This window comes from Aeromonas sp. R4-2 (genome assembly GCF_040908295.1).
GTDB classification, from domain to species: Bacteria; Pseudomonadota; Gammaproteobacteria; order Enterobacterales; family Aeromonadaceae; genus Aeromonas; species Aeromonas veronii.
In genome coordinates this window covers 57090-168207 of the sequence record NZ_JBFODL010000016.1, presented here as the reverse complement: position 1 = coordinate 168207, position 111118 = coordinate 57090, and the positions used below count along the sequence as shown (strand labels likewise).

Annotated in this window: 119 protein-coding genes (1 of these 119 running past the window's edge); 81 read left to right on the top strand and 38 right to left on the bottom strand. The window is 58.6% G+C overall.

Going from position 1 to position 111118, the window contains the following annotated elements; translation table 11 throughout:
* Nucleotides 1-98: 98 nt before the first annotated feature.
* The 5 genes from AB5Y99_RS15610 to AB5Y99_RS15590 all read left to right on the top strand — a co-directional run bounded on the left by AB5Y99_RS15610 (nt 99) and on the right by AB5Y99_RS15590 (nt 4089).
* Nucleotides 99-743, top strand: a complete 645-nt coding sequence (locus tag AB5Y99_RS15610; RefSeq protein WP_368210084.1) for an AzlC family ABC transporter permease — start codon at nt 99-101, stop codon at nt 741-743.
* A gap of 1 nt (nt 744) precedes the next feature.
* Nucleotides 745-1080 carry an AzlD domain-containing protein gene (locus tag AB5Y99_RS15605; RefSeq protein WP_005340292.1) on the top strand — a complete coding sequence of 112 codons (336 nt, stop codon included), beginning with the start codon at nt 745-747 and terminating at the stop codon, nt 1078-1080.
* Between the two features lie 122 nt (nt 1081-1202).
* Nucleotides 1203-2729, top strand: a complete 1527-nt coding sequence (locus AB5Y99_RS15600; RefSeq protein WP_368210083.1) for a YjjI family glycine radical enzyme — start codon at nt 1203-1205, stop codon at nt 2727-2729.
* A gap of 10 nt (nt 2730-2739) precedes the next feature.
* A complete protein-coding gene (locus AB5Y99_RS15595; RefSeq protein ID WP_368210082.1) occupies nt 2740-3627 on the top strand; it encodes a YjjW family glycine radical enzyme activase in 888 nt (295 codons plus the stop codon).
* 138 nt (nt 3628-3765) lie between these two features.
* On the top strand, nt 3766-4089 hold the full coding sequence (locus AB5Y99_RS15590) for a DUF1820 family protein (RefSeq protein WP_005340296.1): 324 nt from the start codon (nt 3766-3768) through the stop codon (nt 4087-4089).
* 63 nt (nt 4090-4152) lie between these two features.
* Here the strand turns inward: AB5Y99_RS15590 and AB5Y99_RS15585 are convergent, their stop codons facing one another.
* The 3 genes from AB5Y99_RS15585 to AB5Y99_RS15575 all read right to left on the bottom strand — a co-directional run bounded on the left by AB5Y99_RS15585 (nt 4153) and on the right by AB5Y99_RS15575 (nt 6745).
* Nucleotides 4153-5085: a LysR family transcriptional regulator gene (locus AB5Y99_RS15585; RefSeq protein ID WP_213387654.1), complete on the bottom strand. Its 933-nt coding sequence runs from the start codon at nt 5083-5085 to the stop codon at nt 4153-4155.
* A gap of 60 nt (nt 5086-5145) precedes the next feature.
* Entirely contained in the window at nt 5146-6342 is a 1197-nt protein-coding gene (locus AB5Y99_RS15580; RefSeq protein WP_106843868.1) for an amino acid aminotransferase, read from the bottom strand.
* A gap of 127 nt (nt 6343-6469) precedes the next feature.
* Entirely contained in the window at nt 6470-6745 is a 276-nt protein-coding gene (locus AB5Y99_RS15575; protein WP_106843869.1) for a metal/formaldehyde-sensitive transcriptional repressor, read from the bottom strand.
* Between the two features lie 71 nt (nt 6746-6816).
* Between AB5Y99_RS15575 and dmeF the strand changes: the two genes are divergently transcribed.
* Nucleotides 6817-7782 (top strand): CDF family Co(II)/Ni(II) efflux transporter DmeF, encoded by a 966-nt coding sequence (dmeF, locus tag AB5Y99_RS15570; RefSeq protein WP_213387655.1) that lies wholly within the window; start codon nt 6817-6819, stop codon nt 7780-7782.
* Between the two features lie 47 nt (nt 7783-7829).
* Here the strand turns inward: dmeF and AB5Y99_RS15565 are convergent, their stop codons facing one another.
* Nucleotides 7830-8243 (bottom strand): hypothetical protein, encoded by a 414-nt coding sequence (locus AB5Y99_RS15565; RefSeq protein WP_139436672.1) that lies wholly within the window; start codon nt 8241-8243, stop codon nt 7830-7832.
* Nucleotides 8244-8505: 262 nt separating this feature from the next.
* Between AB5Y99_RS15565 and pulA the strand changes: the two genes are divergently transcribed.
* Entirely contained in the window at nt 8506-12570 is a 4065-nt protein-coding gene (gene pulA / locus AB5Y99_RS15560; RefSeq protein ID WP_368210080.1) for a pullulanase-type alpha-1,6-glucosidase, read from the top strand.
* Between the two features lie 210 nt (nt 12571-12780).
* On the opposite strand, the gene AB5Y99_RS15555 is transcribed toward pulA, so the two are convergent.
* On the bottom strand, nt 12781-15234 hold the full coding sequence (locus tag AB5Y99_RS15555) for a zinc/cadmium/mercury/lead-transporting ATPase (protein ID WP_368210078.1): 2454 nt from the start codon (nt 15232-15234) through the stop codon (nt 12781-12783).
* Between the two features lie 184 nt (nt 15235-15418).
* Between AB5Y99_RS15555 and tpx the strand changes: the two genes are divergently transcribed.
* A complete protein-coding gene (gene tpx, locus AB5Y99_RS15550; RefSeq protein WP_368210077.1) occupies nt 15419-15919 on the top strand; it encodes a thiol peroxidase in 501 nt (166 codons plus the stop codon).
* 58 nt (nt 15920-15977) lie between these two features.
* On the opposite strand, the gene AB5Y99_RS15545 is transcribed toward tpx, so the two are convergent.
* On the bottom strand, nt 15978-16805 hold the full coding sequence (locus AB5Y99_RS15545) for a transporter substrate-binding domain-containing protein (RefSeq protein ID WP_201944156.1): 828 nt from the start codon (nt 16803-16805) through the stop codon (nt 15978-15980).
* Nucleotides 16806-16948: 143 nt separating this feature from the next.
* Here AB5Y99_RS15545 and AB5Y99_RS15540 point away from each other — a divergent pair, with 143 nt between their 5' ends.
* Entirely contained in the window at nt 16949-18169 is a 1221-nt protein-coding gene (locus AB5Y99_RS15540) for a DEAD/DEAH box helicase (protein WP_368210075.1), read from the top strand.
* Between the two features lie 2 nt (nt 18170-18171).
* Here the strand turns inward: AB5Y99_RS15540 and AB5Y99_RS15535 are convergent, their stop codons facing one another.
* The 3 genes from AB5Y99_RS15535 to AB5Y99_RS15525 form a co-directional block, all read right to left on the bottom strand.
* On the bottom strand, nt 18172-18957 hold the full coding sequence (locus AB5Y99_RS15535; RefSeq protein ID WP_159157682.1) for a hypothetical protein: 786 nt from the start codon (nt 18955-18957) through the stop codon (nt 18172-18174).
* Nucleotides 18954-20270, bottom strand: coding sequence for a sphingomyelin phosphodiesterase (locus AB5Y99_RS15530; protein ID WP_368210073.1), 1317 nt, complete (start codon nt 20268-20270; stop codon nt 18954-18956). Before AB5Y99_RS15530 ends, AB5Y99_RS15535 begins: the two co-directional genes overlap by 4 nt.
* A 206-nt stretch (nt 20271-20476) precedes the next feature.
* Entirely contained in the window at nt 20477-21307 is an 831-nt protein-coding gene (locus AB5Y99_RS15525; protein WP_368210072.1) for a lysostaphin resistance A-like protein, read from the bottom strand.
* 120 nt (nt 21308-21427) lie between these two features.
* Here AB5Y99_RS15525 and AB5Y99_RS15520 point away from each other — a divergent pair, with 120 nt between their 5' ends.
* The gene (locus AB5Y99_RS15520; protein ID WP_368210070.1) at nt 21428-22165 is read left to right on the top strand and encodes a substrate-binding periplasmic protein; all 738 of its coding nucleotides are present in this window, start codon (nt 21428-21430) and stop codon (nt 22163-22165) included.
* Nucleotides 22166-22233: 68 nt separating this feature from the next.
* Here AB5Y99_RS15520 and AB5Y99_RS15515 read toward each other — a convergent pair whose 3' ends face one another.
* Nucleotides 22234-22530, bottom strand: a complete 297-nt coding sequence (locus AB5Y99_RS15515) for a hypothetical protein (RefSeq protein ID WP_005348860.1) — start codon at nt 22528-22530, stop codon at nt 22234-22236.
* Between the two features lie 53 nt (nt 22531-22583).
* Complete coding sequence (locus tag AB5Y99_RS15510; protein WP_031227767.1) at nt 22584-22958, bottom strand: YacL family protein; 375 nt, start codon at nt 22956-22958, stop codon at nt 22584-22586.
* 209 nt (nt 22959-23167) lie between these two features.
* Between AB5Y99_RS15510 and AB5Y99_RS15505 the strand changes: the two genes are divergently transcribed.
* The 7 genes from AB5Y99_RS15505 (at nt 23168) to AB5Y99_RS15475 (ending at nt 30595) form a co-directional block, all read left to right on the top strand.
* The gene (locus AB5Y99_RS15505) at nt 23168-24283 is read left to right on the top strand and encodes a sugar diacid recognition domain-containing protein (RefSeq protein ID WP_139442973.1); all 1116 of its coding nucleotides are present in this window, start codon (nt 23168-23170) and stop codon (nt 24281-24283) included.
* A gap of 118 nt (nt 24284-24401) precedes the next feature.
* Nucleotides 24402-25664 carry a GntP family permease gene (locus AB5Y99_RS15500; protein ID WP_005340326.1) on the top strand — a complete coding sequence of 421 codons (1263 nt, stop codon included), beginning with the start codon at nt 24402-24404 and terminating at the stop codon, nt 25662-25664.
* A gap of 9 nt (nt 25665-25673) precedes the next feature.
* Nucleotides 25674-26807: a glycerate kinase gene (locus AB5Y99_RS15495; protein ID WP_106843880.1), complete on the top strand. Its 1134-nt coding sequence runs from the start codon at nt 25674-25676 to the stop codon at nt 26805-26807.
* 232 nt (nt 26808-27039) lie between these two features.
* Nucleotides 27040-27603: an NnrU family protein gene (locus AB5Y99_RS15490; RefSeq protein WP_042053314.1), complete on the top strand. Its 564-nt coding sequence runs from the start codon at nt 27040-27042 to the stop codon at nt 27601-27603.
* Nucleotides 27604-27661: 58 nt separating this feature from the next.
* A complete protein-coding gene (locus AB5Y99_RS15485; protein WP_076495785.1) occupies nt 27662-28198 on the top strand; it encodes a glutathione peroxidase in 537 nt (178 codons plus the stop codon).
* Nucleotides 28199-28280: 82 nt separating this feature from the next.
* Nucleotides 28281-29216, top strand: a complete 936-nt coding sequence (locus tag AB5Y99_RS15480; RefSeq protein ID WP_005340335.1) for a LysR family transcriptional regulator — start codon at nt 28281-28283, stop codon at nt 29214-29216.
* Between the two features lie 182 nt (nt 29217-29398).
* A complete protein-coding gene (locus AB5Y99_RS15475) occupies nt 29399-30595 on the top strand; it encodes a NupC/NupG family nucleoside CNT transporter (protein WP_204481545.1) in 1197 nt (398 codons plus the stop codon).
* Nucleotides 30596-30698: 103 nt separating this feature from the next.
* Here the strand turns inward: AB5Y99_RS15475 and AB5Y99_RS15470 are convergent, their stop codons facing one another.
* The 5 genes from AB5Y99_RS15470 to AB5Y99_RS15450 all read right to left on the bottom strand — a co-directional run bounded on the left by AB5Y99_RS15470 (nt 30699) and on the right by AB5Y99_RS15450 (nt 33695).
* Nucleotides 30699-31118 carry a DUF4426 domain-containing protein gene (locus AB5Y99_RS15470; protein ID WP_279460390.1) on the bottom strand — a complete coding sequence of 140 codons (420 nt, stop codon included), beginning with the start codon at nt 31116-31118 and terminating at the stop codon, nt 30699-30701.
* A 43-nt stretch (nt 31119-31161) separates the two neighbouring features.
* A complete protein-coding gene (yggU, locus tag AB5Y99_RS15465; protein ID WP_279460391.1) occupies nt 31162-31464 on the bottom strand; it encodes a DUF167 family protein YggU in 303 nt (100 codons plus the stop codon).
* Nucleotides 31464-32015 (bottom strand): YggT family protein, encoded by a 552-nt coding sequence (locus AB5Y99_RS15460; protein WP_005340343.1) that lies wholly within the window; start codon nt 32013-32015, stop codon nt 31464-31466. Before AB5Y99_RS15460 ends, yggU begins: the two co-directional genes overlap by 1 nt.
* 11 nt (nt 32016-32026) lie before the next feature.
* Nucleotides 32027-32851, bottom strand: coding sequence for a pyrroline-5-carboxylate reductase (gene proC / locus AB5Y99_RS15455; RefSeq protein WP_236323104.1), 825 nt, complete (start codon nt 32849-32851; stop codon nt 32027-32029).
* Between the two features lie 142 nt (nt 32852-32993).
* Nucleotides 32994-33695 (bottom strand): YggS family pyridoxal phosphate-dependent enzyme, encoded by a 702-nt coding sequence (locus tag AB5Y99_RS15450; protein ID WP_368210068.1) that lies wholly within the window; start codon nt 33693-33695, stop codon nt 32994-32996.
* A gap of 39 nt (nt 33696-33734) precedes the next feature.
* Between AB5Y99_RS15450 and tapT the strand changes: the two genes are divergently transcribed.
* The 4 genes from tapT to AB5Y99_RS15430 all read left to right on the top strand — a co-directional run bounded on the left by tapT (nt 33735) and on the right by AB5Y99_RS15430 (nt 37348).
* A complete protein-coding gene (tapT, locus tag AB5Y99_RS15445; RefSeq protein WP_005340354.1) occupies nt 33735-34769 on the top strand; it encodes a type IVa pilus ATPase TapT in 1035 nt (344 codons plus the stop codon).
* A 28-nt stretch (nt 34770-34797) separates the two neighbouring features.
* Nucleotides 34798-35907 (top strand): type IVa pilus ATPase TapU, encoded by a 1110-nt coding sequence (gene tapU, locus AB5Y99_RS15440; RefSeq protein WP_005340356.1) that lies wholly within the window; start codon nt 34798-34800, stop codon nt 35905-35907.
* A gap of 47 nt (nt 35908-35954) precedes the next feature.
* Complete coding sequence (gene yaaA / locus AB5Y99_RS15435; RefSeq protein ID WP_368210067.1) at nt 35955-36728, top strand: peroxide stress protein YaaA; 774 nt, start codon at nt 35955-35957, stop codon at nt 36726-36728.
* Between the two features lie 194 nt (nt 36729-36922).
* On the top strand, nt 36923-37348 hold the full coding sequence (locus AB5Y99_RS15430) for a hypothetical protein (RefSeq protein ID WP_005340360.1): 426 nt from the start codon (nt 36923-36925) through the stop codon (nt 37346-37348).
* Between the two features lie 359 nt (nt 37349-37707).
* Here the strand turns inward: AB5Y99_RS15430 and AB5Y99_RS15425 are convergent, their stop codons facing one another.
* Both AB5Y99_RS15425 and arfB read right to left on the bottom strand, forming a co-directional pair.
* Entirely contained in the window at nt 37708-38199 is a 492-nt protein-coding gene (locus tag AB5Y99_RS15425) for a methylated-DNA--[protein]-cysteine S-methyltransferase (protein WP_368210066.1), read from the bottom strand.
* Nucleotides 38200-38229: 30 nt separating this feature from the next.
* Entirely contained in the window at nt 38230-38646 is a 417-nt protein-coding gene (arfB, locus tag AB5Y99_RS15420; protein WP_021230947.1) for an alternative ribosome rescue aminoacyl-tRNA hydrolase ArfB, read from the bottom strand.
* 201 nt (nt 38647-38847) lie between these two features.
* Here arfB and glnK point away from each other — a divergent pair, with 201 nt between their 5' ends.
* From glnK to AB5Y99_RS15395, 5 genes are all read left to right on the top strand, one after another.
* Nucleotides 38848-39186 carry a P-II family nitrogen regulator gene (gene glnK / locus AB5Y99_RS15415; RefSeq protein WP_005341406.1) on the top strand — a complete coding sequence of 113 codons (339 nt, stop codon included), beginning with the start codon at nt 38848-38850 and terminating at the stop codon, nt 39184-39186.
* Nucleotides 39187-39444: 258 nt separating this feature from the next.
* Nucleotides 39445-40452, top strand: a complete 1008-nt coding sequence (locus tag AB5Y99_RS15410; RefSeq protein ID WP_005340374.1) for a Fe(3+) ABC transporter substrate-binding protein — start codon at nt 39445-39447, stop codon at nt 40450-40452.
* 39 nt (nt 40453-40491) lie between these two features.
* The gene (locus AB5Y99_RS15405) at nt 40492-42117 is read left to right on the top strand and encodes an ABC transporter permease (RefSeq protein ID WP_368210064.1); all 1626 of its coding nucleotides are present in this window, start codon (nt 40492-40494) and stop codon (nt 42115-42117) included.
* A gap of 82 nt (nt 42118-42199) precedes the next feature.
* Nucleotides 42200-43234, top strand: a complete 1035-nt coding sequence (locus tag AB5Y99_RS15400) for an ABC transporter ATP-binding protein (RefSeq protein ID WP_368210063.1) — start codon at nt 42200-42202, stop codon at nt 43232-43234.
* Between the two features lie 103 nt (nt 43235-43337).
* Nucleotides 43338-44243, top strand: a complete 906-nt coding sequence (locus AB5Y99_RS15395; RefSeq protein WP_368210061.1) for a Dyp-type peroxidase — start codon at nt 43338-43340, stop codon at nt 44241-44243.
* A gap of 90 nt (nt 44244-44333) precedes the next feature.
* Here AB5Y99_RS15395 and argR read toward each other — a convergent pair whose 3' ends face one another.
* Nucleotides 44334-44804 (bottom strand): transcriptional regulator ArgR, encoded by a 471-nt coding sequence (argR, locus tag AB5Y99_RS15390; RefSeq protein WP_005340378.1) that lies wholly within the window; start codon nt 44802-44804, stop codon nt 44334-44336.
* Nucleotides 44805-45005: 201 nt separating this feature from the next.
* Between argR and AB5Y99_RS15385 the strand changes: the two genes are divergently transcribed.
* The 6 genes from AB5Y99_RS15385 to AB5Y99_RS15360 all read left to right on the top strand — a co-directional run bounded on the left by AB5Y99_RS15385 (nt 45006) and on the right by AB5Y99_RS15360 (nt 49968).
* Nucleotides 45006-45746 carry an ATP-binding cassette domain-containing protein gene (locus tag AB5Y99_RS15385; protein ID WP_005348895.1) on the top strand — a complete coding sequence of 247 codons (741 nt, stop codon included), beginning with the start codon at nt 45006-45008 and terminating at the stop codon, nt 45744-45746.
* Between the two features lie 24 nt (nt 45747-45770).
* Nucleotides 45771-46508 (top strand): transporter substrate-binding domain-containing protein, encoded by a 738-nt coding sequence (locus tag AB5Y99_RS15380; RefSeq protein WP_005348898.1) that lies wholly within the window; start codon nt 45771-45773, stop codon nt 46506-46508.
* 3 nt (nt 46509-46511) lie between these two features.
* The gene (artQ, locus tag AB5Y99_RS15375; protein ID WP_159142996.1) at nt 46512-47162 is read left to right on the top strand and encodes an arginine ABC transporter permease ArtQ; all 651 of its coding nucleotides are present in this window, start codon (nt 46512-46514) and stop codon (nt 47160-47162) included.
* A gap of 3 nt (nt 47163-47165) precedes the next feature.
* Entirely contained in the window at nt 47166-47828 is a 663-nt protein-coding gene (artM, locus tag AB5Y99_RS15370; RefSeq protein WP_005348902.1) for an arginine ABC transporter permease ArtM, read from the top strand.
* Nucleotides 47829-48049: 221 nt separating this feature from the next.
* Entirely contained in the window at nt 48050-48985 is a 936-nt protein-coding gene (mdh, locus tag AB5Y99_RS15365; RefSeq protein WP_005340384.1) for a malate dehydrogenase, read from the top strand.
* Nucleotides 48986-49383: 398 nt separating this feature from the next.
* A complete protein-coding gene (locus AB5Y99_RS15360) occupies nt 49384-49968 on the top strand; it encodes a tetratricopeptide repeat protein (protein ID WP_088870238.1) in 585 nt (194 codons plus the stop codon).
* 99 nt (nt 49969-50067) lie between these two features.
* Here AB5Y99_RS15360 and hmpA read toward each other — a convergent pair whose 3' ends face one another.
* The gene (hmpA, locus tag AB5Y99_RS15355) at nt 50068-51261 is read right to left on the bottom strand and encodes an NO-inducible flavohemoprotein (RefSeq protein ID WP_159142998.1); all 1194 of its coding nucleotides are present in this window, start codon (nt 51259-51261) and stop codon (nt 50068-50070) included.
* Nucleotides 51262-51372: 111 nt separating this feature from the next.
* Here hmpA and AB5Y99_RS15350 point away from each other — a divergent pair, with 111 nt between their 5' ends.
* Nucleotides 51373-51843, top strand: coding sequence for an Rrf2 family transcriptional regulator (locus AB5Y99_RS15350; RefSeq protein ID WP_005340388.1), 471 nt, complete (start codon nt 51373-51375; stop codon nt 51841-51843).
* Between the two features lie 40 nt (nt 51844-51883).
* Here AB5Y99_RS15350 and AB5Y99_RS15345 read toward each other — a convergent pair whose 3' ends face one another.
* Together AB5Y99_RS15345 and ccsA are read right to left on the bottom strand one after the other, a co-directional pair.
* A complete protein-coding gene (locus AB5Y99_RS15345) occupies nt 51884-53164 on the bottom strand; it encodes an HlyC/CorC family transporter (RefSeq protein WP_005348906.1) in 1281 nt (426 codons plus the stop codon).
* A gap of 42 nt (nt 53165-53206) precedes the next feature.
* Nucleotides 53207-53995: an inner membrane protein YpjD gene (gene ccsA / locus AB5Y99_RS15340; protein WP_159142999.1), complete on the bottom strand. Its 789-nt coding sequence runs from the start codon at nt 53993-53995 to the stop codon at nt 53207-53209.
* Nucleotides 53996-54197: 202 nt separating this feature from the next.
* Here ccsA and ffh point away from each other — a divergent pair, with 202 nt between their 5' ends.
* From ffh to rplS, 5 genes are all read left to right on the top strand, one after another.
* Nucleotides 54198-55574, top strand: coding sequence for a signal recognition particle protein (gene ffh, locus AB5Y99_RS15335; RefSeq protein ID WP_005340391.1), 1377 nt, complete (start codon nt 54198-54200; stop codon nt 55572-55574).
* 177 nt (nt 55575-55751) lie between these two features.
* Nucleotides 55752-56000 (top strand): 30S ribosomal protein S16, encoded by a 249-nt coding sequence (rpsP, locus tag AB5Y99_RS15330; RefSeq protein WP_005340392.1) that lies wholly within the window; start codon nt 55752-55754, stop codon nt 55998-56000.
* Between the two features lie 24 nt (nt 56001-56024).
* Entirely contained in the window at nt 56025-56546 is a 522-nt protein-coding gene (gene rimM, locus AB5Y99_RS15325) for a ribosome maturation factor RimM (protein WP_139494930.1), read from the top strand.
* A gap of 34 nt (nt 56547-56580) precedes the next feature.
* On the top strand, nt 56581-57330 hold the full coding sequence (trmD, locus tag AB5Y99_RS15320; RefSeq protein WP_005340400.1) for a tRNA (guanosine(37)-N1)-methyltransferase TrmD: 750 nt from the start codon (nt 56581-56583) through the stop codon (nt 57328-57330).
* A gap of 32 nt (nt 57331-57362) precedes the next feature.
* Entirely contained in the window at nt 57363-57710 is a 348-nt protein-coding gene (rplS, locus tag AB5Y99_RS15315) for a 50S ribosomal protein L19 (RefSeq protein ID WP_005313505.1), read from the top strand.
* Nucleotides 57711-57818: 108 nt separating this feature from the next.
* Here the strand turns inward: rplS and AB5Y99_RS15310 are convergent, their stop codons facing one another.
* Both AB5Y99_RS15310 and mutH read right to left on the bottom strand, forming a co-directional pair.
* A complete protein-coding gene (locus tag AB5Y99_RS15310; protein ID WP_005348910.1) occupies nt 57819-58142 on the bottom strand; it encodes an isoamylase early set domain-containing protein in 324 nt (107 codons plus the stop codon).
* Nucleotides 58143-58222: 80 nt separating this feature from the next.
* On the bottom strand, nt 58223-58897 hold the full coding sequence (mutH, locus tag AB5Y99_RS15305; protein WP_042084339.1) for a DNA mismatch repair endonuclease MutH: 675 nt from the start codon (nt 58895-58897) through the stop codon (nt 58223-58225).
* Nucleotides 58898-59630: 733 nt separating this feature from the next.
* Between mutH and rppH the strand changes: the two genes are divergently transcribed.
* The 8 genes from rppH (at nt 59631) to AB5Y99_RS15265 (ending at nt 67229) form a co-directional block, all read left to right on the top strand.
* Entirely contained in the window at nt 59631-60158 is a 528-nt protein-coding gene (gene rppH / locus AB5Y99_RS15300; protein ID WP_005340421.1) for an RNA pyrophosphohydrolase, read from the top strand.
* Nucleotides 60159-60172: 14 nt separating this feature from the next.
* On the top strand, nt 60173-62452 hold the full coding sequence (gene ptsP, locus AB5Y99_RS15295; RefSeq protein WP_368210059.1) for a phosphoenolpyruvate--protein phosphotransferase: 2280 nt from the start codon (nt 60173-60175) through the stop codon (nt 62450-62452).
* A 67-nt stretch (nt 62453-62519) separates the two neighbouring features.
* A complete protein-coding gene (lgt, locus tag AB5Y99_RS15290) occupies nt 62520-63344 on the top strand; it encodes a prolipoprotein diacylglyceryl transferase (protein ID WP_031227775.1) in 825 nt (274 codons plus the stop codon).
* Nucleotides 63344-64138 (top strand): thymidylate synthase, encoded by a 795-nt coding sequence (gene thyA, locus AB5Y99_RS15285; protein WP_019445582.1) that lies wholly within the window; start codon nt 63344-63346, stop codon nt 64136-64138. The genes lgt and thyA overlap by 1 nt, the downstream gene beginning before the upstream one ends.
* A gap of 223 nt (nt 64139-64361) precedes the next feature.
* A complete protein-coding gene (nhaA, locus tag AB5Y99_RS15280; RefSeq protein WP_005348917.1) occupies nt 64362-65552 on the top strand; it encodes a Na+/H+ antiporter NhaA in 1191 nt (396 codons plus the stop codon).
* Nucleotides 65549-65956 carry a hypothetical protein gene (locus tag AB5Y99_RS15275; RefSeq protein ID WP_005348920.1) on the top strand — a complete coding sequence of 136 codons (408 nt, stop codon included), beginning with the start codon at nt 65549-65551 and terminating at the stop codon, nt 65954-65956. The genes nhaA and AB5Y99_RS15275 overlap by 4 nt, the downstream gene beginning before the upstream one ends.
* A complete protein-coding gene (gene nhaR, locus AB5Y99_RS15270; protein ID WP_005340434.1) occupies nt 65943-66875 on the top strand; it encodes a transcriptional activator NhaR in 933 nt (310 codons plus the stop codon). Before AB5Y99_RS15275 ends, nhaR begins: the two co-directional genes overlap by 14 nt.
* A 51-nt stretch (nt 66876-66926) precedes the next feature.
* Nucleotides 66927-67229 carry a metalloregulator ArsR/SmtB family transcription factor gene (locus AB5Y99_RS15265; RefSeq protein ID WP_013724128.1) on the top strand — a complete coding sequence of 101 codons (303 nt, stop codon included), beginning with the start codon at nt 66927-66929 and terminating at the stop codon, nt 67227-67229.
* A 49-nt stretch (nt 67230-67278) separates the two neighbouring features.
* Here AB5Y99_RS15265 and rpsT read toward each other — a convergent pair whose 3' ends face one another.
* On the bottom strand, nt 67279-67542 hold the full coding sequence (rpsT, locus tag AB5Y99_RS15260) for a 30S ribosomal protein S20 (protein WP_005308808.1): 264 nt from the start codon (nt 67540-67542) through the stop codon (nt 67279-67281).
* 191 nt (nt 67543-67733) lie between these two features.
* Between rpsT and murJ the strand changes: the two genes are divergently transcribed.
* From murJ to tapY2, 12 genes are all read left to right on the top strand, one after another.
* Nucleotides 67734-69296, top strand: coding sequence for a murein biosynthesis integral membrane protein MurJ (murJ, locus tag AB5Y99_RS15255; protein WP_368210057.1), 1563 nt, complete (start codon nt 67734-67736; stop codon nt 69294-69296).
* Between the two features lie 155 nt (nt 69297-69451).
* Nucleotides 69452-70426: a bifunctional riboflavin kinase/FAD synthetase gene (ribF, locus tag AB5Y99_RS15250; protein ID WP_368210113.1), complete on the top strand. Its 975-nt coding sequence runs from the start codon at nt 69452-69454 to the stop codon at nt 70424-70426.
* Nucleotides 70426-73287 carry an isoleucine--tRNA ligase gene (gene ileS / locus AB5Y99_RS15245; RefSeq protein WP_368210055.1) on the top strand — a complete coding sequence of 954 codons (2862 nt, stop codon included), beginning with the start codon at nt 70426-70428 and terminating at the stop codon, nt 73285-73287. Before ribF ends, ileS begins: the two co-directional genes overlap by 1 nt.
* Nucleotides 73287-73784, top strand: a complete 498-nt coding sequence (gene lspA / locus AB5Y99_RS15240; protein ID WP_005340447.1) for a signal peptidase II — start codon at nt 73287-73289, stop codon at nt 73782-73784. Before ileS ends, lspA begins: the two co-directional genes overlap by 1 nt.
* On the top strand, nt 73781-74233 hold the full coding sequence (fkpB, locus tag AB5Y99_RS15235; RefSeq protein WP_005341354.1) for an FKBP-type peptidyl-prolyl cis-trans isomerase: 453 nt from the start codon (nt 73781-73783) through the stop codon (nt 74231-74233). Before lspA ends, fkpB begins: the two co-directional genes overlap by 4 nt.
* Nucleotides 74233-75168, top strand: a complete 936-nt coding sequence (gene ispH / locus AB5Y99_RS15230) for a 4-hydroxy-3-methylbut-2-enyl diphosphate reductase (RefSeq protein ID WP_106843893.1) — start codon at nt 74233-74235, stop codon at nt 75166-75168. The genes fkpB and ispH overlap by 1 nt, the downstream gene beginning before the upstream one ends.
* Before the next feature lie 110 nt (nt 75169-75278).
* Nucleotides 75279-75683 carry a type IV pilin protein gene (locus tag AB5Y99_RS15225; RefSeq protein ID WP_019445575.1) on the top strand — a complete coding sequence of 135 codons (405 nt, stop codon included), beginning with the start codon at nt 75279-75281 and terminating at the stop codon, nt 75681-75683.
* 3 nt (nt 75684-75686) lie between these two features.
* The gene (pilV, locus tag AB5Y99_RS15220; protein WP_323892698.1) at nt 75687-76256 is read left to right on the top strand and encodes a type IV pilus modification protein PilV; all 570 of its coding nucleotides are present in this window, start codon (nt 75687-75689) and stop codon (nt 76254-76256) included.
* Nucleotides 76253-77248 (top strand): PilW family protein, encoded by a 996-nt coding sequence (locus AB5Y99_RS15215; RefSeq protein WP_323892695.1) that lies wholly within the window; start codon nt 76253-76255, stop codon nt 77246-77248. The genes pilV and AB5Y99_RS15215 overlap by 4 nt, the downstream gene beginning before the upstream one ends.
* Entirely contained in the window at nt 77245-77682 is a 438-nt protein-coding gene (tppD, locus tag AB5Y99_RS15210; protein ID WP_074042661.1) for a type IVa pilus pseudopilin TppD, read from the top strand. The genes AB5Y99_RS15215 and tppD overlap by 4 nt, the downstream gene beginning before the upstream one ends.
* 10 nt (nt 77683-77692) lie before the next feature.
* Nucleotides 77693-81373: a PilC/PilY family type IV pilus protein gene (locus tag AB5Y99_RS15205; RefSeq protein WP_323892692.1), complete on the top strand. Its 3681-nt coding sequence runs from the start codon at nt 77693-77695 to the stop codon at nt 81371-81373.
* The gene (gene tapY2 / locus AB5Y99_RS15200) at nt 81370-81651 is read left to right on the top strand and encodes a type IVa secretion system protein TapY2 (RefSeq protein ID WP_323892689.1); all 282 of its coding nucleotides are present in this window, start codon (nt 81370-81372) and stop codon (nt 81649-81651) included. The genes AB5Y99_RS15205 and tapY2 overlap by 4 nt, the downstream gene beginning before the upstream one ends.
* A 27-nt stretch (nt 81652-81678) precedes the next feature.
* Here tapY2 and AB5Y99_RS15195 read toward each other — a convergent pair whose 3' ends face one another.
* Nucleotides 81679-82206, bottom strand: a complete 528-nt coding sequence (locus AB5Y99_RS15195; protein WP_323892687.1) for a GspH/FimT family protein — start codon at nt 82204-82206, stop codon at nt 81679-81681.
* 98 nt (nt 82207-82304) lie between these two features.
* Nucleotides 82305-82835, bottom strand: coding sequence for a GspH/FimT family pseudopilin (locus tag AB5Y99_RS15190; RefSeq protein WP_323892686.1), 531 nt, complete (start codon nt 82833-82835; stop codon nt 82305-82307).
* Between the two features lie 146 nt (nt 82836-82981).
* Here AB5Y99_RS15190 and AB5Y99_RS15185 point away from each other — a divergent pair, with 146 nt between their 5' ends.
* The 5 genes from AB5Y99_RS15185 (at nt 82982) to AB5Y99_RS15165 (ending at nt 86490) form a co-directional block, all read left to right on the top strand.
* Nucleotides 82982-84604: an NAD+ synthase gene (locus AB5Y99_RS15185; RefSeq protein WP_236316910.1), complete on the top strand. Its 1623-nt coding sequence runs from the start codon at nt 82982-82984 to the stop codon at nt 84602-84604.
* Nucleotides 84605-84613: 9 nt separating this feature from the next.
* Nucleotides 84614-84952, top strand: coding sequence for a nitrogen regulatory protein P-II (glnB, locus tag AB5Y99_RS15180; RefSeq protein ID WP_005308848.1), 339 nt, complete (start codon nt 84614-84616; stop codon nt 84950-84952).
* Nucleotides 84953-85011: 59 nt separating this feature from the next.
* On the top strand, nt 85012-85605 hold the full coding sequence (locus AB5Y99_RS15175) for a hypothetical protein (RefSeq protein ID WP_013724120.1): 594 nt from the start codon (nt 85012-85014) through the stop codon (nt 85603-85605).
* Between the two features lie 18 nt (nt 85606-85623).
* Nucleotides 85624-86133, top strand: a complete 510-nt coding sequence (gene luxS / locus AB5Y99_RS15170) for an S-ribosylhomocysteine lyase (protein ID WP_005340462.1) — start codon at nt 85624-85626, stop codon at nt 86131-86133.
* Nucleotides 86134-86310: 177 nt separating this feature from the next.
* Complete coding sequence (locus AB5Y99_RS15165; protein ID WP_075113932.1) at nt 86311-86490, top strand: DUF5363 family protein; 180 nt, start codon at nt 86311-86313, stop codon at nt 86488-86490.
* On the opposite strand, the gene tppF is transcribed toward AB5Y99_RS15165, so the two are convergent.
* Nucleotides 86459-87073: a type IVa pilus pseudopilin TppF gene (gene tppF, locus AB5Y99_RS15160; protein WP_323892679.1), complete on the bottom strand. Its 615-nt coding sequence runs from the start codon at nt 87071-87073 to the stop codon at nt 86459-86461. The genes AB5Y99_RS15165 and tppF overlap by 32 nt on opposite strands.
* Before the next feature lie 41 nt (nt 87074-87114).
* On the opposite strand from tppF, the gene AB5Y99_RS15155 reads away from it, so the two are divergent.
* The 7 genes from AB5Y99_RS15155 (at nt 87115) to deoD (ending at nt 94336) form a co-directional block, all read left to right on the top strand.
* Nucleotides 87115-87888 (top strand): TatD family hydrolase, encoded by a 774-nt coding sequence (locus tag AB5Y99_RS15155; protein ID WP_368210053.1) that lies wholly within the window; start codon nt 87115-87117, stop codon nt 87886-87888.
* Between the two features lie 222 nt (nt 87889-88110).
* Nucleotides 88111-89385, top strand: a complete 1275-nt coding sequence (locus AB5Y99_RS15150) for a NupC/NupG family nucleoside CNT transporter (protein ID WP_019445565.1) — start codon at nt 88111-88113, stop codon at nt 89383-89385.
* Nucleotides 89386-89510: 125 nt separating this feature from the next.
* A complete protein-coding gene (locus AB5Y99_RS15145; protein WP_005340467.1) occupies nt 89511-89681 on the top strand; it encodes a XapX domain-containing protein in 171 nt (56 codons plus the stop codon).
* Nucleotides 89682-90105: 424 nt separating this feature from the next.
* Nucleotides 90106-90879 (top strand): deoxyribose-phosphate aldolase, encoded by a 774-nt coding sequence (gene deoC, locus AB5Y99_RS15140; RefSeq protein ID WP_005340468.1) that lies wholly within the window; start codon nt 90106-90108, stop codon nt 90877-90879.
* A 109-nt stretch (nt 90880-90988) separates the two neighbouring features.
* A complete protein-coding gene (gene deoA, locus AB5Y99_RS15135; protein ID WP_005358033.1) occupies nt 90989-92320 on the top strand; it encodes a thymidine phosphorylase in 1332 nt (443 codons plus the stop codon).
* A gap of 14 nt (nt 92321-92334) precedes the next feature.
* Nucleotides 92335-93543 (top strand): phosphopentomutase, encoded by a 1209-nt coding sequence (locus AB5Y99_RS15130; protein WP_123173778.1) that lies wholly within the window; start codon nt 92335-92337, stop codon nt 93541-93543.
* A 76-nt stretch (nt 93544-93619) separates the two neighbouring features.
* Nucleotides 93620-94336 carry a purine-nucleoside phosphorylase gene (deoD, locus tag AB5Y99_RS15125; RefSeq protein WP_005340471.1) on the top strand — a complete coding sequence of 239 codons (717 nt, stop codon included), beginning with the start codon at nt 93620-93622 and terminating at the stop codon, nt 94334-94336.
* A gap of 67 nt (nt 94337-94403) precedes the next feature.
* Here deoD and AB5Y99_RS15120 read toward each other — a convergent pair whose 3' ends face one another.
* Entirely contained in the window at nt 94404-95024 is a 621-nt protein-coding gene (locus AB5Y99_RS15120; protein ID WP_005348965.1) for a YtjB family periplasmic protein, read from the bottom strand.
* Nucleotides 95025-95144: 120 nt separating this feature from the next.
* On the opposite strand from AB5Y99_RS15120, the gene serB reads away from it, so the two are divergent.
* Together serB and AB5Y99_RS15110 are read left to right on the top strand one after the other, a co-directional pair.
* Nucleotides 95145-96155, top strand: coding sequence for a phosphoserine phosphatase SerB (gene serB / locus AB5Y99_RS15115; protein WP_323892668.1), 1011 nt, complete (start codon nt 95145-95147; stop codon nt 96153-96155).
* Nucleotides 96156-96183: 28 nt separating this feature from the next.
* Entirely contained in the window at nt 96184-97089 is a 906-nt protein-coding gene (locus tag AB5Y99_RS15110) for an alpha/beta fold hydrolase (RefSeq protein ID WP_110304068.1), read from the top strand.
* Nucleotides 97090-97143: 54 nt separating this feature from the next.
* On the opposite strand, the gene AB5Y99_RS15105 is transcribed toward AB5Y99_RS15110, so the two are convergent.
* On the bottom strand, nt 97144-99522 hold the full coding sequence (locus tag AB5Y99_RS15105) for a PilZ domain-containing protein (protein WP_323892665.1): 2379 nt from the start codon (nt 99520-99522) through the stop codon (nt 97144-97146).
* Between the two features lie 100 nt (nt 99523-99622).
* Here AB5Y99_RS15105 and radA point away from each other — a divergent pair, with 100 nt between their 5' ends.
* The gene (radA, locus tag AB5Y99_RS15100) at nt 99623-100990 is read left to right on the top strand and encodes a DNA repair protein RadA (protein ID WP_005340481.1); all 1368 of its coding nucleotides are present in this window, start codon (nt 99623-99625) and stop codon (nt 100988-100990) included.
* Nucleotides 100991-101071: 81 nt separating this feature from the next.
* On the opposite strand, the gene AB5Y99_RS15095 is transcribed toward radA, so the two are convergent.
* A complete protein-coding gene (locus AB5Y99_RS15095) occupies nt 101072-101452 on the bottom strand; it encodes a PilZ domain-containing protein (RefSeq protein WP_005340482.1) in 381 nt (126 codons plus the stop codon).
* A 100-nt stretch (nt 101453-101552) separates the two neighbouring features.
* Nucleotides 101553-102035 carry an Rsd/AlgQ family anti-sigma factor gene (locus AB5Y99_RS15090; RefSeq protein ID WP_005348975.1) on the bottom strand — a complete coding sequence of 161 codons (483 nt, stop codon included), beginning with the start codon at nt 102033-102035 and terminating at the stop codon, nt 101553-101555.
* Nucleotides 102036-102372: 337 nt separating this feature from the next.
* Between AB5Y99_RS15090 and hupA the strand changes: the two genes are divergently transcribed.
* A complete protein-coding gene (gene hupA, locus AB5Y99_RS15085; protein ID WP_005340484.1) occupies nt 102373-102645 on the top strand; it encodes a nucleoid-associated protein HU-alpha in 273 nt (90 codons plus the stop codon).
* 127 nt (nt 102646-102772) lie between these two features.
* Here hupA and AB5Y99_RS15080 read toward each other — a convergent pair whose 3' ends face one another.
* The 3 genes from AB5Y99_RS15080 to AB5Y99_RS15070 form a co-directional block, all read right to left on the bottom strand.
* Nucleotides 102773-103216: a PACE efflux transporter gene (locus tag AB5Y99_RS15080; protein ID WP_323892662.1), complete on the bottom strand. Its 444-nt coding sequence runs from the start codon at nt 103214-103216 to the stop codon at nt 102773-102775.
* A 164-nt stretch (nt 103217-103380) separates the two neighbouring features.
* Complete coding sequence (locus AB5Y99_RS15075) at nt 103381-104238, bottom strand: hypothetical protein (RefSeq protein ID WP_323892659.1); 858 nt, start codon at nt 104236-104238, stop codon at nt 103381-103383.
* A 111-nt stretch (nt 104239-104349) separates the two neighbouring features.
* A complete protein-coding gene (locus tag AB5Y99_RS15070; RefSeq protein ID WP_368210051.1) occupies nt 104350-105573 on the bottom strand; it encodes an Nramp family divalent metal transporter in 1224 nt (407 codons plus the stop codon).
* 237 nt (nt 105574-105810) lie between these two features.
* Between AB5Y99_RS15070 and rpsF the strand changes: the two genes are divergently transcribed.
* The 4 genes from rpsF to AB5Y99_RS15050 all read left to right on the top strand — a co-directional run bounded on the left by rpsF (nt 105811) and on the right by AB5Y99_RS15050 (nt 107799).
* Nucleotides 105811-106197 (top strand): 30S ribosomal protein S6, encoded by a 387-nt coding sequence (gene rpsF / locus AB5Y99_RS15065; RefSeq protein ID WP_005308887.1) that lies wholly within the window; start codon nt 105811-105813, stop codon nt 106195-106197.
* 30 nt (nt 106198-106227) lie between these two features.
* A complete protein-coding gene (rpsR, locus tag AB5Y99_RS15060) occupies nt 106228-106458 on the top strand; it encodes a 30S ribosomal protein S18 (RefSeq protein ID WP_005308890.1) in 231 nt (76 codons plus the stop codon).
* Between the two features lie 52 nt (nt 106459-106510).
* On the top strand, nt 106511-106957 hold the full coding sequence (gene rplI / locus AB5Y99_RS15055; RefSeq protein WP_005340490.1) for a 50S ribosomal protein L9: 447 nt from the start codon (nt 106511-106513) through the stop codon (nt 106955-106957).
* Nucleotides 106958-107058: 101 nt separating this feature from the next.
* The gene (locus AB5Y99_RS15050; protein ID WP_323892655.1) at nt 107059-107799 is read left to right on the top strand and encodes a ferredoxin--NADP reductase; all 741 of its coding nucleotides are present in this window, start codon (nt 107059-107061) and stop codon (nt 107797-107799) included.
* A 49-nt stretch (nt 107800-107848) separates the two neighbouring features.
* Here the strand turns inward: AB5Y99_RS15050 and AB5Y99_RS15045 are convergent, their stop codons facing one another.
* Both AB5Y99_RS15045 and AB5Y99_RS15040 read right to left on the bottom strand, forming a co-directional pair.
* Nucleotides 107849-108199, bottom strand: coding sequence for a hypothetical protein (locus tag AB5Y99_RS15045; protein ID WP_042053367.1), 351 nt, complete (start codon nt 108197-108199; stop codon nt 107849-107851).
* Between the two features lie 19 nt (nt 108200-108218).
* On the bottom strand, nt 108219-108515 hold the full coding sequence (locus AB5Y99_RS15040) for a hypothetical protein (RefSeq protein ID WP_139494910.1): 297 nt from the start codon (nt 108513-108515) through the stop codon (nt 108219-108221).
* A gap of 255 nt (nt 108516-108770) precedes the next feature.
* On the opposite strand from AB5Y99_RS15040, the gene AB5Y99_RS15035 reads away from it, so the two are divergent.
* Nucleotides 108771-109781 (top strand): Preprotein translocase subunit SecY, encoded by a 1011-nt coding sequence (locus tag AB5Y99_RS15035; RefSeq protein WP_323892650.1) that lies wholly within the window; start codon nt 108771-108773, stop codon nt 109779-109781.
* Nucleotides 109782-109835: 54 nt separating this feature from the next.
* On the opposite strand, the gene AB5Y99_RS15030 is transcribed toward AB5Y99_RS15035, so the two are convergent.
* Complete coding sequence (locus AB5Y99_RS15030; RefSeq protein WP_162484561.1) at nt 109836-110003, bottom strand: hypothetical protein; 168 nt, start codon at nt 110001-110003, stop codon at nt 109836-109838.
* A gap of 56 nt (nt 110004-110059) precedes the next feature.
* Here AB5Y99_RS15030 and AB5Y99_RS15025 point away from each other — a divergent pair, with 56 nt between their 5' ends.
* Complete coding sequence (locus AB5Y99_RS15025) at nt 110060-111037, top strand: NADP-dependent oxidoreductase (RefSeq protein WP_323892649.1); 978 nt, start codon at nt 110060-110062, stop codon at nt 111035-111037.
* A gap of 79 nt (nt 111038-111116) precedes the next feature.
* On the top strand, nt 111117-111118 hold a 2-nt sliver of the coding sequence (locus AB5Y99_RS15020; RefSeq protein ID WP_139462233.1) for a YqaA family protein. 436 nt of this gene lie beyond the right edge of the window; only 2 of the gene's 438 nt are visible here; its start codon straddles the right edge of the window (only 2 of its three bases are visible, at nt 111117-111118); the stop codon falls past the right edge of the window.

Sequence of the window (111118 nt, the reverse complement as noted above, 5' to 3'; positions counted from 1 at the left end):
TTTCGGCTTGCTTTGGCTGTGACAAGGAAGATCACATGATGTCAGTAACGAGCGTGCCCGAGCGAACGGGGATGCTCTAGTGGCGTGCCACACTGGATATGCTCCCGCTCTCCATTTCGGTGATCCCCTGGGGGATCCTGTGTGGCGCTTTGGCGTTGCAGGCAGGGCTGAGTCCGCTTCAGGCTCAGCTGATGTCGTTGCTGGTCTACGCCGGAGCCGCCCAGCTCTCGGCCACGACCCTGTTCGGGGCGGGCACACCCCTGCTGCCCATCATGGGCTCCACCATGGTGATCACTTCCCAGCATCTGCTATACGGCTTCACCTTCCGCCGTGACGTATTGCCGCTCTCCCTGCGCTGGCGGGCCAGCCTTGCTTTTTTCCTGACTGATGAGATGTTCGCTGTGGCGCTGAAAGACCGGGAGCGCAGCGGCCACTTTGATCCGGCCTACGCGCTCATCGCGGGATTCGTCTTCTATCTGTTCTGGAATCTGGCGACCCTGCTCGGCATCGCGGCCGGCCAGTACATCGATGAACTGGACAGCATGGGGCTGGATTTTGCCATCGCAGCCACCTTCATCGCCATGACCATTCCCGCCATGAAAAACTTGCCCATGGTGGCGGCCACTCTGGTGAGCGGCGGCACAGCGTTGCTTACCAAGCCGCTGCTGGCGGAGATCCACATCATCGTCTCGGCTCTGGCTGGCATGGTGGTGGGCTATGTGCTGCACCGGATGAGGAGGTAGCGTGAGCTGGCTGATGATTGGCTTGCTGGCCCTGATCACCTTTTTCAACCGCTTCGCCTTCTTTTCTCGGTTGACCCGATATCAGCCGGGTGCCGAGATGGGGGCGTTTCTCGGCTTTTCGGCCCAGTCGGTGCTGACTGCAATCTGGTTGCCCATCGTCTTTAGCTACGAGCCGGGGATAGGTCTTGACTGGGATCCTGACTACCTGACTGCCACCCTGTGGGTAATGCTCTTGACCCTGTTGCGGCTACCGACTCTGGTTGTGGTGGTGGGCGGAATGGGGGGCTTCTTTCTGCTGCGCTGGCTGGGAGGCATAGCCGAGCTCTTACCTTGGTGAAGCGCGAGCCGTGATCTTGTGTAATGGATGTCATTATTCGACATCCGTCATGTCATGAATGTCACTTCAAAAAAAGCCTGCAAATGGTGAGGATATGGGTTCTATCCGTGGAGGAGTGTCCCATGTCTTTGATCGAAACCTGTCAGCGCATCGTGCGCGATCCCCATCTCTCCGCCGCCCAGAAGAGCCACGCGCTGGCGCTGGCCGCCGAGAATGCGTTGCCCTACCCCGACCTGCCTGCCGCAGTCGCCGAGGCGATGGAGCAGGGATTTATCTGCGACATGTTCGAAGGGCACGCCCCCTACAAGCCGCGTTATGTGCTGCCGGACTATGAAAAATTCCTGACTCAGGGCTCTGCCTGGCTGGAGCTGGCGGCGCCGCAGGATTTCGACGAGGCGCTCAACGCCCTGCGCATCCTCTATCACCATGTCCCCTCAGTCACCGGCATGCCGGTCTGGCTGGGTCGGCTCGACCATCTGCTGCTGCCGTTTGTCGGCGAACTGGATGACGAGACCCTCTATCGCAAGCTGAAGGGGTTCTGGGTCTATCTGGACAGGGTGCTGCCGGACGCCTTCATGCACGTCAACATCGGGCCGGATGACAACCGTATCTGCCGCCTGATCTTGCGCATCGACAACGAGCTCAAGCAGGTGGCGCCGAACCTCACCTTCTTCCACGATCCGGAGCAGACCCCGGACAGCCTGCTGCTGCAGGCGGTGAAGAACATCGCCGAGTGCAGCAAGCCGCACATTGCCAACTACCCGATCCATCGCGATACCTTTGACCAGCGTGGTTTTGGCATCGTCAGCTGCTACAACGCCCTGCCGCAGGCGGGTGGCGCCAATACCCTGGTGCGCATCTCCCTCAAGCGGGTCGCCGAGCAGTGTCAGGGGATCGACGACTTCCTCGGCTGCCTGCTGCCCCACTACTGCCGCTTGGCCTCTCAGCTGATCGAAGCGCGGGCCGCCTTCCTCCACGATGAGTCCGGTTTCTTCGACAGCTTTCTGGTGAAAGAGGGGCTGCTGGATGAGGATCGCTTTGTCCCCATGTTCGGCATCTACGGCATGGCGGAAGCGGTCAATATCCTGATGGATAAAGAGAATCTGCCGGATCGTTACGGCCATGGCGAGGAGGCGAACCAGCTTGGCTATCGCATCTCGGCTCAGCTCTCGGAATATGTCACTGCGACGCCGCAAACCCATGCCTGGGGTGGTCGTGCGCTGCTGCACTCGCAAGGTGGCCTCAGCATCGATGTGGCTGTCACCCCCGGGGTGCGCATTCCCTACGGGCAGGAGCCGGATCCCGCCAGTCATGTGCTGGCGCTGGCGCCGCACCACACTTATTACCATTCGGGGATCAGCGAGATCCTGACGCTGGATCCCACCATCCGCCAGAACCCGCAGGCGCTGTTGCAGCTCTGCAAGGGGGCGCTCGCTATCGGTATGCGCGAGTTCACCGCCAACGTGGCCGACAGCGATCTGGTGCGGGTGACCGGCTACATGATCCGCAAGAGCGACGTGGCCCGCTTCGCAGAGGAGGGGTCGCGCTTGCAGACCACCTGTCTCGGTGCCGAGGCGAGTGAAGTGACCGCCATTCGTCAGCGGGCTCCGCGAGTGGTCGCCCACGAATCGACTATCGGCGAGTATTGAGTTCGCACCGATGGCTGATGTTTTGCCAACACGCAGCGCCTTGGTAAGCAGGGTGCTGCCGTTCTCCTGTGTCGACGGGCCGGGCAACCGGCTGGTGCTGTTTCTGCAAGGGTGCAACTTTCGTTGTCCCGGCTGCCACAACCCGCACACCATAGGGCTGTGCGACGATTGCGGTGACTGCCTTGCGGTCTGTCCGAGCGGCGCCCTGACCTTGAGCGAAGGCAAGGTTCATTGGCAGGCAACGCTCTGCACCGATTGCGACGCCTGTCTGGATGTCTGCCCGCGCAGTGCCAATCCCAAGACCACAACCATGACGGTGGCCGAGGTGTTGGCCCTGCTGCGCCGCTACGGCCCATTGCTGAGCGGGATTACCGTCTCCGGCGGCGAGGCGACTACCCAGCTCCCCTTTGTGGTTGCGCTGTTTGCCGCCATCAAGGGCGCGCCGGATCTGACCCATCTCACTTGCCTGCTCGACAGCAACGGTTCTCTGGCCGAAACCGGCTGGCAGCGGCTGCTGCCGGTGCTCGACGGCGCCATGCTCGATCTCAAGGGCTGGCGCGACTCGGTCCATCACACCCTGACCGGCTATGGCCGCGAGCGGGTGCTGGGGTCGCTGCAACTACTGGCACGCCACGGCAAGCTGGCCGAGTTGCGGCTGCTCCATGTGCCGGGCAAGAGTGATTTTCTGGATGCGAATGGTGAGCTTGACGCGGATCTTGCCGCCTTCTTGCAGCAGCTTGGGCCTGTGCCCATTCGCCTCAACGGTTTTCGCCACCACGGGGTGCGGGGAGAGGCGGCGCAATGGCCGCAGGCTCACCAAACCGAGCTGGAACAGCTGGCCAGCCGTTTGCGCACAGCGGGATTGGGGCCGGTCTCACTGCCTGCCTTGATGGGCTGAGTGGCTGCGTCATCCGGTGACCGTCATGGCGTGAGGAGCGGCATGGAAAGGCCGCAACTGTGATTTCTGTCTATTGGAGGGGGCGAAAACGGCGGCTAGAATAATGGCCATCTTCTTACCTCTCAATGACAGATAATCATGAGTGAAAGCAAGGCGTTATATCGGGTTCAGTTTATTTGCCACAGCGAGCGCTACGAAGTCTATGTGCGCGAAGTCAATCAGGGCCAGCTGTTCGGTTTTATCGAGATTGCCGACTTTGTCTGGGACAACCACACGGCGCTTATCGTCGATCCCAGTCACGAGAAGCTCAAGAGCGAATTTGCCGATGTGCGCCAGACCCTTATTCCCATGCATCAGGTGCTGCGCATCGATCAGGTGAAAAAGCAGGGGGCTGCCCGCATCACGGATCTGGGCAGCAACGTCGCCTCCTTCCCCAGCCCCATCTATACCAAACGTCCCTGATCCCTTATTGCCGTTGATGTTTCGCCGCGGTGAAACATCAATCATTGCTCTCTGTCGTCCGGCTCAGGGCTCAATCAATTCGCGACCCAGTTGCAGGATCCGATGGCGGAACCAGTGGCGGGCCGAGCCATCGCCGGCTGGGCCATACCAGACCAGACTGTGGCTTACCTTGCCGTAATCGAACGGGACCGGCCTGATCGCCAGATCCTGCTGGCTGGCCATGCGTGTCGCCCAGCCACCGATGGCGGTGAGGATGAGATCGCTGTGAGGTAGCAGGGCTGCGGCGCTGGCAAAATCGGGCAGGGTGGCGCCAATCTGGCGGCGTACCTGCTGCTGGGCCAGGCTCTGTTCGAAGAAGGGGTTGGCCAGCTCGCTGTCGCGGATGGCGATGTGGCGCCAGCTCAGGTAAGCATCGAGATCCCATGGCTGTGCCAGCGCCGGATGATCCTTACGCAGCAGGCAGACCAGCTGCTCTTCCCGGAGTGTCTCCCACACCAGCCCTTGCTGGCGCGGCAGTGGCTGGCTCTGATCGTGAGGCAGAATGACGAAGTCGAGCTTGCCCGCCGCCAGCGCCTCCAGCCCCTGCTCATCCTTGTTGCGGATCTCCGGCACCATGCCGGGCACCTCTCTCATCAGTTGCCCCAAGATCGGCCCCACCGGCCAGCTCATCACACTCTCGCGCAATCCCAGCCGCAAGGTGCCTTGCCACTGTTGGGGGTCGAAGGCGTTCTGGCGGGTCAGTCCGCTCAGTTCGCTCAGCAGTCGGTGCAGGGTCGGGGCCAGCCGTTCGGCAAAGGGGGTGAGCAGCAGCTGGTTGCCCTGGCGGTAGAGCAGCTGGTCGCCGAGCTGTTCACGCAGCTGATTGAGGGTCTTGCTGACGGTAGAGGGGGTGGTGCAGAGCCGCTCTGCGGTGCGGGTGACACTCTGGTTGTCGAGCAGCAAGTGCAGGGTGACCAGATGGCGACCGCCCAATCTCGAGAGTGCGATCAGATCCATAAAGACTCCACAAGCGAATGAAACAGACAAAAAGCCCCGCCAAAGCGGGGCTGATGCGGATTAGCCCTTGAGCACCGCGGCCATGGCGTCAGCCACATAGTCGACGTTGCGGCTGTTGAGGCCCGCCACGCACATGCGGCCGGAACGCACCAGATAGACGGCGAACTCCTCGCGCAGGCGATCTACCTGCTCCGGGGTGAAGCCGGTGTAGCTGAACATGCCGCGCTGGTTGATGAAGTAGCTGAAATCACGGCACGGTACCTTGGTGTTCAGCACCTCGAACAGCTTCTGGCGCATCGCCTTGATGCGGGTGCGCATCTCGGTCACTTCATCGACCCACATGGCGTGCAGCTCGGGCTGGCTCATCACCGCCGCGGTGATCTGGCTACCGTGGGTGGGAGGGCTGGAGTAGTTGCGACGCACGGTGGCCTTCATCTGGCCCAGCACCCGGCTAGCCTCTTCGGCATCCTTGCAGATGACCGACAGGCCACCGCAGCGCTCGCCGTAGAAGGAGAGGTTCTTGGAAAACGAGTTGCTGACGAAGAAGCTGACACCGGCGGCCACCATGGCGCGGATGGCGTAGGCATCCTCTTCCAGTCCGTCACCGAAGCCCTGATAGGCGATATCCATAAAGGGGATCAGGTTCTTCTCGACCACCAGCGCAATCACCCGATCCCACTGGGCGCGGGAGAGATCCACCCCGGTCGGGTTGTGGCAGCAGGGGTGCAGCAGCACGATGCTCTTGGCCGGCAGGGTGCTCAGGCAGTCGATCATCTCATCGAACTGCACGCCGCCAGTGGCCGCATCGTAGTAGGGGTAGTCGTGCACCTTGATGCCGGCTCCCTCGAACATCGCCTTGTGGTTGTCCCAGGTCGGATTGCTGACCCATACCTCGGAGGTCGGGAAGTAGCGCTTGAGCAGATCGGCGCCGATCTTGAGCGCGCCTGAGCCGCCGATGGTCTGGATGGTGGCGATACGTCCCGCCTTGACCGCTTCATGGTCGGCACCAAACAGCAGGTGCTGCACCGCGGTGCGGTAGTTGGCGGCGCCTTCCATCGGCTGGTAGGGGCGCGGGGCCGGGGCGGCGGCGCGCTGGGCTTCGGCCTGCTGCACCGACGGCAACAGCGGAATGCGGCCCTGCTCGTCGTAGTAGAGGCCAATCCCCAGGTTCACCTTCTGCTCGCGGGTGTCTTTGTGGAAGGTCTCGACCAGGGTCAGGATGGGGTCGCCAGCATAGGCATCGACGTGTTCAAACATGGGGGATCCTTGAAATTGACTGTCCAGTAAAACCGGCGGTCAGCCGGGCTGGACATCATGGCGCAAAGCTGGCGGTGGCTCAAGCCCGACGCTGGTCGAGCCTGAAGGGATGGCGCCGCCATCCTGCTTACTTCAAATAGGATCGCAGGACGCTGACCACCTGATCCAGATCCTCCAGCCGCTCGGCCGGGGTGGCATCGGGGGCGCCGAGATGCTCGCGCATATGCCCTTCCAGCACCTCCAGCATCAGGCCGTTGACGGCGCCGCGGATGGCGGCGATCTGCTGCAAAATAGCGGCGCACTCGCTCTCCTGCTCCAGCGCGCTCTCCAGCGCACCGGCCTGTCCCTTGATACGGCGCACCCGTGCCAGCAGCTTCTTTTTGTCGTGAATGGTGTGGGACATGACGGATCCTCTCGATCAATAAAACTATACTGGGGTATAGTATATTGCATCATCGCTCTCAGGAGAAATCCATGTCATCCCTCGCTCAATCCCACTGCCATCACCCCGTCATCCACGAGGGCAATCCGCTGGCTGAACAGAAGACCCGCTGGGCCGTATTGCTGACCGTCATCATGATGGTGGCGGAGATCGGCGGCGGCTGGTTCTACAACTCCATGGCGCTGCTGGCCGATGGCTGGCACATGAGCTCCCACGCGCTGGCGCTCGGTCTCTCGATGCTGGCCTATCGTGCCGCCCGCCACTTCGCCCGCGACCACAGATTCAGCTTCGGCACCTGGAAGATCGAGGTGCTGGGTGGTTTCACCAGCGCCCTGTTGCTGGTGGGAGTGGCAGTGTTGATGCTGTTCGAGTCGGTGTTCCGGCTGCTCGATCCCAGCCCGATCCACTATCAACAAGCGATCGCTATCGCGCTGGTGGGGCTGCTGGTGAACCTCGCCTGTGCCTGGCTGCTCAAGGATGATCACGGCCACCATCACCATGGGCATGACCACCATCATGAGCATCACGACCACGATCATCATCATGACCATGACGATCACCACGGCCATCAGGATCTCAACCTGCGCGCCGCCTATATCCACGTGCTGGCGGATGCGGCCACTTCCGTGCTGGCGATTCTGGCGCTGACGGGAGGTATGTTGTGGGGGGCCGACTGGCTCGACCCGTTGATGGGTATAGTGGGTGCCGGACTGGTGGCGGTATGGGCCTGGGGTCTGATGCGCGACTCCGGCCGGGTGCTGCTGGATGCCGAGATGGATACCCCGCTGGTGGCGGAGATCCGCGAGGTCATCGCCGAACTGCCGGGCACTGATATTCGCGATCTGCACGTCTGGCGGGTAGGGCAGCAGCAGTATGCCTGCGTGCTCTCTTTGCTGATGGTCAATCCGCTACCGGCGCAGCAGATCCGCGAACGGTTGGCGATCCATGAAGAGCTGGTGCATGTGACCATCGAGATCGCCAGCGAACAGGATAAATAACGGGGGCCCTTGGCCCCCTTGGTTTCAGTGCCGTTGGCACTCTGATGTCAGTGCGGCTGCCCGGTGATTTCATCCTGGGGCTTGTGTTGCCACACAGCGCCGAGCAGCAGCTTGAGCAGCAGTCCGGGCGGGTTGTCCAGCAGCTTGCCGGACTCCAGCAGCAGCTGACCATCGGCGCGAAACCCGAGGCTGGCATCTATGGTGCCATCCTCCGAGACCACCTGGATCAGGCCATGGAGGGCGGAGCGCTCACCGGGCTGACAGCGCAGCCGCAGTTCGCGGGGTTCCCCCAACAGGGTGAAGGCGCGGCTCAGCGGGGGCGAGTCTTCATAATCGGGCCAGTTGAAGAAGTGATACTGCTCGGCCAGGGCGCCAGCCTGCTGGCAGAACTGGTCGAACAGCTGCCCGATCGCCTGATACTCCTGATCGAGTCGTCTTGCCTGCTCTTCAATCCGTTTCATTGTTTACTCCTTGTCTATCCACTTGATCAGACATTGCTTTTCTGACCCCGTGACTGCCGTTTTCCAGATATGAGGCCAAATGGCTGCGAGGTCTGTGAGCCGGATCGAAGTTTCAGTCTGAAAACGTTATCTTGTTGAAACTGGATGGTTTTTTTGCCCTTCCGCTCACATTTGAATCGATTGCTGATGATTAATATGGCACCGCCTGGCAATGACCGGGTGCTCGACTATCGAGACTAACTACAGCGGGAATTATAAAAATATGGATATGAAAAAGACCAAAGTGGCGCTGGTAACAGCCTCACTGCTCGCGCTTTTGTCTGGCTGTAATGACAACAGCTCTGATGCCTCCGGTGTGAACCCCGTCCCCCCTACACCGCCTACACCTGAAGTCACCGATGGGCCTGTCGCTCGTCTGCCCAAGATGGATCCCCCGAAAGAGTTGCTGGTTGCTGGCGAAAATCAGGTGGTCATTGCGCTGGTGGATACCCAGTCGGCAGCCAAAGGGGCCAAGGCACCGTTTGACAGCCACAGCCTGCACCTTTGGAACAACGACGCCTGCCAGGCAACGGCTGATAGTGGCCTGAATACTGGGTGGGATGACAAGAGCAAGACTCCAGCCACCGCCGACAGCTTTGGTCCGGCCTGGGTCGTGCCGCTCAAAAATGTGGAAGGGTGCATCAACTTTATCGCCCGCAACGGCGATCTGGCCAACCTGACCGGCAGCGATATGAAGGTGATCTTCAGTGAGCACCCGGATCGCACCGTGGCCATCGTTGCGGGCAAGAAAGATCTGTTTGGCAGCCGTGCCGAAGCCTTTACCGCCGCCTTTGGCGTGGCGGGGGCCAGCGCTCATCTGATCGATGGCAATACCCTGATCTGGCAAGGGGGCAAGGACAAGCCCCACGTTCGCCTCTATTACACCGACTCGGGCACCATCAAGGCCAATGCCGATGGGGTGTTCGATTTCCCCTATATCAGCCTGACCGCGACCAGCCTCACTGCCGAGCAGCAGGCCAAATATCCGCATCTCAAGGATGCCGCCGCCTTTGCCCTGCCTGTCGGTAAAGATCTCAAGCCTCTGCTCAAGGGCGAACTGGTGGCTATCGGCACTGATGCTGACGGCATTTTGCAGGGGGCAACCCTGGTGCAGAGTGCCGGCGCTCTCGATGCGCTCTATGCCCCAGAGGCGACCAAGCTGAGCTATGGTGCCGTGGTGGAGGGAAACCGGGTGACCTTCCGCCTCTGGGCGCCGACCGCCAAGTCGGTCAAGCTGGCCCTCTACAACGCCAGCCACCAGAAGAGTGGTGAAGTGGCCATGACCTTCGACAGCGCCAGCGGCAGCTGGAGTTACGAAGGGGGCAGCGAGCTGATCGGCCAGTTCTACCGCTACGACATGGAGGTTTACCATCCGCTGAGCCGCAAGGTTGAGCACTATGAGGTGACCGATCCCTACTCCTTGAGCCTGGCGATGAACTCCGAGTTCAGTCAGGTAGTGGATCTCGACGATCCGGCCCTGAAACCGGAAGGATGGGACAGCCTCAAGGCGCCCCACAGCCAGCAGAACCCCGCCGATATCACCATCTATGAGGCCCATGTTCGCGACCTGACCGGGAACGATGCCTCCACCGATGAAGAGAAGCGCGGCAAATTTGTCGGTCTGACCCAGCCCGACTCTGTACCGGTCAACCATCTGAAAGCGCTGGCAAAAAGCGGCGTCAGCCACCTGCACCTGCTGCCGGTGTTCGATATCGCCACCGTCAACGAGGATCCGGCCAAGGTGGCCAATCTCGGCGATGACTTCAGCAAGCTCTGTCAGGTCAATCCGGATGTGAAAACCTCGAAGTTTGGCAGCTACTGCGGTGGCGGTCAGACCGTGGGGGATGTGCTGGCCGACCTGCAAGGGGGCGACAGCAAGGATAATCCGCAGGTGCAGGAGCTTTCCGGTTACCTGCGCGGCGTCGACTCCTTCAACTGGGGTTATGATCCCTACCACTACACCACGCCGGAAGGCTCCTACGCCACCAACGCCGAGGGCACCAAACGTATTCTGGAGTTCCGCGAGATGGTCAAGGCCATCAAGCAGAACATCGGCATGAACGTGGTGATGGATGTGGTCTACAACCACACCAACGAATCCGGGCTCGGCCCCAAGTCGGTGCTCGACAAGATAGTGCCCTGGTACTATCAGCGCCTCAATCCGGAGACCGGCTCGGTGGAGAACTCCACCTGCTGCTCCAACACGGCGCCGGAGCACGCCATGTTCGCCAAGCTGATGGATGACTCCCTGGTCACCTGGGCGCGCGACTACAAGATCGACGCCTTCCGCTTCGACCTGATGGGCCACCATCCGAAAGATCAGATGGTGCAGGCGCTGGCCGCGGTGAAGAAGGTCAATCCCGAGATGTACTTCTACGGCGAGGGGTGGAACTTCGGCGAAGTGCAGGATGACAAGCGCTTCGTGCAGGCGACCCAGAAGCATCTGGGCGGTACCGGTATCGGCTCCTTCTCCGACCGCTTGCGCGATGCGGTGCGCGGCGGCAGTCCGTTCGACGGTGGCGATACCATTCGCAAGACCCAGGGCTTTGGCAACGGTGCCTTCGTCGATCCTAACGAAATGAGCAAGGTGGATCTGGCGACGGCCTTGCACCAGTCCGATCTGGTGCGGCTCGGCATGGCGGGCAACCTCAAGGAGTTCGTGCTGACCGACAAGGATGGCATGCCGAAGAAAGGCGCCGAGATCGACTACAACGGTCAGCCTGCCGGTTATGCCCAAGATCCGGTGGAAGTGCAGAACTACGTCGACAAGCACGACAACCAGACCCTGTTCGACAACCTGATCTACAAGGCGCCTGCCGGAGCCGATCTGGTGCGGATGCAGGGGGTATCTCTCGCCACCGCCATGTTGGGTCAGGGCATTCCCTTCACCCACGCCGGTGTCGAGCTGCTGCGTTCCAAATCCATGGAGCGGGACAGCTATGACTCGGGCGACTGGTACAACAAGGTCGACTACACCCTGGCCGACAACAACTTCGACAAGGGATTACCGCGCAAGGACAAGGATGGCGACAACTATCCGCTGATCGAGCAGGTGCTCGGCAAGCATGCCAAGCCGGGCTCGGCCGAGATGGCGCAGATGGTGAGCTTCTATCAGGAGCTGGCGGAGCTGCGCAACTCCTCCCGCCTGCTGCGTCTGGGTAGCGGTGCCGAGGTGATCAAGCGGGTCGACTTCCGCAATACCGGCCCGGATCAGGAGCCCGGCCTTATCGTCATGACGGTGGATGATGGCGTCAGTGCCGGGGCGGATTTTGATCCGGCCATCGACGGTCTGGTGGTGATGATCAACGCCAGCAACCAGAGCCAGAGCATCGGCGACTTCCGTGACGGCAACGATCAGCCCATCGATCTGAGCGGTATGGTGCTTAGCAGCAAGCATCGCGCAGTCGGCAGCATCGCTAGCGGCGCCGCCTATGACAACGGCCAGCTGACGCTGGGGGCCTGGTCTGCTGCCGTGTTCGTCAAGCCGCAGTCTGGCGCACAGGGCATAGGTCTGCCGGTCAGCAAGAAGACCGACCTGAGCACGCTGCCACCGTTTGGCAACACCGATGTTTATCTGAAGGGGTTCCTCGGTGAATGGGGTGAGACCAACCAGATGACCTTCAGTAGCAACTTCATGTATGAATTCACCACGGAAGTACAGGCTGACAAGCTGGGCTCAACCGAGGTGAAGATTGCAGATGCCAGCTGGGGGCCAGTCAACTACGGCAGCTGTAACGCCGGTGACAAGCTGGTGGTCGGCACTCCGCTGACCCTTTGCAAGGGTGGGGATACCGGCAACATCGGGCTCGATCTGGCCAAGGCGGGCAGCTACAAGTTCGTGTTTACCGCCATGAACAAGGACAAGCCCACCCTGAGCGTCAGCTTCACCGAGCCGGTGCAGAGCTGCAAGGTACTGGATACGGTGGCGGGCAATCCGCTCGGCTACAACCTGTTCGTCAAGGGGGAGCTCTCCGGCTGGGCCGCTCAGCCCCAGTACCAGTTGAGCTACAAGGGAATGGACGGCGATCTCGCCATCTATCAGGCAGCCTTCAACTACACCGGCAGCACCGAGTTCAAGGTCGCCAACGAGGACTGGAGCAAGGAGTACCTGCTCAACGGTGGCGGCGCGGTGAACGCTGAAACCGGCTATTCGTTCGCCTTCTCCAAGGGTGGCAGTGCCAATAACAGCATCACCCTGCCGCAGGGGCTGTGGAGTGTGCTGGTGAAGGTTGACCCGGCTGGCGTCAAGGCGGGTACTGCCGTCATTCAGGAGTGCAGCGTCAAGTAAGCAAGCCATTGAGTCCGGGGGATGGCTCGGCGCCCCCGGGTTGAATTCCACCTTGCCAAGGGTGGGATAACTCCGAGAGAGTAAGCAAAGCGCGACTGCCGACCGGCAGGCGCGCTTTTTCTTTTACGGGGTGCCGTGAGAGAAATGAGAGGAAAAAGAAAAGCCGTTCCGGTTGGGGGACGGCTTTTGGTTGGGATGCTATCGGCAGGCTTAACGCTTGCGCAGCAGGCGCAGGGCGTTGGCGGTGACCAGTGCGGTGGCGCCGGTATCGGCCAGCACCGCAATCCACAGGCCGGTGATGCCGAGCAGGCTGGTGACCAGGAAGATGGCCTTCAGCCCCAGCGCCAGCGCGATATTCTGGTGAATATTGGCCAGTGCCGCCCGCGACAGCCGGATCATCGCGGCGATGCCACCGAGCTGGTTGTGGGTCAGCGCCGCATCGGCGGTCTCCAGCGCCACATCGGTGCCGCCCCCCATGGCGATGCCGATACTGGCCCGCTTCATGGCGGGGGCATCGTTGATGCCATCGCCGATCATCGCGACTTTCTGCGAGCTGGCGAGCTTGGCAATTTCATCGACCTTGCCCTCCGGCAACAGGCCGGCGCGCCAGCCCATGCCCAGCTCGGTGGCGATCGCCTCGGCAGCGTTGGAGTTATCCCCGGTCAGCATGATGCTGTTGAGCCCGAGCCGGTTGAGTTCTTGCAGCGCGGTGGCGGCTTCCGGCCGGATCTGATCCCGCAGCGCCAGCAGGGCGACCGGCAGCGCCTGGTCGCCGCTGCTCTGGCAGAGCACCACAACGGTCTTGCCCTGCCGCTCCAGCGAACCAATCCGGGTTTGCTGTTCCATATTCAGGGCCGCCACCCGGCTCGGTGCCAGCAGTTGCCACAGTTCACCGTTGATGCGTCCCTCAACCCCCATGCCCGGCAGTGTGCGCAGGTCGCGGGCCTCCGCCAGCGTCAGCCCCTGTTCGGTCGCGTTGGCGACCACGGCGCGGGCCAGCGGGTGGTGGGAGCCCTGCTCGATGGCAGCCGCCAGTGCCAGCAACTCGGTCTCCGGTTGGCCATTGAGGCTCACCAGCTCGGTCAGCTGCGGCTTGCCCAGGGTCAGGGTGCCGGTCTTGTCAAACGCCACGGTATCGATATGGGCCAATCGTTCCAGCGCGGCCCCCCCTTTGATCAGCGCCCCCTGACGGGTTGCGGCGGCCAGCGCCGAGGTAACCGCTGCCGGGGTGGAGATGACCAGCGCGCAGGGGCAGCCGATCAGCAGCAGCGCCAGCCCGCGATAGATCCACTCGTCCCAGCTCTGGCCGAAGGCAAGGGGCGGCACCAGCACCACCAGCAGGGCGACCAGCATCATGGCCGGGGTGTACCAGCGGCTGAAGCGGTCGATAAAGCGCTCGATGGGCGCGCGCTGACTTTCGGCCTCCTCGATGAGGTGTAGAATGCGGTCGATGGCGTTGTTGCCGGGCTCGGAGACGACTTCAAGGCGCAGCACTCGATCTGCAGCCAGACTGCCGGCCGGCACCTTGTCACCCTGACGGCGTTCCACCGGAATGGATTCACCGGTCAGGGCGCTCTCGTCAAACGCACCGAGCTTATCGAGCAGGCGGGCATCGGCAGGTAGACGGGCACCCGGGGCGATTTCGATAATGTCGCCGGGACGCAGCTCATCGGCGCCGACCTCTTCGCGCACCTCGCCCTCGGCAGTGGTACGGATGCGCAGCGCCTTGTCAGGCACCAGCGCCATCAGCGCGGTCACTCCGGCCCGGGCGCGTCCGGCGGCGTAGGCCTCCAGATGTTCACCCAGCATAAAGAGCAGCAGCACCATGGCCGCTTCGGCGGTTTCACCGAGGAACAGGGCGCCCAGGGCGGCCACCGTCATCAGGGTCTCGATGGCGAAGGGGGAGCCGCTTTTGGTCAGCGCCCACGCCTTGCGGGAGATGGGCCACAGGCCCCAGAGGGTGGCCAGGGTAAAGAGCGGCTGACCGAACTCTTTCGGCAGCAGGGCGGCGACCAGCATCAGACTGGCCAGTGACAGGGGCTGCCAATATTTGCCCAGTGTGGTCAGCAGCGGGCTTTGGCGTGTTGCTTCCTTTGTGATTGTGTGGGCTGTATTGGCCTGAGCACCCTTGAGCTGGAAACCGGCGGCCAGCACGGCGGCGGTGACGGGATCTGGGGAGAGGCCTGGGGCCAGATCCACTACCAGCTTCTCGGTGGCAAACAGCACGCGCGCCTGTTGCACGCCGCTCACCCGGCTGACGGCGGTCTCGATCTTGCGGGCGCAGCTGGGGCAATCCATCCCCAATACCTGCCAGCTGTGGCGGCTGTTGCCTTGTACCGGTGCAACTAGCGGGTCGGCAGGGGGCATATCGTGCTCATGCTCATGCTCATGCTCATGCTCATGTTTATGATCGTGAGCTGGCGATAAGGGGGCGCTGCAGCACGCTTTATCGTGACAGCCCCCTCGGGGAGGCTCTTCATCCCCGGGGGATTCATTGCCGTCACGGGATGCGTGCTCATGAGGTGTCTGGGTTGAACAGCAACTGACGGGCGTGGTGTTGTCGCAGCAGTGGCTATCGTGGTGATGCTCACTCTGGCCGGAGGCCGCCTTGCTGACGGCCTTGATGGGGGCAGCGTGCTGATGATTGCAGCAGGATTTGCTCATGATGAGTCCCTCTTGATGGATCCCGCCCCTGCGAGATCCCTGATTACCGAGAAGGAGTCTAAACCTTGGTGTTAAGTCCAAGGTCAACCCCTTTATATCCCTTGTCTTCGCGGGTGTTTGTCTGGTCCCGCCGCCCCTATACTGATCACCCGGATTTTTACTACACCAATAAAGGACATAACACATGAGCAACTCAGTCACTCTGCAAGGCAACCCGGTCTCCGTCGCTGGTCACTTCCCGGTCGCCGGTGAGCAAGCCAAGCCCTTCTCCCTGGTGGCCAAGGATCTCTCCGACGTGACCCTGGCAAGCTTTGCCGGTCAGCGCAAAATCCTGAACATCTTCCCGAGCGTCGATACCCCGACCTGCGCGACCTCTGTGCGCAAGTTCAACGAGCAAGCCAGCGCGCTGGAGAACACAGTTGTGCTGTGCATCTCCGCCGATCTGCCGTTCGCCCAGTCCCGCTTCTGCGGCGCCGAAGGTCTGGACAAGGTAATGACCCTCTCCACCCTGCGCGGTGCGGCCTTCATGGAAGATTACGGCGTGGCCTTCTCTTCTGGCCCGCTGGTAGGTCTGACCGCTCGCGCCATCGTGGTGCTGGATGGTGACAACAAGGTGCTGCACAGCGAGCTGGTCGCCGAAGTGGCCGACGAGCCGAACTACGCTGCGGCGCTGGCCGTGCTGTAAGGCTGCAAGCCATAAAAAATCCCGCTTCGGCGGGATTTTTTATGCGGGAATTATCCGTTCAGGGCGTAGCTGGCGGGGTGGTCGCCGGTTCAGCCTTGGCGGTTGGGGAGGGTTGCCACTCCACATAGGGGCGGTGGATCTTCTCGTAGATCTCGGCCAGTTTGCCGGTGGCGGCCAGCTGATCAATGGCTTGGCGGAGAAATTCGTCCATCTCATCACCAGCAGTCCCTTTCTGGATGATGAAGACATCCTCGAAATCCCCGAAAAATTCTCGCCTGATATTGGTCAGCCCCAGCTGCTTGAGCATCAGGTCGGCCTCCTCTTGCGCCCAGACAAAGGCGTCGATACGGCCGCGTGAGAGCTTGCGCAGTGACTGCTCGATACTCATCGAGCGCTGCACCGGGAAGGGCATATAGTCGGGAACCGCCTCGATCAGCAGATCCCGTTTGGTGGGCACTATGCCGTAGGCCATATCTGTGGTGACCGGATAGGCGGTATTGCTGTAAATCACATGGGCAACCTTGCCAAAACTGCGGGTACTGAAACGATAAGCCAGCATATCGATATCCTTGAGGTTGCGGATGGCGGGCAGCCCCAGATCAGCCTTGCCGGAGATCACCCCAGCCATGGCACGGGCGATGGGGTAGATAGTGATCTTGATGGTTACATCGGGGTAGAGGTCATCGATGGCGTGTACCAGATCGACAAAGGGGCCTGTCTTGTCGGCATTGATCAGCCCCGGCAGCTCGCCAAGGTGGGCATTGAGGATGCGCATCGGTTTAGACGGCTCGGGGGCAGCGTCGTTCTCCGGAGTCTGCGACAGGCCGAGGGTGGCGCTGCCGAGCAGGGTGACCACGAGCAGCAGAAGGGGGATGTGTCTGGTCATGGCGAGTCTCTCTTGGTGATGGGTCAGCTAAAGTGTAGTCAGCCGGTCGCCAGTCCCCTCGGTCAGGCCATCATGGATAGGGTTTTACTTCTCGGCCCCCGCTCACTAGACTTCGCCTCCCACTTCTTTGTTGACGTAGCGCCATGACCTTTAGCGAACTTGCCCTCCATCCCGCTCTGCTTGCCTCTTTGCCCGCCACCTTGCAGACGCCGACCCGCATCCAGCAGCTGGCCATTCCGGCTGCGCTGGCGGGGCAGGATCTGCTGTCGCTGGCCCAGACCGGCAGCGGCAAGACCCTGGCGTTTGGCTTGCCGCTGCTGCAACGGCTGGATCCTGCCTCCAGCCAGGTGCAGGGTCTGGTGCTTGTGCCAACTCGCGAGCTGGCGATTCAGGTCACTGCCGCGCTAAAAGAGGGCGCCGAGGCGCTGGTGCTGCGTATCGTGACGTTGTGTGGGGGCGTTGCGCAGGAGCGGCAACAGGCCGAACTGGCGCAGGGGCCACAGCTGCTGGTCGCCACGCCGGGGCGGCTGCGGGATCTGCTGACCCAGCAACTGTTGGGGCTGGATGGTTTGCAATTGCTGGTGCTGGATGAAGCGGATCGCCTTCTGGAGATGGGCTTTGCTCCCGACATCAAGGCGCTGCTCGGCGTTATTCCGGCGGATCGCCAGACCCTGCTCTTCTCCGCCACCTTGCCTGCCGAGCTGGAGGCGCTAGCCAACGGCCTGCTGCGCGAGCCTACCCGTATCGAGGCCAACCCCCTCAATAGTGTGGTGAACGAGATCGAAGAGCGGCTCTATCTGGTCAACAAAAGCAGCAAGGTACCGGCGCTCATCAGCCTGCTCAAGGAGCAGGCGTGGCCGCAGGTGCTGGTCTTTATCAGTGCGCGGGATGATGCCGACGGGGTTGCCAGAAAGCTGTCCAAGGCAGGTATCGCTGTGGCTGCCCTCCATGGCGAAAAAGAGCAGGCGGTGCGCGAGCAGGCGCTCGGCGATTTCAAAGAGGGCAAAATTCGGGTGCTGGTGGCCACCGACCTGATGGCGCGCGGCATCCATGTGGAGGCGCTGCCGGTAGTGATCAATCTGGACTTGCCCGCCAGCGCCCCCGTCTATGTACACCGCATCGGTCGTACCGCCCGGGCTGGCCGCGAGGGGCTGGCCATCTCGCTGGTTTGTCATGGCGAGAGTGACATGCTGCAAGCCATTCGCACCCTGACCGGCCGCGAGCTGCCGTTGGGCGATCTGGCGGGATTCCCGGTTACCGACCAGCCTGCCAGTGGGGAGGGCAAGCGCCCCCCGCGTGACAAGCAGGCCAATCGCCGTACTCAGGCCAAACGCAGCGTCAAGCAGTTCAAGGGCAAGCGCTGACCTCAGGGTTTGCCTTGCTCCCGCGCGAAGAAGTCACGACGCCACTGACTCAACACCTCCTCCTTGTGTTGTTGCCACAGGGCAGGATCCATCTGCTGTTGGCTGACCGCCAGTTGCTGCTCCAGCTCGGCCAGCTCTCGCTGGTAGCGGCTGCGTTGATCCAGCTGCTGCTGGCGCGCCCCGGCAAACACCAGCGTGGCTTCGGCCTGCTCTGAGGGCAGGAAGTGGCGGGCCAGGGTGGCTAGCTCCTCATCTCCCCAAAGCTGACGAGCTTGCTGCAGGCGGGCATCCGGGTTGAACAGATCCACCGCCAGATCCGGATGATCCGCTGCCCACCGGTCCTGCAAGCGGCTGAGGGCGTCCAGCCGCTCGGCCAGCGGCAACTGCTCGCTCTCCTGCGCCAACTGATCCAGCGCCAGGGCATAGCGCCCCTGTAACCGGATCAGACTCTCCCCCTTGTTCAGCCACCCGGCCTCTGTTGCTTCCAGATTGCTCACACGCTGCGCCAGCGGCAACTCGCTGTCGCTGATCTCGCTGGCAAGCTGGTTGATCAGTTCATCCGGCATCGCCTGCCAGCTGCTGGGCACTTCTTTGCTTTTGCCATCCATCCCCTCAGCGTTTGGTATGCGGGGAGGCGGGATCCCCGGTTCTGCTGGCAACTGCACATCGGCCGGAGAAGGCGCCTCCGACCGTTCTGGCGATATCGGGGACTGCTCTTCCTGCCAGCCCAGATTCACCAGCAAAAGGGTCAGGATAGCCAGCGCCAGTATCCCGTAACGGCGAGTCATCGGCTGATCTCTCCCTTGACCGGGAAGTGGTCTGAGAGGTTGCTGGCGGGCCAGAGGCTGCCATCGCTGCTGCGCGGGATCCAGACCGTGTTGAGGTTGTGGCTGGCGCTGCCGTACTCCCGGCTCACCATCAGATAGTCCAGATACTCGACGTTAGCGCCACCGGAGAGCGGGCCACCGGCATAGGGGTTGATCCTGGGATCGAAGGTGGCTTCGGTATAGCCGCCATAGGCGGGTTCATAGGCGTTCAGATTGGCCAGCATGTTGGCGTAGTCATCGGCAAACTTGCGTTTGTTGACGTTGAAGTCGCCGCCGTAGATGACGGTGTCCGTGGTCGGGATCTTGAGGCTGGCAGCCAGAGAGCGGATCTGACCGAACTGGATCTGCCGCAGCTTGCGCGCCTCGTCGGTGTCAAAGCTGGCGGTGTGGGTGGCGAACAGGTGCCACGCCTTGCCCCCCTTGATCACCTCGGCGTACATCACCCCCTTGTCGGCGAAGCAGTCGGTGCCGGTGCATTGGGGATAGACCAGCTGGGCCTCCCGCACTATGGGATAGCGGCTGACGATCACCACGCCGCCGTCATGAATGTTGACCCCGGGCTTGTCGAGTACTTTGGTCTGGTAGGGGTACTCTTTCGCCAGCGCCTGTAAAAAGCCCTCACGGCGGCCATCGAATACCTCTTGCAGCAGCAGGGCGTCATAGCCCTTGAGATAATCAGGCAGTAGGGTCAACCGCTCGCCGATGCTGGAGGCGATCACCGGCAGCGCCCAGATGTTGTAGCTGGCCACCTTGAGCCTGTTTTCTGCCGGTTCCGGTTGCTCCCGTTTTTGGGGGGGCGTGATCATATAGTGCAGATCGTCGTAGCGGCCGGTGAACTTGGCGGCAAAGGCCAGCTCTTGTGGCCCTGCAACGCGATGGATCGCCCGATCGTTTTGCCAGCCGGATGCGCTGGTCGGTGTCTCGCCACCGTGCTGCAAGGTGGTGTTCCACCAGGTTCCCTCCATCAGCTGGTTGAGCCGATAGACGTCGCCACCCGCTGTGGTCACGCGGGTTTCGAACAGATAGCTCTTGCCCGCCTTGACCCCCTCATAGCGATTGAAGCTGAGCACCATGGCACTCTCCCACGGGCCCAGCTCGGTACGGTGCTGGCTCCACTGACTGCCGGGTTGCAGCTGGCCGCTGCCGCTTTGGCGGATGTCGATCTGGAGCGGTTCAGGACTGTTGTTGGTGAGATAGACATCGGTATCGGCCAGTGCCAGTTGCGGGAACTGGCTGACCAGCAGCAGGGCGGCATAACTGAGGGTTTTCTGCATCACAGGATCCTTTTGGTTGCAGGGCAATGGAAAGTGACTGTTATGGCGAATGCAGAGGTCAGTTTGTTTACATTTTGGTTACAAGTAAATGAATTGGTTTTGTTTGGAGCTTTATGGAGGTGTAAAGCGAGCGAGGTAGCACGCTTAAAGAGAGAGGGGGGAGGTGCGAGGGAAGGCGCCCGTGTCGGGCGCCTTCACTTCAGGAGTTAGCGGTGGGCCAGCGGGTAGGTGAAGAGCGCCAGATGGGCGAAGTTGAAGGCGAAGTGGATCAGGATAGCCACGGAGAGTCGCTCGCTGAGCTGGAATACCAGGCCATAGCAGCAGCCTGCCAGGGTCGCAAACAGCGCCAGCAGTGGGCCACCGGGCAGGTGAATGGCTCCGAACAGTAGCGCGGCCACGACGATGCCAATCCAGGGGCGGTAACGCTCGGTCAACCCCTGCTGGATCGCGCCGCGAAACAGCGCCTCTTCCGCCACGCAGGTGAACAGCAGATTGTTGAGTGCAAACAGCCACCACCAGTGGGGCAGACCCACTTCCGGTTTCAGTGCCCCCAACTGCCAGGCGATGACCAGCAGAGCACCCAGCGGCAGCAGCAACAGCGCCAGCGGGCGCCAGCGGATTGCTCCCCCCTTGCCCAGCAGCATCGGGCAGGCCAGCAGCAAGCCAAAGAGCAGCAGCGGTTTGTCGAGGTTCAGATACATGTTGAACGGCACGCTGGCGGGGCCTGCCAGCGCCTGATCCAGCACCTTGAGATTGTTGAAGCCGGGGATCAGGTGCAGGGTCAGCGCAATCGCCCAGAGGATCAGCACCACTCTGGCCGCCATCGCCCGGCGGGCGGGGAGGGTTGGCGTACGCCACGCCAGCAGTAATCCTGCGACCGAGACCAGCAGGGCGGGTAGCGTCATTCGGTCAAGCCACAGGGCCAGCAGCAGGGAGAGTCCCAGCAGGGCAAAGGCGGGAAGACGCTGGCGGAAGAGGGCAAGCAGCACGGCCAGCGCCAGCGCGCCCCAGATAAATGAGTCGGGAAGGGGTAACATTGGATCTCCTTGATCGAGGCAGGCGGCAACCTTAACAAGAGGGCGTCAGCAGGACAACCGCGCAGGAGGTGGTCGGATCCCTTCTCTATACTCATCAACAGGGTAAAGGGAGAGCAGCTGATGAAGCACTGTCTGTGGTTGTTGTGTTGTTGGTGTGTCTGGCTGCAGGCCGCACCCTTGCTGCTGGTGACCGGTGAGTTCACCCCTTATACCGGCAAGGCACTGCCTGAAGGTGGCGAGAGCACCAGGCTGGTGACGACCCTGCTGCAAGAGGCCGGGTATCGAGAGCTCCAGGTCGACTACCTGCCCTGGCCCCGCGGCTATCAGTTGACCCGCAATGGGTTGGTCGCGGCCACCTTCCCCTACGCCTGGACTGCCGAGCGGGCCAAGCTCTTCCACTACAGCGCTCCCATTCATATAGATCGCCTCTCCTGGTTCACCTATCGGGGGAGTGAGGCCATTCAGGCTGGCCGCTGGCAAGGGTTGCGTGTCTGTATTCCGCTGGGGTGGAGCACCAGCCATGCCGACGGGGTGATCAAGCGTTTCGGGCTGGATCTGCAGCGCCCCAAGACTCTGGCACAATGTCTGCAACTGCTGGCTCGCAAACGGATCGATCTGCTGCCGATGAACGAGACGGTGACCCGGGATGCCAGCCGTCAGCTGTTTGGCGACCCCTGCCATCTGCAGGCATTGCCCCACTTTCGCCAGAGCGATACTTTTTATCTGATCATTTCACGGCAGTACCCGGAGGCCGCCAGCCTGCTTGAGCGCTTCAATCATGCCCTGGCTGCCGCCCGTGCCGATGGCCGCTATGACCAACTGATCTCCCGAGCCGGAAAGGGGATCGATTGCCGTTGAGAGTGCACGGCCGGAAAACAAAAAGCCGGAGCAGTGGCTCCGGCTTTCTTTTATGCCTTCAGGGGCGATTAGCGGCCTGATTCTGCGATCACGCGGGCGATGATATCGGCGCGCTTGCCGGCTTCCAGTTCGCCCAGGGCGATCAGGCCAGCCTTGAAGATGACGTTCTTCGGCAGGCTGACATCGTCCAGCGTGGCGATCGCTTCAACGTGCATGCCGTTCAGACGGCTGGCATCGCGCGGGCTCAGGTTGACCTGAGTGTTCATCACCTGCTTGCCTTTCTTCTTGGCAGGTGCAGCCGCTTTCTTGGTGGATTCCTGTTCTTCGTCTTCCGGCAGTTCGTCATCAAAATCGTAAATAGACATAGTCAATCCTGTTGAGTTAGGCAAAAGGGCACATTTGCCCGACATTGGGTCAATCAGCCCATATCCTCGTTACGGATAAAGGCGCGCCAGGAGCCGAGCACCTGGGCAAAATCTTCCAGCCCGCACATGGCCAGCTGTTCATCATCGTAGTAGGCGAGATCGTCAAGATCCTCACCCAGCTCGATATTGAGGGCGTTGGCTTTCACCTCCGCCTCTTCATGGGTCAGCAGCAGGGAGTAGTCACCGCCGTTGAGCCGGTATTCGACTCGGGTGCGGTTGGAGAGCTGATCAATGATGGAGAAGAGCTCGTCGAGCTTCTCCTCATCCTTGCCAACCTCGTCGATCAGCCACTGACCGATGGCTTCATGGCCCATGGAGAACCGGGCGCGATAGCCACCAAACGGGTCGCGGCGAAATTCATAATCCATAGCACAGTCCAGATCGGAGGGATGGGCCATCACGGGCAGGCGGGTGCAAGCACGCAATTCCTGCTCCATGGCGGGGCACACATCGGGTAAAGTGGCCTATTCTAGCGATCCCCCTCTCGCTTGTCTTGATGATGTGGCATCTTTGCGCCCATGTGCTCTGAATCGCCCCGTGGTGGCGCTGCCAGATCAGCCCCTTGTCCGGAGATGTTATGCAGCTAAACGATAACCTTGCCCGCCAGATCGTCGCACGGGCGATGAAGATCCTCTCCTTTTCGGTCAACGTGATGGACGAACATGGCCTCATCATTGCGTCCGGCAATCCGGAGCGGATCCATCAGCGCCACGAAGGGGCCGTGCTGGCATTGACCGAAAACCGGGTGGTGGAGATCAGCGAAGCGACAGCCCTGCAGCTCAAAGGGGTGCGACCCGGCATCAATTTGCCCATCTCCTATCAGGGGGAGCTGATCGGGGTGATCGGCATTTCCGGCGATCCGGAGGAAGTGCGTGCTTACGCCGAGCTGGTGCGAATGACGGCAGAGCTGATCCTGGAGCAGGCGGCGCTCACCGAGCAGTTGCAGTGGGACAAGCGCCACAAGGAGGAGCTGGTGTTGCAGCTAATTCGGGGCGAGGGGCGAGTCGATCAATTGCAGCAGGCGGCCCGCTTTCTCGGGCTGGAGTTGGCCCAGCCTCGGGTGGTGGCCGTGCTGGCGCTGGAGGAGGCGGATCCGGCGCGTCTGCGAGAGCTGGTTCATCAGCTGGAAAATCCGGAGCGGGACAATCTGGTCGCCATCAACGGGCTCGACGAGATAGTGGTGCTCAAACCGGCGCAATTGAGTGAGGGCGTCTGGCAATCGGCGCAGGAGCGCAGCCGGATCAAGCAACTGCTGGCGCGGATTCCCCACTTCAAGGTGCATATCGCGGTGGGCGATTACTTCGCCGGGATCGACGGGCTGGCTCGCTCTTATCAGACGGCGCGCGATACCCTGCGCCGTGGCATGCGCCAAGCGCCGCGCAAACAGGTCTACTTCTTTGAGGATTACCGTTTGCCGGTGCTGCTCGGCAGTCTGGCGGACTCATGGCAGGCGGATCAGCTGCGCACACCGCTGCAGAAACTGGCCCGGGAAGATGGCAAAGGGGCGCTGCAGAAGACCTTGCGCCACTATTTCTTGCAGGATTGTGATCTGCATCGCTGTGCCGAAGCCCTGTTCATTCACCCCAATACCCTGCGCTATCGGCTGGGGCGGATAGAGCAGATAACCGGGTTGAATTTCAACAAGTTAGACGACAAATTTTTGCTCTATCTCGGCCTTAATCTCGACTTGTGATTGTGAATTTAGACAAAAAAATACATTTACATGATGTGATTTTTGGCTATTCAGCCAAAGCATTCTGATTGCAGATCTCCATAATGGCGGCCATTTACTCCCATTGAAGGTGTCCGTCATGATCCCGGTTACAGCCCTTGGCGCCATCGCGGCGCTCTCCATCGCCATCATCCTCATTTTGAAGAAGGTGCCGCCCGCTTACGGCATGATCGTGGGTGCCCTTGCCGGTGGCCTGATTGGCGGTGCCGATCTGACCCAGACCGTCGCCCTGATGATCGGCGGTGCCCAGGGGATCACCACAGCTGTGATGCGGATCCTGGCGGCCGGTGTACTGGCGGGCGTGCTGATCGAATCGGGTGCGGCCACCACTATCGCCGAGACTATCGTCAAGAAGCTGGGTGAAACCCGCGCCCTGCTGGCACTGGCGCTGGCGACTCTGATCCTGACTGCGGTCGGCGTATTCGTGGATGTGGCCGTTATCACGGTCGCCCCCATCGCGCTGGCCATTGCCCGCCGTGCCGACCTCTCCAAGGCGGCCATCCTGCTGGCGATGATCGGCGGCGGCAAGGCGGGTAACGTCATGTCCCCCAACCCCAACGCCATTGCCGCGGCTGATGCCTTCCATCTGCCCCTGACCTCAGTTATGGCTGCGGGCATCATTCCGGGTCTGTTCGGTCTGGTGATGGCCTACTGGCTGGCCAAGCGGCTGAACAACAAGGGCAGCAAGGTTGCTGCTGATGAAGTGGTGAGCTTTGCCGGTGCCAAGTTGCCGGGCTTTGCCGCCGCCATCAGCGCGCCGCTGGTCGCCATCCTGCTGCTGGCCCTGCGGCCGGTCGCCGGTATCGTGGTGGATCCGCTGATTGCACTGCCGCTCGGTGGTCTGGTTGGTGCCCTGATGATGGGTAAATTCAGCAAGGTGAACCAGTTTGCGGTCTCCGGCCTCGCCCGTATGGCGCCGGTTGCCATCATGCTGCTGGGTACCGGTACCCTAGCGGGCATCATTGCCAACTCCGGCCTGAAAGATGTGCTGATCAGCGGCCTGACCGCCTCCGGTCTGCCTTCTTACCTGCTGGCGCCTATCTCCGGTGCCCTGATGTCGCTGGCAACCGCCTCGACTACCGCCGGTACCGTGGTGGCCTCCAACGTATTCAGCTCCACCCTGATTGAACTGGGGATCAGCAGTCTGGCCGGGGCGGCGATGATCCATGCCGGTGCCACCGTGTTTGACCACATGCCCCACGGCTCCTTCTTCCACGCCACCGGTGGCAGCGTCCACATGGGGGTGGGGGAGCGTCTGAAACTTATCCCTTACGAAACTGCAGTCGGTCTGACCATTGCCACTGTCTCCACCCTGATGTTTGGCGTGTTTGGCCTCGCCTAAGGAATTGATATGAAAATTGTTATTGCCCCCGATTCATTCAAGGAGAGTCTGAGCGCCATGGCGGTGGCTGATGCCATCGAGGCTGGTTTCAAACAGGTGTTGCCGAACGCCACCTACGTCAAATTGCCGATGGCCGATGGCGGTGAAGGTACGGTGCAATCGCTGGTGGATGCCACCGGTGGCCGCATCCTGCCGGTCGAAGTGACCGCCCCCCTTGGCAACAAGGTTCAGGGCTTTGTCGGTCTGCTGGGTGATGGCGAGCGCGCCGTCATCGAGATGGCCGCTGCCTCCGGTATCCATCTGGTGGCGCCCGAGCAGCGCAATCCGTTGCTCACCTCCAGCTTCGGCACCGGCGAGCTGATCCTGGCCGCGCTGGAGATGGGGGTGAAGCACCTCATTCTCGGTATCGGCGGCAGCGCCACCAATGACGGCGGTGCCGGCATGATCCAGGCGCTCGGCGGCAAGCTGCTCAAAGCGGATGGCTCTGCCATCGAGTTGGGCGGCGCAGGTCTCAGTGAGCTCGCGACCATCGATCTGAGCAGTCTGGATCCGCGTCTGAGCGATCTGGTTATCGAGGTGGCGTGCGATGTGAACAACCCGCTGTGCGGCCCGAAAGGTGCCTCCGCCGTGTTTGGCCCGCAAAAGGGGGCGACTCCAGAGATGGTTGTCGAACTTGATGCCAACCTCTCCCGTTATGCCGACTGCATCGAGCAGGCGCTCGGCAAGCAGGTGAAGGATATTCCGGGGGCGGGTGCTGCCGGTGGCATGGGGGCCGCGCTGGTCGGTCTGCTTGGCGCCGAACTCAAGCCTGGCATCCAGATCGTCATCGAAGCGTTGAAACTGGCCGAGGAAGTGGCCGATGCGGATCTGGTTATCACCGGCGAAGGTCGTATCGACAGCCAGACCATCCATGGCAAGACGCCAATCGGTGTCGCACGTTGCGCCAAGCAGTTCGGCAAGCCGGTGATCGGCATCTCCGGTTGCCTGACCGACGATTGCGGTGTGGTACACGATCACGGGCTGGACGCGGTATTCGCCGTGGTCAACCGCGCCATGTCTCTGCCGGAGGCGCTGGAGAGCGCCAGCACCAATATTCAACTCACTGCGCGCAACGTAGCGGCGCTCTATCAGCTCAAGGGCTGATCCGGTTCGGCCGATGCGCCCCATCGGCCACTCAATATCCCCGTTTGGGGCATCTCCCATCCCGCGAGATGTCTGACTGCCCTGGCACTTATTTGCCGATCCATCGTGATCGGCTCTTTTCTTTCTGTTCCTTTGTCTTGCCACACTTTTGACTCCATGGGTCAGCGCGGTTTTGATAGGCGCACATCTCCCTTTACGGCATAGTGGTCGTACCAAGTACAAGGAGAGACTCATGTTCCTGCTGACCCTGGGGGTTGCGCTGTTTACCCTGATCCATCTCTACCCCTGTTTTGCGGTGGCCCATCGGGCGCGGCTGCGCGAGCGGCTGGGTGAGAATCGCTACAAGGGGCTCTTCTCCCTGCTGGTGTTTGTCGCCATCGCCTGCATCATCGCCGGTTGGCGCTCGGCCAGCTCGCTGCCGCTCTACTTCCTGCCGGATTGGGGGCCGATGACCATGACGGTGATGATGCCCTTTGCGCTGATCCTCTTCTTCTCCGGCCAGGGGCCCAACCATCTGCGCCGTTGGCTGGTGCATCCCCAACTGCTCGGTACCCTGCTCTGGGCGGTGGCCCATCTGCTGGTCAACAGCGAGGCGCGATCTCTGGTGCTGTTTGGCGGCATCGGGCTCTGGGCGCTGGTGAGCATGGTCTGGATTTCGGTGCGGGACTGGCAGCGATATCCCCGTCCGGCGGCCAACTGGACTGGCACCGGCATCAGCGTCGGGGCGGGCCTGGCTGCCACCGCGCTGCTGGTGTTCTGGGGCCACGGCTGGCTGACCGGCATTCCCCTGCATTGAGAGTGAACTGCGGCTCTGGTAACCGCGTATGATGGACAAAACAAAAGGAGTCTTGGCGATGAAATGGTTCACTCTGTTGCTGTTATTGGGGGCCGGAGCGGCCTCTGCGGCGTGCCCCGATTATTTCAATGTGGAGATGCGGGAGCTAAACAACTCTCAGCGCCATAACCTCTGTCAGCTGACCGAGGGCAAGGTGGTACTGGTAGTCAATACCGCCTCCTACTGCGGCTACAGCGGCCAGTTCCGCGATCTGGAGCAGCTCTACCAGAGCTACAAGGATAAAGGGCTGATTATTCTGGGCTTTCCCTCCAACGACTTCTGGCAGGAGGCGGGCAACGAGACCAAGACCGCCGAGGTATGCCGCCGCGACTATGGCGTCACCTTCCCGATGTTCAATCGGGTAGCGGTGCGGGGCTCCGATGCAGTGCCACTGTTCAAGGGGCTGGCGGCGGCCGCTGATGGGGATGAGCCGAACTGGAACTTCCACAAATATCTGGTGGGGCGGGATGGCAAGCTGATCGCCAGCTACGGCGCCAACCAGAATCCGGCTGACGACCCCCTCAAACTGCAGATCACCCGGGCGCTGGGGCTCTGACCCTACCCCTTGGCGGGCGGCTCTGGAATAATGGGCTCCCGCCACTCAATCCGGTTATCCTGTGCTGCAACGTCTTCCTCAAATGGTGATCTTCGATGCGCTGGTGCGCGAGCAGGGGATCTCTGCCGCCGCCCGTCGTCTCGGGGTCTCCAAATCCCATATCAGCAAGCAGCTGGCGCTGCTGGAGACCACCCTTGGCGCCCAGCTGGTGCAGCGCACCACCCGCCGCTTCGTCCTGACCGAGCTGGGTCAGGAGTATGCCCGTCACTGTCATGCGCTGGTGGCGGTGGCGCAGGAGGCTGACTCCATGATCGCCGAGCGGCGTGGCAAGGTGAGTGGCGTGCTCCATCTCGGGGTGGGCCAATCTTTTGGCCGCTTGCACGTCATTCCTCATCTCAAGGCGTTTCAGGATCGCTATCCCGAGTTGGAGCTGGAGGTCTCGCTGTTCGACCACAGAACCAATCTGGTGGATGAGGGGCTGGATCTCTGGCTCACCACCTATGAGGACAAGCCGGAAGGGCTGGTGGGACAGCGGCTGGCCGACATTGGCTTCGTGGTGGCGGCTTCGCCGGATTACCTGCTGAGCCACGGCACGCCGCTTCATCCCAAGGATCTGGCCCAGCACAACTGCATCACTTACCAGAGTCGGGAGCGGCGCTATCACCAGTGGTCGTTTCGCCAGGGCAAGGAGCGCCAGACGGTGCAGGTGGCGGGCAACTATCGGGTGGATATGGCGGAGGCGGTGCGGGATGCGGCACTGGCCGGGCTCGGCATCGCCTATATCGCCAACTACTTGCTGGACAAGGAGTTACAGAGCGGCAAGCTGATCCCGGTGTTGCCAGGGTGGCGACCGAACCAGCAGATGGCGGTACACGCCGTTTATGCCCGTCGCGAACATCTGGATCCCAAGATCCGTCTCTTCATCGATTTCCTCAAGGCCCGCTTTGGCCCTGAACCCTATTGGGAGCAGCGACTGGCCCCCTGGCTCGGGGGGAAATTGTCCGGTGGTGAGGAATGATTGTTTCCATTTAAGAACTCTCGATTTCTCCTGATACTAAAATCGAACCAAATCAGCCAGTTGGCGCAACCGATATCGTGCAAACGTTTTTTCTAACAGGGTTGTAACCAAGCGGACTTGCAGTGACGTGGGGAGAGGCGCAGAATCCGCGCCCATCTTTTGCCCCACCTGATGGAGTCCCTATGATTGCCCTGCTCGGCATCCTGAGTATCCTGGCGCTTGCCGTCATCTGCTCTGATAATCGTCGTCGTATCCCGTTGCGAACAGTTGGTCTTGCCCTCTGCCTGCAAGTCATGTTTGCCGGTCTGGTGCTCTGGCTGCCTGCCGGTCAGCACGTGCTGAACGGGGTCAGCGAGAGCGTAAGCAGCGTGATCGGTTATGGTCAGGAGGGGATCGCCTTCCTGTTCGGTGATCTGGCCAAGTTCAAGCTGGGCTTCATCTTTGCCTTCAACGTGTTGCCGGTCATCATCTTCTTCTCCGCGGTGATCGCCATCCTCTATCACATCGGCATCATGCCGCGGGTGATCGCCCTGCTGGGTGGTGGTTTGCAGAAGCTGCTGGGCACCGGCCGTGCCGAGAGTCTTTCCGCGACCGCCAACATCTTCGTCGGCATGGTGGAAGCGCCGCTGGTGGTCAAACCCTACCTCTCCAAGATGTCCGATTCCCAGTTCTTCGCTGTGATGAGCTGTGGTCTCGCCTCCGTCGCCGGTGGCACCCTGGTAGGCTATGCCAGCCTCGGGGTTGAGCTGAAATACCTGATCGCTGCCGCCTTCATGTCGGCCCCTGCCGGTCTGGCGATGGCCAAAATCTTGGTGCCGCCGGGAGCTGAAGAGGTCGATCACCATCAGGATGTCGAGATCCCCCGCGCCACCAACGTGATCGAAGCGGCGGCCGATGGCGCCATGTCTGGCCTCAATATCGCGGTGGCGGTCGGTGCCACCCTGTTGGCCTTCGTTGGTGTGATCGCCATGCTCAATGGTCTGCTGGGTTGGGCTGGTGGTCTGGTAGGGCTGGATCTGAGCTTCCAGATCATTCTGGGCTGGCTGTTTGCCCCCATCTCCTGGCTGATCGGTGTGCCCTGGGATCAGGCGCAAGCCGCTGGCGCCCTGATCGGCACCAAGATCGTGGTCAACGAGTTCGTCGCCTTTATCGGTCTGGTGCAGGATCAGACCCTGAGCGAGTCGAGCAAGGCCATCGTGACCTTCGCCCTGTGCGGCTTTGCCAACATCTCCTCCATGGCGATCCTGATCGGCGGTCTGGGCTCCATGGTGCCGGAGCGCAAATCCTTCATCGCCCGTTACGGCATGCGCGCCATTCTCTCCGGCGTGCTGGCGAACCTGATGAGCGCCTGTCTGGCCGGTCTGTTCCTCGCCCTGTAACAAGACGGCGGCACGGACTGAATGCAACAAGGGCGCCCTGATGGCGCCCTTGTCATATGGATAACATGAAGCCCCGGCCTTGGTCGGGGCTTCATTTTGGTACTTAGTCGACGTAGAAGGTCTGCTGGAAGCTGAGGTTCTGTTGCTGCCCGCCGCCCATGATCTTCAGGGTGAACTGATAGGTGTCTTCGTTGCGGTAGGGGAGGGCCGCCAGATAGTAGATGGCATCCCCCTCTTTTACCTCCTGAAAGTTCAGGGTGCGGATGGTACCGGTCAGGTTCTTGGCCTCACCGGTGATCCCCACGGCTTGCGCCACTTTCTGCTTGTCCTGTACCGCGATATTGATGATGGCGTTGTAGCGGCTGCGCTCCAGTCCATACGCCTTGGCGACCTCGGGGGTGAGGAAGCTGGAGTTGAAGGCGTTGTAGTGCACCAGCCAGGGCCCCAGCTCCTTCATCTGTTCTGCCTTGAGCGGCAGGGTCATCAGCAGTGCCAGCAGGCCACTCATCCAGGCTGTTTTCATCTGTCATCCCTCTCATATCTACGGTTGGCGCAGGCCGATTCATTCAGCCTTGCGTGTCATTCAGCAGCGCACTCACTTCTTGCGGCAACTGTTTGGGGCTGTCGATGGCGACGGTTTTGTGTCGCCCCAGCTCGCCCCGCACTATGGTGATCTGTCCCTTGGCCACCTTGAACTGCTTGGCCAGAAACTTGATCAGATGGCTGTTGGCCTGGCCATCAACCGGCGGCGCCGTGATGGCCACTTTCAGCTCTTCGCCATGCAATCCGATGATCTGATCCCGACTCGCCTTGGGCTGGATCACCAGATGCAGTACCAGTTCATTCCCTTGTTGCAGGACGGCTGGCATCAAATCATCCACCACAGCTGGCCAAACAGGTCACCCAGCAGGTAGTTGATGGCTTGCAGGCCGATAAAGGCGACCAGCACCGAGAGATCCAGTCCGCCCAGTGCCGGCAGTACGCGGCGGATAGGGGCGAGGAAGGGCTCGGTCAGCTGATGCATCACGTATTCGATGGGGTTGCGGCCCTGGCTGACCCAGCTCAGGATGGCGCGGATCAGCAGTACCCAGAAGATCATCGAGCCCGCTTTTTTCAGCACAGTCAGCGCGGCGAACAGGCTGATGCTGAGCCAGTCCGCCAGCAGTACGTTCATGCTCTTGAGCAGGGCCAGCTTGAGGAAGGCGACAGCCAGCGCCAGCACCACGGAAGCGAGATCGATGCCGCCAAAGCCCGGGATAACGCGGCGCAGCGGGATCACCAGCGGATTGGTCAGCTTGACCACCATCTGGCTCATCGGGTTGTAGAAGTCGGCGCGGGCCCACTGCAGCCAGACGCGCAGCAGGATCACCATCAGGTAGAGATCGAAAACGGTGTTAATCAGAAAGTAAGCAGTGTTCATCTGGGCTCCTGTTAGAAGAGGGTTTCCATTTCGGTGGCACGAGCGACGGCCGCCTGCATGGCTTGCGCAGTCAGCGGCATCAGCCCCTGCTGCTGGAATGTCTTGATGGCTTCGGCTGTGGTGCCGCCCTTGCTGGTGACCTGCTCACGCAGAGTCTGCAGCGCCAGCTCCGGGTTTTGCTCCACCATGGCGGCTGCGCCCAGCGCGGTCTGCTGCACCAGCAGGCGAGCCTGATCGGGCGAGAAACCCATCGCCTCCGCCTCTTCGGCGATCGCCTGCATAAAGAGGAAGAAGTAGGCCGGAGCACTGCCCGCTGCGGCGATGACGCCGTTGATGCCGGACTCCTGCTCTACCCAGAGGGTCTTGCCGACCGCCTGCATCATCTGCTCGGCAAACTCGCGATCCACGGCGGCAATATGTTCGGGTGCATAGAGGCCGGTCATGCCCAGACCCAGCAGGGCCGGGGTATTGGGCATGGTGCGGATGATGCGGTCGTGGCCACCGGCCATCTCGCCAAGGCGCGCAACCTTGATACCGGCCGCGATGGAGATGAGCAGCTTGCCCTCAAGGGATCCCAGCTCTTCAACCAGCGCGGCCAGCATGCCGGCCATCAACTGCGGCTTGACCGCCAGCACGATCACTTCGGCGTCACGGGCCGCCTCGGCATTACTCTGGGTGATGCGAATGCCATGTTCGCTCGCCAGCGCCTCCAGCTTGGGCTGGCTCGGGTTGGCAGCAGTGATCTGCCCGGCGGGATAACCCGCCTTGACCAGTCCGGCGATGATACTGCGGCTCATGTTGCCCGCGCCGATAAAGGCCAGCGTTCTATGCTGCATCAGATGCTCCTGTTGCACATGGGGTCGCGGCGGGGTGGGTGCTGCCTGCACCACCTGACGCCAGAATTCGGTGTTCCATCAAACGCTCCTGTTGATGAAGTCGTGGCAAGAGGCGGACGTATGGGTTATCCGCTGGCCTTGCCTATGAGTAGTCACGGGCGCCGAAGATGGCGGTGCCGACCCGCACCATGGTGCTGCCGTGGGCTATCGCCAGTTCAAGATCCTCGGTCATCCCCATCGAGAGGGTATCCACAGTGGGGTATTGTCGCGCAAGCTCGGTGAACAGAGTCTGCATACGGGTCATTTGGGCGGCCAGTACGCTCTCGTCACTGGTGTGTTCGGGAATGGCCATCAGCCCCCGCAGCACCAGTCGGTCACTGTGGGAGACCAGCTCGGCAAGGCGGAAAATCTCTTGTTCCGACGTTCCGGATTTGCTGCTCTCTCCGCTAATATTGATTTGCAGACAAACATTTAGCGGTGCCATGCTGGCGGGACGCTGGTTGTTGAGGCGGTCGATCAGCTTGTCCCGATCCACGCTCTGCACCCAGTCAAACCGTTCGGCGACCAGTTTGGATTTGTTCGATTGCAAAGGGCCGATAAAGTGCCACTCTATGTCGCTATATTCCGGCTGCTGGCGCAAGGTATCGATCTTGGCCGCTGCTTCCTGAGCGTAGGATTCGCCAAAGCAGCGCTGACCTGCGGCATGGGCGGCCATGATGGCCTCGACAGGTTTGGTCTTGCTCACGGCCAGCAGGCGGATCTGCTGCAGGTTGCGGCTCGCTCGTTCGGCGGCTTGGGCAATACGTTCCTTTACCTGAAACAGGTGCTGGGCAATCTGGTTCATATTTCGTTAGTGATCTTGTGATGGGAGAATGACAAGTCTATGGATATCACAGAGTTATTGGCTTTCAGTGTAAAGCATAAAGCCTCGGATCTACACCTCTCGGCCGGGGTTCCCCCGATGATCAGGGTTGATGGTGAGGTTCGCAAGATCAATTTGCCCGCCCTGGAACACCGGGAAGTGCATGCCCTCATTTACGACATCATGAACGACCATCAGCGCAAGGAGCTGGAGGAGAACTTCGAGGTCGACTTCTCGTTCGAGGTGCCCAATCTGGCCCGTTTCCGGGTCAACGCCTTCCAGCAGGCGCGCGGCTCGGGCGCGGTATTTCGTACCATCCCCAGCACGGTGCTGAGCCTCGAGGATCTCGATGCGCCGGAGATCTTCCGCAAGATCGCCGAGTTCCCGCGGGGTCTGGTGTTGGTGACCGGCCCGACCGGTTCCGGTAAGTCGACCACCCTGGCGGCCATGGTCAACTACATCAACGAGAACTTCCATCACCATATCCTCACCATCGAAGACCCCATCGAATTCGTCCACGAGAACAAGCGCTGTCTGGTGAACCAGCGGGAAGTGCACCGTGATACCAAGAGCTTCAGCAACGCCCTGCGCTCGGCACTGCGGGAAGACCCGGACATCATTCTGGTGGGCGAGATGCGCGACCTTGAGACCATTCGTTTGGCCATGACCGCCGCCGAAACTGGCCATCTGGTGTTTGGCACCCTGCACACCTCGTCGGCGGCCAAGACCATCGACCGTATCATTGACGTCTTCCCCGGCGCGGAGAAGGACATGGTGCGTTCCATGCTCTCCGAATCCCTGCGGGCAGTTATCTCCCAGACCCTGCTCAAGCGTATTGGCGGTGGCCGGGTTGCGGCCCACGAGATCATGATGGGCATTCCGGCGGTGCGTAACCTGATCCGGGAGGACAAGATTGCCCAGCTCTACTCGGTGATCCAGACCGGGATGACCCACGGCATGCAGACCATGGATCAGAGCCTCAAGCAGCTGGTTAGTCGTGGCGTGGTGGCATCCCTTGATGCCAAGGCCAAGGCCGTCGATCCCAACAGCATTTAAGAGACTCGCACCCAGGGAGGGATAGATGATGAATCTGGATGATCTGCTGAGCGAGCTGGTCGAGCGAAAGGGATCGGATCTGTTTGTGACGGTGGGCTCGCCGCCCACCCTCAAGGTGAATGGCCATCTGGTGTCGCTGGGTGGGGAGGCGCTCGACAAGAAGGGGGCGCTGACGCTGGTCAGGGATACCCTCAGCAGCGATCACTTCGAGCGCTATATCCGCACCAAGGAGGCCAACTACGCGATCTATCGCGAGGCGCTTGGTCGTTTTCGGGTCAGCGCCTTCTGGCAGCAGGAGCTGCCCGGCATGGTGGTGCGGCGTATCGAGACCCGCATTCCCACCTTTGAAGATCTGCAGCTACCCAAGATCCTGCAAGAGGTGGCGATGGCCAAGCGGGGGCTGGTGCTGTTTGTCGGCGCCACCGGGGCGGGCAAATCGACCACCCAGGCGGCGATGATTGGCTATCGCAACCAGCATGCCGATGGTCACATTCTGACGGTGGAAGATCCGGTGGAGTTCGTCCATCAGCATGGTCGTAGTCTGGTGACCCAGCGAGAGGTGGGGATCGACACCGAGTCGTTCGATGTGGCGCTGAAAAGTTCGTTGCGTCAGGCGCCAGACGTGATCCTGATCGGCGAGATCCGAAGTCAGGAGACCATGGAATTTGCCCTGCAGTTCGCCGAGACAGGACACCTTTGTCTCGCCACTTTGCATGCCAACAATGCCAACCAGGCGCTGGATCGCATCCTCCATCTGGTGCCGCAAGACAAACACCGCCAGTTCCTGTTCGATCTCTCTTTCAACCTCAAGGCCATCGTCGCCCAGCAGCTGGTGCCGAGTATGGATGGCAAGCGGCGCTGCGCTGCGTTCGAGATCCTGCTCAATACCCCGCTCATCACCGACATTATTCGCAAGGGAGAGATGCATCGCCTCAAGGAGGTGATGACCAAATCCACCGAGCTGGGTATGCAGACCTTCGATCAGGCGCTTTTCAGCCTGTTCTGCGCCGGCCAGATTGGCTACAGTGAGGCACTCGCCCACGCCGATTCGGCCAACGACCTGCGACTGCTGATCAAGCTCTCCGGTCGCGAGCGGCTCGGTACCGGTACGCTGGACAATGTGACGCTGGATGAATGAATCATGGGGCCGCTCTGCCGTTCGGCCCCTCGCCATAAAGGAACGTTATGCTGATTGTGGTTTCCCCGGCCAAGACGCTGGATTACGAGTCACCGGTGGTGACACCCCGTTTCACCCAACCCGAGCTACTGGCTCACTCCGCCGAACTGATTAGCCGGGCCCGCCAACTGAGCCCTGACCAGATCGCCACTCTGATGAAGATCAGTGACAAGCTGGCCGGTCTCAATGCCGCCCGTTTTGCCGAGTGGCAGCAAGATTTCACCCCCGCCAACGCCCGTCAGGCGCTGCTGGCTTTCAAGGGGGATGTCTACACCGGTTTGGCGGTGGAGGATTTTAGCGAGGCCGATTTTGACTTTGCTCAGGCACACCTGCGGATGCTCTCCGGCCTCTACGGCGTGCTTCGCCCCCTCGACCTGATGATGCCCTATCGGCTGGAGATGGGGACCAGGCTCGACAATAGTCGCGGCAAGGATCTCTACCAGTTCTGGGGGGAGGTGATCACTCACCATCTCAACGACGCGCTGGCAGCGCAGGGGGATGAAGTGTTGATCAATCTGGCCTCCGACGAGTATTTCAAGTCGGTACGCCCCAAGAGCCTGAAAGGGCGGATTGTCACACCGGTGTTCAAGGATGAGAAGAACGGCCAGTTCAAGATCATCAGCTTCTACGCCAAGAAGGCGCGCGGCATGATGGCCCGCCACATCATCAAGCACCGTCTGACCGAGGTGGAGCAGCTGACCGGTTTCAACGCCGAGGGCTACTACTTTGTGCCGGAAGAGTCGGACGCCAATACCCTGATGTTTAAACGCGCCGAAAATTAATTACAAAAAGAGGGAACCAATCTTTCGACCCGCGGGTCTGAATAAGTGAATCCTCTGTTGTAAGCACTTTTTATTCGCCGACGTTTGATACGTCGGCTTTTTTATTGCCGTTTTTAGTGTCCATCGATTGCCTTCGCCGGGACTATGTGGTTCAGATAGACTCAAGACAGGGAGCGAGTCGTCGTGAGGTGAATATGGAACAGAAAAATGCCATTCGGCAGGTTGCCGTCCCTTGGGCTCCGTCCCGCCAGCTACCGCCCGGTCTGGTTGTGGCCGAGCTGCATCAGGATCTCTGGAGCGACTCCCTGACCATCATGCTGGGTCGGGCGCGCAGCATCGATCTGCCTCCGCAAATCCTCTGCCGGGTCTATTTTCGCCATATCTACGCCCTGCGGGTCATCGAAGATTGCGATCTGGCCGAGGGGAAGGATAGTCACGCCATCGAAGAGCAGATCCAGCTCATCACCCCATCCCGTTTTGCCAGCTGGTTCCATCAGGAGTCGGACGGCCTGCATCTGGATGAAGATCTGCAGCACTATCGCATATCGACCTGGGATTATTGCGCCGATGTGCTGACCTCCTCGGCGCCGGAGCTGCAGTTCCTGCCCCAGAGCGAGTAGCCAGCTATTACGTCAGAGGCGAAGGATGATCCTTCGCCTCTTGGTTTTTGGGCGGGGGCAGATTTTGTGGCGCTCAGGCCACTCAACCCGGGTGGTGGCCTGTTGTGTTGGCACAAAAAAAGCGCCTCAGAGGAGGCGCGGGGAAAAAGACAGATTGGAAGCGTCACATGGGTGCTACTTGAATCAGCGAATGAGCCGTGCCATTCAAGTATGGAGCCATCATGCCAAGCTCAATCTGAAGGTGTTCTGAGGCGATTCTTCATTTTCTGTTCATCTTGTCAGCAAAGCGTGGCACTGGCTGAAAGCCTTTTCATTCTGGTTGCGATATTGCCCCGTCCCTCTCCGAGGCGCTCATCGTGTCATGGGGCCAGCTCGAATGCTGTTCCTGCCTGTTCCAGTGCCAGCAACCAGCGCTTGATGGGAATGCCGCCAGCATAGCCGGTCAGCTCGCCGCTGCGTCCGATCACTCGATGGCAGGGTACTATGATGCTCAGCGGATTGCGGCCATTGGCAGCGCCCACCGCCCGCACTGCCTTGGAATTGCCTATCGCCTGGGCAATCTCGAGATAGCTCACGGTCTCGCCATAGGGGATATCGCACAAAGCGTTCCACACCGTTTGCTGGAACGGGGTGCCCTTCGCTGCCATGGGCAGATCGAACTGCTGCAACTTTCCGGCGAAATAAGCGTTGAACTGGGCAAGATAGGGAGCCAGCGCCTTGTCATCCCGTTGCCAGTCAGTTTGCGGCATGATGGGGCGCTCCCCGTGCATGAACTCCACGTGGCGCAAGCCATCCTGATCGATGGCGACCAGCAGGGGGCCGCGGGCGCTGTCGCAAAAACTGTATCTCATCGGCTGACATCCTTTGGAGGCTGGGGGGGCTCAGTCCAGCACCGGCTTGCCGCGGGCGGACTTGATATCACCCTTGCGCTTTTTGGCATCAACCCGTTTGCGCTGGGAGCTGCGGGTCGGCTTGGTGGCATGACGAGCCTTGGGGCGCCAGGCTGCTTTCTTCAGCAACTCCACCAGACGGCTCATCGCCTCCTTGCGGTTCATGTCCTGGCTGCGATGGCTCTCGACCCGGATCAGGATAAAGCCGTCGTGTACCCGGCTGTCGCTCAGCTTGTCGAGACCCTCCTTGTAGAGGGGCGTCAGGCTGGGAGAGTTGCGGTAATCGAAGCGCAGCCAGACGGCGGAGTCGGTCTTGTTGACGTGCTGTCCACCGTTGCCCTGTGCCCGCATGGTCTGAAATTGCAGCTCATGCCAGGGAATCGTGACGCTGTTGGAGATAACTAACATGCTGTTTTGCTCTTGTTTGGTGCATACCCGCTGGCCGCTGCAGCATGGTGCCTCATTATGGGGCGTGCTGGCCAGTTATGGGGATGTGCCGAGCGAATGGCGCCGACATTAAACTCTATCTATATGAAATAAAACAATAAAAATACTTGGCATAAGAATTGAAACCCGATTCATGACACACCATGGATTGGGAGCAACCAGATGAAGCTGATTAGTGCGATTATCAAACCGTTCAAGTTGGACGATGTCCGCGAGGCTATTGCCAACCTGGGGGTGGAAGGGCTGACCGTGTCCGAGGTCAAGGGATTTGGCCGCCAGAAGGGACACACCGAATTATACCGGGGAGCCGAGTATCAGGTCGACTTCCTGCCCAAGGTGAAGCTGGAGATTGCTACCGCCGATGATAACGTGGAAGGGGTGATCGAGGCGATCTGCAAGGCGGCCTATACCGGCAAGATCGGCGACGGCAAGATTTTTGTCTACGACTTGCTGCAAGCGGTGCGCATCCGCACCGGCGAGAGTGACGACGAGGCGCTGTGATGAACCGTATCAGTGACGTACAGATTTGTTGACCTCCCGACCTCGGGGAATCCCGATGGCGTGAGCGCTTATTGAAGCCTGATCAACATAACGTTTTGCTCAGAAGAGGCCGAATGGGATTCCATCCGGCCCTTTTCATTTATGGGCGATTAAATATGTGATGTGGCGACGGCGAGCTTTCTTGATCCGCCTATAAGATGTATGCAGAATGCAAACGGAAATCGTTATCACTCTGTATAGCTAATCAAGGAATGGATGATGAAAATGAAGATGTTGGCACTGGCTTTCTCTGCGTTGGCAGCTCAGTCGGCATTGGCGGCCGGGGAAGTGAATGTCTACTCCAACCGGCAGGATGAGCTGATCAAGCCCATCATCCAGCAGTTTGAGAAGGAATCTGGCATCAAGGTGAACGTGGTGTTCGCCAAAGAGGGGTTGAACGAGCGTCTGGAGCGGGAAGGCAAGCTCTCTCCGGCCGACCTGATGCTGACCGTCGACATCAGCCGTCTGACCGACCTGGTGGACAAGGGGCTGGTACAGCCGGTGGATAGCAAGATCCTGCAGGAGAACATCCCTGCCATCTATCGTGATCCGGAGAATCGCTGGTTCGCCCTGACCACCCGGGTGCGCGCCATCTACTCCAGCAAGGATCGCCTCGGCAAGCTCGACACCATCAGCTACGAAGATCTGGCCAAGCCTGAATTCAAAGGAAAAATCTGCACCCGCAGCGGCAAGCATGAGTACAATGTGGCGCTGGTCTCCTCCATGATTGCCCATCACGGCATGGCTGAGACCAAAACCTGGCTGGAAGGGGTCAAGGCCAACCTAGCGCGCAAGCCGCAGGGCAACGACCGGGATCAGGTCAAGGCGATCAAGGATGGTATCTGTGACGTGTCGCTCGGCAACAGCTACTATCTGGGCGCCATGTTGAAAGATCCTGCGCAGAAGTCCTGGGCGGATGCGGTCTATATCAACTTCCCGAACCAGGCTGACCGCGGTGCACACGTCAACGTGAGTGGCGTGGCCATGACCAAGTATGCCAAGAACAAGGCCGAGGCCCAGAAGCTGATGGAGTTTCTGGCTGGTGATACCGCCCAGCACATGTATGCGGATGTGAACGCCGAATATCCGGTCAAGGCCGGAGTCGAGCCTTCCGCCATGGTCAAGTCCTGGGGCAGTTTCAAGTCTGACGCACTACCGGTCAGCGATTACGCCAAGCACCGCAAGGACGCCTTGCAGTTGCTGGATGAAGTGAAGTTCGATTTGTAATCAGATGGGGCCAACGGCCCCATCAACATCTGTGGTCTCATGAAAAATTTTGGATGGATGACCGGCAGCTGGGCCATCGCCCTGCTGCTGGGTTTACCGGTTATAGCCCTGCTTTTCTCTGCCTTCTCGGCTGAGGGGGAGCTGTTTCGCCACCTCGCCGATACCGTGCTGCTCGATTATCTCGGTAATACCCTGGGGCTGGTGGTCGGCGTAGTATTGTTAAGCCTGCTGTTTGGCGTACCCACCGCCTGGCTGGTGGCCATGTGTCAGGTGCCGGGGCGCCGTGCCCTGCAGTGGGCCTTGATGCTGCCAATGGCCATGCCCTCCTATATCGTCGCCTACGTCTATACCGACCTGCTCGACTACTCGGGCCCGCTACAGGCCGGGTTGCGAGCACTCTTTGGCTGGAACAGCCCTGCCGATTACTGGTTTCCTGCCATTCGCTCCCTTGGTGGCGCCGCCTGGGTGCTGGCGCTGGTGCTGTTCCCTTATGTCTATCTGCTGACCCGCGCCTCTTTTCTCGAGCAGTCAGTCAGCCTGATCCACTCCAGCCGCCTGCTCGGCTGTACCCCGTGGCAGAGTTTTCGCCGCCTCAGTCTGCCGCTGGCGCGCCCCGCCATCATGGTGGCGGTATCGCTGGTGGCCATGGAGACGCTGGCCGATTTCGCCACCGTCCACTTCTTTGCCATCAACACCCTGACCACGGCGGTCTACGACACCTGGCTCGGCTACGGTAGTCTGGCCACCGCGGCCAAACTCTCCTGCCTGATGCTGCTGGCGGTGGTGCTGCTGATCGCGCTGGAGCGCCGCTCGCGCAGTCGGCAGCAGGTGTTCCAGAAGTCCATGGGTCATGAGCAGCCGCTGCGCTATCCGCTTAAGGGGATGAGTCGCTGGCTGGCTGGTCTCTGGTGCTGGTGGCTGGTGCTGGCCGGTTTCGGCCTGCCGTTCGTCATCCTGCTCGATTACGGGGTGCGCTACTTCGAGTTGTCGTGGACGCCGGAGTTTGTCCGCTTCGCCGGCAACAGCTTGGCTATCTCGGCGCTGACCGCTCTGCTGGCGATGGGGATTGCCCTGCTGCTTGGCTTCTTCCGCCGTCTCGATGGCGGGATAAAGAGTCTGCTGCCTCTGCGCATCGCCGCCATGGGCTACGCCATGCCGGGTACCGTGCTCGCCATCGGGGTGCTGGTGCCGCTCACCGCCCTCGACTTTGCCATCAACGATCTGGCCGAGTGGCTCGGGCGTCAGGGGCCGGGGCTGCTGCTGACCGGCACCATCACCGCCATCGTGTTCGGTTATCTGGTACGCTTCGTGGCCATCGCCATCGGCTCGGTGGAGAGCAGCATGGGCAAGATCTCCCCCAGTCTCGACATGGCTGCCCGCTCCCTGGGGCAGGGGGATGGCGGCATGCTGCGCCGGGTCCATCTGCCGCTGGTGCGCCGCGGTCTGTTTGCCGGTGCCATGCTGGTGTTTATCGAATCCATGAAGGAGCTGCCCGCCGCCCTGCTGCTGCGGCCGTTCAACTTCGATACTCTGGCGACCCACGTCTATCAGTTTGTCTCGGACGAGATGCTGGAGCGTGGCGCGCTGGGGGCTATCGTCATTGTGCTGGTGGGGCTGTTGCCGCTGATCTGGGTCAACCGCAGTCTGGACAGTCCGGGCCACTGAGTCGCCGCGTCGGCCAATGAAATTGCATGCGGTGTGCTGAACCGAAAGGCAGCGCGCCGCCAGAAACGAGAGGAAGTCAGCCTTGTCCTGTTTGCAGGTTGAAAATGTCAGCTGCCGTTACAACGGCCGCAATGTGCTGGAGCAGCTCTCCCTGGCGGTGGCAGACAACGAGATCGTCTGCCTGCTGGGAGCCAGTGGCTGCGGCAAAACCACGTTGCTCAAGGCCATCGCCGGGCTGCTGCCGTTGGCAGAGGGCTCGATTCGCCTCGGCGATACCCTGCTCGACGGGCCCGGTGCCAGTGTGCCGCCCGAGGCGCGCAATATCGGGATGATCTTTCAGGATTACGCCCTCTTTCCCCACCTGACGGTGGCCGACAATGTCGGCTTTGGCCTGACTAAACTCGATCGCCGCGCCCGCCAGCAGCAGGTGGACGAGGCGCTGGCGCTGGTCAATCTGCAGGGGCTGGGGGATCGTTATCCTCACCAGCTCTCCGGTGGCCAGCAGCAGCGAGTGGCTATCGCTCGGGCGCTGGTGTGCAAGCCGCGGCTGATGCTGCTGGATGAGCCCTTCTCCAACATCGATACCCAGGTGCGGATGAAGCTGATCCTCGAGATCCGCACCCTGCTCAAGCAGCAGGGGATTGGCGCCATCTTCGTCAGCCATAGCAAGGAGGAGGCGTTCGCCTTTGCCGATCGGCTGGCGCTGTTTCGCGCCGGTCACATCGAGCAGGTGGGCCAGCCGGAGCAGCTCTATCGCCGCCCGCAAAATCGCTTCGTGGCGGAGTTTCTCGGCGGGGTCAACTATCTGGCTGCCGAGGTGGTGGACAGCCACTGCGTGCAGACGGCGCTCGGGGTCATCTGTGGCAGCGAGCCTCATGGCCGCGCGGTGGGCGAGCCGTTGCAGCTGATGCTCAGACCCCAGCAGTTGTTGCTGGAGAGCGCCGCAGATGGGGAGCTCAAGGTGGTGGAGCAGCAGTTCCTCGGCCACCACTGCCGGGTGCTGTTCGAGTGTGGCGATCTGCAGCTGGAGGCGAGCATTGGCGAGCCCCTTGATGGGATGCGGGCACGGATCAAGGTTGCCCCCCATGGGTTGGTGTTGTTTGACCCTTTGCCCTGAACGCGTGATATCGTCGTGAAATCAAAGAACTGGATCCACTCTGGTTTATAATCGCGCAACGCAAATAGCCCGTAACGCTAACGCCTACTCAGGGGAGAGATATATGAAAGCCCAAGCCGGGATCTGCGCAGAGCCGAATCTGCACGCCCTCTATCTGATGTTCAATCGTACCGGCGATGCCGCCGAACTGGTCTGCCGTCTGGCCAAACTGCCCGCCCTGTGGCAGGCGGTCGCCGCCGATTTCCCCGATGCCGGTTTCAGCGGTCTGGTTGCCGTTGGCGCCGATGCCTGGGATGGTCTCTACCCTGCCGCCCGTCCGCCCCAGTTCCGCAGCTTTATGGCGCAATCCGCCAACGGTCAGGAAGCCCCCAACACCCCGTTTGATCTCTTTATTCAGCTGCGCGCCGATCGGGTGGATGTGCTGCACCACGCCGGTCACCGCGTGATGGCGCTGCTGGCCGGACTGGTCGAGCTGGCCGAAGAGGTGCGTGGCTTCCGCAATCTGGATTGCCGCGACCTGACCGGTTTCGTTGATGGCACCGAGAACCCGCAGGATGAGCACCGTGCCGAAGTGGCGCTGGTGGCCGATGGCGAGTTTGCCGGTGGCTCCTACATCCACGTTCAGCGCTGGGTACACGCCATGAGCGACTGGGAGAAGCTGGCGCAGAAAGAACAGGAAGACATTATCGGTCGAACCAAGCCCGACAACATCGAGTATGAGTCTGCCGCCAAACCGCTGACCGCCCACATCAAGCGGGTCAACCTCAAGACGCCGAAAGGGGAGTCCATGGAGATCCTGCGCCAGAGCATGCCCTGGGGCACCATGACCGAGCAGGGACTCTACTTCATCTCCTGCTGCCGCACTCCGCAGCACTTCAACGCCATGCTGGCCAGCATGTACAAGGGGGAGGGTAGCCACTTCGACCATCTGCTGCGCTTCACCAAGGCAGTAACCGGCGCGGCTTTCTTCGCCCCATCTGAAAGTTTTTTGATGGCGCAGGGCAAATAAGCCGGCCTGACGAAGCTGCAGAAAACAAAAATCCCGGCCTTGGCCGGGATTTTTCGTTCTGGCTTGACCGCTATGACGCGGTAGCGGCCATTACGGCGTCTGTTCGAACAGCTCGAGGGCGGAGAGGTAGAGCTCTTCGATATCGGTGTCGCTGGTCGGGGTGATGAAGATGGTGTCATCACCGGCGATGGTGCCCAGGATCCCCTCTGCCTTGCCAAGGGAGTCGAGCAGGCGGGCGATCAGCTGGGCTGCGCCCGGGCTGGTGTGGATCACCACCAGTGCGCCGTTGTGATCGACGTCCAGTACCAGATTCTTGAGCGGGCTGGAGGTGGTGGGCACGCCCAGTTCCACCGGCAGGCAGTAGACCATCTCCATCTTGGCATTGCGAGTGCGAACGGCGCCGAAGCGGCTCAGCATACGCGATACCTTGGACTGGTTGATATTCTCGAAGCCCAGCTCTTGCAGGGCGGTGACGATTTCTGCCTGGGAGCCAAAGCGCTCTTCTTTCAGCAAGGCTTTAAAGGCCTTGGCCAGTTTTTCTTGCTTGTCGTTGTGTTTCATCTTGGTCTCACGAATGAGGAGGTGTGGCGGCCTGTGCGATACAGGCGGCAGATACGAACAGCGGGGCCATTTTGCATTCATATGCCGTTTTTTGCAAGGAAGCGGCGCTTGTTCTGCATATTGATTCAAAAATGGCTTGCATCAACCTTTATTAGGGATAGAATCGGGATGAAATTTTGAAAACTTATTCAATTGGGCTGTATGGGTATTGAATTAATAGGTATCGAGAAGTCCTGGCACAAGGTGCCGGTTCTGCAACAGGTCAGCTTTCGGACATCCCCCGGTGAAACCTTGGTGTTGCTGGGCCCGAGCGGTGCTGGCAAGAGTTCCCTGCTACGGATGATGAACCTGCTGGATACCCCGGATGCGGGTGTTCTGCGAATTGGTGAAAGTGAATTTTCTTTCCCGAGCTCCCTCTCTGCTGCCGAATTCAACCGCCAGTCCCAACTGCTGCGTCGCAAGGTGGGGATGGTGTTCCAGCAGTACAATCTCTGGCCACATCTCACTGTGATGGAGAATCTGATTGAAGCGCCGGTCAAGGTGCTCGGCATGAGCAAGGAGGCTGCCATCGAGAAGGGGGCCTATCTGCTGGCCCAGCTGCAACTGGCCGACAAGCGCGATGCCTGGCCGGCCCGTCTCTCCGGCGGTCAGCAGCAGCGGGTGGCCATTGCCCGTACCCTGATGATGGACCCGGAAGTGCTGCTGTTTGACGAGCCGACAGCTGCCCTCGATCCCGAGATCACCAAAGAGGTGGCCGAGATCATCCGCAACCTGAGCCAGACCGGCATTACCCAGGTGGTGGTGACCCACGAGGTCGACTTTGCCCGCAAGGTGGCCAGTCAGGTGATTTATCTGGAGAAGGGGCGGATCATCGAATCCGGCACCGCTGCCATTTTCCAATCCCCGCAAACCAGCCGGTTTGCCGAATTCTTGATGCATTGATATTGAATCGATAAGGAAGCTGTCATGAAAAAGAGTCTGTTGTTGGTTGCTGCCATGGGCCTGTTGAGTACCTCCGTCATGGCCAAAGAGATCAAGTTCGCCACCGAGGCCACCTACGCGCCGTTCGAATACCTGGATGACAAGAACGAGTTTCAGGGTTTTGACATCGATCTGGCGCGCGCCATCTGCGAGCAGGCCAAGCTGGAGTGCAGCTTCCACAACCAGGCCTTTGACAGCCTGATCCCCAGCCTCAAATTCCGTCGCTACGATGCCGCCATCGCCGCCATGGACGTAACCCCTGAGCGGGCCGCTCAGGTCGATTTCTCCGACATCTATTACGAGAACTCGGCAGTATTCGTCGCCAAGAAAGGGGCCTTCAAGGGGCCGGAAGAGATGGTCGACAAGACAGTCGGCGTGCAGAACGGCACCTCCCACCAGTCCTATCTGGTGGATAACTGGGTGAGCAAGGGTCTGCTGACAGTGCCGTACGCCAGCTACCAGAGCGCCTTCCTCGACATGATGAATGGCCGTACCGACGGTGTCTTTGCCGATACTGCCGTTGCTGCCGACTGGCTGAAGCAGCACAAGGAGTATGCCGTGGTGGGTACGCCAGTGACGGATGCCAAGTACTTCGGTACCGGCTTTGGCATCGCGGTCGCCAAGGGCAATCAGGAGCTGCTGACCCAGCTGAACAAGGGGCTGGCCGAGATCAAGGCCAACGGCACCTATCAGAAAATCTTCGACAAATACTTCGCGCAGTAAGCCATGTTGAGCCTGTTGTTGGATGCAGCCTGGATGACCCTCGGGCTGGCCTTGGCATCACTGGTCGGGGGCATGGTATTGGCACTGGCGTTCAGTGCCGCCGAGCTCAGCAAGCAGCGTGCATTGGTGTGGCCGGTGGCCACCCTGACCACGCTGATCCGTGGCCTGCCCGAGTTGCTGGTGGTGCTGTTCATCTACTTCGGTTCGACCCAGGTGCTGTTCCTCCTCACTGGCGAGTATGTGGAGTTCAGCCCGTTCGCCTGTGGCGTGCTGGCGCTCTCCCTGCTGTTCGCCAGCTATGCGACCCAGACCCTGCGGGCGGCGATCAATGCGGTGCCTTCAGGTCAACGGCTGGCGGCGCTGGCGCTGGGTTTGAGCAAGAGCCACATCTTCTTTCGCATCGTGTTGCCGCAGGCGTGGCGCCATGCCCTGCCGGGCCTCGGCAACCAGTGGCTGGTGTTGCTGAAAGATACCGCGCTGGTGTCGCTTATCGGGGTGAACGAGATGATGCGTCAGGCCCAGATGGCCTCGGCCAGTACCTATGAGCCTTTCACCTGGTATGCCGCCGCCGCCCTCATCTATCTGGCCATCAGTCTGGTGAGTGAATATGGCCTCGGGCTGGCTGCCCGCTACACCCGCCGCTACGGAGGCTAACTGATGCAAGAGTATCTCGTTACGTTGCTGGGCGGTCTGGTCACCACGCTGGAACTGACCCTGTTCAGCCTGCTGCTGGGAATTGTGCTGGCGGCCCTGATGACCTGGGTGCTGGAGCTGCGCCTGCCGGTGGCGACCCAGCTGGTGCAGCTGTGGGTGCTGCTCTTTACCGGTACGCCGCTGCTTATCCAGATCTTCCTGATTTACTACGGGCCGGGCCAGTTCGAGTGGCTGAAAGCCAGCCCGCTCTGGCCGCTGCTCAAGCAGCCCTGGTTCTGCGCCGTGCTGGCGCTGGGTCTCAACACGGCGGCCTACTCCACCCGGTTGTTCAAGGGGGCGCTCGATGCCATCCCGGCCGGTGAAGTAGAGGCGTGTCGTGCGCTTGGCTTTAACGGCCGCCAGACCTTGTGGATGAAGGTGCGCCACGCCGCCCGTCATCTGGTGCCTGCCTACTCCAACGAGGTGATCCTGGTGCTCAAGGGGAGCTCCCTCGCCAGTACCATCACCATCATGGACATTATGGGGCTGGCGCAGGGGTTGAACGCCCAGACCTACGATACCTTGGCGGTGTTCGGGGTGGCTGGCGGGCTTTATCTGGCGATGAACGGATTGTTAACAATTGGTTTTCGCTGGTGTGAAAAACGGGCGCTGGCATTCCAATCCTGAGACCCTCAAATCTACCTCTTTATGGTAAGGATAAGTGCAGAAAAACTGTGCTTCTCCTCCAACTTTTTGTATTTCCCTCCAATTTTTGCTCCCGCATGTTTCGTGGCTCACAGAACCCGTGACTGCAACTGTTATCAGATTGTTTTTTATGGGGGGATCCATTAAGGTTGGGCGCACAACAACAAACAACCTTAAACCTACGCTTAAACATGGAGTTGATCATGAAAGTTGCCGTTCTGGGTGCCGCTGGTGGCATCGGTCAAGCCCTCGCTCTGCTGTTGAAAAACCGTCTGCCGGCTGGCTCCGAGCTGAGCCTGTATGACATCGCCCCGGTCACCCCGGGTGTGGCCGTTGACCTCAGTCATATTCCTACCGACGTCGCCATCAAGGGCTTCTGCGGTGAAGATCCGACTCCTGCGCTGGTTGGGGCCGATGTGGTGCTGATCTCCGCCGGTGTGGCACGCAAGCCGGGGATGGATCGCTCCGACCTGTTCAATATCAACGCCGGTATCGTCAAGAATCTGGTCGAGAAGTGCGCGGCCACTTGCCCGAAAGCACTGATTGGCATCATCACCAACCCGGTCAACACCACTGTGGCTATCGCCGCCGAAGTGCTGAAGAAAGCCGGTGTCTATGACAAGCGTCGCCTGTTCGGTGTCACCACCCTGGACGTGATCCGCGCCGAGACCTTCGTGGCCGCTGCCAAAGGGTTGAACATCGACAAAGTACGCGTCAACGTGATCGGTGGTCACAGTGGCGTCACCATCCTGCCGCTGCTCTCCCAGATTGAAGGTGCCTCCTTCACTGCTGAAGAAGTGGCAGCCATGACCAAGCGCATCCAGAATGCCGGTACCGAAGTGGTGGAAGCCAAAGCCGGTGGCGGTTCTGCGACCCTCTCCATGGGTCAGGCGGCTTGCCGTTTCGGTCTCTCCCTCATCAAGGGTCTGCAGGGCGAAGCCAACGTTGTTGAGTGCGCCTACGTGGAAGGCAACGGCGAGCACGCCACCTTCTTCGCACAGCCGGTACTGCTGGGCAAGAACGGCGTCGAAACCGTACTGGATTACGGCAAGCTGAGCGCGTTCGAGCAGGAAGCGATGGAAGGCATGCTGGCTACCCTGAAAGCCGATATCCAGCTGGGTGTCGATTTCGTCAAGTAAGCGGGTCAACCGTGCCAACAAGGGAGCTTCGGCTCCCTTTTGTATTGATGAGATCCGCCCGGAAGGCTAAGGCTAAGGGGATGGGGCTTGGTGCCGATAACAGAGTGCAGCAGGAGATCCTTATGATGAAACCCCTTACCCTACTCATTCTTGTCGGTGCATTCACCGCGCCCCTCTATGGTGCCGAGGCGGTATCGGCTGCCGTATCGAGCGATGCGCCTGCAGCAAGTGCATCGGCACCGACCGCAAGCAGTGCTGCGGTGGCGGCCCCTGTCTCTGCTGCTACGCCAGCACCCTCTGAGGCAGTCCCCGTCTTGCTTCCGGCTGAGCCGGTCACACCCGTTGCCAGCAGTGGCGAGGGGGCCGCGCCGCTGCCAAAACCGGCTGAGCCTGTCGCTGTGGTTGCGCCTCCCGCGCCTCTGGCCGCTGGCGAGTTGCAGGCGGTGCCGCTCTATCGTCAGGACGAGCTGCTCAACTGGATTGAGCAGGGGCGTCACCTCACTCAGGTTAAACAGGATCGCTGTCAGCTGACTCAGGATATCGAAGCGCGCGCCTCGGTGATGAAGATCCCGGCCTATCAATTCCTCTGGGGGGATATGCTGGCGTGGGGTGTCTGCACCAAATCCAATGCTGAGCTCGGGGTGCAATATATGTGGGAGGCGGCCAATCAGGGTTTGGCGCCGGCGCTGGAGCAACTGGGTCGCTACTACTGGAAAGGAACTTTGGTGCAGAAGGATTTGGTGCGAGCCGAAACACTGATGCGCGAGGCGGCCAGCCTCGGTTTTCTGCGGGCTCGCATCGAGTGGGTCGAGATGCTGTTGCAGGGGATGGGCAGTCCGCTTGATTATGAGGATGCTTACCGTTGGCTCCATGGCGCTGTCATAGGTGACAAGGCGCTGCACCAGAAGGCGGCGAGTCTGCTCAACCGTCTTGGCAACCGGATGCCGGCCAACGTGGTGGCCCGCGCCAAGGCGATGCACTGATCCAAAAAAATGACCCACAGGTCTGCACCTGTGGGTCCGGTTCCAGCCGCCGTGCCATGACAGGCCGGAACCTCCCTCTGTTATATGGCTGCCCGCGCCTTAGAGATCTTGATGGGGGCCAAAAACTTCGTAATGGAGCTGCCCCGTTGGTACCCCAGCAGCCAGCAGCTGCCGCTTGATCTCTTGCATGAAGCCGACAGGGCCACAGAAGTAGTAGTGGGCCTCTGGCGTGATGCGCTCCTTCACGGCAGTCAGATCCATGGTGCCGGCCAGGTCGTAATCTTCGCTCTGCACATCACTGGCCTCCGGCTCCCTATACCAGACCCGGCTCAGCAAGTTGGGATGCTGGCGGGATTTTTGCTGAATATCCTCCCGGAAGGCGTGTACAGCGCCCTGTTCGCAGGCGTGCAGGCAGGTGACATCAGCCTGATGGCCGTTCGCCAGCAGCTGGTTGAGCATGCTCATCATCGGCGTCACGCCGACACCGGCGGAGAGCAGTACCACTGGGGTCTGGCTGTCGGCTTTCAGGTAGAAATCGCCGGTAGGGGGCATCACCTCGATCTTGTCACCCGCCTGCAGGTGATCGTGCAGCAGGTTGGAGACCTGACCCTGCGGCTCACGCTTGACGCTGATGCGGTAATCCTGCCCGTTGGGGGCATCGGAGAGGGAGTATTGGCGGATCTCCTGATATTCCAGCTCGGGGTGAACCAGCTTGATGCTGAGGTATTGGCCCGGTTTGAAGGTCAGTACCGGCTTGCCATCTTCCGGCGCCAGCAGGAAGGAGGTGATGAGTTCGCTCTCGGCTCGCTTCTCCTTGATGATGAAGGTGCGGGTACCTTGCCAGCCGCCATCCTGATTGGCCTTCTCCTGATAGATCTCTCGCTCGCGGCCGATGAAGATGTCTGCCAGCACGCCATACGCCTTGCCCCATGCCTCCAGCACCTCGTCGGTGACCGCACTTCCGCCCAATTCTTTGAGCGTGGCCAAGAGATGACTACCTACAATGTGATATTGTTCCGGCTGGATCAGGAATCCGGTATGTTTGTGCGCAATCCGCTCGACCGCACCGGCGAGCGCTCCCAGATTGTCGATATTCTTTGCATACGCGGCGACTGCATTGAACAGGGCCAGCGGCTGGCCGCCACTGCGTTGATGGGCCAGGTTGAAGATATCTTTCAGCTCCGGGTTATGGCTGAACATCCGCTGGTAGAAGTGCTGGGTGAGGGCAGGGCCTGCCGATTCGAGCAGCGGAATGGTGCTTTTGATGACGGCAACGGTGGTTTGATCTAGCATAGGGGCCTCGTTCTAATTGAACATATAAAATGTCATTTAATAAGTGGCATCCTAGATGTTTATTTGATTTGAATCAATACTCCACTTTTCGCATCGCGCTAATCAGGTTTTATGAGACTAACCAGTTATACAGATTTTGGATTGAGAGCCCTGCTCTATCTTGCCACCCTGCCGGAAGGGGAGTTGTCGAGCGTTGCCAAGGTATCGGCCCTGTATGGCGTTTCCCGCAACCACATGGTGAAGGTGGTCAATCAGCTGGTGAAGCTGGGCTATCTGCAATCCCAGCGTGGCAAGAATGGCGGTATTCGTATGGCTTGCGATCCCGCCACCATCAATATCGGGCAGGTGATCAGGGCGCTGGAAGGCAATCTGGACGGCATTGACTGCGGCTCGCCCGCTTGTCACATCGTCTCTGTCTGTCTGCTCAAGAGTGCGCTGAAAGAGGCGATGGATGCGTTTCTGGCGGTGATGGACAGCTATACGCTGCAAGACCTGCTGGCCAACCGCGACGAGTTGCAACGGGTGTTTGGCGAGTTGATCCCGACGCTGGTGCTGGAGCCGGATGATGAAGATGAACAGTGACGATGAGCAATAGAAAAGGGCTGCCACTGGCAGCCCTTTTTCAATCTTGCGAATCCGACTCCGCTCGGTACGATGCCGGCATAATCCGCGCCATCTTGACCATATTGTTCTCCACATCGAGGATCTCGATAGGATAACCGGCCAGCCGGATCCCGATGTTGGGCTGGGGGATCTCTTCCAGATATTCGAGGATCAGACCGTTGAGGGTACGTGGGCCGTCGATGGGCAGATGCCAGTTCATCTCCTTGTTCAGCTCACGAATATTGGCTGAGCCTTCGACCAGATAAGAACCATCTGACTGGGGGTGGATCTCGTCGCTCGGCGCTGGCGTCATGGAGGTGGTAAAGTCGCCCACGATCTCTTCCAGAATGTCGTCCAGAGTGATTAGCCCCTGAATATCGCCGTATTCGTCGACGATCAGGCCAATTCGCTCCTTGTTGCGTTGGAATTTGGCCAGTTGCACGTTGAGCGGCGTTCCTTCCGGAATGAAGTAGATCTCGTCCACTTCCCGCAACAGGCTCGATTTGTTGAACTGATCCCTGGCTACCAGTCGCAGGGCATCGCGCGCGTGCAAAAAGCCGACAACGTCGTCGATATTGTCGCGATAGAGCAGGATCTTGGTGTGAGCGCAGTGGGCCAGCTGGCGCTGGATGCTCTTCCAGTCATCGTTGATGTCGATGGCGTAGATATCGCTGCGTGGCACCATGATGTCCTCGACCAGCATCTTGTCGAGATCCAGAATGCTCAGCAGCATCTCTTGATGACGCTGGGGGATCAGGTTACCCGCCTCATTGACGATGGTGCGCAGTTCCTCGGTGTTGAGGGAGTCATCCTTGTTAGGATTGATCTTCAGCATCTTGAGCAGGCCGCTGGTGATGCCGTTGATCAGCCAGACCAGCGGCGAGAGCGGCACCATCAGCCCTTTGAGGATCCAGGAGGCGGGATAGGCGATCTTCTCCGGAAACATGGCTGCCAGGGTCTTGGGGGTCACTTCACCGAATACCAGTACCACCAGCGTCAGGCCGAAGGTGGCAATGGCGACCCCGAGATCACCAAACAGCCGGATACAGACGATGGTGGCGATGGCGGAGGCGAGGATATTGACCAGATTATTGCCGATCAGGATCAGTCCCAGCAGGCGATCGGGGCGGGCGAGCAGTTGCTCGACGCGACGTGCGGCTTTGTGTTTGGTCTGTGCCAGATGCCGCAGTTTGTAGCGGTTGATGGACATCAGGCCGGTTTCGGCACTGGAGAAAAAGGCGGAAAGAAGGATCAAGATAACGAGAACAATCAGTAATGTACTCGTTGAGATGCTGTCCAAAAAGGGCTCCTGTTGGATGGTATGGCTAAAAGAGTATAGGTGTCAGCTCAACAGCACTTCTTTGACGAAGCGGCTGCCAAAGTAGGCAAGAGTCAGGATGAAGCTGCCGATCAGACTGAGCGTGATGACTTTGCGGCCGCGCCAGCCATAGGTGTGATGACCCCACAGCAGCAACACGTAAACACACCATGCCAGGATGGAGAGTACTGCCTTGTGAGACTTGCCCTGGGCGAACATATCTTCGAGGAAGAAGAGGCCGGAGGCGATGGATAGTGTCAGCAGCAGCACCCCTGCAGAGATCAACTGAAACAGCCGTTTCTCCACCGTCATCAGTGGCGGCATGGCTGGCAGATTACTGATTTTTCTCGATTTAAGCTGCTTGTCCAAACAGGCGAGCTGCAGCGCAAACAGACAGGCGATCATCAATACCGAGTAGGCCATCAGGGCGAGGCCGATGTGCAGCAACAGCTGGGGGTGGGCCTCCAGATGGGTTATGTAGCGACTCGGGATCAAGGCGCTGGCAGCCAGCAACAGGGCCGAGAAGCTGTAGACCACCGGCAGCAGGATCCAGCCGTTGAAGCGGCGGGTCACGCAGGTCATGAAGCAACTGATGATGAGGCTGACCAGCGAGGCAACGTTTAGCATGCTCAGGTTCTGGCCGTAACTCTGCAATACCTCTGAACCGAGGGCGCTGGCGTGGGCGATCAGGGCCAATCCGATACAGGCAAACAGGGAGCGCTGTCCCACCGGCTTGGCGCTCAGTAACAGATGCAGGGAGGCGATGATGGCCAGCAGATAAAACGCCAGGGCCAGAACAGAGATTACGATCATAACCAGGTCGTTGTTGCACAAGCTTTTGAGGGTAAGAGGGGCAGTATACCTTGCACGAGAAGTGCTCGCCAGTTGTGCAACGGCCGATCTGCCCATATATAAGGAGAAGGTCCCTGCTGCTGCGGTGCGGTGAATAATCGTCCTCGCGCCCGCTCTGGGTTATAATGCCCCCAATTTATTACGCCAAGAACCGGAATCCGTCATGTTTGAGAATTTGACTGAACGACTCTCGCGCACCTTGCGCAATGTCAGTGGCCGTGGTCGCCTGACCGAAGACAATATCAAGGAAACCCTGCGTGAAGTCCGCATGGCGCTGCTCGAGGCTGATGTCGCCCTGCCGGTCGTGCGTGATTTCGTCGCGCGTGTCAAAGAGCGCGCAGTCGGGCAGGAAGTGGCCAAATCCCTGAGCCCGGGCCAGGCATTCATCAAGATTGTGCACGGTGAACTGGTTACCGTGATGGGGGAGGCCAACGAACAGCTCAACCTGGCTGCCCAGCCGCCCGCCATCATCCTGATGGCCGGTCTGCAGGGTGCAGGTAAGACCACCACAGTTGGCAAACTGGCCAAGCTGCTCAAAGAGCGCAGCAAGAAGAAAGTGTTGGTGGTCAGTGCCGACGTCTATCGCCCTGCGGCGATCAAGCAGCTGGAGACCCTGGCCAGCGACATCGGCGTCGACTTCTTCCCGAGCGATGCCAGTCAGAAGCCGGTCGACATCGCGACCGCTGCCATCGATCAGGCGCGCAAGAAATTCTATGACGTGGTTATCGTCGATACCGCCGGTCGTCTGCACGTTGATAGCGAGATGATGGCCGAGATCCAGGATCTGCATGCCACCATCAAGCCGGTCGAGACCCTGTTCGTGGTGGATGCCATGACAGGTCAGGATGCCGCCAACACCGCCAAGGCATTCAATGAAGCGCTGCCGCTCACCGGTGTCATCCTTACCAAGGCGGATGGCGATGCCCGTGGTGGTGCTGCACTGTCGGTGCGCCACATCACCGGCAAGCCGGTCAAGTTTATCGGTATGGGTGAAAAGACCGATGCGCTGGAGCCGTTCCACCCGGATCGTCTTGCCTCCCGCATCCTCGGTATGGGCGATGTGCTCTCTCTGATCGAGGAAGTCGAGCGCAACGTCGATAAAGAGAAAGCGGCCAAGCTGGCCAGCAAGGTCAAGAGTGGCAAAGGCTTCGATCTGGAAGATTTCCGCGAGCAGCTGGCCCAGATGCGCAACATGGGCGGCATGATGGGGATGCTCGACAAGCTGCCCGGCATGTCCGGTCTGCCGGATAACGTGAAAGATCAGATGGATGACAAGCTCACCGTGCGGATGGAGGCCATCATCAGCTCCATGACGCCGAAGGAGCGCGCCCACCCCGATCTCATCAAGGGTTCCCGCAAACGCCGTATCGCCGCAGGTTCCGGCATGCAGGTGCAGGATGTGAACAAGCTGCTCAAGCAGTTCACCGAGATGCAGCGCATGATGAAGAAAATGTCCGGTAAAGGCGGCATGCGCAAGATGATGAGCCAGATGAAGAACATGATGCCCCCCGGTTTCGGTGGCGGTCGCGGCCCGTTCTGATCCGGCCTGCGTGTTGATGGGGGTCTGCTGCGGTAGGCCCCTTTTCATTGCAGCTCTGCGCAAAAAATGGCTGGCTTGGTTGCAATTATTACGAATCCAAGTAGAATTACGCGGCTTATTTTAAGCTAGGGTCCGCGTGTTTGCGGGCCTTGTTCATTAGATGTTAATGAGGACGATATGGTAACCATTCGTTTACAACGTGGTGGCGCGAAAAAGCGTCCGTTCTACCAGGTAGTAGTTTCTGACAGCCGTTGCGCCCGTGACGGTCGCTTCATCGAGCGCGTTGGTTTCTTCAACCCGGTTGCTGCTGGTCAAGCTGAAAAGCTGAACCTGGACCTGGCTCGTATCGAGCATTGGGTTGCTACTGGTGCCGCTGTTTCTGACCGCGTTGCCAAGCTGATCAAAGACGCTAAAAAAGCTGCTTAATCAGCCCAACGGTAAGGAGTTAAGGTGGATAAACCTGTAGTTCTGGGCACCCTGGGTACCGTTTATGGCATCAAGGGCTGGCTTAAAGTGAACTCCTTCACCGATGTTGCCGAAGCGATTTTCGATTACAACCCTTGGCTGATTAATCAGAACGGGGCGTGGCGTGAAATTCGGGTTTCATCCTGGAAACGTCACAACAAGGGTCTGATCTGCAAACTCGATGGTATCGATGTGCGCGAAGATGCCCTGGCATTGACCAATGTCGAGATTGGCGTACCCGCCGATCTGTTGCCTGCGTTGCCTGAAGGTGAGTTCTACTGGCGTGACCTGATTGGTTGCTCCGTGGTGACCACCAAGGGATACGACCTGGGCAAGGTGACCGAATTGATGGAAACCGGCTCCAACGATGTGTTGGTGGTTGAGGCCAATGTAAAAGATGCCTTTGGTGCAAAGGAGCGGTTGATTCCGTTCCTGGAAGAGCAGGTGATCAAGAATATTGATCTGACTGCTCGAACAATCGAAGTTGATTGGGATCCTGGTTTCTAGTTTCCCGCGCTAACACGGGTGCCGGAGGTTTCTTATGTGGATTGGGGTCATTAGCCTCTTCCCTGAAATGTTCCGAGCCATTACCGAGCACGGGGTAACGGGTCGGGCCGTCAAGAGTGGCCTGCTGCAGATTGAGTGCTGGAACCCCCGGGAGTTTACCCACGATAAACACCGTACGGTCGATGATCGTCCTTATGGTGGTGGGCCCGGCATGTTAATGATGGTTCAGCCGCTGCGTGACGCGATTCATGCAGCCAAGCAAGCGGCGGGAGACGGGGCGAAAGTCATCTATCTCTCTCCTCAGGGACGCAAGCTGACTCAAGCGGGCGTAACCGAGTTGGCGACGAATCAGAAACTGATTCTGGTAGCCGGTCGATACGAAGGTATCGATGAACGCGTGATACAAACCGAAGTCGACGAAGAGTGGTCTATCGGGGATTACGTGTTAAGTGGTGGCGAGTTGCCTGCCATGACCCTGATCGATGCGGTTTCGCGTCTGGTCCCCGGGGTTTTGGGCGATCAGGCCAGTGCCGAGCAAGACTCCTTCACGGATGGCTTGCTGGATCATCCCCACTATACTCGGCCGGAGGTGTTGGATGGATTGGCGGTGCCCGAGGCGCTGACAAGCGGCAATCACGAAGTGATTCGACGCTGGCGTCTCAAGCAGTCGCTCGGACGAACCTGGCAAAGAAGGCCGGAACTTATTAACAACCTAGCTCTGACTGACGAGCAAGAATCACTTCTTGCCGAGTATGTCCGCGAAGTGCGTGACAGCGTTAAGTAGAGTTTTCAGTTTATCCTAGGTAAGGAAAGACAATGAGCAAGATTATTCAGCAGCTTGAACAAGAGCAACTGCGTACCGACATCCCGGCTTTTGCCCAGGGCGACACTGTACGTGTTCAAGTTCGTGTTAAAGAAGGTGGTAAAGAGCGTCTGCAGGCTTTCGAAGGCATCGTTATTGCCAAGCGTAACCGCGGTCTGCACTCTGCTTTCACCGTTCGCAAGATCTCCAACGGCGAAGGTGTTGAGCGTGTATTCCAGACTCACTCTCCGCTGATCCACAGTGTAGAACTGAAGCGTCGTGGTGATGTTCGCCGCGCCAAACTGTACTACCTGCGCAACCTGTCCGGCAAAGCTGCTCGTATCAAAGAGAAGCTCAACTAATTCGATTCGAATTGGTGTCGGTATGTCGGCAAATAGCTCGACAGGTAGTGAAAAGGCTCGCCAATGGCGAGCCTTTTTTGTATCCGTCTATTGGCTATCTGGGAGCCGTTACTGGATGACCCGAACTACCGAGTTGTCTCGCCCGAAGGGGCCAGGCACATAGTCGTCCGCAGCCCAGTCATTCTCGTAGAGGGTTTCCCCTGCCGGAGTGATGAGCTGGTAGCAATATTCAAAGTACCCCGGGCCGTCGGTCGGCAGATTGAGGGTGGCTTTGAACTCGCCGCTCTTCATGCGTTTCAGCTCGACCGGTTGCCACTGGGTGAACTCGCCGATCAGCATCACCTGTTCTGCCCCAGCAGCCGCCTCTTTCTCTACGGCAAAGGTCACCTTGACCTCGGGCTTGGACTTCAAAAACTGTTTGATCAGTGGCATGACGCCTCCTTGTCTGTGAGTTAAAAATGGCTCCTGTCTATTTTTATACCACCATATGACAAAGATGTTGATAAGGCAGATCAAGTCGGCAAGGCAAAATAGCGTTGCAGCAAACTGTGGGTGAAGTCGATCTTGAGATAGAAGCCGCGGGGCAGGGTCATGATGGGTTGACCATCGCGGCCGATGGCACGAGTCAGCGCCTTGTTGTTGGCCGCCTTGGGCCGCAGTTGCATCACCTGGCCGTGGCGTGCGCTGATCTGCTCCACTTCTCCCAGCACTATCATGTCCATCAGCTCCTCCCAGTCCTGACGCAGTAGTCGATCTTCCTCTTCATTCGGGCTCCACATCAGCGGCATGCCGACCCGCCGCTCGCCAACCGGGATCTCGCGACTGCCTTCCACCGGGATCCAGAGCACCCGGGAGAGCTTGTTGCGCACGTTGGACTCCTCCCAGCGCTGGCCGCTGACGCCGATCAGCGGGGCAACGCAGACGAAGGTGGTCTCCAGCGGTTTGCCTTGAGGATCCACGGGGATCGTCTTGAGTTCGATCCCCAGTTCCGGGAAGTCCTGCTCTGGCTTGCTCCCGGCGCTGGCCCCCAGTTGCAGCTCGATCAACTGACCGACCCACCCCTTGTCACGGCGCAGGTCTTTGGGCACAGCGACGCCAGCCTCGGCGGCCAGCTGCGCCAGCGTGAAGCCGGCCATGGCATAGGCGCGGCTCAATAACTCCTGCTCGGATTGGGGATTGCTTGGCATAGTTGGCTCCATCTTGCTCGCCATATTCTAACAGGGGAGGATCCCGAGAAGGATCGCTGTTTTTATAACCGATCCTGAGTGGATAAGATCAAATGCAGAGAATTTGGGGGCTATCAGCTCATCGTGATGATTTTAAAGGGTTTTGTCTGTTTTATCGAGCAGTAAACCAGGTCTGGTTTGACCTCGAAATAGTTGTCCAAGGGTTTGTGCATGATGTTACACACAGTTATCCACAGAAATCTTGGATAAGTGGATGAAAGTGGGTGGAGTCGCTGATATGTTACAAAAAATTGTGAATGCCACCCCATTTTTACAGGGTAAACGGGGTAGATATTGTGCCACTCCTGTGGATAATTTCGCCGCGGTGGATCTTTGAGCAGTTGAACTTGTTCACAATCAGGATCATGGATCTGGCTCTTGGTGGAACATGGATCTAGATCCAGTTGTTTTATCTCAAGCTTATAAAAAATAATGATTTTTTATATTTTATGTCGCGTGGTGATACGGAGAGGCACTTTTCGCGTACAGTTAAAAAGTACTGTATATACCCGTTTGCTAACAGCTTTATGCACAGCCTGGGTGGGCAACTTGGGGGCGCGGATCCTTGGATTTGTTTATAAGTATGTTTGAAATTGAAAGTTATTCATGAAACAGGGGATTCACTCCTTGTTTGCTGCCACGGAGTGAATGTGGAACAATCTCCTTATAGATTCAGCCTTTATAAGGTGATCACGTGATTGATGGCGACGGATTTCGTCCCAATGTCGGTATCGTGATCTGTAACCGTGAAGGACAAGTGTTGTGGGCTAAACGCTATGGGCAGCACTCCTGGCAGTTTCCGCAGGGGGGGGTTGATGATGGTGAAACGCCAGAGCAGGCCATGTATCGAGAGCTTTATGAGGAGATTGGCCTCAAGCCCGAAGATGTGACCATCATGGCCACCAGTCGTAACTGGCTAAAGTACCGTTTACCCAAACGTCTTGTCCGCTGGGACAGTTCACCGGTCTGTATTGGCCAAAAACAAAAATGGTTCCTGTTACAGCTGAATTCGGGCAAGGAGTCGCGGATCCAGTTCGGCTGTCATGGCCATCCCGAATTTGACGACTGGCGTTGGGTCAGCTTCTGGTACCCGGTGCGTCAGGTCGTTTCGTTCAAGCGGGAGGTTTACCGCCGGGTCATGAAAGAGTTTGCCCCGCTGGCGATGCCAGTGCCGGCAGTGCAGGTCAACAAGAAGGATGGGCGGCGCAACCGCGCCCGTTAAGGAGCACAGATTAGTTGTTAACGGAACTGAGACGTATCGTCGAGAGCATGACCGAGGCCAATACCCTCGAACAGGCCTTGCAGGCATTGGTGAGCCAGACCCGGCACGCCATGGCAGTGGACTGCTGCTCCGTCTATGTCTCGGAACCCGAGGTGCGCCGCTATCGCCTGGCGGCTACCGACGGCTTGGCCCCGTCCGCGGTCGGCAAGGTGACCCTGCCTTACGAGCAAGGCATCGTCGGTCTGGTGGGTCAGCGGGAAGAGTTGATCAACCTGGCTGATGCCCCCGCGCACCCCAGCTTCAAATTCCTGCCCGATGTGGCCGAAGAGGCGTTTCGCTCCTTCCTCGGTGCCCCCATCATGCATCAGCGTCAGGTTGTCGGCATTCTGGTGGTGCAGCAGAAGGAGAGTCGCCGCTTCGATGAGGGGGAAGAGTCCTTCATGGTCACCCTGGCGGCCCAGCTGGCGGCGCGGATTGCCCAGGCGCAGGCCAAGGGGTGGTTGCAGAAGACCGACTGGAGCAAGCCGCTGCGCGGTATTGCCGGTGCCAGCGGTATCGCCATGGCCAAGGCCTGGGTGTGGCGGCCCCGTAAGGCGCTCTCGTCCATTACCCCGCGCAAGGATGAAGACCATGCCAGCCAGCTGGCGCGGCTGGAGCTGGCGGTTGAGGAAGTGCGGCACGACTTGGAGAGTCTGGCGCTGCGTTTTCGCGAGAGCTACAGCCAGGATTCGGTTGCCATCTTCGATATCTATCTCCATCTGCTGAACGATCCCGGCTACATCAAGCCTATTCGCAACAAGGTGAGCAAGGAGCACTGGACTGCGGTCTCTGCGGTCAAGCTCATCAGCGATCGCTTGATCGAGCAGTTCAAGGGGATGAAGGATCCCTACTTGCAGGAGCGCTCCACCGACGTGAAGGATATTGCCCAGCGGCTGATCAGCCGACTGGTGCAGAATGAACCTGAACATATCTCCATCGGTGAGCCGGTGGTGCTGGTTGCCGACGAGGTGACCGCCACCATTCTGGCGGAAGTGCCCCGCGAGTATCTGACCGGGGTGGTCTCGCTCAAGGGGGGGACCAACTCCCATGCGGCCATTCTGGCCCGCGCCATGGGGGTGGCCGCCATCATGGGGGTAGATCTGCCCCTTGGCGACATCGGCGGTCGCATGCTGGTCGTCGATGGCTACAGCGGCGATCTCTTCATCGAGCCCAATCAGGTGATCCTGACCGAGTATCGTCAGCTGCTGAGCGAAGAGCGGGCCCTCGATACCCTGGTGCGCAGTGTCGACAATCTGCCATCCGAGACGGCCGACGGCACCAAGGTCTCCCTGCTGCTCAATGCCGGTCTCAGCGCCGATACCGAGATCTCCCTCAATCAGCTGGCGGACGGGGTCGGGCTCTATCGCACCGAGATCCCCTTTATGCTGCAGGAGAGCTTCCCCTCCGAGTGGGAGCAGACTGCCCGCTATCGCGGCATTCTGGAGACCTACCGCAACCGGCCGGTCTGCATGCGGACGCTGGATGTGGGCGGCGACAAGCCGTTACCCTATTTCCCCATCGTCGAGGAAAACCCCTTCCTTGGCTGGCGGGGGATCCGGATCACCCTGGATCACCCCGAACTGTTTCTGGTGCAGCTCAAGGCTATGCTGCGGGCCAGTGAAGGGCTGGACAATCTGGCCATCATGCTGCCGATGATCAGCAGCGTCAGCGAAATCAAGGCCTCCCGTCGTCTGCTGGATCAGGCGTGGCGAGAGGTGTCGGAAGAGGCGGCGAGCCGCGATGCAGTGATCCGCTACCCCAGCCTCGGGGTGATGATCGAGGTGCCCTCAGCCCTCTTTATCTTGCCGGAGATGGCGCCGCTCATCGACTTCTGGTCGGTGGGCAGTAACGACCTGACCCAGTACCTGCTGGCGGTAGATCGCAACAATTCCCGGGTTGCCAACATCTACGATGCCTTCCATCCTGCGGTGATCCGCGCCCTGCAAAAGCTGGTTGATGCTTCCCACCGTTACCAGAAGCCGGTGTCGGTGTGTGGCGAACTGGCCGGTGATCCGGTCGGTGTATTGCTGCTGCTGGCCATGGGCTATCGCCGCTTCAGTATGAACACCCACAACATCGCCCGGATCAAGTACGTGCTGCGTCAATCCACCCTGAGCGAGTTGACCGAACTGATGGCCGATGGCCTCAAACATGACAACCCCCACGTACTGCGCGGCCTGTTTGCCCGCTATCTGGAGGAGCATGGTTTGGGCGGTTTGCTGCGAGCCGGTCATAAATCGAAACAGAGTGATTGATAATCATGCCTTGTCCCTGCTGACGAATGATCGGAAAATGCGGCTTTTATTTTGACTGGGGCCGCATATGCAGCACGATGGATATTGGGTTTTCTCGCAGATTGATCCCGTAGCATTCAGTTTGGGACCACTATCGGTACGCTGGTATGGTCTCATGTACCTGTTCGGTTTCGCGTTTGCCATGTGGCTTGCCGGCCGTCGCGCCGATGCGCCGAACAGCGGCTGGACCCGCAACGAGGTGTCGGATCTGCTGTTCTACGGTTTCCTCGGGGTGATCCTCGGCGGCCGTGTCGGTTACGTGCTGTTCTACAACTTCGATCTCTTCCTCGCGGATCCCACCTATCTGTTCAAGATCTGGACCGGCGGTATGTCGTTCCACGGTGGGCTGATCGGGGTGATCACCGCGATGATCTGGTTTGCCCACAAGACCAAGCGCCACTTCTTCACCGTGGCCGATTTTGTGGCACCGCTCATTCCGTTCGGTCTCGGCGTTGGCCGGATCGGCAACTTCCTCAACGGCGAGCTGTGGGGCCGGGTCACCGATGTGCCCTGGGCCATCATCTTTCCGGAGGCGGGTCCCGAGCCGCGTCATCCCTCCCAGCTCTACCAGTTCGCACTGGAAGGGGTGGTGCTGTTCATCATCCTCAACCTGTTCTGGCGCAAGAATCCGCCGCGCGGCGCCATCTCCGGCATGTTCCTGCTGTTCTACGGCCTGTTCCGCTTCCTGGTGGAGTTTGTGCGCCAGCCGGACAGCCAGCTCGGTCTCTACTTCCAGGAGATCAGCATGGGCCAGATCCTCTCCACCCCGATGATTATCGCCGGTGCCCTGATGATCTGGGCCGCCTACAAGCGTCCGCAGTTGTTCGGTAATGCCGTGAAGGAGGCGAAATAATGCGAGCTTATCTCGACCTGATGCAGAAAATCCTCGATGAGGGCACCGTCAAGTCAGACCGTACCGGCACCGGTACTGTCTCCCTGTTCGGCCATCAGATGCGCTTCAATCTGGCGGAAGGTTTCCCGCTGGTGACCACCAAGAAGTGCCATCTGCGCTCCATCATTCACGAGCTGCTCTGGTTCCTCAATGGCGATACCAATACCGCTTATCTGAAGGAAAACGGCGTCAGCATCTGGGATGAGTGGGCCGACGAGAATGGCGATCTGGGGCCGGTTTACGGCGCGCAGTGGCGCTCCTGGCCTGCGGCTGACGGGTCTGTCATCGACCAGATCCAGAAGGCGGTGGATGACATCAAGCACAACCCGGATTCGCGCCGCATCATCGTCTCCGCCTGGAACGTGGGCGAGCTGGACAAGATGGCGCTGGCTCCCTGCCACGCCTTCTTCCAGTTCTATGTGGCGGACGGCAAGCTCTCCTGCCAGCTCTACCAGCGCAGTTGCGATGTGTTCCTCGGCCTGCCGTTCAACATCGCCAGCTACGCCCTGCTGACCCACATGATGGCCCAGCAGTGCGATCTGGAAGTGGGTGACTTCGTCTGGACTGGCGGTGATGTGCACCTCTACTCCAACCACATGGAGCAGACTGCGCTGCAGCTCTCCCGCGAGCCGCGCCCGCTGCCGACCTTGGTGATCAAGCGCAAACCTGACTCCATCTTCGACTACAAGTTCGAGGATTTCGAGATCGAGGGTTATGACCCCCACCCCGGCATCAAGGCGCCCGTCGCCATCTGATAGCAAGGCGCCTCAGGGCGCCTTTTTTATGCAGTTAAATAATTGAAAATTCATTTTATTGATTAATAAGACGGTAGCCAGAGACGAGGAAAAACCTGCTTATAGCAGGTATGTTCTATTTTGCCTTCGGTTTTTTCGTTGTATTGAGCAGCAAGAAACGATTTTCCATTGGTTGTTGCAGGAGATAGACTCAAACCAAAGCAATACGGTGGAAAATTTAACCATGAGTGACGTAATCAAAAAGTTCCTGAAGCTGGAGGCCGCCTCCGGAATTATTCTGATCATGGCTGCCATGCTGGCAATGATTTTAGCCAATACCGCGCTGGCTGGCGGGTATCAGGCGTTTCTCGACACGCCGGTGCAGGTGCGCATCGCGGCCCTCGACATCAACAAGCCGCTGCTGCTCTGGATCAACGATGGCTTTATGGCGATCTTCTTCCTGCTGGTTGGTCTGGAAGTGAAGCGTGAAATGCTGGAAGGGGCGCTCTCGACCCGGGTTCAGGCGACCTTCCCGGCTATCGCTGCGGTGGGCGGCATGCTGGCTCCGGCCTTGATCTACGCCTTTTTCAACTATTCGGATGAAGTGGCGCGCGCTGGCTGGGCAATTCCGGCTGCGACCGACATCGCCTTTGCCCTCGGGGTGATGGCGCTGCTTGGCAAGCGGGTGCCGGTGAGCCTCAAGGTATTCCTGCTGGCGTTGGCCATCATGGATGACCTCGGCGTCATCATTATCATCGCGCTCTTCTATACCCAGCAGTTGTCGCTGGAGGCGCTGGCCATCGGTATTCTGGCAACCCTCACTCTGCTTTGGATGAATCGCCGTGGTGAGGACAGGATCAGCCTCTACATGCTGGTTGGTCTGGTGCTCTGGGTTGCGGTGCTCAAGTCTGGCGTCCATGCGACCCTGGCGGGTGTAGTGGTGGGCTTTATGGTTCCGCTTAACGGCAAGCGTTACGCCTCGCCGCTCAAGTATCTGGAGCATCAACTGCACCCCTGGAGTGCCTATCTGATCCTGCCTCTGTTTGCCTTTGCCAACGCCGGGGTATCGCTGGAAGGGATTGGTCTCTCCTCCCTGCTGAGTCCGGTACCTATGGGGATCATGCTGGGGCTGTTTATCGGCAAGCCGCTCGGGGTGTTCACCATCAGCTGGCTGTCGGTCAAGCTGGGCATCGCCCAGTTGCCGCCCGGGGTCAACTTCAAGCAGATTTTTGCGGTCAGCATCCTCTGTGGCATCGGGTTCACCATGTCGATGTTTATCGCGTCGCTCGCCTTCGAGCACGGTGGGCTGGATTACGGCAGCTACTCTCGCCTCGGGATCCTGGTGGGCTCCACCATGGCGGCGGTAGTCGGCTATCTGGCCTTGCGCATGGCCCTTCCCAAGGGTGAAGGGGAACAGAGTACGGAGGGACTATGAAGCTGCATACAGGGTTGTTGATGCTGTTGTTGAGCCCCGCGGCCTGGGCCGGCGGGCTGGAGGATTGCAAGCAGGACGCCACTTCGGCGAACTGCTCTGCCTATCTCAACGGGGTGGTAGACAGCGCCCTGCTGCTGGGGGACAAGCAGGCCAAGGCGCGCTTTGGCGAGACCTTCTCCGAGCGGGCGCTGAGCAGCCGGGCTGGCGAGATGGTAAAGCGTTCCAACAAGCGTTATTGCGCTGACCGGATGCCTGACAAGGCACGCCTCAAGGCCAGTCTGATGGAGCAGTTTGGCGCGAACAAGGTTGACTCGGTTAGCGACATGTATGACATTCTGGCGGTTGAACTCAGCTGCTACCGGAGTCCGCGTCAAGCGGGAACCCCATCGGATGTCACACCTTAACTACAACCATCTCTACTATTTCTGGATGACTCAGAAGAAGGGCTCCGTTACCCAGGCAGCGGAAGCCCTTTTTTTGACCCCGCAGACGGTCACCGGCCAGATCAAGCTGCTGGAGCAGCGCCTCGGGGGCAAGCTGCTCAAGCGCAAGGGGCGCTCTCTTGAGGCGACCGAGCTGGGCCAGCTGGTGTTTCGCTATGCCGACAAGATGTTCAGCCTCTCCTACGAGATGCTCGATATCGTCAACTACCGCAAGGAGAGCCAGATCCTGTTCGACGTCGGCATCGCCGATGCCCTCTCCAAGCGTCTTGCCAGCCGCGTGCTGCTCTCTGTCATCCCCAATGATGGTTCCATCCATCTGCGCTGTTTCGAATCGACCCACGAACTGCTGCTGGAGCAGCTGAGCGAACACAAGCTCGATATGATCCTCTCCGACTGTCCAGTGGACTCCAGCCAGCATGCGGGGCTGCTCTCCAAGCGGTTGGGCGGCTGTGGCGTCAGCTTCTTCTGCAAGGCGCCGCTGCCTGAAAAGCCCTTTCCCGCCTGTCTGGAAGAGCGCAAGCTGCTGATCCCCGGTCGCCGTACCGCCATGGGGCGTCAGCTGACCCAGTGGTTCGAGCAGCAGGGGGTTTCTCCCAGCATTCTTGGCGAGTTTGATGATGCCGCCTTGATGAAGGCGTTTGGCTTCTTCAATCAGGGTATCTTCATGGCTCCCACCATCTATCGGGAGGAGATCCTCGAGGGGGAGGGGGTGATGCTGATCGGGGAAACTCAGGATCTGATGGAGGAGTATTACGTCATCTTCGCCGAGCGGATGATCCAGCATCCGGCGGTGAAGCGGGTCTGCGAGAGCGATTTTACCTTTCTCTTTTCCGGGCAGGAGAACTTCTCCGCCATCCAGCCGGCCACCCTGTCGTTTTAAAACGGCCCGTCACCACGTATCATCGGCGATGAGTGGTAGAGGAGAGATGTGATGCAACTTGAAGAGATGGAAGCCAATGCGAGTAAAGCGGTGGCCTTGCTCAAGGCGCTGGCCAACGAACGGCGACTGTTTATTCTGTGCCAGTTGCTGGAGCGCGAACTGTCGGTGGGGGAGCTCAACGAGCGACTGGGATTGAGTCAGTCGGCCTTGTCACAGCATCTTGCGCTGCTGCGGCGGGATGAGCTGGTGACGACGCGCAAAGAGGCCCAGACAGTCTACTATTCGCTGCGCAGCCATGAGGTGCGTGAAATGATCAGTTTGCTGCATCGACTTTATTGCAGCGCAGATAAATAAAAAACCGGCACTAAGGCCGGTTTTTTCAGCTTTGATCAGCAGAAGCTGATTAAGCCATAGCTTTGATCTGGGCAGACAGGCGGCTCTTGTGACGAGCAGCTTTGTTCTTGTGGATCAGGCCTTTGGTCGCCATACGATCCATGATCGGCTGAGCAACAGCGAAAGCGGCAGTCGCAGCAGCTTTGTCGCCAGAGGCGATAGCAGCAATGACTTTCTTCAGGTAGGTACGGGTCATGGAACGACGGCTGGCGTTGTGCTGACGGCGTTTTTCTGACTGAAGAGCGCGCTTCTTAGCAGATTTGATGTTAGCCAAGGTAAAACTCCTAAAACTGTCTTAGCGAGTGTATTGAAAAGGCCCGGAAATATGCCCTTCCAACCACATATTGTCAAATGATTTGTGCAAATAAACACCGCCTCCCGGTGGTGTGTCAGTTGGGAGACGGTTAAACTGTCGGCCGATTCTAGCAGCATTCTTTTCATTCTGACAGTTCCAGAGGCCTCGTCTTGAGTAAGAAATTGATCAAATCCGGCATGATAGTGTCCGGAATGACGCTGGCATCCCGCGTAATGGGCTTGGTTCGCGATGTAGTCATCGCAAATCTGCTTGGTGCCGGGGTGGCCGCCGACGTCTTCTTTTTTGCCAATCGCATTCCCAACTTTCTGCGTCGTCTGTTCGCCGAAGGTGCCTTCAACCAGGCCTTTGTTCCCGTGATGACGGAGTACAAGAAAAATGGCGACGAGGGGGAAGTGCGTGAATTGCTGGCGGCGGTGGCGGGCACGCTGGGGGGGATAGTGACTGTGGTCACCCTGCTCGGTGTGCTGGGGTCGGGTGTGCTGACCGCGCTGTTTGGCTGGGGCTGGTTCTGGGACTGGCTGCATGGCGGCCCTGCGGCCGAGAAGTTCGAGCTCGCCAGTCTGATGCTCAAAATCACCTTCCCCTACCTCTGGTTTATCACTTTTACCGCCATGGCGGGAGCCATCCTCAACACCTTCGGCCGCTTTGCGGTCTCGTCGTTCACGCCGGTGTTTCTCAACATCACCATGATTGCGGCGGCCTGGTGGATTGCACCGCTGATGGACAAACCTGAGATCTCGCTGGCGATTGGTGTCTTTTTGGGTGGTTTGGTGCAGTTTCTGTTCCAGTACCCCTTTTTGCGCCAAATCAACATGCTGGTATGGCCCAAGTGGGGATGGAATCACCCGGGGGTGGTGAAGATCCGCACCCTGATGCTCCCGGCCCTGTTCGGGGTCTCGGTCAGCCAGATCAACCTGCTGGTCAACACCATGCTGGCTTCCTTCCTGGCGACTGGTGCCATCAGCTATCTCTACTACTCGGATCGCCTGCTGGAGTTCCCCCTCGGGCTGTTTGCGGTAGCCATCAGTACCGTGATCCTGCCTGCGCTGGCGAAAAAGCATGTGGATGCCGATCCGGCCGACTTCTCCCGCACCATGGATTGGGGGGTGCGGATGGTGATGCTGCTCGGCCTGCCCGCCATGATAGGCATTGCGGTGATGCGCGAGCCCATTTTGCGAGTGCTGTTCATGCGCGGCGAATTTGGCCTGCATGAAGTGGCCATGTCGAGCGCCAGCCTGCTGGCCTCCACTACCGGTCTGCTTTCCCTGATGCTGATCAAGGTGCTGGCGCCCGGTTACTACGCCCGTCAGGACACCAAGACGCCGGTGCGGATCGGGGTGATGTCGATGATTGCCAACATGGTCTGCAACCTCATCTTCATCTACCCGCTCGGTTACGTGGGGCTGGCGCTCTCGACCGCCTGCTCGGGCACTCTGAATGCGGCCTTGCTGTTCAAGGGGCTGTACCAGCAGAGCGTCTATCGTCCCTCCCGCCATACCGGCGTGTTCTGCCTCAAGCTGCTGGTCGCCAGCGTGCTGATGGGGGGCGTGCTCGCCTACCTGTCGCCGGATCTGGCCCAGTGGGGGGAATGGAGCATGGGCAAGGCCAGTTTGCAGCTGACCATGCTGCTGTCGCTGGGGGCTGCGGTCTATGCCGTGGTGTTGCTGCTGTTGGGCATTCGGCCGCATCACCTTAAATCGGGGCAGCAGTAGCCGTGATCCTGCGGCGTCATGGGGATAGTGCCCCATGGCGCCGCCAAGGGGCGGGATTGGGCCCGGATAGTTGAAATCAGGCTATGAGGGCTGACCCTGCCTGCTGCCTGATATATAATCCGCCGATTTCCATGGCAGCAACGCACAAGGCACTGATGGAGCTTATTCGCGGCATTCACAATCTCAAGCCCCGTCACCGGGGATGTGTATTGACCATTGGCAACTTTGATGGGGTTCATCAGGGTCACCATGCGGTATTGGCACGTCTCAAGGAGAAAGCGGCCCAGCTGGGATTGCCCGCCTGCGTCATGCTGTTCGAGCCGCAGCCGCTGGAGCTGTTTGCCGGCTCAGCTGCGCCCGCCCGGCTGAGCCGCTTGCGCGAGAAGTACGAAGCGCTGCAGGGGCTGCATATCGATCGCATGCTCTGCGTGCGCTTCAGCCACCGCTTCGCCGAGCAGGCGGCTTCGACCTTCATCGAGCAGTTGCTGGTGGAGAAGCTCGGGGTGCGCTATCTGGTGGTCGGCGATGATTTTCGCTTCGGCAAGGGGCGGGAAGGGGATTTCCACCTGCTGGAGGAGGCGGGTCATCGCTTCGGCTTCGAGGTGATCAGTACCCAGAGCTTCCAGCTCGAACGGCAGCGGGTCAGCAGCACCCTAGTGCGCGAAGCACTCAAGGTGGGCCGGATGGCGGAGGTGGAGCTGATGCTTGGCCGTCCCTATACCATCAGCGGCCGGGTGGCCCACGGCGACAAGTTGGGGCGCACCATAGGTTTTCCCACCGCCAATCTGGCCCTCAAGCGCCAGGTGATCCCGGTCGGTGGCGTGTTTGCGGTGGAAGTGATATGTTCCGGCAAGACCTTCCCCGGTGTAGCCAATGTGGGTGTACGGCCGACCTTGAGCGGTACACAAGCCAGATTGGAAGTACATCTGTTTGATTTTTCTGGTGATCTATATGGTCAGCAGGTCAAGGTGCTGCTTCGCCACAAGCTGCGCGAAGAGCAGAAGTTTGCCTCTTTCACTGCCTTGAAAGAGCAGATCGAACGAGATGCCCTGGCGGCCCGAGCCTGGTTCGGGCTGCCACAATTCAATTTACCCAGCACTCTTTTAGAAAAGAAGGGAACCCAGGACTGATGAGCGACTATAAACACACCCTGAATCTTCCGGAAACCGAGTTTCCGATGCGTGGCGATCTGGCCAAGCGCGAACCCAACATGCTGAAACGTTGGTACGATCAGGATCTCTACGGCGCTATTCGCCGCGCCAAAGCGGGCAAGCCTTCTTTCATTCTGCATGATGGCCCCCCCTATGCGAACGGCAACATTCACATCGGTCACTCGGTCAACAAGATCCTCAAAGACATCATCATCAAGTCCAAGGGCCTCTCCGGTTTTGATTCCCCTTATGTGCCGGGTTGGGATTGCCACGGTCTGCCTATCGAACTGAAAGTGGAAGGCATGGTCGGCAAGCCGGGCGAGAAGGTCTCCGCTGCCGAATTCCGCGCCGAGTGCCGCAAATACGCCAAGACCCAGATCGAAGCGCAGAAGACCGACTTCATCCGTCTGGGTGTGCTGGGCGACTGGGAACACCCCTACCTGACCATGGATTTTGGCACCGAAGCCAACATCATCCGCTCCATGGCCAAGATCGTTGAAAACGGCCACCTGCACAAAGGCTCCAAGCCGGTGCACTGGTGTACCGATTGCGGCTCCGCGCTGGCTGAAGCCGAGGTGGAGTACTACGACAAGAACTCCCCCTCCATCGATGTGCGCTTCAAGGCTGTTGATGAGGCGACCGTTGCCGCCAAGTTTGACTGTGCCGAAGGCCACACCGGCAAGGGCACCCTCTCTGCCGTGATCTGGACCACCACTCCGTGGACCCTGCCAGCCAACCGCGCCATCGCCATGCACGCCGACCTCGACTATGCGCTGGTGCAGGTTGAAGGGGAGAACCCCGAGCGTCTGATCCTGGCCGCCGAGCTGGTCAAGGATGTGATGGATCGCGCCGGTATCGAGAAGTTCCACAATCTGGGTTACGCCAAGGGCGCCGCGCTTGAGCTGCTGCGCTTCAACCACCCATTCTACAGCTTCGACGTGCCTGTGGTTCTGGGTGATCACGTCACCCTGGATGCCGGTACCGGCGCTGTACACACCGCCCCTGGCCACGGTCAGGAAGACTTCGTGGTCGGTCAGAAATACGGTCTGGAAGTGGCCAACCCGGTTGGCAGCAACGGTGTTTACCTGCCGGATACCGAACTGTTTGCCGGCCAGCATGTGTTCAAGGCCAATGCCTCAGTGATCGAAGTGCTGACCGAACGCGGCGCCCTGCTGCATCACAAGGTGTTCAACCACTCCTATCCGCACTGCTGGCGTCACAAGACCCCGATCATCTTCCGTGCCACCCCGCAGTGGTTCATCAGCATGGAGCAGAAGGGTCTGCGCAAGCGCGCACTGGAAGAGATCGAGCGCATCGAGAAAGACGGTATTGCCCAGCAAGGCCAGAGCGGCTGGGTACCGGCCTGGGGTAAAAACCGCATTCAGGCGATGGTCGAGAACCGTCCTGACTGGTGTATCTCCCGTCAGCGTACCTGGGGTGTGCCCATCTCCCTGTTCGTCCATAAAGAGACCCAGGAACTGCACCCGGAATCCGTGCGCCTGATGCACGAAGTAGCCAAGCGTGTCGAGCAGTCCGGCATTCAGGCATGGTGGGATCTGGACAAGGCCGAGCTGCTGGGTGCCGATGCCGACATGTACGACAAGGTGCCTGACACTCTGGACGTCTGGTTCGACTCCGGTTCTACCCACGCTTCCGTGGTCGATGCCCGTCCCGAGTTCAACGGCAAGCCAGCCGACATGTATCTGGAAGGTTCTGACCAGCACCGTGGCTGGTTCATGTCCTCCCTGATGATCGGTGTGGCCATGAAAGACAAGGCTCCCTACAACCAGGTGCTGACTCACGGCTTCACCGTGGATGGTCAGGGTCGCAAGATGTCCAAGTCCATCGGCAACGTGGTCAGCCCGCAGGACGTGATGAACAAGCTGGGTGCCGACATCCTGCGTCTGTGGGTAGCGAGCACTGACTACACCGGCGAGATGACTGTCTCCGACGAGATCCTCAAGCGCTCTGCCGATGCTTATCGTCGTATTCGCAACACTGCCCGCTTCCTGCTGGCCAACCTGAACGGCTTCAATCCGGCGACCGACATGGTGGCGCCTGCCGACATGGTGGTGGTGGATCGTTGGGCTGTCGGTCGTGCCAAAGCGGTACAGGCCGAGATCGTGGCTGCATTCGACGAGTACAACTTCCACGGCGTAACTCAGAAGCTGATGCAGTTCTGCTCCATCGAGATGGGCTCCTTCTATCTGGATGTCATCAAGGATCGTCAGTACACCGCCAAGGCTGACAGCCTGGCCCGTCGCTCTTGCCAGACCGCCCTTTATCACATCGCCGAGGCCATGGTGCGCTGGATGGCGCCGATCATGAGCTTCACCGCCGACGAGATCTGGGCTCTGCTGCCGGGCGAGCGCGGCGAGTTCGTCTTCACCGAGGAGTGGTACGACGGCCTGTTCGGTCTGGAAGCGGGTGAATCTCTCAACGACGATTTCTGGGCCGAGATCCTCACCGTGCGTGGTGAAGTGAACAAGGCGCTGGAAGTGGCCCGTGGCGAGAAGCGTATCGGCGGTTCCCTACAGGCCGAACTGACCCTGTTCGCCAAGCCGGAGCTGGCTGCACGCCTGAACGCCCTGGCTGATGAGCTGCGCTTCGTGCTGCTCACCTCCAAGGCCAAGGTGGTCGTGGCTGACTCTGCGCCGGAAGGCTCTGTGGCGACCGAGCGTGATGACCTGTGGCTGAGCGTGGCCCAGTCTGCCGCCGCCAAGTGCGACCGCTGCTGGCACCATGTCGAAGATGTGGGCACTATCGCGGGTCACGAAGAGATCTGTGGTCGCTGTGTGACCAACGTTGAGGGTGACGGCGAAACGCGTCAATTTGCCTGATGAACATGACTCAACATAAAAGCGGCCTGCGTTGGCTGTGGCTGGCAGTGCTGGCCTTTGTACTGGACCAGGCGAGCAAGCTCGCCGTGGTCAAGTTGCTGCCATTTGGTTACCCGGGGGTGGAGATCACCCCCTTCTTCAACCTGGTTCATGTCTACAACAAGGGCGCCGCATTCAGCTTTCTGGCTGATCAGGGGGGCTGGCAGCGCTGGTTCTTCGCGGTGCTAGCTTTTGCCATCTGTGGATTGCTGATCCACTGGCTGCGCAAGCAGTCGGTGACCCAGCGTTGGAGCGGTATCGCCTATTCACTCATCATCGGCGGCGCCCTCGGCAACGTCTTTGATCGACTGGTGCTGGGCCATGTGGTCGATTTCCTCGACTTCTACTGGCAGCGTGCGCACTGGCCGGCATTCAATCTGGCCGACAGCTTTATCTTTATCGGGGCCGCCATGATTGTGCTGGACGGTTTCCGTGGTGAGAAAAAGGAGCAGGCATGAGCCAGCAGATCACCGCTAACAGCAGCGTGCTGTTCCACTTCTCCATCAAGCTGGAAGATGGCTCGGTTGCCGACAGCACGGCGCTGCACGGCAAACCTGCCCGCCTGCGGATGGGCGATGGCAGCCTGACCCCCACCTTTGAGCAGTGTCTGCTGGGGCTGAGCGAAGGGGAGAGCAAGAGTTTTACTCTGGCGCCGGAAGAGGCCTTTGGCCTCTCCAACCCCGACAACATCTACCATCTCGACCGTGCCAAATTTGGCGCCGATGTGGAGCCAAAAGTCGGCACCATCATCCTGTTCGATCAGCCCAATGGCAGCGAGCTGCCGGGCATCATCCGGGCGGTAGCCGGTATGTCGGTCACGGTCGATTTCAACCACCCGCTGGCCGGTCATACCGTCACCTTCGAGGTGGAGATCCTGGGCGTTGATGATGAGGAGAAGGTGCATTAATGGATATTCTGCTCGCTAACCCTCGCGGTTTTTGCGCCGGTGTCGATCGCGCCATCAGCATTGTCGAGAGCGCGCTGGAGAAGTTCGGTGCCCCCATCTATGTCCGCCACGAAGTGGTGCATAACCGCTATGTGGTGAACAAGTTGAAAGATGCGGGCGCTGTCTTCGTCGAGGAGCTGGACGAGGTGCCTGACGACAGCATCGTCATCTTTTCTGCTCACGGCGTGGCCAAGACAGTGCGCGAGATGGCCAAGTCCCGCGCCCTCAAGGTATTCGATGCAACCTGTCCGCTGGTGACCAAGGTTCACATGGAAGTCCATCGCGCCAGTCGCAAGGGCTCCGAAGCCGTGCTCATCGGCCACGCCGGTCACCCCGAGGTGATCGGGACCATGGGGCAGTACGAGAATCGCGAAGGCGGCATGTATCTGGTGGAGACGCCTGAAGATGTGGCCAAGCTCAAGGTGAAGAATCCGGATGACCTCTGCTTTGTCACCCAGACCACCCTGAGCGTGGATGAGACCTCTGACGTCATCGATGCGTTGCGCAAGCACTTCCCCAAGATCCAGGGGCCGCGCAAGGATGATATCTGCTACGCCACCCAAAACCGTCAGGATGCGGTGCGGGAGATGGCGGGGCTGGTGGACGCCATGCTGGTGGTGGGATCTCGCAACTCTTCCAACTCCAACCGTCTGCGCGAGCTGGCCGAGAAGGTGGGTGCCAGAGCCTATCTTATCGACGATGCGTCGATGATCGAGGCGAGCTGGCTGGAAGACGTGAAGGCGATTGGCGTCACTGCAGGTGCATCCGCCCCCGAGGTGCTAGTGCAAAACGTGATTGCCCGCCTGCGCGAGCTGGGAGGCAAGGTGGTTGCCGAGCATCCTGGCCGTGAAGAGAACGTAGTCTTTGAGGTTCCTCCCGAACTTAGAATAATTTGAGTGCAGCCAGGAAGGCTTAAGAATAAAGTGTGTTGATAATGACGCCGGGTTTGTTCAAGAGACAGGCTCGGCGTTAAACTTATGAAGCAGTCTGTCACCAAGGATGGGATATGATTGGATACTTTCGTGGCTTTTCTCTTATTGAGTTGATGATTGTCATCGCCATCGTGGCGATTCTTGGCACCATCGCTTATCCCGCCTATCAGCAATATGTACTGACCAGTCATCGTGTCGAAGCCAAGAGCATGCTGTTGAATGCGGCCAATCGGCAAGAAACCTATTTTATGGATTTCAATCAGTATGCATCCTCTGCTGCTGCTCTTGGTATCAGTAGTGCATCTGAGAATGGCCTGTATCAATTATCTATTGCCGTATCAGGCAACACCTACACCTTGTCAGCCAGTGCTGGTGCGACGACGGCCCAAGCCAAAGATACCGATTGCACAGTGTTTTCCATTAATCAGTTGGGTGTCAAAAGTGCTTCCGGTGCAGCTAGCAATAGCTGTTGGGAATAACCCATGGCCAGTCATGTTTCATCACATGAGAGAGGATTCAGCCTGCTGGAGGTGATGATCACCGCAGTCATCCTGTCGTTGGGGCTGCTTGGTCTGGTTGCTTTGCAAACCCATTCCAAATTTGCCAGTTATGAAGCTCGTCAGCGCACGATTGCCAGCTGGTTGGCTAACGATATGGTTGAACGGGTACGGATAAATCGCGATAGCTGGACCGCATCCGGTGCAGTGAGCGTTAATCTTGCAGCCAACTTGCCACGTCCGACATGCGCCGCCGCAGATGGCACAATCAGCGCGTGCAGTGCTGCAGATTTACGTAACGCCGACCTTCACTACTGGCAACAAGCCCTGCTTGGGGCCAGTGTGTCGGGGGCGGCATCTTCCTTGAATTCACCGATAGGCTGCGTGGTGCGGCGGGCCAATAATGTATTGGCTGTCGGGATATTCTGGGCTGGCAAACAAGAGATATCTGATGGGGGGGCTGCTGCCGCCGCAGCAACGCTGATCAATGAGTGTCAACTCTCGACAGCAAATAATCTTTCGAGGCGCCAGTTTATTCTGACGACGACTTTATGAATTCTCGCGGTTTCACGCTGGTAGAGTGGCTGGTCGCTATGCTGCTCGGTCTATTTTTGTTGGCGGGGGTATTCACAGTTTTTGTGATGTCTCGCTCCAGCTCTGAAGATGCCTTTGATCAAAGTGAATTACAGGAAAATGGTCGATTGGCCATTCGACTGATTAGCCAGGATATCAAATGGGCTGGTTTTTTTGGAGCTTATACCGGCCAGTCAACACAAGTTGGCTCCTCACTGTCGCTGAGCACTGGCAGTACCATTTTATCAGCCAGTGATTGTCTGGATGAGCGCTCTGTCGGTAGTTTGCCATCACCTCTTGGGCCAATTCGCGGGCTTTGGGTTTCACGGGTTTCCGCAAGCAAGGGATTGAGTGGTTTTACTTGTATTGATGCCAACGACCGAGTGGCAAACTCGGATGTAATCAGTATCAAGCGACTGGTAGGGCGTCCTATACCAGCATCAGAGGGATTGGACACAAACCGCTTTTATATGGCAGCCAATAGTCAGGAGGCGAGAGTCATCAAGGGAAGCGAAACCAGACCACTCTTTGGTGCCAATAATGAGAGCCAGGTCTGGGAATACCAGCACTATATTTATTACCTGTCACAAGAAGATGGTATTCCTGTCTTACGCAAGCGCTATTTGACCGTCAATGGTGGTTCTTCTCTGATTGGTGGTGCTATGGCCGAAGGCGTTGAACAGATGGTGCTGATGTATGGAGTTGACGATTCCTTGATACCTGATGGACGTATAGACAGATATATGTCAACGGACCAAATGACAACACAGCGCTGGAATGAGGGGCGAGTATTGGGGGCTCGGCTTTTCTTACTGATTAGAGCCGCTCGGGAATCAAGTCGCTATAAGAATAACAATAGCTATCAACTCGGTAATATTACGGTTAATGGTGGTGGTGATGGTTATCGCCGTCTGCTCTTGGAAAGCAGTATTGCATTACGCAATCAACAAATAACCACCCGAGGTGGAACATGAGATTGGTTAAAAAAAACCAGGGTGTAGCATTGATTGTTGCACTGGTTATTCTGGTTCCCTTGACTCTGATTGCGGTAGTCGTCATGCAATCCAGTGGTATGAGTCTGAAGATGGCGGGTTCTAGTGCCAGTTTGCAACGAGCGGAGCACGAAGTTGAAGGTACTCTGGAGTCTGCATTGAGCGATACTTCTCTCTCAACACAAATTGCAACGCAGGCAATTGGTACTTCGGCGGCAATAGGCACTACCACTCCTGCTACTACTTTGACAGTCAATACAGAAAGTGTATGCAAACGAAAATTTGAAGCCAGTAGCCAGAATGTAACGCCAGCTTGTCGTTATGCTGAAGCCACCACATCCAGTGCTTATGGCAAGGTGAATAGCCAAATGACCTTTACTGCCGGGGTAGAACAACCCTTGCTCAGTGCCAATTAGGGAGCGGGTGATGAACATAAGGAACTGTTTGTTTACAAGCTTGCTGGTATTGTGTTGCGGAATATCAGGGGGATCTTTGGCGGTAGGTACTGGTTATTCCGACGATACCGAGTTGTTTATTTATGACTTTGCCAAAGCCGGGGATTTTCGGCCAAAGGTTCTATTTATATTCGATAACTCAGGCAGTATGGGCGAAACAACTTTGCTAGGAAAGGAAGAGTATGACCCTGAATTTCCTTATCCAAGATTGGCATATGATGATGGGAGTAACAGTTTTCTCTATTACTCAACAAATGGAACTCCCCCTCAAACGTTAGATAGTAACAATACCAGACGGTTCTCAACGAGTAAAAATGCTTGTGCCACATCTCGGGAGCCTCTTAACCAAATTGGACTATTCTCATCTGTCTATTGGAATTATGAGGTGTCTGGCACTGGAGCTAAAAGGAAAGGGGAGTGGAAGCCATTAAAGAACTATGCGTCCAACACAACCAATATAGTGGATTGTCAACAGGACATTTCAGCAAAAAACAATGATAATAGCGGTTTTACCGGCTCATATCAGTCTGTCTCAGGAACTACTAAAGGTTACCCTGTAAATAGATCAAACAACACTAATATTAACATACCATGGGTTGATAGTGCTACTCCTGTCGTCCCGAATACGGGTGGGACAGAAGTGCTGACCATATATACCGCAAACTATTTACGTTGGTATTATGCACCTTCCACCATTACCACATCGAGACTAAATGTAGCTAAACAGGCGTTGAGGGAGTTGGTTCGATCTACGCCAGCGGTAGATTTTGGCCTTGCGGTATTTAACCAAAATGATGGCAACAGCAGTACCAATAAAAATGGTGGTCGTATCATTAGGCACATCATGGGTAATGACGCCATCTTGGCTGGCGGTAAAACCGGCGCTCAGGATCTTATTGACAAGTCAAATAGCCTTTCGGCGGAGACATGGACGCCTTTGTGCGAAACAATGTATGAAGCCTATCGCTATTTTGGTGGGCTTGACATCTACTTTGGCGATGATGATGTGAGTCGCAATCCTCAGCGAGACCCTAATGCCGAAATTCTCACCGCTAATAAGTATAAATCGCCATACGATAAGTGTTCCGATAATGGCTATGTCATTTATATGACTGATGGTGCCCCAACGTATGATGCTGCCGCGGATAGTTTGGTGGCAGGATTGCTCAACAGCTCAACTGATCCTAATAAGCCTAGTTATAGTGGCACGGTCGGTTATGGGACAGGCAAAGATAAAAGTTACCTTGCTGCACTTGCTGGTTATATGAAAAACAATGATATCAATACGTCAGTTAAAAATAAGCAAACCGTCACTACCTTTACCGTCGGGTTTGGTGATGATGCAATTAAGGGGGCTGGCGTTCTATTGGCTGAAACAGCACGTCGTGGTGGCGGTAAATATTACCCCGCTACCGATGCAACCCAACTTAACGAAGCGTTAAAGTCATCATTGCTGGCTATCTTGAAGATGAATGCCTCGCTGGTCTCTCCTGCCATAGCCACTAATAACTTTGACCGAACTCGCAGCCTTAATAATATCTACTACGCTATGTTTGAACCCGGAGCAGGCCCGAGATGGAAGGGTAACCTGAAGAAACTGGTTCTTGCGCCGGAGAAAGGTTACGTGGTTGATCAAACAGGCTTGCCTGCTATCGCTGGTGATGGAACCATCCTCAAGTCAGCTAAAACCTATTGGTCATCCACTAGTGATGGTAATAACGTTGCCGAGGGTGGGGTACAAGAGATGCTGGCAGCTAAAACCAATCGCAATCTTTATGTTATTCCCCCTTCCACTAATACATTAACTCCCTTTAGCAAGTCTGCTCTTGAGGGCATGGCAGGCGGGGCGACGCAGCTACGCACTGCCATGAAGCTTGATAGTGCTGATAGCATGGATGACCTGCTTAATTGGACCAAGGGGATTGATGCGTTTGATGAGAATCAGGATGGTGATAGAACAGATAATCGGGAGCATATTCTTGGTGACCCGTTGCATTCACGGCCATTAGTGATCAACTACGGTTGTACAACGTCGACAGGACAGACTACATGTACACCTGACTTGCGCCTTGTGATGGGAAGTAATGCCGGCTTCTTGCATATGTTTAAAGACAGCGGCGCCACGGTTGATGAAAGCTGGGCCGTTATGCCTTATCAATTTATCGCGAATCAGAAAGCACTGCGAGAGAACATGGACTCATCAGTGCATCTCTATGGTGTGGATGCATCGCCTACAGTGCTGGTCAATGAGCAAGTAAAAGATGGTCATATCAAGTCGTCACAAGGTGACAAGGTGTGGTTATTTACCGGGCTGCGGGGTGGTGGCAAAGCCTATTATGCGTTGAATATATCCAATCCGGACTCCCCTTCGCTGATGTGGCGGTTGGATAAAAACAGCGCCGGTTTCAGCAAACTGGGCGAGACCTGGTCGATCCCCGAGGTTGCGTTTATTCCCGGTTATTACACAGAAACCAATGGTAAAAAAACCTATAAGCCAGTCCTGATATTCTCCGGAGGTTATGATCAGGCCAAGAGCTATTTGGGCCAGGGGGCTGAAGACAGTGAAGGGTTGGGTATTTATATCGTGGATGCTGAGGCTGGCACGCTGTTGTTCAGCTTTACCCCGGATGCGGCCAGTGCAACCAACAAACAGGTTGCAGGCATGGTTTATAGCATGCCAGGCGCTGTTTCTGTGCTGGACAGCGATGGAGATGGTGTATCTGACCGGGTTTATGCGGGTGATACCGGCGGTCAGATCTGGCGTATCGACATGAAGGGGACAGAAAAATCCAAATGGACGGCCATCAAGTTTGCCAGTTTGGGAAATGCACATTTAAGTGGAACAGCCAAGAAGCTGGAAGATGATCGCCGTTTCTTTACACAGCCCGTATTGGTGCGCACCATCAATAAAGGCTGGAAGTATGATGGGACAAACTATCTTTACAGTGAGCGCCCGTTTGATGCTGTATTGATAGGCAGTGGTGATAGAAACCGCCCCTCCTCGGAGGCGACAACCCAAAATGTGTATGTGATGCTACGTGACTACAATGTTAATCCAACCTTGTTTGGGGCAACGTCTGAACCAGCGGTGCCATCAAGTATCACACTGAACGATCTCTACGATGTGACCAGCGATCCCTTTACGGGTTTGAATGAAGAGCAGATTGTAAACACCACCAAGGCGTTGACCAGCAAGTTGGGATGGAAATTCTGGCTCAATGAAAGCGGTGAAAAATCAATGGGGGCTGGTTTGGTGTTGCAAGGCAAGCTCTATTTCACCTCCTTCTTGCCTCAGGTACAGGACTTCCAACAATGTACGATTCAATCGATCGGTGCCATGCGCCAATATATGATTGATATGCACTATGGCACTTCGTTCAAATATGTGCTGGATAGCAACAATCAGGAAGTTATTCAGCGTTACGTAGAGGTGCAAAATAAGGTTGCTGATGATCTGGTTATTCATGGTGGGGATGATGGCCGGATCAGGATTATAGGTGGCGCTCCGGGCAAGGAGGTCATCCTCAAAGATGATGGACAGGGAGAGTCAGAACGTTGTACCGGCGAAGGAGAATGCTCACAAGGTGCGGAGGAGGCAACAATGGATATGTCTCCCAAGAAAATTTATCTCTATGAAGGAGAACAGGGATGAAACGCATGCTGCTCTGGTGTTTGGGCTTACCCTTGTTGGTTCAGGCTCAAACGGAAGACATTAAATGTTATGTCACTCTGGAAGGTGGCATGCAGATGGTGTTGCAGCAACCGGTTGTTGATACGAGCAAGGCAAATCTTGTCAGGGTGTTTAAACAGAAAGGTTATGAGATTGATGGGGTGGTGCATCTTGTGACAGAGGTAATCGAGTGCGTTCCTTTGGCGGCCACCTTTTCGCTGGCTGATGCAAAAAAACAAGATGAAATCCAACCCAGATAACGTTGGTTATTGAGTAGGGTAAAGGGGCTAGGAACAACTCAGCCCCTTTTTTTCGCTTCTGCTTCTGCCGGATGGGGAAACGATGATATCGACTCGAGGTGCCTGGTCGATACAAAACCGGAGTGTCATGTTGGTGCCAATCGCAGTGCCATCTGGACTAAATCGCACAAATTGTCGATTGGCCGTCACGGTATGTTTTTCAAGAAAGGGTTCTGTTGCTGATAACAAGATATCGCCATTTGCAATATCGAATTGGCGATCCTGATTGATGTCGAGAAAGACAAGCATGCGCTGGGCGCCGGTTTGATTTGCGAGTACACAGCCTTCTTTTGTGGAGTTTCTGACAGGCATGGCAAGACATGCTGTGACGGGTTGCTGCTGTGTGATGGCTTGCCGTTGGCCGAAGATCAGGTGGTCCAGCAGGTTTCTTGTGTAGATGTCGCTGTCGGTAGATGTCAGCAGATTTGCCAATGACGGCAGTCCTAAGGTCAGCAGGATGGTTGTCAGGCTTGCCGATATCAAAAACTCAAGCAGGGTAAATCCATTTCGTGCCATAGCGTATGAGTCCTTATGCAAAGGAGACTCTAAGCATAGCTATTGGATTGAAATGGATCCTTTTGTGCTCGTGTGTGTTTCGCGGTAGTTAATGCTGGTCATGGACATACAGCACCACTTGCCTGGCTATGGGCACGCCCGGCAGGCATAACTTCAATCTGAACGCCCTTTTCGCCGCTTACACAGAGTGAAAAGATGACCTCGCTGTCAGACGTAATGGTGCCATCTGGGGTGAAGCGCAGCGCCTGTGCATCCGCAGAAATGGCCAGATTTGCGGGAAATTCGGGACTTGCCGCCATCGTGGCCTCACTGCCATTAAGCTTCAGGTCGCTATTGCTGTCGATAAATGCGAGTAGTCGGTTAGCTCCACGCTGATTGGCTGGGATACAACCTTCGACTGCCATGTTATTACTCAGTGTCACGGTGGTCAGGCAAAGCGTGACGGTCTGCTGGTTGGAGATAGCCTGTTGTCTCGCATAGTTTAAGTGGTTTAGCAGACTCTTTTCCTGGGTCGCCAAATTATTGCTGCCAAGCAGGTTAGAGAGGGAAGGAATACCAATCCCCAACAGAATGACGCCCAGTGCAATGGCTATCATCAACTCCATCAGGGTAAATCCGGCGTTTTTCATATCTGCGAAGGCCTGTCGTTCCGTGACTATCTACAGCTTATCCTTCTCACTGGTTGCTGTCACACGGTTACGCCTGTCTTGAACTGGCAGATTGCCCCCCTTTTCTTTATCATTCCCCATCATTTTCGAATTCAAGATGCATCGCCATGGCAAAAGCCCTCTCTCTGATGCTTGCCCAGTTGAATCTGACGGTAGGCGCCATCGAAGATAACACTGACAAAGTGCTCGCTGCGGCGGCTCAGGCCGAACAGCAAGGTGCCGATCTGCTGGTCTGCTCCGAGCTGGCCCTGACCGGCTATCCACCGGAAGATCTGCTGCTGCGTGCCGACCTGATGATGCGGGTCGAAGCTGCGTTGGCTCGTGTTGCCGAATGGCAGGGCAACTGTGCCATTTTGGTCGGGCATCCCTGGCGTGAAGGGGAGGCGCTCTACAACGCGGCGTCACTCTATGAGCAGGGCAAGCTGATTGCTCGTTACTTCAAGCAGGACTTGCCCAACTACGGTGTGTTTGATGAGAAGCGCTACTTCACCGCGGCGACCGAGACCTGCGTGGTGCCGTTCCGTGGTCACCAGCTGGGCCTGCTCATCTGTGAAGATCTGTGGCAACCGGGTCCGGCGCTGGCCGCCAAGGCGGCGGGGGCCGAGCTGCTGCTCACCATCAATGCGTCGCCATACGATCAGGAGAAACCCTGGATCCGCCGCGAGCTGATGGCGGAGCGCTGCGATCAGACCGGTCTGCCGCTGGTCTACCTCAATCAGGTCTGCGGTCAGGACGAGCTGATTTTCGACGGCTGCTCCAAGGTGTTCAGCAGCCAGGGCGAGTTGACTCACAAGCTGGCCCCGTTTGCCGAAGAGCTGGCGCTGGTACGTTTTGCTGATGGCCAGCCGGTGAAGGAGCGGGAACCCGCTGCGCCGCTGGAGCCGTTTGCCGAGACCTATCAGGCGCTGGTGCTGGCAGTGCGCGACTACGTTACCAAGAACGGTTTCCACGGCGCTGTGCTGGGTCTCTCCGGCGGCATCGACTCGGCGCTGACGCTGGCCATTGCGGCCGATGCCATCGGTGCCGACAAGGTGCAGGCGGTGATGATGCCGTTCCGCTACACCGCTCAGATGAGTGTGGAAGATGCCAAGGAGCAGGCCGAGCGGATGGGGGTTGAGTTCAACATCATCTCCATCGAGCCGATGTTCGAAGGGTTTATGACCCAGCTGGCGCCGCTGTTTGAAGGCACCGCCCGCGATACCACCGAAGAGAACCTGCAGGCCCGCTGCCGCGGTGTGCTGCTGATGGCGCTCTCTAACAAGCGTCGTCGTATCGTGCTGACCACCGGTAACAAGAGCGAGATGGCGGTCGGCTATGCCACGCTGTACGGTGACATGGCCGGTGGCTTCGACGTGCTGAAAGATGTGCCCAAGACGCTGGTCTTCAAGTTGTGCGAATATCGCAACTCGGTTGACTATGTGATCCCGCAGCGGGTTATCGACCGTCCTCCTTCAGCGGAGCTGGCACCGGATCAGGTGGATCAGGACAGCCTGCCGCCATACGACATCTTGGATGCCATCCTCAAGCGTTACGTGGAAGAGGATGCGTCCGTGGCCGACATGGTGGCAGAAGGGTTCGAGGAAGCGGTGGTGCGCAAGGTGATCCGGCTAGTGGATCTCAACGAATACAAGCGCCGTCAGGCGGCGGTCGGGCCCCGCATTACGGCTCGCAACTTTGGTAAGGATCGCCGTTACCCCATTACATCCGGGTTCGGCAAACAGAACTGGTAAGGAGTCACCATGAAGAAGATTGAAGCCATCATCAAACCGTTCAAGCTGGACGATGTGCGCGAGGCCCTGGCCGAGATCGGCATCAACGGCATGACCGTATCCGAAGTAAAAGGCTTCGGCCGCCAGAAGGGCCATACCGAGCTCTATCGCGGCGCCGAATATATGGTCGACTTCCTGCCGAAAGTGAAGGTGGAGCTGGTGGTGCAGGACGAGGATCTCGATGCCTGTCTGGAAGCGATCCAGAACACCGCCCGCACCGGCAAGATTGGTGATGGCAAGATCTTCGTCTGCGAGGTGGAGCGTGTCATTCGTATCCGTACCGGCGAAGAGAACGAAGACGCGATCTGACCTTGGCTATCTCTTTACCTGACCAGAGGCTTGAAGTGTGGCCTCATTTGATGGGGTGGATGCGCTTCGTGGTGGTCGCCAGCCTGTTGGCGGGCCTGACTGCTTGCAGTACCCGTCCACCGGCTCAGCCGGAAAATCTGTGCCAGATCTTTCGCGAGAAGCCGGAGTGGCACAAGGCTGCGCTCAAGATGAACGAGAAGTGGGGGACGCCGATCCATGTGGTGATGGCCATGATGTATCAGGAGTCCTCTTACGTACATGATGCCCAGCCGCCGATGCAGTATTTCCTTTTCATCCCGACCGGGCGGGCCAGTTCGGCTTATGGTTATGCTCAGGTCAAAGATGAAACCTGGGCGGATTACCAGCGGGAAACCGGCAACAGCTGGAGTGACCGCGATGATTTTGCCGACGCCATCGATTTTATGGGTTGGTACACTAACAAAGCCCAGCGGCTCAATGGCACCTCCAAGTGGGATGCCTATGGCCAGTACCTCAACTATCACGAAGGGTGGGGTGGCTACCGGCGTGGCAGCTATCGCAGCAAGGGGTGGTTGATGAAGACCTCGCGCAAGGTGGAAGCTCGCGCCCAGCGCTACGGCGCCCAGTACCGTCAATGCAAGGATCAGCTCTCCCGTGGGGGCTGGTTCTGGTAACCAAATCAGGAGTCAGAAATGCCGTTATTGGACAGTTTTACCGTTGACCACACCCGTATGGAAGCACCAGCGGTGCGTGTGGCCAAGACCATGCAGACCCCGAACAAGGACACCATTACCGTGTTCGACCTGCGTTTCTGCGTACCGAATCAGGAGATCCTCTCCGAGCGCGGTATCCATACGCTGGAGCACCTGTTCGCCGGTTTTATGCGTGATCACCTGAACGGCAATGGAGTGGAGATCATCGATATCTCCCCCATGGGTTGCCGTACCGGTTTCTACATGAGCCTGATCGGCGCGCCGGACGAAGCCCGTGTTGGCGCAGCCTGGCAGGCGGCCATGAGCGACGTGCTGACCGTGCAGGATCAGGCCAAGATCCCCGAACTGAACGAGTATCAGTGCGGCACCTACAGCATGCACTCGCTGGAAGAGGCGCACGCCATCGCCCGTCATGTGCTGGAGCGCGGTATCGGCGTCAACCACAACGACGAGCTGGCCCTGCCGGAAGAGAAGCTGAAGAGTCTGTGAGGCTGATGAGCTGTCGCTCATCGTGTAACCTCTTCAGGGAATCTTAAAAGAGCCGGTCAGCCATGCTGACCGGCTCTATTTTATTCAGCCCGATCGCGGTTATGGGGATGACTTGCTCCCCTTGTCGACTCTGATTAGGATGGTTTTTGACCTGAACCTGTTGGCGGAGGTGTGACGATGAAAGGGGTATTGCTGCGTTGGTTGGCCCGTTATGACGCGTGGTGCGAGGAGTGGGGGCTCACTCAGGAGAACCGGCGCTGCTGTACGCCGGTTCGTTATGATGATGATTCAAGCAAAGAGCGAGCTTGCGCAGAAGAGGCTGAGCTCAATCAAAATTGCGGGTCACGGCACCGGTAACGCTGTTGTACTCGAAGCCGAGGCCGTTGGGGTGATCCGGGAAGCGGCCGATAGAATCGCGAAGAATATAACGGCAGTTATCGTGACGTAGCCCCCCGTCAATTTGGTCATCTGCAGCAATGATCTCAGAGGTGTAGTCTGTGTCCGTATTTTTGTCTGCTAGGTCAGGAACGGTTTGATTGGTATCAAGTAATCCAGTGAAAAGTAGTTTGCAGTCATCCGGGCTACTGACCGATATCTGGTCACTTGTGCCTCCGGGGAAAACAATATCAACACCTTGATTACCCTGATCCTCTTTTGTCCCCACAGGCCAGCCGTAGTGGTTGATATCCAAATCTTTATTGCCCATCCCACTGAAGTTATACAGTGCGAGGTCTTGCCCCTGTACTTTCACCGTCCACCCAGCATGAGCCAGCTGAACTGCACTGGCAAAGCTGCCAGCGGTCGCCGAGACCGTGCTTTTCAGGGCATCATCCTTGATATTGATAAAGCGGGGCAGGGCGGTGACGGCCAGGATCCCCAGCACTATGATCACTAGCACCAGTTCAATCAGGGTAAAGCCGTTGTTTCTGTTGTTCATCATGTTCAATGACCCATTAAATACCGCAAACAGGTGTGAGTGATATGCAGCTGATAGATACCCATTGCCATCTCGACTTTCCGGTGTTCGACCAGGACAGGGAGGCGCTGCTGGCCCGTTGTCGGGCATTAGGAGTGACGGAGTATATCATTCCTGCCATCGCAGAAGATAACTGGACTCGTGTGATGGCACTGGCAGCTCAGCATGACGGCCTCTTTTATGGTCTGGGCGTTCATCCCTGGTACGCCGGTGAACAGCGTGAGGGGGTGATGGATCGGCTGCGAACGCTGGTGATGAGCCAACCTGCCGGGCTGGTAGCCATAGGCGAGTGCGGGCTGGACCTCCGTTCTCACGTGCCGCAGGAGGGGCAGCTTGCGCTGTTTGAGGCTCAGATCCGGCTGGCTGCCGATGTCGGGCTCCCCCTGATGATCCACTCGGTGCGCGCCAATGACACTGTGGCCAAGCTGTTGCGCCGCTTCAAGCCGCCTCGTGGTGGGGTGATCCATGCTTTCAGCGGTTCGTTGCAGCAGGCGGAGGCTTTCTGGCAACTGGGCTTTCGACTCGGGGTGGGCGGGGTGATCAGTTTTGAACGGGCGAACAAGACGCGAGAGGTATTTCGGGCTATGCCGCTCGAGGCTCTGGTGCTGGAAACCGATTCGCCCGATATGCCCTTACAAGGTGAGCAAGGCACCCGGAATACCCCGGAAGCGCTGCCGAAAATAGCGGAAATATTGATGACATTGCGGGATGAATCATCGGCAGATGTTGCCAAGGTGTTATTTGAAACTGCCCGGCATATTTTCCATCACGACCAATAGTCATGAAACAAATTCGCAACACCTGATTTAGTTGTCAGGAAAAAAAATGAGCGTAAAAATCGTTTGCTGTCTAATTTTGTGACACTTGGACATTTTGATAACGATAAAATGTGACCAGCATTCTATTTTATCGGACTTTAATTAGTATAATGCGCTCCCCTTGATTAGTTGGGTTTAATAACAACTCGCTAACAAGCCAGGTGCTACTAGAGGAAGATAATAATGAATTTGTTCATGGGTCTGGTAGGGATGGCGACGCTCGTCCTTATCGCGGTGCTGTTCTCCAGCAATCGCAAGGCAATCAACGTCCGTACCGTTGTCGGTGCGTTCGCAATTCAAGCCGGTCTGGGGGCGTTTGTTCTCTATGTTCCGGTTGGTCGCGATATCCTGGTCGGCGTGTCCGACGCGGTATCCAGCGTGATCAGCTACGGCCAGAACGGGATCGACTTCCTGTTTGGCGGTCTGGTCAGCAACAAGATGTTTGAAGTGTTCGGTGGCGGCGGCTTTGTCTTTGCCTTCCGTGTTCTGCCGGTCATCATCTTCTTCTCTTCCCTGATTGCAGTGCTCTACTACCTGGGCATCATGCAGATGGTCATCAAGTTGCTGGGCGGCGGTCTGCAGAAAGTACTGGGTACTTCCCGCACCGAATCCCTGTCTGCAACTGCCAACATCTTCGTCGGTCAGACCGAAGCGCCGCTGGTGGTTCGTCCCTACATCTCCAAGATGACTGACTCCGAGCTGTTCGCCGTCATGTGTGGTGGTCTGGCTTCCGTTGCCGGTTCCGTACTGGCCGGTTACGCCTCCATGGGCGTGAAGATGGAATACCTGATTGCTGCCTCCTTCATGGCTGCACCGGGTGGTCTGCTGTTCGCCAAGCTGCTGGTTCCCGAGACCGAGACCCCGAACTACGACGAAAGCTCTGCCGATGCCGAGCTGGATGACAAGCCTGCCAACGTCATTGACGCTGCTGCTGCTGGCGCCTCTGCCGGTATGCAACTGGCCCTGAACGTCGGCGCCATGCTGCTGGCCTTCATCGGTCTGATCGCCATGATCAACGGCATCTTCTCCGGTGTGGGTGGCTGGTTCGGTTATCCGCAACTCTCTCTGGAACTGCTGTTGGGCTGGATCTTCTCCCCGCTGGCCTTCCTGATCGGTGTGCCTTGGAATGAAGCAGTGGTTGCTGGTTCCTTCATCGGTCAGAAGCTGGTAGTGAACGAGTTCGTGGCTTACCTGAACTTCGCTCCGTACCTGAAAGACGAAGTGCTGATCAACGGTGTGGCCATGTCCGATCACACCAAGGCTATCATCTCCTTCGCGCTGTGTGGTTTTGCCAACCTCTCCTCTGTTGCCATCCTGCTGGGTGGTCTGGGGTCCATGGCGCCGAACCGCCGCGGCACCATTGCACGCTTTGGTCTGAAAGCCGTACTGGCTGGCTCTCTGTCCAACCTGATGTCTGCCACTATCGCAGGCTTCTTCCTGGCACTGTCCGGCATGTAATCGCCGCCTGACTGACAGGATATAAACACGAACGCCACGGCATCTGCCGTGGCGTTCGCGTATGGAGCGGTGACAACCGTTTTCCTATCTAAACTAATAATAAAATGAGTCAAATCGGAGGTTATATGAATGAAGTGCTACTGGCGATGGTGGCCGGCTTTATAGTTGGTTTGTTGTTTTCTTTCCTCAAATTGCCGATCCCGGCGCCTCCCGTTTTGTCCGGGGTAATGGGGATCGTCGGGGTCTATCTGGGGGGATTGGCCTACTCCTGGATCCTGACCCGTTTCTTTTCGTAAGGCTTTTTTAGACCTGGATTTGCCAGATGTGAGGTACCTCTGAAATTGGCAAATCCGGCTTGCAAACAGGGGGTATCTCGGCTGAAATAGGCGTTGCCAGCAGGGTGCTGGCAATGACTAATACTCGATGAAATCGGGTGTTGGCGGTCAAATGGAATTGATTGGGAAGTCGGGTCAGATGTTGTCGGCCTTTCTCAAGTCTTCATGGAACCAAGTCCGCACTTTTGTAAGAAAGTGACAGGGCTCTTGCCTTATTTACAGTCGCAGTGCCTGCAGGGTGTTTTGAATAGCATCCCGATAGTGCCGGTGCCTTCGCACTGTAATTCCATTCCCGTATAGCTGGGGATTACTGCCTGTGCATCCATCGCTGGATGGTCTGGTGGTGCCCGGTTATCTGGATTAAATCGAGACTTTGGAGAACAGAATGACTGATCTGAAAGTGGCCGCTCAGCGCGCCCTGAACCTGATGGACCTGACCACCCTGAACGATGACGACACTGATCAGAAGGTGATCGACCTGTGCCATAAGGCCAAGTCACCGGCTGGCCTGACTGCCGCCGTCTGCATCTATCCCCGTTTTATTCCTATCGCTCGCAAGACCCTGCGTGAGATCGGCGCTGCCGACGTACGCATTGCGACCGTGACCAACTTCCCCCACGGCAACGACGACATCGAGATCGCCGTGGCCGAGACCCGTGCCGCTGTCGCCTACGGTGCTGATGAAGTGGACGTGGTGTTCCCGTACCGCGCCTTCATGGCTGGCAATGAACAGATCGGTTTTGATCTGGTCAAAGCCTGTAAAGAGGCCTGTGGTGCCAACGTGCTGCTGAAAGTGATCATCGAAACCGGCGAGCTGAAAGAAGAGGCGCTGATCCGTCGCGCTTCCGAAATCTGTATCGATGCCGGTGCCGACTTCATCAAGACCTCCACCGGCAAGGTGCCGGTCAATGCGACCCCGGAAGCGGCACGCATCATGATGGAAGTGATCAAGGCCAAGAATCCGAAAGTCGGCTTCAAGCCTGCTGGTGGCGTGAAAGATGCCGCCGTTGCCGGTCAGTATCTGGCCATGGCCGAAGAGATCCTCGGCAACGACTGGGTATCCGCCCGTACCTTCCGCTTTGGTGCATCCAGCCTGCTGGCCAGTCTGCTGGCCACTCTGGGGCATGGCGACAAGCCGGCCAACACCAGCGGTTACTAATAGGTTGATGAGAGGGCGGACTGCTGTCCGCCCTGTTAGCCCCCACCATGCGGTGTGCGGGCAAGGATTCAGGCTTGTGTAACGCCAGCAATGGCGGAGGGAATGAAAGATGTTTTTGCCTCAAGAAATTATTCGCAAGAAGCGCAACGGTGAAGCGCTCAGTACCCAAGAGATTCAATTCTTCGTTCAGGGCATTACCAACAACACCATCGGCGAGGGGCAGATCGCTGCACTGGCGATGGCGGTCTACTTCAAAGATATGACCATGGATGAGCGGGTTGCTCTGACATGCGCCATGCGCGACTCCGGCATGGTGCTAACCTGGGATCACCTCAATCTGGGTGGCCCGATTGTCGACAAACACTCCACCGGCGGTGTCGGTGATGTTGTCTCCCTGATGCTTGGCCCGATGGTCGCCGCCTGCGGCGGTTTCGTGCCGATGATATCCGGCCGTGGCCTGGGCCACACCGGCGGTACCCTCGATAAACTGGATGCCATTCCCGGTTACCAGACCTCGGTCGACAACGACCGTTTCCTGAAAGTGGTGAAAGAGGCGGGTGTCGCCATCATCGGCCAGACCGGCGATCTCGCCCCCGCTGACAAGCGTATCTATGCAGTACGGGACATCACCGCCACCGTCGAATCGATCGCGATGATCACCGGCTCCATCCTCTCCAAGAAGCTCGCCTCCGGGCTGGAAGCGCTGGTGATGGATGTGAAAGTGGGCTCCGGCGCCTTTATGCCGACCTTCGAAGCGTCCGAAGAGCTGGCCAAGAGCATTGTGGCCGTGGCCAACGGTGCCGGTTGCCGCACCTCTGCGCTCTTGACCGATATGAACCAGGTGCTGGCCTCCAGCGCTGGTAACGCGGTGGAAGTGCGAGAAGCGGTGCGCTACCTGACCGGTGAATACCGCAACCCGCGGATCCACGAAGTGACCATGGCGCTGTGCGCCGAGATGCTGATCTCCGCCGGTCTTGCCAGCGACGAGCGCGATGCCCGCACCAAGCTGCAGGCGGTGCTGGATAACGGCAAGGCAGCCGAGATCTTCGGTCGCATGGTGACTGGTCTCGGTGGCCCGGCCGATTTTATGGAGCGTTACGACGCTTACCTGCCCAAGGCTGCCATCGTGCGCCCGGTCTTCGCGGCCAACAGCGGTTTCGTGACCGCCATGGATACACGCGAGCTGGGTCTGGCTGTGGTGGCGATGGGCGGTGGTCGCCGCGCTGCCGGTGACAAACTTGATTATGCGGTCGGTCTGACCGACTTTATCCGCCTGGGTCAAAGTGTTGATGCTGACAAGCCGATCGCGATGATCCACGCTCAGACTGAAGAGCAATATGCTCAGGCTGCCAGCATGGTGCAGGCGGCTGTCCGGATTGGTGGCGAGCGGCCGGAGGCACTGCCTGAAGTGTACCGCCGTATCACCCTGGCCGATTTGTAACAAGGGGAAGACCCATGAAACGTACCTTTATTCTGATGATGGACTCTTTCGGTATTGGCGCTGCTGCCGATGCCGACAAGTTCGGAGATGTGGGCGCCAACACCCTTGGCCATATCGCCAAGGCGTGTGCGGCAGGTGAAATTGAAGGTCGTGGCGCCCTCAATCTGCCGAACCTCAACAAGCTGGGTCTGGGCCACGCCTGCGAGCAGGCTTCCGGCTACTTCCCGGAAGGGCTGAAGAAAGATATCGAGGTGGTCGGCGCCTACGGCTTTGCTCAGGAGCTCTCCTCCGGCAAGGATACCCCGTCCGGTCACTGGGAGATCGCCGGCGTGCCCGTGCTGTTCGAGTGGGGCTACTTCAAGGATCACCACAACAGCTTCCCGCAGGAGCTGCTGGACGCCATCGTCGAGAAGGCAGGTCTGCCAGGTTATCTCGGCAACTGCCATGCCTCCGGTACACAGGTGCTGGATGATCTGGGCGAAGAGCACATGAAGACCGGCAAGCCGATCCTCTACACCTCTGCCGACTCCGTGTTCCAGATTGCCTGCCACGAAGAGACCTACGGTCTCGAGAAGCTCTATGAGCTGTGCCACATCGTGCGCGAGCTGCTGGAGCCCTACAACATCGGCCGCGTGATTGCGCGTCCGTTCGTAGGTACTGGCAAGGGCAACTTCAAGCGTACCGGCAACCGTCACGACTACTCAGTGCTGCCGCCGGCGCCGACCGTGCTGGATTACATGAAAGATGCGGGCGGTCAGGTAGTCTCCATCGGCAAGATCGCCGACATCTATGCCCAGCAGGGCATCACCAAGCAGGTGAAAGGGACCGGTCTGACCGAGTTGTGGGATCGCACGCTGGAAGAGGTGAAAGCGGCCGGTGACAACACCATCGTCTTCACCAACTTCGTCGACTTCGACTCCTCCTACGGCCACCGCCGTGACGTTGCCGGTTATGCCGGTGCGCTGGAGTATTTCGATTCCCGCCTGCCGGAGCTGTTTGATCTGCTGCAGGATGGTGACGTGGTGGTGCTGACTGCCGACCACGGCTGTGACCCGACCTGGGGTGGGACCGACCATACCCGCGAATACATTCCGGTGCTGTTCTTCGGCAAGCCGGTCAAGGCCGGCTCCGTCGGTCGTCGCGAGACCTTTGCCGATATCGGCCAGAGCATCGCGGCTTACCATGGCTTGCCGAAACTGGCGTACGGTACCAGCTTCCTGTAATTTACCCGCCCGCCACTTCGGCGGCGGGCAATTTATAAAACAATAAAACTCAACCTAGTGTGAAGGAATCAAGAGAATGGCAACTCCTCATATCAATGCGAAAGATGGCGCCTTTGCTGATACCGTGCTGATGCCGGGCGACCCCCTGCGCGCCAAGTATATCGCTGAAACTTTCCTGGAGAACGTCGAGCAGATCTGCGACGTGCGTAACATGTTCGGCTTTACCGGTACCTACAAGGGCCGTCGTATCTCCGTCATGGGTCACGGCATGGGTATCCCGTCCTGCTCCATCTACGCAAAAGAGCTGATCACCGATTACGGTGTGAAGACCCTGATCCGTGTGGGCTCCTGTGGTGCTGTGCGTGAAGATGTGAAACTGCGTGACGTGGTGATCGGTATGGGTGCCTGCACCGACTCCAAAGTAAACCGTCTGCGCTTCAAGGATCACGATTTCGCTGCCATCGCCGACTTCGACCTGGTTGCCAATGCCGTGCAGGCCGCCAAGAACAAGGGCGTTGCCGTGCGCGTCGGTAACATCTTCTCCGCCGACCTATTCTACACCCCGGACCCCTCCATGTTCGACGTCATGGAAAAATACGGTATCCTGGGTGTCGAGATGGAAGCTGCCGGTATCTACGGCGTGGCAGCAGAGTACGGTGCCAAGGCGCTGACCATCTGCACCGTCTCCGACCATATCCGTACCGGTGAGCAGACCACCTCTGAAGAGCGTCAGCTGACCTTCAACGACATGATCGAAATCGCACTGGATTCCGTCCTGCTGGGCGACAAGTAATTCCTTTGCGAATAAGAAACGGCGGCCTTCTGGCCGCCGTTTTTGTATCTGCTCTCTGGTTGCGCCATCAGTTTTCCGGAGGCGGCGCGGGGGGCGTACTCTTTTTCTTGTGCTTGCGCACCCGCATGTAGTTGCGGCGCACGCCATAGGAGATGAGCACCCCGGCCAGCAGGGCGACCAGCAGCATCAGGCGCTGTTTCTCCTGCACCACCTTGAGCCGGGTGTCCTTGTCTGCCAGCATCTGCTGTTCTTCCAGGGTGATGCGCAGGAAGCCGATGGTCTGCTCGCCATCCCGGATCTCCTGTACGAACTGGATCCGCCCCTTGCCCTGCTCCGGCAGTGACTTGTTATCGCTGCCGATGGGCAGCAGGCTCTCCAGCGGTACCGCCTGCTCAGACTGGGCGAGGGGAATGCCGCGTCCGTCGTAGAGGGTGGCATCGAGGATCTCCGGCTCCGCCGCCAGATCCCGCGCCAGCCGCTCCAGCTCGCTGCTCTTCTCCTCCTTGATCCAACGTTTCATGTCTCGGGCGGCATAGGCGACCAGCGCCTGCGCACGGTTGCGCGCTTCGCTGTGCAGCGAGGCCTGGCTTTCACCCTGCATATGAATAAGCACACCGAGCACCCAGCATCCGAGCAGGATACCGGCACCCAGGCTGAGAACACGTTTGATGGGAAGATGACGCTGCAAGCGCGAGACCTCATGGTAACAAGGAGTGGCGGGATCTTGGCGCTTGCCTGTACAAAAAGCAATACGCTACTCTGGGCCAGCACTGTTAACCCCCTGATCACCAAGGAAGGCGTATCCCTTATGTTGTTGTCCCGGCTCCCCCCTCTGTTATCCGATTGGCCCGCGTTGTTGTCCGGCTCACCCTGTTGGCAGCTCAGCGCAGATGCGTTGCAACCGACAGAGACTCCGCAGGCTGGCGGCTGGTTGGTGCTGTTTGGCAAGGGACTGGGCGCCTCCCATCTGGCGCGTCTGTCGTCACTGTTGGCTGTACAGGAGTTGGCGGCCACCCTCTATCCTCCCACCGAGGTGGCGGGCGTGCCGTTGCTGCTGCTTGGCTGCGATCGCTTCTCTTCCGAGCTGGTGGCCGAGCTCAAGAGCGGTGAGTGGGAGATCGATCTCTGCCATCTGCCCGCGCTACCGACCCTGAACGAGCCCGGCCTGCTGGTGATGGACATGGACTCCACCGCGATCCGCATCGAGTGCATCGACGAGATTGCCCGGCTTGCCGGGGTTGGCGAGCAGGTGGCGGCAGTGACGGCCGCAGCCATGCAGGGCCAGCTGGAGTTTTCCGACAGCCTGCGCAATAGGGTGGCCCTTCTGGCAGGGGCGCCGGTCACCATTCTCGACGAGGTGGCGGCATGGATGCCCTGGATGCCGGGCTTGCAGCTGATGGTCGATACCCTCAAAGGGGCGGGTTGGAAGGTGGCCATTGCCTCCGGCGGTTTTACCCGTTTTGCTGGCCAGTTGCAGCGCGATCTGGGGCTCGATGCCATCTTCGCCAACGAGCTGGCGGTGGAAGGGGAGCTACTGACGGGCAAGGTGAGCGGGCGCATTGTTGATGCCAGCGTCAAGGCCGAGGTGTTGCAGCAGCTTGCTCAGGAGTACGGCATTGCTGCCGCCCAGACCGTGGCCATCGGCGATGGTGCCAACGATCTCAAAATGATGGGGATCGCGGGCCTTGGCATCGCCATTCACGCCAAGCCGCTGGTGCGGGCGCAGGCGGCGGCCACCCTCAATCATCACGATCTGGAGGGGGTGATCTGCCTGCTGGCGGCGCGGGCCTGCAGCGAGCAACGTTGGGACAAGCGCTGACAGTGTTTCAAGGAGGAAACCAATAAAAATGGAATTGTTGCAGCAGTCTCTGTTTATCCCCTGTGGTGGCCATCAATTGCATGTTCGCCACATCAAACCCCGGGTCGCCGTGCATGGAGAGCCGATCCTGATGGTGCACGGCGCCATCGAGAATGGGCGGATTTTCTATACCGAATCGGGCAAGGGGCTGGCCTGCTTTCTGGCCCGCCACGGCTATCAGGTCTATGTGGCTGATTTGCGGGGGCGGGGGCTCAGCACTCCTGCCATCGCCGAGCAGGCAGAGCACGGTCAGCATGAGCTGATCACCGAGGATCTGCCCGCCCTGCAGCGCTGGATTGCCGAGCGCCATCATGGCTTCAAGGTGCACTGGGTGGCCCATTCCTGGGGCGGTGTCATCATGGCCTCGACCCTGGTGCGCTTCCCCGAGCTGGCGGAACAGGTGGCCAGCCTGCTGTTTTTTGGCACCAAGCGCGGTGTGTCGGTGCACAATCCCGAGCGCTGGCTGAAGGTGGATCTGATCTGGAATCGGCTGGCCCCTTGGCTGGCCCGCCGCCGTGGTTTTCTGGCTGCTCGCACTCTGAAGATCGGTGCTGACGACGAGCCGCTGCGCTATCTGCAGGAGACCATCCCCTGGGTCAAGTGCGGCCCCTGGCAGGATCCTCACGACGGTTTTGCCTATGACGAGGCGGCGGCACGGGTCAACTGGCCACCGCTCTGGATGATTTCGGCCAAAGCGGACAAGGTGCTGGGTCACCCGACCGATGTGCGCCGCTTCAGCGACGAGATGGGTTCGGCAACTCGTCACACCCGATTGGGGCGGGACAACGGCAACCGCCTCGATTACGACCACATCAATATGCTGACCGCCCCGCAGGCCCAGGAGGATCACTTCCCCCAGATCCTCGACTGGCTGCTCAACCCGCAGGCGGCATGACAAAAAACAGGGCGCCTCGAGCGCCCTGTTTCATTTTTGTCTGTTTCCGGATCTTCAGTTCAGTGGTGGCGTGATGCCAAAGCGGAACAGAGTGGCCTGGGTGGTATCGGTCAGTTCGCCCACCCCCACCACGCTCCATAGCTCCTCTTCCAGCTTGCGCGCCTTGTGGATGGCGAACTTGGCGATGTAGTCCAGCTCGTTGGCGATGAAGTTGGTGTCGGGCCGTCCGGTACGGGAGATACCGACCAGCACCGAGTAGAACTCCCCCTGCTGCTGCGCCAGCTCGATGAACTGACGCTTCTCTTTGAGGTTGGCAAAGCTGCTGGCCAGCCGGCTGCTGAAGATGGGCAGGCCGGCCTTGGTCTGGATGCTGGCGATATAGACCTCGTCCTCTCTCGGTTTGTCCTCCCGCTCGATGGCACGCAGCGGGTTCATCAGCAGCTCCTTGAGCAGCTCCCCCTGAAACAGCGGGTAGAGGTTCTCCTGCTCCGGCAGCTCGGCACAGGCTTGCAGCAGCCGCTGCAGACTGCGCGGTTGCAGAGACTTGCCGATGGAGGCCGGTTTGGGCGCGCCTTTCAGCTTGTTGACATAGACCGGCGAGTTGAACAGGTGGTGGGTATAGATGTTGCGCAGTGCCCGCGCCAGCCCACGATAGCGGCGCTGCTCCTGCGCCGCCTTGAGCTTGTTCTGGTTGCTCTCGATCAGCAGGCTGAAGAATTGGCGGCCGGTATGGCGATCCGAATCCCCTTCGATGCAGAGGTGCAGCACGGTGCGGGTCATGTTGAGACTGACCAGCCGGTAGGAGAGGCGCTGCAAATCCATGCTCTTGGAGAGCTCCTGCAAGCGGGGCAGGGCGATGGTCACCACATCGTTCTTCTCGCCGATAAAGGCATCTTCCAGCTCGATTTGCAGGCCGTGGATCGAGATGTCGCGGGTCCAGCCGATCCAGGATTTGCCGTTGTGATGGATGGCGACCGCCGTCTTGTGGATGTAGCGCGACTCCTTGCGCAGCTGAACATAGTGCAGGGTCTCGATCTCGAACGGGGCAACCCCCTGCTCGTGACCAAAGCGTTGCAGCTCGTTGGCGTTGTTGCTGACCCCTTCCTGATGGAACTCTTCCCGCTGGGATTCCAGGCCGATCTCCTGCAGCAGGCCGCAGTAGCCGATCTGCTTGAGCCGCTCGAGCAGCAGGATATCTTGCAACTGCGGGTTGTCCTGCCCTTGCAGTTGCCCCACATCCGCTTCGACCAGATCGCACGCCTCCAGCGTGAACTTGTAGACTCGCCAGCTGGGGCGGCGGGAGCCCACCTGGAAGAAGAGGGCGGTGAGGCCACTCTGGCGCAGCTCCTCGGCAGTGGCGGAGAAGAAGTAGATGTGGCTGCGCACCGTGTGGGTAAAGCAGTAGATGATGGTCTCGGTGGTGGTGCCGGGGGCCGGGCAGAGCCGTTTCATCCGCTCTGCGCTGAAAAGCCCCGCGAGGGCATCGCGGTTTTTTTCATCGCGCCAATACTCCAGCAGGTGCTGGTTGTTCTCGGTACGCAGGGCAATCTCGAGATTGGGGCTGTCGCCAGTGCCGAAGAACAGCGGCATACCGGTCATCCGTGGCAGATAGAACTGCTCATACCCCTTGATGATGGCGGCGGAGAGCAGATAGTCGACACTGACCCGATAGCGGATCTTGTTGGCATCGATAAAGTCGCTGAGGAAGGCATCGAAGGCGGGCTGTTCGCCGGAGCGCACCAGCCGCAGCCAGTATTTCCCCTCTTTGCTCTCTTCGCCGAGGATCTGATAGCCGACTGGCTGGTGCAGCACCGGATTAGGGGTGTCCCGCTCCAGTCCGGTAAAGAAGACCTCCACCTGGGCGCCGGTGTGATAGTTCGGCAGATAGGGAACCGAGACCCGCATGCCACCCAGCGAGAGATCGGAACTCTTGGCGAACAGCTTCTCACCATCCTGGAACTTGATCAGCACCGGCGAGCTGAAGTGCATCCGCTCCTGACGGCGGCCGTAGTAGCTGGCAAAGGCAATGGTGTTGACATCATATTGCCGGAAGGGGCTGGCCGGCGGCGACAGCTGACCATCCACGCGGGCGTTGTGGTGCTGTTTTTGCCACTGTTGCAGCGCCTCGTAGACACCGAGGGTATAGATATCGCGGTAGAGATAGCACTGGGACTGGAACAGGGCAATCGCATCGGCGGGCATGAAGTGAGTGATGCCGTCGAACTCATGCACCAGGCACTCATCCTCCAGCTCATCGCGCATGTCGATGACCCTGCGGCAGGGGGAGCACTTGCGCTTGAGCTCCATCTTGATCAGAAAACGGCTGTTGCTGTTTTCCTCCTGAGTCATGCGGTTGAAGATCTCCTCGAAATCTTTCTCCCGCAGCAAGGGGACGAGTTGTTCAATCAGATGTTGCTGGTGTTCTGAATCCATTTGTTCCTGCCACGGAAAGTCACTTTTCCGATTCTGGGTTTGATCTGTCGGTCGCAAACAAGTATATCAAGCAGGAATTCATCCTGTCCCCGAGTTATCAATGGCCAAAAATAAAACTGCTTATGTTTGTTCCGAATGTGGTGCCGACTTCACACGCTGGCAAGGTCAATGCAGCGAGTGCAAGGAGTGGAATACCATCACCGAGGTGCGCCTCGGTTCGGTGAGCCCCGCTGGCAAGAGTGCCCGTTACACCGGTTATGCCGGCGCGGTCGGCAGTCAGGTACAGACACTGGCAGAGATCGCCACCACCGAAATTCCCCGTTTTACCTCAGGTTTCAAGGAGCTGGATCGGGTGCTTGGTGGCGGTGTGGTGCCAGGCTCAGCCATTTTGATCGGCGGCAACCCGGGGGCGGGCAAGTCGACCCTGCTGCTGCAGACCATGTGTGGTCTCGCAGAGCGGATGAAAACCCTCTATGTCACCGGCGAGGAGTCGCTCCAGCAAGTCGCGATGCGGGCCAACCGCCTTGGGCTGCCCACCGACAAGCTGCGGATGCTTTCCGAGACCAGCGTCGAGCAGATCTGCCTGATTGCCCAGCAGGAGCAGCCGCAGATCATGGTGATCGACTCCATTCAGGTGATGCATGTGGCGGATGTGCAATCGTCCCCCGGTTCTGTCTCTCAGGTGCGTGAAGCGGCGGCGCTGCTGACCCGCTACGCCAAACAGAATCATGTGGCCATCTTTATGGTGGGTCATGTGACCAAGGATGGCAGTCTGGCTGGTCCCAAGGTGCTGGAGCACTGCATCGACTGCTCTGTGCTGCTCGATGGTGGCCATGACTCCCGTTTTCGGACTCTGCGTTCCCACAAGAACCGCTTCGGTGCGGTCAACGAGCTGGGGGTCTTTGCCATGACCGAACAGGGGATGCGCGAGGTGAGCAACCCCTCCGCCATCTTCCTCAGCCGGGGGCAGGAGCAGGCGCCCGGTTCCATCGTCATGGTGATCTGGGAGGGTACCCGACCGCTGCTGGTGGAGTTGCAGGCGCTGGTGGACTACTCCCAGCTCTCCAACCCGCGCCGGGTGGCGGTTGGGATGGATCATAATCGGCTCGCTATGTTGCTGGCGGTGCTGCACCGTCACGGCGGGTTGCAGATGGCGGATCAGGATGTCTTCATCAACGTGGTCGGCGGGGTCAAGGTCGAGGAGACCAGTGCGGACCTGGCGCTGCTGCTGGCGATGGTCTCCAGCTTCCGAGATCAGGCGCTGCCCAAGGATCTGGTGGTGTTCGGCGAAGTGGGTCTTTCTGGTGAAATTCGCCCGGTGCCGTCCGGTCAGGAGCGGTTGCAGGAGGCGGCCAAACACGGTTTTCGTCGCGCAATCGTGCCGCACGCCAATGCCCCCAAGCATCCCATCGAAGGGATGGAAGTGGTGCCGGTCAAGAAGCTGTCTGAGGCACTCGAGGCGCTGTAATTCTCCTGCATTCCAGTCAAGACAACAGCACAACGAAAAAAGAGCGCCTCGGCGCTCTTTTTTATGGGCTGGAACCTGCCATCAGGGCTGGCTATGTTCCAGATGTTCGCTCAGCAGTTGTTCCAGCTCGCGGTGGAGTAGCTCTTCGTCACCGACGTTGAGCTCGATCATCCGCTTGAGGTGAGTGGCGCTGTCGATATCGATGTGGTGGCAGTAGAAACCCAGCTTCTTGCTGGCTTCGTGGGTCAGCTCGACCTGCATTTTGATCTCGATATCGCTACCGCTCAGGATAAAGCTGAGCTGGTACTCCTTGTTGTCACGGCTCTCCCAGTCGTCGGGGCGGATCAGCAGGGCTCCCTGCAAGGAGACGTCGACAAGCTGGGTCTGCCACTTCTGTTCCCCCTGGGTGAGTTCTGCCATGGTCAAGTAGAGGATCCGTGCAAAACGGCGGCGCTCAGACATGCTCATCTCCTGTATGCAATAAGTGTGGACGCTAGGGTCATTGCTCTGAGTGTAATCCACCTTGGTTGCCAGTATCTTGAACTTGCTCCGAAAATGGCATTCAGGCTTGCTGGGTACTCAAGGATTCCACCACATGAAGCGCCTTGACCAGGCGGTCTTCCTGTTTGAACCGCTCTTCCAGAACTGGGCCCAACTCGTTGAGATCATCATCCAGTAGCAGCAATTGGGCCTCGTCGGCATCACTGTATTTGTCGTTGAACTCGAGGGCGAATTCAGTGCTGTTACGAATATGGGGATAGATGCGCTTGGCCAGCTCCAGTGTTTCGCCGCTGGCTTGCTCGAAGGCGGTGACGACGTGGTGGTAGATCTCGAAATGGCCTGCACTGACATAGTCGACCAGGCGGTCGCAAAACTGATGCAGCTCTTCTGTTTTGGGCAGGCTGCGTTGCTTGGTCCGCGCCGGAGTGAGGCCTGCCAGCTGCATGTATCCAACCAGCAACGCTTGCCTTGCATCCAGCCAGTCGTCGATAGCCTTATGCTTGCCTGCCAGCGCCTGCTTGGTCTGTTCCAGTTTCGTCAACATAATCCCTATCCCTCCGTGGGGCAAAGGCTGGCCGATTGTTCGGTATTCCGAGCCGTTTGAGCAGTGACACAACCTATAACTAGGGAAAATCTGGGCAAGCGTCAATAGCCATGGGGGGATAATGTTAAGTGGCGAAGAAATAGTCAGCGGATTGTGTCTGCGTGCTAGCAGGTTTCAGGCCTGCTCACGGTTTTTCGCGTGTGGAATGTGACTATTTCCGCAGATCTTGATGAAAACCCCAGCGTTTGACGCGTTCGGCTCGATAAAGGCTTTGCCTGTGCGTTTTTTTTTGCATAGAGTGACCCAGCGCTAAATGCCCGATCATAAAGGAAATGTTATGAACAAAGCTCAACTTGTCGATGCGATTGCCGCCAAAGCAGATCTGAGCAAAGCTCAGGCCAAAGTGGCTCTGGAAGAGATCATCAATGGTATTACCCAGAGCTTGAAAGAAGGCGATGCTGTGCAACTGGTCGGTTTTGGCACCTTCAAGGTCACCCACCGCGCAGGCCGCACCGGTCGTAACCCGCAAACTGGTAAAGAGATCCAGATTGCTGCTGCCAACGTGCCTTCATTCGTGGCTGGCAAGGCTCTGAAAGACGCCGTCAAGTAAGTCCGAAAGTCTGTTTTGTCCAATGCCAGTCAGCTTGCTGACTGGCATTGTTTTTATGGGATTCTCACATCCTTCCTATTGGTCCTTCCTGACTTTTCCTTCTGTCAGCCTTATTGCGGCTGAGGCCTTATGCCGTCTGCGGGTTGGATAGCAGCGGCCAGATCCGCTCATAGGCCCAGGTAAAGACCATGATGTAGACGAGGTAGAAGGCGACGAAACCGAGATCCAGCATCAGGGCGTCCCACACTCCCAAATCGAGCCAGAACATGACGCAGGGGAGGGAGAGCATCATAAAGCTCGCCTCATAGCCAAACGCGTGCAGGAAGCGGTCCAGTGGTCGCTTGGTGGTGCGCCCGCAAAGTTTGAGTAACCCCTTGTCAAACAACAGGTTCCAGCCATAGGTCCAGGCGGTGGCGACGATGGAGAAAAAGATGGCCAGCGAACCGACCTCGGCGACGCCCTGACCGAACAGCTGGCTGATCAGCGGTGCGACCAGTGCCAGCCCGATGCCTTCGTAGAGAACCAGATAACGAAGTCGATCCGGGGTGGTGCGTAGTTGGGTACTACTCATGGGTGATGTGCCTCCTGTGGGAGGCGCATTCTAATCAGGGAGTGGTTAAAAGAGAAGCATCGGCCCGTCATGACTGACGTTGAGGGGCACGATGATGCCCCCTCATTTGCGATACTTCGCTATTGCCAATTTGGGCGTTAGCCCTGAGTGGTCAAGTCTGCGACTCAGGCGCCGGTTGGCGTGACCTGAGTCAGCATGGCAAAGCCCTCTTCCACTTGAGTGAGCTCTACCTTGACCTCTCCCAACTCGGCGAGCGAGGCAACATGGGTGCCACCACAGGGAATGGTCACCTCCTGGCCTTCCAGCATGCAGTGCCAGTAACGGGAATCGATGATCGCCTCGCCAGCGCGGCTGCGGCGGATTTCGCCTCCGGCTGCAATCCAGTCGGCCAGCTGCTGGTTGACCTTCTCTTCAATCAGCGCCAGATCTGCCAGCAGCGCCTCGCTGTTGACCCCTTTCTTGCGCAGGCTCTTGCCGATGCGGTACTGCTCCCGTGATCCGCAAGGCTCGACCCGAGAGCTTTGAATAGCCAGACGGTCGAAGTCGGGCTGGCCCAGAGCATCACGCTCGCTTACCACCTTGCGCCAGTAGGGAGTTAGTACTCGATTGAGCGCCAGCGCGGCCAGATGGCAGCCGCTATGGCCAAGGCTCAGGGCGTGGCGGGCAGCGCTATCTACTTGCAATTCGACCTGGCTACCAACGGCCAGCGCGTGGTCTCCGGTCAGCGGGTGGACCACCACGAAACGCCACCCCTCTGCGCCCCGCTTGACCGGAATGGCAGTATCGACGAACAGCTCGTCATCCGGGCTGATGGCTCCCATTCGGCAAGGGCCAATGGTTGCTTCGCCCCCTTCCCAGCGAACATGGCCCACATCCCCCGGCTGATCGGGCCAGAGGTGGCTCTGGGGATGAAAGGGGGTGAGGTCGGTGACCAGCAGCGTGGTGTCACCGCGCTGGCAGCAGACCACGCTGGCCTGCTCTTGATGATGGCCCAGTACGAAGCTGGCTCGGGTATGTTCCATGGCAAGGCTCCCGCAACGATAAATGAGAAGAGAAAGCGGCAGCATACGCCAAAGTGCGAAGAGGCTCATTAACCAGAGTTAATGAGCCTCTATTCTCGGTTTTACGGTTCGCTAGATCATGGCGACCAGCAGATAGGCATTGAGCCCGATCACCAGCGCAACGATAAGGCGGCCGACGGCTTGTGTGACCGGATGGTTGCGATGTTGCCCCATCAGCGCCCGATCGCCGGTCAGCATCAACAGCGGGATCAGGGCCAGCGCGATGCCAAAGCTCAGGATCACCTGACTCAACACCAGAATTTCGGTGGTGTTGAGCCCCATAGCGATTACCACGAAGGCGGGAGCCATGGTGATGGCGCGACGCAGCCAGAGCGGGATGGTAAAGCGGACAAAGCCCTGCATCACCACTTGCCCGGCCAGGGTGCCCACCACGGTAGAGCTGATGCCGGAGGCGACCAGCGAGAGGCCAAACAGGGTGGCGGCAGCCTGACCCAGCAGCGGAGTGAGGGTCTGGTAGGCGGATTCCAGCTTCGCTACCTGCTGGTGGCCCGAGCTGTGGAACGCTGCAGCCGCCATCGCCATCATCGCCAGATTGACGAAGCCGGCGATAGTCATGGCAATCGCCACATCGACCCGGGTGGTGTGCAGCCGCTGGCTGACTGAACCCTGATCCTGCGTGTGCTGGGTCAGTGCCGAGTGCAGGTAGATAACGTGGGGCATCACGGTAGCACCGAGCACACCGGCGGCCAGATAGACGGCATCGCTGTTGGGCAGACCGGGGAATAGGGCGCCCTCCAGCAGGCTGGGTAGATGGGGGCGGGAGAAGATCAGCTCGACGATGTAGGCCGCCGCGACAAACAGCAGCAGGCCACCGACCACGAACTCCAGCGGTTTCTGACCACGGGATTGCAGCATCAGGATCCCCCAGGTCACCACGGCGGTGATACAGGCCCCTTCAAGCAAGGTCACGCCAAGCAGCAGCTTGAAGCCCACTGCGGCGCCGATAAATTCGGCGAGATCGGTGGCCATGGCGATGACCTCTGCCTGCACCCAGTAGGCCCAGACCGCCGGTTTTGGCAGTCGGTCGCGGATGTGTTCCGCCAGATTCTTGCCGGTGACGATGCCGAGCTTGGCCGAGAGGGTCTGCACCAGCATGGCCATCAGGTTGGCCCATACCACTACCCAGAGCAACTGGTAGCCAAAGGTAGAGCCCGCCTGAATATTGGTGGCGAAGTTGCCCGGGTCGATATAGCCGATGGCGGCGATAAAGGCAGGCCCGAGCAGGGTCAGTTTGAATTTGCGGGCTGGAATCGTAGTCGTCAGTGCGGGTTGCATGGCATCACCCTCCATAAGGATATGGAGAGAGAATAGATCTAAGTGATAATCATTATCAATTGTTGTTTCTGATGATTTCCATCGGGAAAAACATTTAAGGCAGTCAGTTGCAGTGAGGGATGTGATTTCGTACAATACGCCGCCCTAGAAAAGCAGCGACTAAACACCTTTATGTTCCTTGCCTCCGAGGTCTGGCTGCACCTGGGCGGAGGCTGAATTAATCCGTAAGGAGCTAAAATGCGTCATTACGAAATCGTCTTCATGGTTCATCCGGACCAGAGCGAGCAAGTTCCCGGCATGATCGAGCGTTACACCGGCGCCATCACCACCTCCGGTGGTACCATTCATCGCCTGGAAGATTGGGGCCGCCGTCAGCTGGCTTACCCGATCGACAAACTGCACAAAGCCCACTACGTTCTGATGAACGTAGAAGCAGAGCAAGCCGTTATCGATGAGCTGGAAACCAACTTCCGCTTCAACGATGCCGTTATCCGCAACATGATCATGCGCACCAAGCACGCCGTGACTGAAGTTTCTCCGATGGCCAAGGCCAAAGAAGAGCGCTTCACCCGTCGTGACGACGAGCGCCGCGAAGAAGCTACTGAAGCTGCTTCCGAAGAGTAATTCTGGATCACTGACTAGAGGATAAAGGCCATGGCACGTTATTTCCGTCGTCGTAAGTTCTGCCGCTTCACCGCCGAGAACGTTACCGAGATCGACTACAAAGATATCGTTACTCTGAAAAACTACATCACTGAATCTGGCAAGATCGTACCGAGCCGTATCACCGGTACCCGCGCCAAGTATCAGCGTCAGCTGGCACGCGCCATCAAGCGTGCTCGTTACCTGGCTCTGCTGCCGTACACCGATCTGCACAACAAGTAAGAATCGGCCCGGCACTTAAGCCTAACTCAACGAAATTTATAGAGGAAAGGTAATGCAAGTTATCCTGCTCGACAAAATCGCCAAACTGGGCGGTCTGGGTGACCAAGTTTCCGTGAAATCTGGTTATGCCCGTAACTATCTGATCCCGCAAGGCAAAGCTGTTATGGCCACCAAGGCCAACATCGAAGCTTTCGGTGCTCGTCGCGCTGAGCTGGAAGCCAAACTGGCTGCCAACAAAGCTGCTGCTGAAGAGCGTGCTGCCAAGCTGGCCGAACTGGCTACCGTGGTTATCGCTTCCAAGTCTGGCGACGAAGGCAAGCTGTTCGGTTCCATCGGTACCCGTGACGTGGCTGAAGCCATCACTGCTGCCGGCGTAGCCGTTGCCAAGAGCGAAGTCCGCATGGGCAACGTTCTGCGTAACACCGGTGACTACGAAGTTGCTGTTCAGCTGCACGCTGACGTTAAAGCAACCGTACAGATCCAGGTTGTTGCCCTGTAATAGCGATTCGCTTTTGCAGAGAAAACCCGCGCTTTTGCGCGGGTTTTTTATTTTCCGGCCCGGGGGTAGAGTGAAGGTCTGTTCCACTGGAGGAGATCCTTATGGCTTGGGTAGAAGGCCGCGTCATCGAACGCATCGAATGGACACCCACCCTTTTCTCCCTGCGGGTAGCGGCCGAGCTGGCTCCCTACAAGGCAGGCCAATTCACCAAGCTGGCCCTCGAGCAGGGCGATCGCCGCATTCAGCGCGCCTACTCCTTCGTCAATCCCCCCTCTGCGCCATACCACGAGTTCTATCTGGTCGAGATCCCGAGCGGTGAGCTGACCCCCTCGCTCGGCTCGCTGCAAGCAGGCGATACCCTGCTGGTGCAATCCCAGGCCACCGGCTTTCTGACGCTGGATGAGGTGCCCGCCGGGCGCGATCTCTGGCTGCTCTCGACCGGCACTGCCATCGGCCCCTTCCTCTCCATGCTGGCAGATGGTGAGGCGTTCAACCGTTTCGAGAATCTGGTGCTGGTGCATGGGGTACGTAAAGGCGAGGAGCTGAGCTATCAGGATTTGATCGCCAGCTTTGCCGAGCAATATGGCGAGCGCTTTCGCTATGTCCCCTTTGTCAGCCGCGAGCCCTGGCCCGATGCAATGGCAGGGCGGATCCCGGCGGCGATTGCCAATGGCCAGTTGCAGGATCGAGTGGGGTTGGAGTTTTCACCCGAGCTGAGTCAGGTGCTGATCTGCGGCAATCCGGAGATGGTGAAAGAGACCCAGCAGACCTTGCTGGTGCTGGGGTTGGCCAAGAACCTGCGGCGGGCGCCGGGCAATATCAGTGCGGAGAATTATTGGTAAAACAATCAGCACAGGGGCATCAAGCCCCTGCTGCATCAGGAGAGGGAGTTCAGTTCTTCTTGCCGTTACCCTTGTTTTTATCCTTCTGTTTGTCGTGACCCTGTCCCGGGTTATTGCCGCTGTGGATGCTGCGGTTGTAGTGATCCCGGTACTTGCCATCCATCTTGTCGCAGTTGAGTTTGATCCGGCTGTCGCCAATGCCAAGATCCAGACAGTTGTCTTGCCACCAGTCGTACTCCTTGTCATCCCAGTCGAGATTGATCTTGATGTCATCACCGGAGATCTTGATGCCATCGCTATTTTTGCTTGGCGGTGCCGCAACCGCGATGCCGTGCGCCATGAGCAGGGAAAGCAGCAGGGCGCCGCGTCGGATAACGGGGTTGTGTTTAGCTTGGGTCATCGCAAGGGTACTCCTGTTGTTACTGGTCGCTCTGCGAGTTGGCAGGGACCTGGTTGGTTTTCGGTGGCTGGTTGCGATTCTCTTCATCTTCCAGATTGAATTTGACCGCCTTGCAGTCGACGGTGGAGGTCTCCCCGATATCCAGAGTGAGGCAGTCGTTCTGGGTCCAGCCGAACTGTTTGTCATCCCAGTCCAGATTGAATTTAAGCTCATCGACGGAAAATTCGGTGCCACCGCTCTCTGGATATTGCTGTGTCGCAGCGGCGCCGCCGGTAACCAGAAGAAGGGAGAGTAGCAAGGTGGTCGTACTGTTCATGATGGCCTCGGATAATTGCAACGGTGGATGAGTGTACAGACCGGAGCTGAACCCGGGCGGAACTGTTCCCCATCTCACCACATGATCAAGTCAGGGAGGGATTGTATCGCTTTTCTGCTGCCGATTTGTCCGTTTTGGTCGCACTCTGGGCAGCTGGTTGCCAATCTGAAGGAATTCAGTCATTTGCCCTTCTCTGGGCGAGTCTGGCGACTATAATCGGCAGCCAACTTTTCCTGCACAGCACCCCCCTTCATCATGACCACACAGGACTCCTCCACATTGCGCTACCCCAAGGGGTGGTTTGCTCTGACGACGGTATACAGTTTCACCGGGTTGGCCATTCTGGCTTCCATTATCTTCTCCCTGCTGCTGTTCCTCTCCATCGATGACAACCCGCTGATGAAGTGGCTGTTCGGCGGCTTGGCCATCATCTTCGAGCTGGGCAAGTTTTACGTCTGGTACGAGTACGGCGAGCGCAAGGCGCGGCGGGATTTGAGTGGTGCTTTCTGGTCGCTGTTGTTCTACAGCGTGCTGGCGGCCATCTCCATCGGCGGCAGTATCGGTGGCATCAACAGCGCCACCAATACGGTGTTGAGCCAGCAGGCGCGCCACGAGCGGGAGCTTGCCCGTTTCGACGAGCAGATCGCCAGCATCGAGCGGCAGATCCAGCTCAACGAAGAGGCGGCCCGCAAATACATCGAGCTGGAGCGCATCTCCAGCGGCGTTTCCTCGTTGCAGCACGCCAACACCAAGCTGCGCTTGCAGCAGGATGAGCTGCGTCAGCAGCGCGATGCCAAGCCGGTCAACGAACAATCCTCCATGCTGGGGCTGATGAGCAGTCTGGCGAACGGGGTGGGAATGAGCATCAGTCAGGTGCAGTTCCTGCTGGTCTGCTTCCTCTCGGTACTGCTCGACGTGTTCGGTGCCTTCTTCGTCAGTCTGATCGGCGAGGAGAACCGCTTTCGCCGGATGTGGCGCGGGCAGCAGGATCAAGCTCGCAGAGAGGCGCAGGAGGCGTTGGCGATGGCAGCCCAGCCAGAGCCCATCATGCCCCCCGAGCCCGCCCCCGAAGTGCTGGCGCAGGTGCGCGGTGCGCTGGTGAGCGGTGAGCTCAAGTGCAGCAAGCGCTCGGTGGCACAGGCGCTGTCACTCTCACTGGAGGAGGTGGATCGGGTGTTCCACCATCTGCTGTCGCAAGGGGTGCTGGGGCAGGGGAGCAATCGCCACTACTACCTCAATCCGGCGCTGGAGCAGCAACCCGGATAGTGAGAAGGCCACCGGAACGCGGTGGCCTTTTTCGTTATCGAGTGGCTGTGGCACTCAGTGAGTCAGCACCATCATCAGGCTGAGGAAGGCGGCCAGTCCGCCACCGATGCCGATGATCCAGTAAAACCCCTTGGCCCCCTGTTTGAGCGGGATGTGGAAGTAGAGCAGAAACGCCCACCACCCCAGTGCCAGCAACAGAGGAATAAGAAACATTCGAGCCATGGTGTCCTCGCTGTTATTCTGTTGACCCTTGATCAATCAACAGGATGGATTGTGCAATGACGCAACTACAGATTACCGCATTCGGTGACCCCTCGGTACTCAAGCTCAACCCTTCCCTCGATAAGGTGCCAGCCGATGGCGAAGTGCGGGTACGCATCTGCTTTGCGGGGGTCAATCCCATCGATGCCAAAACCCGCGCCGGTCTTGGCTGGGCGGCGGCCCAGAACAAGGACAAGCTGCCCTGGACACCGGGTTATGACATTTCCGGCGTGGTAGAGAAGGTGGGCCCCGGCGTGACCTCGCTGATCGAGGGGGATCGGGTGTGCGGCATGGTCGGTTTTCCCCTCACCGCCGGTGGCTACGGGGAGTCTGTGGTGGCAAGCGAGAGTGAGCTGGTCAAGCTCGACGGAGTGAACCTGCTGCAGGGGGCTGCGCTGCCGCTGGCCGGTCTCACCGCCTGGCAGGGGCTGCTTGAGCACGGCGGCCTCCAGAGCGGTCAGCGGGTATTGATCCTCGCCGGTGCCGGTGGTGTCGGCCATCTTGCGGTGCAGTTTGCCAGCGCCTATGGCGCCGAGGTGGTGGCTACCGCCAGCCCCGACAACCATGGCTTCCTGCATGCTCTGGGGGCGCGCTGGATGGTGGATTACCACGATGCGAACTGGCCCGCACGGGTGGTGGCAGAGGCCGGTCAGGTCGATCTGGTGCTGGATCTGGTGGGCGGCGAGAGCGGCAAGGCGGCGCTCGCCTGCGTCAAGCCGGGTGGCCGTCTGGTGACGGTACCCACCATCACTGCCCAGTTGATCAAGGATGCTGGGGCTGCGGTGGGTATCGAGGTGGTCGGCATGCTGGTTCACCCCGACCAGAAGCAGCTGGGTCAGATGTTGATGCTGCTGCGTCAGGGGGAGGTGAAGGTCACCCTCGCCGGTGAGTTCGCTCTGGCTGAGGGGGCGCTGGCCCATCAGGCTATCGAAGGGGGCCATGTGCGCGGCAAGCTGCTGCTGCGCATGCCCGCCGCCGACGGTTATCCTGCATGAGCGTGATGATGGCGATGGCACATGGTGTGGTTGTTGCTGAGTGCCTCTCGTCCTTACCTCTGTGGTGGGGAAGCGCAGCAT

Bases quoted from the DNA above. Each gene is read 5' to 3' on its own strand.
- AB5Y99_RS15610 (WP_368210084.1), top strand. From the start codon at position 99: ATGCTCCCGCTCTCCATTTCGGTGATCCCCTGGGGGATCCTGTGTGGC.
- AB5Y99_RS15600 (WP_368210083.1), top strand. From the start codon at position 1,203: ATGTCTTTGATCGAAACCTGTCAGCGCATCGTGCGCGATCCCCATCTC.
- AB5Y99_RS15595 (WP_368210082.1), top strand. From the start codon at position 2,740: ATGGCTGATGTTTTGCCAACACGCAGCGCCTTGGTAAGCAGGGTGCTG.
- AB5Y99_RS15590 (WP_005340296.1), top strand. From the start codon at position 3,766: ATGAGTGAAAGCAAGGCGTTATATCGGGTTCAGTTTATTTGCCACAGC.
- AB5Y99_RS15585 (WP_213387654.1), bottom strand. From the start codon at position 5,085: ATGGATCTGATCGCACTCTCGAGATTGGGCGGTCGCCATCTGGTCACC.
- AB5Y99_RS15580 (WP_106843868.1), bottom strand. From the start codon at position 6,342: ATGTTTGAACACGTCGATGCCTATGCTGGCGACCCCATCCTGACCCTG.
- AB5Y99_RS15575 (WP_106843869.1), bottom strand. From the start codon at position 6,745: ATGTCCCACACCATTCACGACAAAAAGAAGCTGCTGGCACGGGTGCGC.
- dmeF (WP_213387655.1), top strand. From the start codon at position 6,817: ATGTCATCCCTCGCTCAATCCCACTGCCATCACCCCGTCATCCACGAG.
- AB5Y99_RS15565 (WP_139436672.1), bottom strand. From the start codon at position 8,243: ATGAAACGGATTGAAGAGCAGGCAAGACGACTCGATCAGGAGTATCAG.
- pulA (WP_368210080.1), top strand. From the start codon at position 8,506: ATGGATATGAAAAAGACCAAAGTGGCGCTGGTAACAGCCTCACTGCTC.
- AB5Y99_RS15555 (WP_368210078.1), bottom strand. From the start codon at position 15,234: ATGAGCAAATCCTGCTGCAATCATCAGCACGCTGCCCCCATCAAGGCC.
- tpx (WP_368210077.1), top strand. From the start codon at position 15,419: ATGAGCAACTCAGTCACTCTGCAAGGCAACCCGGTCTCCGTCGCTGGT.
- AB5Y99_RS15545 (WP_201944156.1), bottom strand. From the start codon at position 16,805: ATGACCAGACACATCCCCCTTCTGCTGCTCGTGGTCACCCTGCTCGGC.
- AB5Y99_RS15540 (WP_368210075.1), top strand. From the start codon at position 16,949: ATGACCTTTAGCGAACTTGCCCTCCATCCCGCTCTGCTTGCCTCTTTG.
- AB5Y99_RS15535 (WP_159157682.1), bottom strand. From the start codon at position 18,957: ATGACTCGCCGTTACGGGATACTGGCGCTGGCTATCCTGACCCTTTTG.
- AB5Y99_RS15530 (WP_368210073.1), bottom strand. From the start codon at position 20,270: ATGCAGAAAACCCTCAGTTATGCCGCCCTGCTGCTGGTCAGCCAGTTC.
- AB5Y99_RS15525 (WP_368210072.1), bottom strand. From the start codon at position 21,307: ATGTTACCCCTTCCCGACTCATTTATCTGGGGCGCGCTGGCGCTGGCC.
- AB5Y99_RS15520 (WP_368210070.1), top strand. From the start codon at position 21,428: ATGAAGCACTGTCTGTGGTTGTTGTGTTGTTGGTGTGTCTGGCTGCAG.
- AB5Y99_RS15515 (WP_005348860.1), bottom strand. From the start codon at position 22,530: ATGTCTATTTACGATTTTGATGACGAACTGCCGGAAGACGAAGAACAG.
- AB5Y99_RS15510 (WP_031227767.1), bottom strand. From the start codon at position 22,958: ATGGATTATGAATTTCGCCGCGACCCGTTTGGTGGCTATCGCGCCCGG.
- AB5Y99_RS15505 (WP_139442973.1), top strand. From the start codon at position 23,168: ATGCAGCTAAACGATAACCTTGCCCGCCAGATCGTCGCACGGGCGATG.
- AB5Y99_RS15500 (WP_005340326.1), top strand. From the start codon at position 24,402: ATGATCCCGGTTACAGCCCTTGGCGCCATCGCGGCGCTCTCCATCGCC.
- AB5Y99_RS15495 (WP_106843880.1), top strand. From the start codon at position 25,674: ATGAAAATTGTTATTGCCCCCGATTCATTCAAGGAGAGTCTGAGCGCC.
- AB5Y99_RS15490 (WP_042053314.1), top strand. From the start codon at position 27,040: ATGTTCCTGCTGACCCTGGGGGTTGCGCTGTTTACCCTGATCCATCTC.
- AB5Y99_RS15485 (WP_076495785.1), top strand. From the start codon at position 27,662: ATGAAATGGTTCACTCTGTTGCTGTTATTGGGGGCCGGAGCGGCCTCT.
- AB5Y99_RS15480 (WP_005340335.1), top strand. From the start codon at position 28,281: ATGGTGATCTTCGATGCGCTGGTGCGCGAGCAGGGGATCTCTGCCGCC.
- AB5Y99_RS15475 (WP_204481545.1), top strand. From the start codon at position 29,399: ATGATTGCCCTGCTCGGCATCCTGAGTATCCTGGCGCTTGCCGTCATC.
- AB5Y99_RS15470 (WP_279460390.1), bottom strand. From the start codon at position 31,118: ATGAAAACAGCCTGGATGAGTGGCCTGCTGGCACTGCTGATGACCCTG.
- yggU (WP_279460391.1), bottom strand. From the start codon at position 31,464: ATGCCAGCCGTCCTGCAACAAGGGAATGAACTGGTACTGCATCTGGTG.
- AB5Y99_RS15460 (WP_005340343.1), bottom strand. From the start codon at position 32,015: ATGAACACTGCTTACTTTCTGATTAACACCGTTTTCGATCTCTACCTG.
- proC (WP_236323104.1), bottom strand. From the start codon at position 32,851: ATGCAGCATAGAACGCTGGCCTTTATCGGCGCGGGCAACATGAGCCGC.
- AB5Y99_RS15450 (WP_368210068.1), bottom strand. From the start codon at position 33,695: ATGAACCAGATTGCCCAGCACCTGTTTCAGGTAAAGGAACGTATTGCC.
- tapT (WP_005340354.1), top strand. From the start codon at position 33,735: ATGGATATCACAGAGTTATTGGCTTTCAGTGTAAAGCATAAAGCCTCG.
- tapU (WP_005340356.1), top strand. From the start codon at position 34,798: ATGAATCTGGATGATCTGCTGAGCGAGCTGGTCGAGCGAAAGGGATCG.
- yaaA (WP_368210067.1), top strand. From the start codon at position 35,955: ATGCTGATTGTGGTTTCCCCGGCCAAGACGCTGGATTACGAGTCACCG.
- AB5Y99_RS15430 (WP_005340360.1), top strand. From the start codon at position 36,923: ATGGAACAGAAAAATGCCATTCGGCAGGTTGCCGTCCCTTGGGCTCCG.
- AB5Y99_RS15425 (WP_368210066.1), bottom strand. From the start codon at position 38,199: ATGAGATACAGTTTTTGCGACAGCGCCCGCGGCCCCCTGCTGGTCGCC.
- arfB (WP_021230947.1), bottom strand. From the start codon at position 38,646: ATGTTAGTTATCTCCAACAGCGTCACGATTCCCTGGCATGAGCTGCAA.
- glnK (WP_005341406.1), top strand. From the start codon at position 38,848: ATGAAGCTGATTAGTGCGATTATCAAACCGTTCAAGTTGGACGATGTC.
- AB5Y99_RS15410 (WP_005340374.1), top strand. From the start codon at position 39,445: ATGAAAATGAAGATGTTGGCACTGGCTTTCTCTGCGTTGGCAGCTCAG.
- AB5Y99_RS15405 (WP_368210064.1), top strand. From the start codon at position 40,492: ATGAAAAATTTTGGATGGATGACCGGCAGCTGGGCCATCGCCCTGCTG.
- AB5Y99_RS15395 (WP_368210061.1), top strand. From the start codon at position 43,338: ATGAAAGCCCAAGCCGGGATCTGCGCAGAGCCGAATCTGCACGCCCTC.
- argR (WP_005340378.1), bottom strand. From the start codon at position 44,804: ATGAAACACAACGACAAGCAAGAAAAACTGGCCAAGGCCTTTAAAGCC.
- AB5Y99_RS15385 (WP_005348895.1), top strand. From the start codon at position 45,006: ATGGGTATTGAATTAATAGGTATCGAGAAGTCCTGGCACAAGGTGCCG.
- AB5Y99_RS15380 (WP_005348898.1), top strand. From the start codon at position 45,771: ATGAAAAAGAGTCTGTTGTTGGTTGCTGCCATGGGCCTGTTGAGTACC.
- artQ (WP_159142996.1), top strand. From the start codon at position 46,512: ATGTTGAGCCTGTTGTTGGATGCAGCCTGGATGACCCTCGGGCTGGCC.
- artM (WP_005348902.1), top strand. From the start codon at position 47,166: ATGCAAGAGTATCTCGTTACGTTGCTGGGCGGTCTGGTCACCACGCTG.
- mdh (WP_005340384.1), top strand. From the start codon at position 48,050: ATGAAAGTTGCCGTTCTGGGTGCCGCTGGTGGCATCGGTCAAGCCCTC.
- hmpA (WP_159142998.1), bottom strand. From the start codon at position 51,261: ATGCTAGATCAAACCACCGTTGCCGTCATCAAAAGCACCATTCCGCTG.
- AB5Y99_RS15350 (WP_005340388.1), top strand. From the start codon at position 51,373: ATGAGACTAACCAGTTATACAGATTTTGGATTGAGAGCCCTGCTCTAT.
- ccsA (WP_159142999.1), bottom strand. From the start codon at position 53,995: ATGATCGTAATCTCTGTTCTGGCCCTGGCGTTTTATCTGCTGGCCATC.
- ffh (WP_005340391.1), top strand. From the start codon at position 54,198: ATGTTTGAGAATTTGACTGAACGACTCTCGCGCACCTTGCGCAATGTC.
- rpsP (WP_005340392.1), top strand. From the start codon at position 55,752: ATGGTAACCATTCGTTTACAACGTGGTGGCGCGAAAAAGCGTCCGTTC.
- trmD (WP_005340400.1), top strand. From the start codon at position 56,581: ATGTGGATTGGGGTCATTAGCCTCTTCCCTGAAATGTTCCGAGCCATT.
- rplS (WP_005313505.1), top strand. From the start codon at position 57,363: ATGAGCAAGATTATTCAGCAGCTTGAACAAGAGCAACTGCGTACCGAC.
- AB5Y99_RS15310 (WP_005348910.1), bottom strand. From the start codon at position 58,142: ATGCCACTGATCAAACAGTTTTTGAAGTCCAAGCCCGAGGTCAAGGTG.
- mutH (WP_042084339.1), bottom strand. From the start codon at position 58,897: ATGCCAAGCAATCCCCAATCCGAGCAGGAGTTATTGAGCCGCGCCTAT.
- lgt (WP_031227775.1), top strand. From the start codon at position 62,520: ATGCAGCACGATGGATATTGGGTTTTCTCGCAGATTGATCCCGTAGCA.
- thyA (WP_019445582.1), top strand. From the start codon at position 63,344: ATGCGAGCTTATCTCGACCTGATGCAGAAAATCCTCGATGAGGGCACC.
- nhaA (WP_005348917.1), top strand. From the start codon at position 64,362: ATGAGTGACGTAATCAAAAAGTTCCTGAAGCTGGAGGCCGCCTCCGGA.
- AB5Y99_RS15275 (WP_005348920.1), top strand. From the start codon at position 65,549: ATGAAGCTGCATACAGGGTTGTTGATGCTGTTGTTGAGCCCCGCGGCC.
- nhaR (WP_005340434.1), top strand. From the start codon at position 65,943: ATGTCACACCTTAACTACAACCATCTCTACTATTTCTGGATGACTCAG.
- AB5Y99_RS15265 (WP_013724128.1), top strand. From the start codon at position 66,927: ATGCAACTTGAAGAGATGGAAGCCAATGCGAGTAAAGCGGTGGCCTTG.
- ribF (WP_368210113.1), top strand. From the start codon at position 69,452: ATGGAGCTTATTCGCGGCATTCACAATCTCAAGCCCCGTCACCGGGGA.
- ileS (WP_368210055.1), top strand. From the start codon at position 70,426: ATGAGCGACTATAAACACACCCTGAATCTTCCGGAAACCGAGTTTCCG.
- lspA (WP_005340447.1), top strand. From the start codon at position 73,287: ATGAACATGACTCAACATAAAAGCGGCCTGCGTTGGCTGTGGCTGGCA.
- fkpB (WP_005341354.1), top strand. From the start codon at position 73,781: ATGAGCCAGCAGATCACCGCTAACAGCAGCGTGCTGTTCCACTTCTCC.
- ispH (WP_106843893.1), top strand. From the start codon at position 74,233: ATGGATATTCTGCTCGCTAACCCTCGCGGTTTTTGCGCCGGTGTCGAT.
- AB5Y99_RS15225 (WP_019445575.1), top strand. From the start codon at position 75,279: ATGATTGGATACTTTCGTGGCTTTTCTCTTATTGAGTTGATGATTGTC.
- pilV (WP_323892698.1), top strand. From the start codon at position 75,687: ATGGCCAGTCATGTTTCATCACATGAGAGAGGATTCAGCCTGCTGGAG.
- AB5Y99_RS15215 (WP_323892695.1), top strand. From the start codon at position 76,253: ATGAATTCTCGCGGTTTCACGCTGGTAGAGTGGCTGGTCGCTATGCTG.
- tppD (WP_074042661.1), top strand. From the start codon at position 77,245: ATGAGATTGGTTAAAAAAAACCAGGGTGTAGCATTGATTGTTGCACTG.
- AB5Y99_RS15205 (WP_323892692.1), top strand. From the start codon at position 77,693: ATGAACATAAGGAACTGTTTGTTTACAAGCTTGCTGGTATTGTGTTGC.
- tapY2 (WP_323892689.1), top strand. From the start codon at position 81,370: ATGAAACGCATGCTGCTCTGGTGTTTGGGCTTACCCTTGTTGGTTCAG.
- AB5Y99_RS15195 (WP_323892687.1), bottom strand. From the start codon at position 82,206: ATGGCACGAAATGGATTTACCCTGCTTGAGTTTTTGATATCGGCAAGC.
- AB5Y99_RS15190 (WP_323892686.1), bottom strand. From the start codon at position 82,835: ATGAAAAACGCCGGATTTACCCTGATGGAGTTGATGATAGCCATTGCA.
- AB5Y99_RS15185 (WP_236316910.1), top strand. From the start codon at position 82,982: ATGGCAAAAGCCCTCTCTCTGATGCTTGCCCAGTTGAATCTGACGGTA.
- glnB (WP_005308848.1), top strand. From the start codon at position 84,614: ATGAAGAAGATTGAAGCCATCATCAAACCGTTCAAGCTGGACGATGTG.
- AB5Y99_RS15175 (WP_013724120.1), top strand. From the start codon at position 85,012: ATGCGCTTCGTGGTGGTCGCCAGCCTGTTGGCGGGCCTGACTGCTTGC.
- luxS (WP_005340462.1), top strand. From the start codon at position 85,624: ATGCCGTTATTGGACAGTTTTACCGTTGACCACACCCGTATGGAAGCA.
- AB5Y99_RS15165 (WP_075113932.1), top strand. From the start codon at position 86,311: ATGAAAGGGGTATTGCTGCGTTGGTTGGCCCGTTATGACGCGTGGTGC.
- tppF (WP_323892679.1), bottom strand. From the start codon at position 87,073: ATGATGAACAACAGAAACAACGGCTTTACCCTGATTGAACTGGTGCTA.
- AB5Y99_RS15155 (WP_368210053.1), top strand. From the start codon at position 87,115: ATGCAGCTGATAGATACCCATTGCCATCTCGACTTTCCGGTGTTCGAC.
- AB5Y99_RS15150 (WP_019445565.1), top strand. From the start codon at position 88,111: ATGAATTTGTTCATGGGTCTGGTAGGGATGGCGACGCTCGTCCTTATC.
- AB5Y99_RS15145 (WP_005340467.1), top strand. From the start codon at position 89,511: ATGAATGAAGTGCTACTGGCGATGGTGGCCGGCTTTATAGTTGGTTTG.
- deoC (WP_005340468.1), top strand. From the start codon at position 90,106: ATGACTGATCTGAAAGTGGCCGCTCAGCGCGCCCTGAACCTGATGGAC.
- deoA (WP_005358033.1), top strand. From the start codon at position 90,989: ATGTTTTTGCCTCAAGAAATTATTCGCAAGAAGCGCAACGGTGAAGCG.
- AB5Y99_RS15130 (WP_123173778.1), top strand. From the start codon at position 92,335: ATGAAACGTACCTTTATTCTGATGATGGACTCTTTCGGTATTGGCGCT.
- deoD (WP_005340471.1), top strand. From the start codon at position 93,620: ATGGCAACTCCTCATATCAATGCGAAAGATGGCGCCTTTGCTGATACC.
- serB (WP_323892668.1), top strand. From the start codon at position 95,145: ATGTTGTTGTCCCGGCTCCCCCCTCTGTTATCCGATTGGCCCGCGTTG.
- AB5Y99_RS15110 (WP_110304068.1), top strand. From the start codon at position 96,184: ATGGAATTGTTGCAGCAGTCTCTGTTTATCCCCTGTGGTGGCCATCAA.
- AB5Y99_RS15105 (WP_323892665.1), bottom strand. From the start codon at position 99,522: ATGGATTCAGAACACCAGCAACATCTGATTGAACAACTCGTCCCCTTG.
- radA (WP_005340481.1), top strand. From the start codon at position 99,623: ATGGCCAAAAATAAAACTGCTTATGTTTGTTCCGAATGTGGTGCCGAC.
- AB5Y99_RS15095 (WP_005340482.1), bottom strand. From the start codon at position 101,452: ATGTCTGAGCGCCGCCGTTTTGCACGGATCCTCTACTTGACCATGGCA.
- AB5Y99_RS15090 (WP_005348975.1), bottom strand. From the start codon at position 102,035: ATGTTGACGAAACTGGAACAGACCAAGCAGGCGCTGGCAGGCAAGCAT.
- hupA (WP_005340484.1), top strand. From the start codon at position 102,373: ATGAACAAAGCTCAACTTGTCGATGCGATTGCCGCCAAAGCAGATCTG.
- AB5Y99_RS15080 (WP_323892662.1), bottom strand. From the start codon at position 103,216: ATGAGTAGTACCCAACTACGCACCACCCCGGATCGACTTCGTTATCTG.
- AB5Y99_RS15075 (WP_323892659.1), bottom strand. From the start codon at position 104,238: ATGGAACATACCCGAGCCAGCTTCGTACTGGGCCATCATCAAGAGCAG.
- AB5Y99_RS15070 (WP_368210051.1), bottom strand. From the start codon at position 105,573: ATGCAACCCGCACTGACGACTACGATTCCAGCCCGCAAATTCAAACTG.
- rpsF (WP_005308887.1), top strand. From the start codon at position 105,811: ATGCGTCATTACGAAATCGTCTTCATGGTTCATCCGGACCAGAGCGAG.
- rpsR (WP_005308890.1), top strand. From the start codon at position 106,228: ATGGCACGTTATTTCCGTCGTCGTAAGTTCTGCCGCTTCACCGCCGAG.
- rplI (WP_005340490.1), top strand. From the start codon at position 106,511: ATGCAAGTTATCCTGCTCGACAAAATCGCCAAACTGGGCGGTCTGGGT.
- AB5Y99_RS15050 (WP_323892655.1), top strand. From the start codon at position 107,059: ATGGCTTGGGTAGAAGGCCGCGTCATCGAACGCATCGAATGGACACCC.
- AB5Y99_RS15045 (WP_042053367.1), bottom strand. From the start codon at position 108,199: ATGACCCAAGCTAAACACAACCCCGTTATCCGACGCGGCGCCCTGCTG.
- AB5Y99_RS15040 (WP_139494910.1), bottom strand. From the start codon at position 108,515: ATGAACAGTACGACCACCTTGCTACTCTCCCTTCTTCTGGTTACCGGC.
- AB5Y99_RS15035 (WP_323892650.1), top strand. From the start codon at position 108,771: ATGACCACACAGGACTCCTCCACATTGCGCTACCCCAAGGGGTGGTTT.
- AB5Y99_RS15030 (WP_162484561.1), bottom strand. From the start codon at position 110,003: ATGGCTCGAATGTTTCTTATTCCTCTGTTGCTGGCACTGGGGTGGTGG.
- AB5Y99_RS15025 (WP_323892649.1), top strand. From the start codon at position 110,060: ATGACGCAACTACAGATTACCGCATTCGGTGACCCCTCGGTACTCAAG.